The 115,343-nt window shown below is 40.4% G+C and carries 101 protein-coding genes, 2 tRNA genes, 4 pseudogenes and 1 CRISPR repeat array (1 of these 108 running past the window's edge); of the genes and pseudogenes, 61 read left to right on the top strand and 46 right to left on the bottom strand.

The annotated features are described in order from the left end of the window. Positions 1-505: the 5' portion of an SDR family oxidoreductase gene (locus tag H6G28_RS11040; RefSeq protein WP_190670706.1), read on the bottom strand. It extends 245 nt beyond the left edge of the window; the window shows 505 of its 750 coding nt (coding positions 1-505); the start codon lies at positions 503-505; its stop codon lies off the left edge, out of view. 261 nt (positions 506-766) lie between these two features. Here H6G28_RS11040 and H6G28_RS11035 point away from each other — a divergent pair, with 261 nt between their 5' ends. Further along, the gene (locus H6G28_RS11035) at positions 767-2,680 is read left to right on the top strand and encodes a heavy metal translocating P-type ATPase (protein WP_190670704.1); all 1,914 of its coding nucleotides are present in this window, start codon (positions 767-769) and stop codon (positions 2,678-2,680) included. Positions 2,681-2,825: 145 nt separating this feature from the next. On the opposite strand, the gene H6G28_RS11030 is transcribed toward H6G28_RS11035, so the two are convergent. The 3 genes from H6G28_RS11030 to H6G28_RS11020 form a co-directional block, all read right to left on the bottom strand. Further along, a complete protein-coding gene (locus H6G28_RS11030; RefSeq protein ID WP_199332825.1) occupies positions 2,826-3,749 on the bottom strand; it encodes an alpha/beta hydrolase in 924 nt (307 codons plus the stop codon). Between the two features lie 187 nt (positions 3,750-3,936). Next, positions 3,937-4,935, bottom strand: a complete 999-nt coding sequence (locus tag H6G28_RS11025) for a DUF459 domain-containing protein (protein ID WP_190670702.1) — start codon at positions 4,933-4,935, stop codon at positions 3,937-3,939. Between the two features lie 30 nt (positions 4,936-4,965). Beyond that, positions 4,966-6,483: an MBOAT family O-acyltransferase gene (locus tag H6G28_RS11020; RefSeq protein WP_190670701.1), complete on the bottom strand. Its 1,518-nt coding sequence runs from the start codon at positions 6,481-6,483 to the stop codon at positions 4,966-4,968. Positions 6,484-6,627: 144 nt separating this feature from the next. Here H6G28_RS11020 and dacB point away from each other — a divergent pair, with 144 nt between their 5' ends. After that, positions 6,628-8,115, top strand: a complete 1,488-nt coding sequence (dacB, locus tag H6G28_RS11015; RefSeq protein ID WP_190670699.1) for a D-alanyl-D-alanine carboxypeptidase/D-alanyl-D-alanine endopeptidase — start codon at positions 6,628-6,630, stop codon at positions 8,113-8,115. Between the two features lie 136 nt (positions 8,116-8,251). On the opposite strand, the gene H6G28_RS11010 is transcribed toward dacB, so the two are convergent. Both H6G28_RS11010 and H6G28_RS11005 read right to left on the bottom strand, forming a co-directional pair. Continuing rightward, positions 8,252-8,743, bottom strand: coding sequence for a hypothetical protein (locus tag H6G28_RS11010; RefSeq protein ID WP_190670697.1), 492 nt, complete (start codon positions 8,741-8,743; stop codon positions 8,252-8,254). Between the two features lie 247 nt (positions 8,744-8,990). Further along, the gene (locus H6G28_RS11005) at positions 8,991-9,314 is read right to left on the bottom strand and encodes a hypothetical protein (protein ID WP_190670695.1); all 324 of its coding nucleotides are present in this window, start codon (positions 9,312-9,314) and stop codon (positions 8,991-8,993) included. A gap of 69 nt (positions 9,315-9,383) precedes the next feature. Here H6G28_RS11005 and H6G28_RS11000 point away from each other — a divergent pair, with 69 nt between their 5' ends. The 7 genes from H6G28_RS11000 (at position 9,384) to H6G28_RS10970 (ending at position 19,994) form a co-directional block, all read left to right on the top strand. Continuing rightward, a complete protein-coding gene (locus tag H6G28_RS11000; protein ID WP_190670693.1) occupies positions 9,384-11,111 on the top strand; it encodes an Rqc2 family fibronectin-binding protein in 1,728 nt (575 codons plus the stop codon). Positions 11,112-11,523: 412 nt separating this feature from the next. Next, entirely contained in the window at positions 11,524-12,933 is a 1,410-nt protein-coding gene (locus H6G28_RS10995; protein ID WP_190592470.1) for a site-specific integrase, read from the top strand. 140 nt (positions 12,934-13,073) lie between these two features. After that, complete coding sequence (locus H6G28_RS10990) at positions 13,074-13,265, top strand: hypothetical protein (protein ID WP_190670692.1); 192 nt, start codon at positions 13,074-13,076, stop codon at positions 13,263-13,265. Positions 13,266-13,493: 228 nt separating this feature from the next. Further along, complete coding sequence (treZ, locus tag H6G28_RS10985; protein WP_190670690.1) at positions 13,494-15,341, top strand: malto-oligosyltrehalose trehalohydrolase; 1,848 nt, start codon at positions 13,494-13,496, stop codon at positions 15,339-15,341. 18 nt (positions 15,342-15,359) lie between these two features. Continuing rightward, positions 15,360-15,536, top strand: coding sequence for a hypothetical protein (locus H6G28_RS10980; protein WP_190670688.1), 177 nt, complete (start codon positions 15,360-15,362; stop codon positions 15,534-15,536). A gap of 130 nt (positions 15,537-15,666) precedes the next feature. Next, positions 15,667-18,432 (top strand): malto-oligosyltrehalose synthase, encoded by a 2,766-nt coding sequence (gene treY / locus H6G28_RS10975; RefSeq protein WP_190670685.1) that lies wholly within the window; start codon positions 15,667-15,669, stop codon positions 18,430-18,432. 47 nt (positions 18,433-18,479) lie between these two features. After that, the gene (locus H6G28_RS10970; protein WP_190670683.1) at positions 18,480-19,994 is read left to right on the top strand and encodes a trehalase family glycosidase; all 1,515 of its coding nucleotides are present in this window, start codon (positions 18,480-18,482) and stop codon (positions 19,992-19,994) included. Positions 19,995-20,212: 218 nt separating this feature from the next. Here H6G28_RS10970 and H6G28_RS10965 read toward each other — a convergent pair whose 3' ends face one another. The 4 genes from H6G28_RS10965 to petJ form a co-directional block, all read right to left on the bottom strand. Further along, positions 20,213-20,491 (bottom strand): hypothetical protein, encoded by a 279-nt coding sequence (locus H6G28_RS10965; protein ID WP_190670681.1) that lies wholly within the window; start codon positions 20,489-20,491, stop codon positions 20,213-20,215. 161 nt (positions 20,492-20,652) lie between these two features. After that, positions 20,653-21,123 carry a VOC family protein gene (locus tag H6G28_RS10960; RefSeq protein WP_190670678.1) on the bottom strand — a complete coding sequence of 157 codons (471 nt, stop codon included), beginning with the start codon at positions 21,121-21,123 and terminating at the stop codon, positions 20,653-20,655. Between the two features lie 55 nt (positions 21,124-21,178). After that, positions 21,179-22,198: an aldo/keto reductase gene (locus H6G28_RS10955; RefSeq protein WP_190670875.1), complete on the bottom strand. Its 1,020-nt coding sequence runs from the start codon at positions 22,196-22,198 to the stop codon at positions 21,179-21,181. 110 nt (positions 22,199-22,308) lie between these two features. Further along, positions 22,309-22,635, bottom strand: coding sequence for a cytochrome c6 PetJ (gene petJ / locus H6G28_RS10950; RefSeq protein ID WP_190592503.1), 327 nt, complete (start codon positions 22,633-22,635; stop codon positions 22,309-22,311). A gap of 273 nt (positions 22,636-22,908) precedes the next feature. Between petJ and H6G28_RS10945 the strand changes: the two genes are divergently transcribed. Then, positions 22,909-23,691 carry a coiled-coil domain-containing protein gene (locus H6G28_RS10945; RefSeq protein WP_190670677.1) on the top strand — a complete coding sequence of 261 codons (783 nt, stop codon included), beginning with the start codon at positions 22,909-22,911 and terminating at the stop codon, positions 23,689-23,691. Positions 23,692-23,872: 181 nt separating this feature from the next. Here H6G28_RS10945 and H6G28_RS10940 read toward each other — a convergent pair whose 3' ends face one another. From H6G28_RS10940 to H6G28_RS10910, 7 genes are all read right to left on the bottom strand, one after another. After that, positions 23,873-24,301, bottom strand: coding sequence for a Uma2 family endonuclease (locus H6G28_RS10940; protein WP_242049202.1), 429 nt, complete (start codon positions 24,299-24,301; stop codon positions 23,873-23,875). Positions 24,302-24,628: 327 nt separating this feature from the next. Then, the gene (locus tag H6G28_RS10935) at positions 24,629-24,814 is read right to left on the bottom strand and encodes a YqaE/Pmp3 family membrane protein (RefSeq protein WP_190592462.1); all 186 of its coding nucleotides are present in this window, start codon (positions 24,812-24,814) and stop codon (positions 24,629-24,631) included. Positions 24,815-24,930: 116 nt separating this feature from the next. Continuing rightward, positions 24,931-25,338 carry a phage holin family protein gene (locus H6G28_RS10930; protein WP_062287899.1) on the bottom strand — a complete coding sequence of 136 codons (408 nt, stop codon included), beginning with the start codon at positions 25,336-25,338 and terminating at the stop codon, positions 24,931-24,933. A 173-nt stretch (positions 25,339-25,511) separates the two neighbouring features. Further along, positions 25,512-25,976, bottom strand: coding sequence for an SRPBCC family protein (locus H6G28_RS10925; RefSeq protein WP_190670676.1), 465 nt, complete (start codon positions 25,974-25,976; stop codon positions 25,512-25,514). A gap of 105 nt (positions 25,977-26,081) precedes the next feature. After that, a complete protein-coding gene (locus tag H6G28_RS10920) occupies positions 26,082-26,273 on the bottom strand; it encodes a CPXCG motif-containing cysteine-rich protein (RefSeq protein WP_062287893.1) in 192 nt (63 codons plus the stop codon). A gap of 11 nt (positions 26,274-26,284) precedes the next feature. Then, a complete protein-coding gene (locus H6G28_RS10915; RefSeq protein ID WP_190592460.1) occupies positions 26,285-27,931 on the bottom strand; it encodes a B12-binding domain-containing radical SAM protein in 1,647 nt (548 codons plus the stop codon). Positions 27,932-28,054: 123 nt separating this feature from the next. Further along, positions 28,055-28,279 carry a hypothetical protein gene (locus tag H6G28_RS10910; protein WP_199332822.1) on the bottom strand — a complete coding sequence of 75 codons (225 nt, stop codon included), beginning with the start codon at positions 28,277-28,279 and terminating at the stop codon, positions 28,055-28,057. 1,109 nt (positions 28,280-29,388) lie between these two features. Here H6G28_RS10910 and H6G28_RS36805 point away from each other — a divergent pair. Next, a pseudogene (locus tag H6G28_RS36805) lies at positions 29,389-29,509 on the top strand (LbetaH domain-containing protein); the annotation flags it as partial. Between the two features lie 451 nt (positions 29,510-29,960). Here the strand turns inward: H6G28_RS36805 and H6G28_RS10905 are convergent. Both H6G28_RS10905 and nagZ read right to left on the bottom strand, forming a co-directional pair. Further along, a complete protein-coding gene (locus H6G28_RS10905; protein WP_190592458.1) occupies positions 29,961-30,827 on the bottom strand; it encodes a hypothetical protein in 867 nt (288 codons plus the stop codon). Between the two features lie 74 nt (positions 30,828-30,901). Further along, positions 30,902-31,987 (bottom strand): beta-N-acetylhexosaminidase, encoded by a 1,086-nt coding sequence (gene nagZ / locus H6G28_RS10900; protein ID WP_190592457.1) that lies wholly within the window; start codon positions 31,985-31,987, stop codon positions 30,902-30,904. 226 nt (positions 31,988-32,213) lie between these two features. Between nagZ and pds the strand changes: the two genes are divergently transcribed. The 4 genes from pds (at position 32,214) to H6G28_RS10880 (ending at position 36,280) form a co-directional block, all read left to right on the top strand. Further along, complete coding sequence (gene pds / locus H6G28_RS10895) at positions 32,214-33,653, top strand: 15-cis-phytoene desaturase (protein WP_190592456.1); 1,440 nt, start codon at positions 32,214-32,216, stop codon at positions 33,651-33,653. Beyond that, a complete protein-coding gene (gene crtB / locus H6G28_RS10890; protein ID WP_190670675.1) occupies positions 33,637-34,569 on the top strand; it encodes a 15-cis-phytoene synthase CrtB in 933 nt (310 codons plus the stop codon). The genes pds and crtB overlap by 17 nt, the downstream gene beginning before the upstream one ends. Positions 34,570-34,683: 114 nt before the next feature. Continuing rightward, positions 34,684-34,775, top strand: a tRNA-Ser gene (locus tag H6G28_RS10885). A 194-nt stretch (positions 34,776-34,969) separates the two neighbouring features. Continuing rightward, entirely contained in the window at positions 34,970-36,280 is a 1,311-nt protein-coding gene (locus tag H6G28_RS10880; RefSeq protein ID WP_190670674.1) for an ABC transporter substrate-binding protein, read from the top strand. A 181-nt stretch (positions 36,281-36,461) separates the two neighbouring features. Here H6G28_RS10880 and H6G28_RS10875 read toward each other — a convergent pair whose 3' ends face one another. Together H6G28_RS10875 and H6G28_RS10870 are read right to left on the bottom strand one after the other, a co-directional pair. After that, entirely contained in the window at positions 36,462-37,151 is a 690-nt protein-coding gene (locus tag H6G28_RS10875; protein WP_190670673.1) for a hypothetical protein, read from the bottom strand. Between the two features lie 214 nt (positions 37,152-37,365). Beyond that, a complete protein-coding gene (locus tag H6G28_RS10870) occupies positions 37,366-38,304 on the bottom strand; it encodes a serine hydrolase (RefSeq protein WP_190670671.1) in 939 nt (312 codons plus the stop codon). A 6-nt stretch (positions 38,305-38,310) separates the two neighbouring features. Between H6G28_RS10870 and H6G28_RS10865 the strand changes: the two genes are divergently transcribed. Beyond that, positions 38,311-39,015: a C40 family peptidase gene (locus tag H6G28_RS10865; RefSeq protein WP_190670670.1), complete on the top strand. Its 705-nt coding sequence runs from the start codon at positions 38,311-38,313 to the stop codon at positions 39,013-39,015. Positions 39,016-39,030: 15 nt separating this feature from the next. After that, complete coding sequence (locus H6G28_RS10860; RefSeq protein WP_190670669.1) at positions 39,031-40,050, top strand: glycosyltransferase family 2 protein; 1,020 nt, start codon at positions 39,031-39,033, stop codon at positions 40,048-40,050. Between the two features lie 643 nt (positions 40,051-40,693). On the opposite strand, the gene H6G28_RS10855 is transcribed toward H6G28_RS10860, so the two are convergent. Continuing rightward, positions 40,694-41,566, bottom strand: coding sequence for a DUF4397 domain-containing protein (locus tag H6G28_RS10855; protein ID WP_190670668.1), 873 nt, complete (start codon positions 41,564-41,566; stop codon positions 40,694-40,696). 1,326 nt (positions 41,567-42,892) lie between these two features. Between H6G28_RS10855 and H6G28_RS10850 the strand changes: the two genes are divergently transcribed. From H6G28_RS10850 to H6G28_RS10820, 7 genes are all read left to right on the top strand, one after another. After that, positions 42,893-43,639 carry a creatininase family protein gene (locus tag H6G28_RS10850; protein WP_190592449.1) on the top strand — a complete coding sequence of 249 codons (747 nt, stop codon included), beginning with the start codon at positions 42,893-42,895 and terminating at the stop codon, positions 43,637-43,639. 271 nt (positions 43,640-43,910) lie between these two features. Then, complete coding sequence (gene hisC / locus H6G28_RS10845) at positions 43,911-44,960, top strand: histidinol-phosphate transaminase (protein WP_190670667.1); 1,050 nt, start codon at positions 43,911-43,913, stop codon at positions 44,958-44,960. Positions 44,961-45,004: 44 nt separating this feature from the next. Beyond that, complete coding sequence (locus H6G28_RS10840) at positions 45,005-45,745, top strand: class I SAM-dependent methyltransferase (protein WP_190670666.1); 741 nt, start codon at positions 45,005-45,007, stop codon at positions 45,743-45,745. Positions 45,746-45,758: 13 nt separating this feature from the next. Further along, positions 45,759-46,187, top strand: coding sequence for a GNAT family N-acetyltransferase (locus H6G28_RS10835; RefSeq protein WP_190670665.1), 429 nt, complete (start codon positions 45,759-45,761; stop codon positions 46,185-46,187). Between the two features lies 1 nt (position 46,188). Beyond that, positions 46,189-46,653 (top strand): cupin domain-containing protein, encoded by a 465-nt coding sequence (locus H6G28_RS10830; protein ID WP_190670664.1) that lies wholly within the window; start codon positions 46,189-46,191, stop codon positions 46,651-46,653. A 584-nt stretch (positions 46,654-47,237) separates the two neighbouring features. Continuing rightward, positions 47,238-47,381, top strand: coding sequence for a QAALIT motif small membrane protein (locus H6G28_RS10825; protein WP_190592444.1), 144 nt, complete (start codon positions 47,238-47,240; stop codon positions 47,379-47,381). A gap of 115 nt (positions 47,382-47,496) precedes the next feature. Further along, positions 47,497-48,267: a pentapeptide repeat-containing protein gene (locus H6G28_RS10820; RefSeq protein WP_190670662.1), complete on the top strand. Its 771-nt coding sequence runs from the start codon at positions 47,497-47,499 to the stop codon at positions 48,265-48,267. Here H6G28_RS10820 and H6G28_RS10815 read toward each other — a convergent pair. Further along, positions 48,256-50,007, bottom strand: a complete 1,752-nt coding sequence (locus tag H6G28_RS10815; protein WP_190670661.1) for an FAD-dependent oxidoreductase — start codon at positions 50,005-50,007, stop codon at positions 48,256-48,258. The two genes, H6G28_RS10820 and H6G28_RS10815, sit on opposite strands and share 12 nt — an antisense overlap. Before the next feature lie 14 nt (positions 50,008-50,021). After that, positions 50,022-53,588, bottom strand: coding sequence for a WD40 domain-containing protein (locus H6G28_RS10810; protein WP_190670659.1), 3,567 nt, complete (start codon positions 53,586-53,588; stop codon positions 50,022-50,024). Positions 53,589-53,826: 238 nt separating this feature from the next. Here H6G28_RS10810 and H6G28_RS10805 point away from each other — a divergent pair, with 238 nt between their 5' ends. From H6G28_RS10805 to H6G28_RS10770, 8 genes and pseudogenes are all read left to right on the top strand, one after another. Then, complete coding sequence (locus H6G28_RS10805) at positions 53,827-54,324, top strand: hypothetical protein (RefSeq protein WP_190670657.1); 498 nt, start codon at positions 53,827-53,829, stop codon at positions 54,322-54,324. A gap of 145 nt (positions 54,325-54,469) precedes the next feature. Then, positions 54,470-54,721 (top strand): hypothetical protein, encoded by a 252-nt coding sequence (locus tag H6G28_RS10800; protein WP_190670656.1) that lies wholly within the window; start codon positions 54,470-54,472, stop codon positions 54,719-54,721. A 40-nt stretch (positions 54,722-54,761) separates the two neighbouring features. After that, positions 54,762-55,175: a hypothetical protein gene (locus H6G28_RS10795; RefSeq protein ID WP_190670655.1), complete on the top strand. Its 414-nt coding sequence runs from the start codon at positions 54,762-54,764 to the stop codon at positions 55,173-55,175. 188 nt (positions 55,176-55,363) lie between these two features. Continuing rightward, positions 55,364-56,581, top strand: a complete 1,218-nt coding sequence (locus tag H6G28_RS10790; RefSeq protein ID WP_190670654.1) for a tetratricopeptide repeat protein — start codon at positions 55,364-55,366, stop codon at positions 56,579-56,581. A 24-nt stretch (positions 56,582-56,605) separates the two neighbouring features. Further along, on the top strand, positions 56,606-56,968 hold the full coding sequence (locus H6G28_RS10785) for a hypothetical protein (RefSeq protein ID WP_190670652.1): 363 nt from the start codon (positions 56,606-56,608) through the stop codon (positions 56,966-56,968). Between the two features lie 228 nt (positions 56,969-57,196). After that, positions 57,197-57,448: pseudogene (locus tag H6G28_RS10780) on the top strand (Asp-tRNA(Asn)/Glu-tRNA(Gln) amidotransferase subunit GatB); the annotation flags it as partial. A gap of 295 nt (positions 57,449-57,743) precedes the next feature. Beyond that, positions 57,744-58,025 (top strand): ATP-dependent Clp protease adapter ClpS, encoded by a 282-nt coding sequence (gene clpS, locus H6G28_RS10775; RefSeq protein ID WP_190592438.1) that lies wholly within the window; start codon positions 57,744-57,746, stop codon positions 58,023-58,025. Between the two features lie 196 nt (positions 58,026-58,221). Then, positions 58,222-59,052 carry a CPBP family intramembrane glutamic endopeptidase gene (locus tag H6G28_RS10770; protein WP_190670651.1) on the top strand — a complete coding sequence of 277 codons (831 nt, stop codon included), beginning with the start codon at positions 58,222-58,224 and terminating at the stop codon, positions 59,050-59,052. A gap of 136 nt (positions 59,053-59,188) precedes the next feature. On the opposite strand, the gene H6G28_RS10765 is transcribed toward H6G28_RS10770, so the two are convergent. After that, positions 59,189-59,866, bottom strand: coding sequence for a Uma2 family endonuclease (locus tag H6G28_RS10765; protein ID WP_190670650.1), 678 nt, complete (start codon positions 59,864-59,866; stop codon positions 59,189-59,191). Positions 59,867-59,979: 113 nt separating this feature from the next. Here H6G28_RS10765 and H6G28_RS10760 point away from each other — a divergent pair, with 113 nt between their 5' ends. From H6G28_RS10760 to H6G28_RS37345, 3 genes are all read left to right on the top strand, one after another. Further along, positions 59,980-60,156, top strand: coding sequence for a hypothetical protein (locus H6G28_RS10760; RefSeq protein ID WP_206758259.1), 177 nt, complete (start codon positions 59,980-59,982; stop codon positions 60,154-60,156). Between the two features lie 99 nt (positions 60,157-60,255). Continuing rightward, positions 60,256-61,059: an Rpn family recombination-promoting nuclease/putative transposase gene (locus tag H6G28_RS10755; protein WP_190670649.1), complete on the top strand. Its 804-nt coding sequence runs from the start codon at positions 60,256-60,258 to the stop codon at positions 61,057-61,059. Positions 61,060-61,067: 8 nt separating this feature from the next. Beyond that, on the top strand, positions 61,068-61,199 hold the full coding sequence (locus H6G28_RS37345; RefSeq protein WP_277883226.1) for a hypothetical protein: 132 nt from the start codon (positions 61,068-61,070) through the stop codon (positions 61,197-61,199). A 49-nt stretch (positions 61,200-61,248) separates the two neighbouring features. Here the strand turns inward: H6G28_RS37345 and H6G28_RS10750 are convergent, their stop codons facing one another. From H6G28_RS10750 to H6G28_RS10740, 3 genes are all read right to left on the bottom strand, one after another. After that, positions 61,249-61,887: a pentapeptide repeat-containing protein gene (locus tag H6G28_RS10750; RefSeq protein ID WP_190670648.1), complete on the bottom strand. Its 639-nt coding sequence runs from the start codon at positions 61,885-61,887 to the stop codon at positions 61,249-61,251. Next, the gene (locus H6G28_RS10745; RefSeq protein ID WP_190670647.1) at positions 61,884-63,284 is read right to left on the bottom strand and encodes a DICT sensory domain-containing protein; all 1,401 of its coding nucleotides are present in this window, start codon (positions 63,282-63,284) and stop codon (positions 61,884-61,886) included. The genes H6G28_RS10750 and H6G28_RS10745 overlap by 4 nt, the downstream gene beginning before the upstream one ends. 198 nt (positions 63,285-63,482) lie before the next feature. Further along, complete coding sequence (locus tag H6G28_RS10740) at positions 63,483-65,057, bottom strand: photosystem II high light acclimation radical SAM protein (protein ID WP_190670646.1); 1,575 nt, start codon at positions 65,055-65,057, stop codon at positions 63,483-63,485. Between the two features lie 567 nt (positions 65,058-65,624). Here H6G28_RS10740 and H6G28_RS10735 point away from each other — a divergent pair. Further along, the gene (locus H6G28_RS10735) at positions 65,625-66,002 is read left to right on the top strand and encodes a DUF1830 domain-containing protein (protein WP_190592431.1); all 378 of its coding nucleotides are present in this window, start codon (positions 65,625-65,627) and stop codon (positions 66,000-66,002) included. 143 nt (positions 66,003-66,145) lie between these two features. Further along, positions 66,146-66,607, top strand: a complete 462-nt coding sequence (locus H6G28_RS10730; protein ID WP_190592430.1) for a DUF4079 domain-containing protein — start codon at positions 66,146-66,148, stop codon at positions 66,605-66,607. 44 nt (positions 66,608-66,651) lie between these two features. Here H6G28_RS10730 and H6G28_RS10725 read toward each other — a convergent pair whose 3' ends face one another. Continuing rightward, positions 66,652-66,798, bottom strand: coding sequence for a hypothetical protein (locus tag H6G28_RS10725; RefSeq protein ID WP_190670645.1), 147 nt, complete (start codon positions 66,796-66,798; stop codon positions 66,652-66,654). Between the two features lie 449 nt (positions 66,799-67,247). Between H6G28_RS10725 and H6G28_RS36800 the strand changes: the two genes are divergently transcribed. After that, positions 67,248-68,315, top strand: a complete 1,068-nt coding sequence (locus H6G28_RS36800) for an NACHT domain-containing protein (RefSeq protein ID WP_242054529.1) — start codon at positions 67,248-67,250, stop codon at positions 68,313-68,315. A gap of 245 nt (positions 68,316-68,560) precedes the next feature. Then, positions 68,561-70,591: a HEAT repeat domain-containing protein gene (locus tag H6G28_RS36795; RefSeq protein WP_242054528.1), complete on the top strand. Its 2,031-nt coding sequence runs from the start codon at positions 68,561-68,563 to the stop codon at positions 70,589-70,591. A gap of 160 nt (positions 70,592-70,751) precedes the next feature. On the opposite strand, the gene glmS is transcribed toward H6G28_RS36795, so the two are convergent. The 3 genes from glmS to H6G28_RS10705 all read right to left on the bottom strand — a co-directional run bounded on the left by glmS (position 70,752) and on the right by H6G28_RS10705 (position 74,839). Next, entirely contained in the window at positions 70,752-72,620 is a 1,869-nt protein-coding gene (glmS, locus tag H6G28_RS10715) for a glutamine--fructose-6-phosphate transaminase (isomerizing) (RefSeq protein ID WP_190670644.1), read from the bottom strand. Positions 72,621-73,340: 720 nt separating this feature from the next. Beyond that, a complete protein-coding gene (psaC, locus tag H6G28_RS10710; RefSeq protein WP_190595050.1) occupies positions 73,341-73,586 on the bottom strand; it encodes a photosystem I iron-sulfur center protein PsaC in 246 nt (81 codons plus the stop codon). A gap of 299 nt (positions 73,587-73,885) precedes the next feature. After that, entirely contained in the window at positions 73,886-74,839 is a 954-nt protein-coding gene (locus H6G28_RS10705; RefSeq protein ID WP_190670643.1) for a Rieske 2Fe-2S domain-containing protein, read from the bottom strand. Between the two features lie 131 nt (positions 74,840-74,970). Here H6G28_RS10705 and H6G28_RS10700 point away from each other — a divergent pair. The 3 genes and pseudogenes from H6G28_RS10700 to H6G28_RS10695 form a co-directional block, all read left to right on the top strand. Beyond that, positions 74,971-75,564: pseudogene (locus H6G28_RS10700) on the top strand (TetR/AcrR family transcriptional regulator); the annotation flags it as partial. A gap of 48 nt (positions 75,565-75,612) precedes the next feature. Further along, positions 75,613-75,714: pseudogene (locus H6G28_RS37765) on the top strand (IS1/IS1595 family N-terminal zinc-binding domain-containing protein); the annotation flags it as partial. Between the two features lie 126 nt (positions 75,715-75,840). After that, the gene (locus H6G28_RS10695) at positions 75,841-76,467 is read left to right on the top strand and encodes a hypothetical protein (RefSeq protein WP_190595047.1); all 627 of its coding nucleotides are present in this window, start codon (positions 75,841-75,843) and stop codon (positions 76,465-76,467) included. A gap of 43 nt (positions 76,468-76,510) precedes the next feature. Here the strand turns inward: H6G28_RS10695 and H6G28_RS10690 are convergent, their stop codons facing one another. The 3 genes from H6G28_RS10690 to H6G28_RS10680 form a co-directional block, all read right to left on the bottom strand. Beyond that, the gene (locus H6G28_RS10690; RefSeq protein ID WP_190670639.1) at positions 76,511-77,941 is read right to left on the bottom strand and encodes a sensor histidine kinase; all 1,431 of its coding nucleotides are present in this window, start codon (positions 77,939-77,941) and stop codon (positions 76,511-76,513) included. After that, positions 77,938-78,651, bottom strand: coding sequence for a DUF4079 domain-containing protein (locus H6G28_RS10685; RefSeq protein WP_190595046.1), 714 nt, complete (start codon positions 78,649-78,651; stop codon positions 77,938-77,940). Before H6G28_RS10685 ends, H6G28_RS10690 begins: the two co-directional genes overlap by 4 nt. Positions 78,652-78,793: 142 nt before the next feature. Next, a complete protein-coding gene (locus H6G28_RS10680) occupies positions 78,794-79,261 on the bottom strand; it encodes a DM13 domain-containing protein (protein WP_190595045.1) in 468 nt (155 codons plus the stop codon). Between the two features lie 270 nt (positions 79,262-79,531). Here H6G28_RS10680 and H6G28_RS10675 point away from each other — a divergent pair, with 270 nt between their 5' ends. Beyond that, complete coding sequence (locus H6G28_RS10675) at positions 79,532-81,826, top strand: glycosyltransferase (RefSeq protein ID WP_190670638.1); 2,295 nt, start codon at positions 79,532-79,534, stop codon at positions 81,824-81,826. A gap of 552 nt (positions 81,827-82,378) precedes the next feature. On the opposite strand, the gene H6G28_RS10670 is transcribed toward H6G28_RS10675, so the two are convergent. From H6G28_RS10670 to H6G28_RS10660, 3 genes are all read right to left on the bottom strand, one after another. After that, on the bottom strand, positions 82,379-83,719 hold the full coding sequence (locus H6G28_RS10670) for a TldD/PmbA family protein (RefSeq protein WP_190670637.1): 1,341 nt from the start codon (positions 83,717-83,719) through the stop codon (positions 82,379-82,381). A gap of 205 nt (positions 83,720-83,924) precedes the next feature. Further along, positions 83,925-85,397 (bottom strand): TldD/PmbA family protein, encoded by a 1,473-nt coding sequence (locus H6G28_RS10665; protein ID WP_190670636.1) that lies wholly within the window; start codon positions 85,395-85,397, stop codon positions 83,925-83,927. A gap of 370 nt (positions 85,398-85,767) precedes the next feature. After that, entirely contained in the window at positions 85,768-86,613 is an 846-nt protein-coding gene (locus H6G28_RS10660; protein WP_190670635.1) for a TetR/AcrR family transcriptional regulator, read from the bottom strand. 123 nt (positions 86,614-86,736) lie between these two features. On the opposite strand from H6G28_RS10660, the gene H6G28_RS10655 reads away from it, so the two are divergent. The 5 genes from H6G28_RS10655 (at position 86,737) to H6G28_RS36790 (ending at position 90,711) form a co-directional block, all read left to right on the top strand. After that, positions 86,737-88,032 (top strand): ABC exporter membrane fusion protein, encoded by a 1,296-nt coding sequence (locus H6G28_RS10655; RefSeq protein WP_190670634.1) that lies wholly within the window; start codon positions 86,737-86,739, stop codon positions 88,030-88,032. Next, positions 88,029-89,207 (top strand): ABC transporter permease DevC, encoded by a 1,179-nt coding sequence (gene devC, locus H6G28_RS10650; protein ID WP_190670633.1) that lies wholly within the window; start codon positions 88,029-88,031, stop codon positions 89,205-89,207. The genes H6G28_RS10655 and devC overlap by 4 nt, the downstream gene beginning before the upstream one ends. Positions 89,208-89,260: 53 nt before the next feature. Beyond that, positions 89,261-89,983 carry a DevA family ABC transporter ATP-binding protein gene (locus H6G28_RS10645; protein WP_190670632.1) on the top strand — a complete coding sequence of 241 codons (723 nt, stop codon included), beginning with the start codon at positions 89,261-89,263 and terminating at the stop codon, positions 89,981-89,983. A gap of 267 nt (positions 89,984-90,250) precedes the next feature. Further along, positions 90,251-90,439, top strand: a complete 189-nt coding sequence (locus H6G28_RS10640) for a hypothetical protein (RefSeq protein ID WP_190670631.1) — start codon at positions 90,251-90,253, stop codon at positions 90,437-90,439. Between the two features lie 98 nt (positions 90,440-90,537). Then, positions 90,538-90,711, top strand: coding sequence for a type II toxin-antitoxin system RelE/ParE family toxin (locus tag H6G28_RS36790; protein ID WP_313949905.1), 174 nt, complete (start codon positions 90,538-90,540; stop codon positions 90,709-90,711). Between the two features lie 238 nt (positions 90,712-90,949). On the opposite strand, the gene H6G28_RS10630 is transcribed toward H6G28_RS36790, so the two are convergent. After that, positions 90,950-93,511 (bottom strand): CHAT domain-containing protein, encoded by a 2,562-nt coding sequence (locus H6G28_RS10630; RefSeq protein WP_190670629.1) that lies wholly within the window; start codon positions 93,509-93,511, stop codon positions 90,950-90,952. 76 nt (positions 93,512-93,587) lie between these two features. Beyond that, complete coding sequence (locus tag H6G28_RS10625; protein ID WP_190670627.1) at positions 93,588-93,851, bottom strand: hypothetical protein; 264 nt, start codon at positions 93,849-93,851, stop codon at positions 93,588-93,590. 141 nt (positions 93,852-93,992) lie between these two features. On the opposite strand from H6G28_RS10625, the gene H6G28_RS10620 reads away from it, so the two are divergent. Next, positions 93,993-94,361 (top strand): hypothetical protein, encoded by a 369-nt coding sequence (locus tag H6G28_RS10620; protein ID WP_190670626.1) that lies wholly within the window; start codon positions 93,993-93,995, stop codon positions 94,359-94,361. 114 nt (positions 94,362-94,475) lie between these two features. Here the strand turns inward: H6G28_RS10620 and H6G28_RS10615 are convergent, their stop codons facing one another. Continuing rightward, the gene (locus tag H6G28_RS10615) at positions 94,476-94,907 is read right to left on the bottom strand and encodes a BrnA antitoxin family protein (RefSeq protein ID WP_242054527.1); all 432 of its coding nucleotides are present in this window, start codon (positions 94,905-94,907) and stop codon (positions 94,476-94,478) included. Between the two features lie 170 nt (positions 94,908-95,077). Continuing rightward, positions 95,078-95,671: a hypothetical protein gene (locus H6G28_RS10610; RefSeq protein WP_190670625.1), complete on the bottom strand. Its 594-nt coding sequence runs from the start codon at positions 95,669-95,671 to the stop codon at positions 95,078-95,080. Between the two features lie 154 nt (positions 95,672-95,825). Here H6G28_RS10610 and H6G28_RS10605 point away from each other — a divergent pair, with 154 nt between their 5' ends. Beyond that, positions 95,826-96,707: a hypothetical protein gene (locus H6G28_RS10605; RefSeq protein ID WP_190670623.1), complete on the top strand. Its 882-nt coding sequence runs from the start codon at positions 95,826-95,828 to the stop codon at positions 96,705-96,707. A gap of 341 nt (positions 96,708-97,048) precedes the next feature. Continuing rightward, positions 97,049-99,034 (top strand): NAD-binding protein, encoded by a 1,986-nt coding sequence (locus tag H6G28_RS10600; protein WP_190670621.1) that lies wholly within the window; start codon positions 97,049-97,051, stop codon positions 99,032-99,034. Between the two features lie 1,268 nt (positions 99,035-100,302). Here the strand turns inward: H6G28_RS10600 and H6G28_RS10595 are convergent. Continuing rightward, positions 100,303-102,354, bottom strand: coding sequence for a LysR family transcriptional regulator (locus tag H6G28_RS10595; protein ID WP_190670620.1), 2,052 nt, complete (start codon positions 102,352-102,354; stop codon positions 100,303-100,305). A gap of 23 nt (positions 102,355-102,377) precedes the next feature. Continuing rightward, positions 102,378-103,427, bottom strand: coding sequence for an LLM class flavin-dependent oxidoreductase (locus H6G28_RS10590; RefSeq protein WP_190670619.1), 1,050 nt, complete (start codon positions 103,425-103,427; stop codon positions 102,378-102,380). Positions 103,428-103,955: 528 nt separating this feature from the next. On the opposite strand from H6G28_RS10590, the gene H6G28_RS37340 reads away from it, so the two are divergent. From H6G28_RS37340 to H6G28_RS10565, 6 genes are all read left to right on the top strand, one after another. Then, the gene (locus H6G28_RS37340; protein ID WP_277883225.1) at positions 103,956-104,078 is read left to right on the top strand and encodes a hypothetical protein; all 123 of its coding nucleotides are present in this window, start codon (positions 103,956-103,958) and stop codon (positions 104,076-104,078) included. A 38-nt stretch (positions 104,079-104,116) separates the two neighbouring features. Next, positions 104,117-105,214 (top strand): dimethylsulfone monooxygenase SfnG, encoded by a 1,098-nt coding sequence (gene sfnG / locus H6G28_RS10585; RefSeq protein WP_190670617.1) that lies wholly within the window; start codon positions 104,117-104,119, stop codon positions 105,212-105,214. A gap of 347 nt (positions 105,215-105,561) precedes the next feature. Next, positions 105,562-106,770, top strand: coding sequence for an SfnB family sulfur acquisition oxidoreductase (locus H6G28_RS10580; RefSeq protein WP_190670616.1), 1,209 nt, complete (start codon positions 105,562-105,564; stop codon positions 106,768-106,770). A 33-nt stretch (positions 106,771-106,803) separates the two neighbouring features. Further along, positions 106,804-107,988, top strand: a complete 1,185-nt coding sequence (locus H6G28_RS10575; RefSeq protein ID WP_190670615.1) for an acyl-CoA dehydrogenase family protein — start codon at positions 106,804-106,806, stop codon at positions 107,986-107,988. A 168-nt stretch (positions 107,989-108,156) separates the two neighbouring features. Continuing rightward, a complete protein-coding gene (locus H6G28_RS10570; RefSeq protein WP_190670614.1) occupies positions 108,157-109,182 on the top strand; it encodes a S66 peptidase family protein in 1,026 nt (341 codons plus the stop codon). A 3-nt stretch (positions 109,183-109,185) separates the two neighbouring features. After that, on the top strand, positions 109,186-109,386 hold the full coding sequence (locus H6G28_RS10565) for a hypothetical protein (protein WP_190670613.1): 201 nt from the start codon (positions 109,186-109,188) through the stop codon (positions 109,384-109,386). On the opposite strand, the gene H6G28_RS10560 is transcribed toward H6G28_RS10565, so the two are convergent. Then, entirely contained in the window at positions 109,376-110,704 is a 1,329-nt protein-coding gene (locus tag H6G28_RS10560) for a GTPase family protein (protein ID WP_190670612.1), read from the bottom strand. The two genes, H6G28_RS10565 and H6G28_RS10560, sit on opposite strands and share 11 nt — an antisense overlap. Positions 110,705-111,438: 734 nt before the next feature. Here H6G28_RS10560 and H6G28_RS10555 point away from each other — a divergent pair. The 4 genes from H6G28_RS10555 to H6G28_RS10540 all read left to right on the top strand — a co-directional run bounded on the left by H6G28_RS10555 (position 111,439) and on the right by H6G28_RS10540 (position 113,403). Beyond that, the gene (locus H6G28_RS10555; protein ID WP_190670611.1) at positions 111,439-112,296 is read left to right on the top strand and encodes a metal ABC transporter permease; all 858 of its coding nucleotides are present in this window, start codon (positions 111,439-111,441) and stop codon (positions 112,294-112,296) included. 77 nt (positions 112,297-112,373) lie between these two features. Then, a tRNA-Phe gene (locus H6G28_RS10550) sits at positions 112,374-112,446 on the top strand. Positions 112,447-112,940: 494 nt separating this feature from the next. Next, complete coding sequence (locus tag H6G28_RS10545) at positions 112,941-113,078, top strand: hypothetical protein (protein WP_190670610.1); 138 nt, start codon at positions 112,941-112,943, stop codon at positions 113,076-113,078. Between the two features lie 28 nt (positions 113,079-113,106). Next, complete coding sequence (locus H6G28_RS10540; protein WP_199332819.1) at positions 113,107-113,403, top strand: hypothetical protein; 297 nt, start codon at positions 113,107-113,109, stop codon at positions 113,401-113,403. Between the two features lie 695 nt (positions 113,404-114,098). Then, a CRISPR array of direct repeats spans positions 114,099-114,643; the repeat unit is 36 nt; unit sequence TTTCCAATAATTCCGCCCCTAAAGAATAGAAGCGGC. 350 nt (positions 114,644-114,993) lie between these two features. On the opposite strand, the gene H6G28_RS10535 is transcribed toward H6G28_RS10540, so the two are convergent. Beyond that, entirely contained in the window at positions 114,994-115,158 is a 165-nt protein-coding gene (locus H6G28_RS10535; RefSeq protein ID WP_190670608.1) for a hypothetical protein, read from the bottom strand. Positions 115,159-115,343: the final 185 nt, after the last annotated feature.

Here is a 115,343-nt window from a genome sequence, read left to right as displayed (position 1 = left end):
CTAATTCTGCCGCTAAATTGCGAGCCAAGGAGCGCACAGCCGCTTTTGTCGCACAATAGACACTGCCCATTGCCATACCCTTTTCATTGACTGATGAAGCATTTAAGATGACACTAGCGCCGGGATTCAGTAAGCCAGACAGCTTTTGTACAGTGAAAAACACACCTTTAACGTTGATATCAAATTGATTGTCATACAAGGTTTCGTCCATTGCTTCTAAAGCGGCAAAAAATCCGACACCGGCGTTGGCGAATAAAATATCAAGACTGCCAAATTCTAATTTAACTCGTGCTGCTAAATTATCAAGTTGAGAAAGCGATCGCACATCTGCTAATACTGGAATTACCTGAGAATTGAGTGCTTGGGCTGCGGTGTGTAAACGTTGTTCATCTTGCCCAGTAATAATTACTCGCGCACCTTCCGCAATAAACTGTTTTGCCGTCTCAAAACCAATACCCGATGTACCTCCGGTAATCACAGCAGTTTTGTTATGCAAGCGTGCCATTTATAATGCCTCCTGGTGGATAGGAATTAAAAATCAAAGGTTTAGGAAGGGTGAAGGGGTATGGGGGTGTGGGGAGTATGGGGGTGTGGGGAGTGTGGGGAGTGTGGGGAGTGTGGGGGGAAAGATTTCTTCACCATCCTCCCACACCCTTATACCCTCACACCCATTCTTTGTGCCTAAGTCTTGTGGAAAAACAATTGCTTGACCTTAACATTAATGTCAAGGTTTAACGTGAGATCAGTTGTCAATAAATTCACTCTCATGGTTTACCCACAGCATTTCACCAAATTCACAAAAGAACACGCCGATATCTTAGCAGCCTTGGTTTGTGGGCTGTTGTTGTTTCTCGGATGGTTCGCCTTACATCTGGGTTGGCTGGGATGGGCAATGCTGTTGTTACCTGCTGCTTATATCATTGGTGGTTATGAAAGCGCCCGTGAGGGAATAACGACATTAATTAAAGAAAAAGAGCTAGATGTAGATTTGCTGATGATTGTGGCGGCTGTTGGTGCGGCTGGTTTGGGTTTATGGCGCAGAGAATATCACCTGATTCTTGATGGCGCGGTGTTAATTCTGATTTTTGCGATTAGTGGCGCGTTGGAAGGTTACGCAATGGGGCGCACTGAACGGAGTATTCGCAGTTTGATGAGTTTGACACCAGATACAGCCAGGGTTTTGCATCAGGGACAAGAACAGATGCTACCCATTAGCCAATTAAAGGTGGGAGATGAAATTATTGTCAAACCCGGAGAGTTAATTCCCACCGATGGGATCATTTTGTCTGGTTACAGCACGATTAATCAAGCGGCGATTACTGGGGAATCTTTACCTGTAGAAAAGACAGTCGGTGAAGAAGTGTTTGCGGGGACACTTAATGGTTATGGGGCGCTGAAATTACAAGTTCACAAACCTGCTGCGAGTAATTTGATTCAACGAGTGATTAAGTTAGTCGCAGAAGCCCAAGAAACAGCGCCACCTTCCCAAGAGTTTATCGAAAAATTTGAACGGGGATATGCCAAGGTAATTGTGATTTCCGGCATATTGCTGGCAATATTACCGCCGTTTATTTGGGCTTGGGATTGGGAAACGACGATTTATCGGGCTTTGACTTTTTTAGTGGTGGCTTCTCCTTGTGCGTTGATGGCGGCAATTATGCCAGCATTATTATCAGGTATTGCCAATGGCGCGAAACAAGGGATTTTATTCAAAAATGGCGCACAGTTAGAGAATATGGGTAAAGTCCGGGCGATCGCTTTTGATAAAACTGGTACTTTAACTACAGGACAAGTGCAAGTATCTCAGGTAATGCCCAGTGAGGAATATACACAAGCAGACGTGTTAAAAGTAGCAGCCGCCTTAGAAGCATCTTCCGAACATCCGATAGCCAAAGCCATTGTCCAAGCAGCAAGTGATTTAAATTGGCAACGGGGTACTGATGTGCAAGCGATACCAGGACAAGGTATTGTGGGAATACTCAACCACCAAAAAATTACCGTGGGCAATGCTGCTTTTATTCAGCAATATGTGACACAGCTACCCAATAAATTACAAGATTTGGCGCATAGTTGGGAATCTGAGGGCAGAACTGTGGTTTGGGTTGCCCAAAATGCGGAAGTTATCGGCGCGATCGCCATTGCAGATATGATTAGACCAGAAGCTGCCGCTACCATTCGCCGCCTGCGTCAGTTGGGAGTGGAAGAAATTGTCATGATGACAGGCGATAACCAGCGTACAGCCCAAAGTGTCGCTCAAACCATAGGCATCACTCAGGTTTACGCCCAACTCCTACCAGAAGATAAACTCAATCTCATCCGCAACTTGCAGAAACAATATCAAACTGTAGCAATGGTGGGAGATGGAATCAACGATGCGCCTGCTTTAGCCCAAGCATCTGTAGGCATAGCAATGGGTGGCGCGGGTAGTGATGTCGCCTTAGAAACGGCAGATATTGTTTTAATCGCAGACAGACTCGAAAAAATGGTTGTCGCAATGGAACTCGGCAGGCGATCGCAATTTATTATTAAACAAAACATTACTTTTGCACTCACATCTATTATTTTGTTAATGCTGGCTAACTTTGTGGGGAATATTAACCTCCCCATCGGTGTCATTGGCCATGAAGGTTCAACAGTGTTAGTTACTCTGAACGGCTTGCGCTTGCTGAGGAGATTCTAAGAGGATGTTTGAAAAAGCGTAGATTAATTTGAGGAACAAAACCCAACAAAGTCTTGAGAATGTTGGGTTTCGCTACTGTTCTGCTCAACTTTTTACTTTTACCTTGTTGTACTAGCCTCTAGCCTCTCTTTCATTGAAAGCTGTATCAATTATTCCTAATCACACCTTGCTTAATCAAGAATGTTTTAATAGCTGCATAAATTCGTCTTTTTTGCGCTTTACTAAAACCGCCATGTTCTGCACCTTTCACAGTAAATAATTGATTGACAGTTCCAGCTTGACGCAATGCTTGGTGTAGTCTCACTGCATGACTATAAGGCACAAAATTATCTTTTTCACCATGTATGGTTAGAATTGGGGGAAGATTTGGACGCACAAAATTAATTGGAGAAACACTTTTCGCAATTTCTATTTCTCGCGGAGAATTACGATTACCAAACCATTGCACAGCAAAATATTTTTGATTACGTCCAATTAACAAATCATTCACATCAGTAATTCCCGACCAATTAACTATGGCAGCAACTTTTGTTGGTTTGCTTTCGGGGCAGTTTTGATTAAATTTTTTCACATCAGGCATCATTCCCGTAGTTAATGATAGATGTCCACCTGCGGAAAAGCCAGTCAACACAATTTTCTTGGTATCAAAGTTATATTTTGAGGCGTTATTAACTACCCAATTTAAAGCACATAGAGCATCTTCCACTGCGGCTGGTGCTAATGCTACCTTTGCTAATCTATATTCAATATTAACTACAGAAAATCCCCAATCAAAATAAGGTTTAAAAAATAACTCATCTTCTTTTTCACCTTTAATCCAACCTCCGCCATGAATTACCATTAATGTCGGACTTAAGCCAGATTTTTTGTTTTTGTAAACATCAAGAGTTAATTTAGTTTCATTTACTTGTTCATAAACAATGTTGCGTTCTAAATTATAAACTTGGCGTTGATTTACCTGTGCAAGCTGATTAGCAAAGACTTGCCCACTATTCAAAATTATAATAGCGAGAGTAACAATAGCCGCAAGGAGATAAAACTGACGATGTGATTTATTTTTAAGTATCATAAAACTAATTAAATAGAGGTGATATGTTTCAGGAATAATTAACCGCAGATGGACGCGGATGGACGCAGATAAATTTTTACATCAGCAGACTATAAAGAGCTATAGCATTCCTAAATAATTTAAAAACCTCTATCTCCCTTGTCTACCTTGTCTACCTTTTCTCCCTGAAGTCTCTTATTCATATCAATTATTTTTTCAGATGAGTCGCAGGTTTTAACTTTGGTTTTAAGACACCTTCATCTATCATTCTTTTTTTGAGAATTTCAATCATAATTTTAGCGCCATGCTCAGTTGGATGTAAGCCATCGTTATACCGAACTCTTGCTTTTCTCCCTGTACTATCTGCCGCTATAGGCGAAAATTTACCGTTGACAGCAAAGGTATTCCAATAATCAACAAATTCGATTTTAGGGTGAACGGCTGAGACTTTTTGATAAATTCGATTAAAAATAGGAAAGAATTTATTATATCTAGCCACATTCGATATTGGATGACCTATCCAGTAAACTTTTTTGACGGGATATTCATCGAGTAATTTTGCATATCTTTCGACACGTTCTTCATAAGCTTTTTCCCACTCTGGAGTTAATTCTGCATACAACTTTTTGTTAGCATCTAAAATATTCTGGTCATCATTACCACCAAAAATCACTACCATTATATCAGGGTTATTTTGTTGAATCAGTTCGCGTGTGCGGGAATACCAATCATAAAAATCGATGCGATTTAAGCCTGTGGAGATTTTATAAAAAACTTTAATACTTTCCAAGCCATAATCGGATTTTTTGACATCATTCTCAAATGCAACTCCCAAAAAACTCATAATCGAATCACCCAGCAATAAGAAACGTTTTGCTGGTTCTGCTTGCTTGATAGGTGGACTAGTAACTGATGGGGTTGGAATAGTAGTTTCAGGCTTTTTTGGAATCTGAGGTTCAGGTTTTATAGGAACTTCTGTAGCTTGTGCTGTGGCTTGAGATTTACCATCAATTTCTTTGATACTATCCCAAAAATCAGATTCAACTTTACTAAGTCCTTCTAGTTCAACTTGTTGGGCTATTTGTTTAACTTCGCTGGGTGCGATGGGGCTAGAACCTAAACTTTTCAGAAAGATAGGTTCATTCACCATCACTAGACTGTAAGTAACTAAACCACAAAGAGCTAAAAACTTTAAGTCTTGCATCATATTAATAATTATCAGAAATATTTCAATAACTTAGAAACCAAAATAAACAAATGGCGGTACGGTATTTGGCCCTAATCTAAATACGATATATAGCAAGGTAGATGTCAGTATGGCTTGAATGATGAAATTCCGCTTGGCTAAGAGGTTTTGTAAATAAACACTAATTTTATCTCCATAAAAATTCATCATAAATATGATGGCGAACGTGATATATAACTGCCAAAGATTAAATTGCGATCGCAACTCCAAATTTGAGGAGAAATTCACCATCTGCTGTAAAAATTTCAGTGCAGTCTCCCAGTTAGATGTATTGAAAAATATCCAACATAAACTTACATAACTAAAAGTCAAAGCACAGGCAAATATCGGCTTAAATATATATACAGTTTGTCGAAAATAAAATCGGCACCAATTCAACCAAACTTGTGTTTGACTCCTCCGTGAAAAAACAATAATATGGCTGCTAGTTAAAGACTGATCAGATTGCTTTTTGGGATGAAAGTTTTTCATCAAATCTTTCACAAGGTGAGTAAAAACCAAACCAATTCCATGCAAAAATCCCCAAATCAAGAAATTCACACCTGCACCATGCCAAAAACCACCAATTACCATCGTCATTAGTAAATTAAAATGTTTCCTCAAATTCCCCTTACGGCTTCCTCCCAAGGAAATATATAAATAATCTCGCAACCATTCTGAAAGACTAATGTGCCATCTACGCCAAAACTCCTGCAAACTTTGAGCGCAGTAAGGCATATTAAAATTAAGCACTGGCGGAAATCCTAACAAACTAGAAATAGCATTGGCTAAATCAGAATAACCACTAAAATCAACATATATATAGCAAGAATAAGCTAGTGCCGCTAAAATTAAATCGAAACTTGAGTATTGTTCTGGTAGTTGAAACGGTACTTTGATAAAGTTAAATAAAAAACTCGATAAAGTGTATTTCTTAAACAGACCAGAAATTATCAAAATAATAACTCTTTCTATCTGATAATTATATTTTTTCTCACTGTTTAACTGTTGATAAAATTCTGTTGCTCTAGCTATTGGCCCTGAAGCAATTTGTGGAAAGTAAGTAATATAAACTGCATAATCTAAAAACTTGGGACAAGCAAGTTGATTTTTATAGCAGTCAATTAAATGAGAAATAACTCGGAATGTGTAGAAGGAAATTCCAACTGGGATTAAAACTTGTAAAATTGGAATCTCACTGGAAATTTTGAATGTATTTAATACTTCTTGTAAGGAATCAATGAAAAAATTATAATATTTAAAGAAGCCTAGATATACCAAGTTAATAACTATACCAAAGACAAGAAAAAAGCGTCTATTTTTACCTGTACTTATACCTTCAAGTATTAAATAATTAGTTATAACATTGGCACTTAACAATTCTAGAAAATGCCAGCCAAAAAAAGCATAAAAAATTACATTAACAATTAACAGAAAATATTTGTAAGCCAGAACGTGAGATTTTAAAAAACCGGCACAAGCAAATGTACCTATAAAGAATAGGAAAAAATCGTATGTAGGGAATAACACTGATAGTTTTAGGATGCAGATGTGTGTGAATAAGTAAGTATATTGTGGTTGAGATTAGTAAATTTTGTCTTCGGTGTATTCACTCGTTCCAAAGTCAATGCTTAAATAAATAAACGATACTTGTGAGTGAATATACTAAAACCAATGTTGAGCAGAATTAATCGCCAAACACACAAAGTTTCTCTGAGTTTAATCCTACTGTTTCTGGGGATGCACATTGGTATTACTCAACAAGCAGTTACAGCCCAAACTCCAGCTTCCCCTACATCTACAACAAAATCAGTCTGTCCTGCCCAATTAGGCGCACTGATAGATACTACTATTAATCGTCCTTTGTTTAGTCGCGCCCGTTGGGGAATTTTAGTGAAAAATTTAGTTTCTACCCAAACTCTTTATAACCGTGATGGGGAGAAATATTTTATTCCTGCTTCTAATACTAAGTTGTTAACTACAGCCACAGCACTAAAACAATTAGGCGCAGATTTTCGCATTCGTACTTCTGTTTATCAAGATGCTGATGGTAGTTTGCGTGTTGTTGGTAGGGGAGATCCGAGTTTAAAAAATGCTCAATTAACAGAATTAGCCAAGCAATTACGCCAACAGGGAATTACTCAAGTTACTAATTTAATTGCTGATGATAGTTACTTTCAAGGAGATGTTGTAAATCCGAGTTGGCAATGGGAAGATGTGCAAGCTGATTATGGCGCACCAGTTAATAGTTTAATTTTAAATGAAAATGCTGCCGTGTTAACTTTGTTGCCACAAACAGTAGGCAACCCATTACAAATTAAATGGGCTGATCCTACAGAAGCATATCAATGGCGAGTCGAAAATAATTCTGTAACTGTGCAGAAAGATGAACCAGGGTTAGTAGAAATTAAGCGTGATTTAAAAGGGGCGGTGCTGTATTTACAAGGACAATTACCTGTGAATGCTGCACCAGAAGTTACTGCGATCGCAGTTTTTGATCCTACACAAAATTTCTTACGTAAATTTCGCCAAAGTTTAGCAGCAACCGGAATTTCTGTGCAGCAAACATCTATTGTTAATGGTGGTAATAATGAACGCGAAGTTGCTGCAATTGAATCTCCACCTTTGTCTGATTTATTAACTGAAACTAATGTTAATAGTAATAATTTATTTGCCGAGGCTTTATTAAGAACTTTAGCGCATAAACAACAATTAACCAAAAATCAAAATACTGCTGATGTTGGTTTGAAAGTTATGCAAGAAACCTTAACTCAATTTGGAGTTAAACCCAACAGTTATAGCGTATTTGATGGTTCTGGTTTATCGCGGAAAAATTTAATTAGTCCAGAAGCTTTGGTACAATTGTTAGAAGCGATCGCAGCATCCCCAGAAGCCAAAGTTTTTCGTGCGACTTTACCTGTAGCTGGAGTGAGTGGTAGTTTAAAAAATCGCTTTCGCAACACATCAGCCGAGGGAATTGTACAAGCTAAAACAGGTACTTTAAGAGGAGTAGTTGCTCTCTCAGGATATATAGATTCACCACAGTATGAACCATTAGTTTTTAGCATTATTGTGAATCAATCTGATCAACCAGCTAGTACAATTCGCCAAGCTGTTGATGAGATTGTTGTTCTATTAACACAGCTACGTCGTAATTGTTAGTTCTAATTAACTAGGACTTACGCAGAGGCTATGTAACTCAGGAATGAGAGTTTGAGAGGTTTTTTGCGTAAGTCCTGTATTCATATCTTCAATGCTTGCTTTGGCTTGTGACACTCCTGGGTACAGACTCAAGGTTTTAAGCAGCAAGAGAGATTTTCTTTTTTTCACGAGCATCGACTACTAAGACTAAGCATAAAGCTGCGATCGCTTTTTGCCATTCTTTTCTGACTACTGGATTTTCTACACCATCAAATAACCCTATCAGGCGAGGAACTGAAGCTTCTAAAGCTGGACGTGGTACAGGGCGATGTAATTCAACTAAGTGAGTTAAACTTTCTTGATTGTTCACAAAACCAATTACCCACGCAGTTGCATGATCTGGACTGTCGGGAACACGTTTAACACCCAACTCGTTTTTTAACCAATTGTAAAAAGGTGGTAATTCTTGGGCTAAAACTGCTCCGGCTGTAGGTAATGTTTCTTTGAGCAATTTAATATCTAAACTCGCTAATTCTTGTTGCAATTCTGGCAAAATCAGTACTTCACTCAGTGATTTTGACAGGATAGATTCTAGTTGTGCTTGGGAAAGGTTTAGGTGTTGGGTGAATGTTGTAAGTAGCAAACTCATGCTTTAATCCTCTAGAAATTACTAGTTCACTTTTGCTACCTTTTAGCAACAAAATTATGCTCAAAATATAGACAAACTTTAGGAAGAATTTTAGTATCTCTAGGAAGATGGCATTGTAGTTAAAGTTATAAATTCGGTTGTAATTATTCATGAAAAAATATCCCCTACTTTTTTAATAAGTCGGGGATAGAAATCTGGTAATTATTTTGTTCGTATTGTAATAATTTCCAGGTAGATAAGGTTGTGATTAATTTGACGGTAGAGCTTTTTTACCTGGTAAAGATTCAGGGTTATCTAAAGGTGGTTGCTGAATTACGGGTGTTTTTGCTGGAGTAATTTTGAGGATGTTTTCGGGAGCAGAAATGCTATTTGTTGATAAAAATTCTATTTCTCGTTCAAATTTGTCCCTTCCCTCACGGAAAAATGCTGCCTCTCGCGGATGGTAAATGCCGTTAGCTACAGTTTCAGGAGTTTGTTGAGCATTAACTGGAGTGATTAATGACAATACGCCTGTAGTGACGACTGTAGCTATGAGAAGGCGGGAGGATGTGGAAGATTTTATCTTTTTCATAGTATGCCAATCAGAGCTAGACAAGATAGCATATACTGAGCATCGACGTTTGAACGCCAATGATTTGTTGTGCAACCAGTTGACTTTACCACCCTGACTTCTGCTTGTAGCGAACTACGCGCTTACTGGCTGCCATCGCGTTTAGAACAAGTTTATCAGCGCGATCGCTACACTATTTCTATCGCATTACGCACCCTGAAACAACGGGGTTGGCTGGAAATTTCTTGGCATCCGCAAGCTGCACGGATTTGTATTGGTGATCCGCCGCCGCGATCGCCTGATACTTTTACATTTAGCCAGCAACTAGTACATCAATTGGGCGGCTTGGCTTTAATTGCCATTGAAGCGATCGCACCTTGGGAGAGGGCGATTGATTTACAATTTGCCCGTCGTCCAGGAGAATCTGCCCTATATCACTTGTATGTGGAAATTATGGGCAAATACAGTAATGCGATTTTGACTGATGCCAATAATTTCATCATTACGGCTGCCCATCAAGTTAGTGAACAGCAATCGAGTGTCCGACCAATTCAAACTGGACAGCTTTACGAATTTCCCCCCAAACTCACAGGCCCGGTTCCCAGTTTGAGCGAATCTCAAGCACGTTGGCAAGAAAGGGTGAGTTTAGTTCCCGGTGCAATTAAGCGTCAACTGATCAAAAGTTATAGCGGTTTAAGTGCATCACTGGTAGATTCTCTGCTGTTAGCTGCGAGTATTGCACCAGACACAACTACTGATCAACTAAGTTCTGACGATTGGCAAAAACTCTTTGAATGTTGGCAAGAATGGCTACAAGCTTTAAATGTTGGTAAATTCCAACCAGCTTGGACAGCAACTGGTTACACCGTGATGGGTTGGGGTGCGGTTGCGCTAGTCAAAGATACTCAAAGCTTGCTGAATAAGTATTATACTGACCAACTCAATCAACAGGTATTTGCTCAATTGCGCCATCAACTGAGTCAGAAATTACAAAATATTCTGACGAAGTTAAAAATCAAAGCCCTAGCCTTTACAACTCGGTTACAGCAATCCGATCAAGCTGATGATTATCGCCAAAAAGCAGATTTGTTGATGGCTAACTTGCAAAATTGGCAAGCGGGAATGCAAGAAATCACTCTACCTGATTTTGAGACAGGGGAACCAGTAGCGATCGCACTTCAGCCTGATAAAAACGGTGTGCAGAATGCTCAAAATTTTTACAAGCAGCACCAAAAACTCAAACGCGCTCGTTTGGCAGTGGAACCGTTATTGTTAGATGTACAATCAGAGATTGATTATTTAGAGCAAGTAGAAGCTGCGATCGCGCAAATTGAAAACTACGAAACAGCCGAAGATTTGCAAGCTTTAGAAGAAATCCGTGATGAGTTAATTGGACAAAAATATTTAGAAGATCCACAATACCGCGATCGCAACACTAACGAAACTGCTATCACTAACTTCCGTCGTTATCGCACTCCTAACGGTTGGGAAATCTTAATTGGTCGCAATAATCGCCAAAATGACCAATTAACTTTTCGGGTGGCCGGAGATTATGACTTGTGGTTCCACGCCCAAGAAATTCCGGGAAGCCATATTCTCATGCGTTTAGAAGCGGGTACTGTTCCCGATACAGATGATTTGCAATATGCAGCCAACCTCGCCGCCTACTACAGCCGCGCTCGTCAAAGCGACCAAGTACCAGTAGTCTACACCCAGCCCAAGTACGTCTACAAACCAAAAGGAGCCAAACCGGGAATTGCCATTTATAAACAAGAGCGCATTCTCTGGGGAAAACCACAGTTAGTCAATAGTCATTGAAGGAGGCAGAAGGCAGAAGGCAGGAGTTATCAATTGTTATTCTTCTCCCTTGTCTCCCTTGTCCACCGTGTCTCCCTTGTCCACCGTGTCTCCCTTGTCCCCCTTGCCCCCCTAAATCCCTCTACCTTCCGCGTTAGTTGAAATATTCTCAAAGATGGAAGCCCATCCGAACGGGCTTTATCTTTTTTTAGTGAATTTTTAAGAAAAAACTGTGTTGGCTGTTACAATATTGTTAAGAAAAGTTGCCCGTTGCATTTTGGGAACGCGCAATCGGGTTTTAACTCTATTGAGAAGACAACGCGAAAAATATTTCATTGACCAGCTGTGGGAGGCTGGTCTTTTTATTTCAAGCACCTTATAATACCAAGTGCCTTAAAATTGAGCATTCACATTTGAGCATTTTTTGAGCATTATGGTAAATAGCAGCACAACACCGACTGGTAAGACTAAGAAGGGTCAAATAGTAGTACGTGAGGATAGCGGTAGCATCAAGGCTTGCTTTCCTCGTAACTATTTCGCGGATGGTAAACAAGTCAAAAAAGGTACTGGTATTTCTAATGTTGAGGGATGGGAAGCTAAGGCAGATAAATTACAACGTCGGCTACAGTTAGAGCTTGAGAAGGGAAAGCTTGACGACGGCAACGGTAACTTTAATGAGGTACGTTATCAGGCAATTTTAAAGGAATACGGATTACAGGCAAGGCTTAGGTTAGTGGATGGAGGGATCAAAACTAGTGATGAATTACCACCTAAGCCAGAGTTATCACTACTTGAAGTCTGGGATAGGTATTTAGAATACATAAAACTAGGAATGAAAGAAAGTCATTTCGTTAATATGTATTGCCATCAATACTCAAGTTTTATTAAATCAGCAATTGAAGCTACTAAGTCAGAGGATGCAATCAAGATTAGAAATTGGTTAGTTGAGAATAGAAGCTTAAATAGAGTTAAAATTTTACTTTCTAATTTATCTAAAGCCTATCAATTGGCAATAAAAAACAAATCTGTAAGTTTTAATCCCTACGATGGATTAGCAGATGATATTAAGGTTTTAGGTGCAAAGGGAAAAAAACAGACAGAGGTTAACACAGAAACCGATGATGATGTACTAGATAAATCGAAAGCTTATACTTGGCATGACGTACAAACAATTTTAGAAGCTTTCAAAAATCACCCTAAAAAATTTCACTGGCATGATTTTACTAAATTTAAATTTCTTACAGGATGTAGAACGGGTGAAGCAATTGCTTTTTTATGGTGTGATATTAATTGGGAGAAAGAATGTGTATACATTCGTAGAACATACGATAGAGTAACTAAAAAGTTTTATCATACAAAAACATCCAAAGGGGATAAAGAATTAATTAGAATTTTCCCTATGCCTAAAGATGGGGAACTATGGAACCTAATAAAATCAATTCCTCAAGGGGAAGCAAATGAAACTGTATTTAAAACCAAAACCAAAAAAATCATACGTGGAAATATTTTTACTTCAGAACATTGGAAGCCAGTTATAGATAAATTGATAGAGCAAGGTAAACTAACTAAGTATTTATCACCCTATAACACACGACATACATTCATCACACACCAAATATTCGATTTAGGCAGGGATGAAAAAATAGTAAGTGCTTGGTGTGGTCATGGTGAAGCAGTCAGCCAAAAACACTATCAAGATATAACTGACAGAGCAATTCTAATTAACCCAGAATTACCAGCTAGTCCACAAACACAGCAATTATCGAAAATAGAGCAACTTGAAGAACAGTTACGACAGCAACAGGAATTAATTGACAAGCTGTTAGCTGAGAAAGGCAAGTAAACACAACTAAACCAACAATAAAAACCATTTTTACGAGTGGTATCAGTGGTTAACAACTTTTCCAGGGTTAAGTAACCACTGATTAAAACTCTAATCGATTGGTTTCAATCGATTCAATTTATATTTACGTTTCTACATAAATGCCGAATCCTAGAGGAACACCTGAAAATTTAGAACCAGGACAAAGAAAAGGTGAGGAACCCTTAACAGAGCAAATCAGCTTTCGTGCAAGTAAAGACATGAAAGATGCAGTGAAAGCACAACCCGACCCAGCACAATTTTGTAGGGATGCGGTACAAGAAAAATTAGATAAACAGAAACAATCGGATTGATACCCTTCTGAGAAAGTGTCATTTGAGATCAGATTTAAACTGACATCTCACCAGAGGATGGTCTTTTTATTTCCAAATGCTGACTACCAAATATATCTTTTGGCACTAGTGAAATAACTGAGAAAAATATCATGATGCTATCTGACAGATAACTGAAAAATGTTGACTTGATGACATTTACAGTTGTCAAACACTGATTCAGAACATCATTTAAGCGGAGGATGCTGTGTGAAAATTGGCGCTCACTACTTAGGTAACGGCGAGTGTGAGTTTACTGTTTGGTCTCCCACCTTAAACAGCGTTGCGGTAGAGATTTTAACGCCAGAGTCGCAGTTAATTCCGCTAAAACCGCAAGCAGAGGGATACTGGCAATTAAAAGTCAATGATGTGTATCCAGGTACATTGTATCGATATCAACTAAATGAGCAAGAAGCTTTTGCTGACCCGGCTTCGCAGTTTCAACCCCAGGGAGTTCACGGTGCTTCTGTGGTTGTAGATCATCAATTTGACTGGACAGATACAACCTGGACGGGTATTCCCTTAGAATCGATGATTTTTTATGAACTCCATGTCGGGACATTCACACCGGAAGGAACCTTTGCTGCGATTATTCCCCGTTTACCAGAACTACGGGAGTTAGGAATTAACGCGATTGAAATTATGCCCATTGCCCAATTTCCGGGCGATGATCATATTCAGCCTGATTTGGCATATCGCAATTGGGGATATGATGGCGTTTATCTGTATGCGGTACAAAATTCCTACGGTAGTCCCGCCGATTTCAAGCAATTTGTAAATGCTTGTCACGAACAGGGAATTGCTGTAGTGCTGGATGTGGTTTATAACCACTTTGGCCCAGAAGGTAATTATATGGGTCAATTTGCGCCCTATTTTACTAAAACTTATAAGACACCTTGGGGCAACGCGATGAATTTCGATGATGCTTATAGTCAAGGTGTGCGAAATTATTTTATTCAAAATGCTCTGTATTGGTTGGGAGATTTTCATATAGATGCTTTGCGGCTGGATGCAATTCAAGCAATTTATGATTTGGGTGCAAAGCATTTTTTAGGGGAATTGGCGGAAACTGTGCATAACTTTTGCCAAGGAGGAACATGGAAACGTTATTTAATTGCAGAAAGTGACTTGAATAACCCGCAAATTGTGCGTCCGCCAGAATTGGGAGGATATGGAATTGATGCACAGTGGAGTGATGATTTTCACCACGCATTACATACATTGTTAACAGGCGATCGCCAAGGGTATTATCAAGATTTCGGTCAGTGTGCTGATTTAGCTAAAGCTTACCAAGATACGTTTGTCTACGATTGGCGGTATGCACCCCACCGTAAGCGTTTTCATGGGATATCTTGCCGCGATCGCCCATTATCTCAGTTTTCAGTCTGTATTCAAAATCACGACCAAATTGGTAATCAAATGAAGGGGGAACGCTTATCTGAGCGAATTTCCTTTGCTGGTTTGAAATTAGCGGCTGGTGCTGTATTGTTGTCACCCTACTTACCGTTACTATTCATGGGTGAAGAATATGGCGAAACAGCACCCTTTATCTATTTTGTCAGCCACTCCGACCCTGAATTGATTCAAGCTGTGCGTGCTGGACGTAAGCAAGAGTTTGAGGCGTTCCACTATGCAGAAGATCCACCAGATCCCGAATCTGCACAGACATTTCTGCGGTGTAAACTTAACTGGGAATTGCGTCACCAAGGACAACACAAGGTTTTATGGAATTGGTATCGTCAGTTAATTAATTTACGCCAAACTCATCCCGCGTTGTTGAATTTTGACCGCGACAGTATTACAGCAACTAGTGATGAAGAGAAAAAAGTAGTTGTTGTGCGGCGTTGGTGTGAATCGAGGGAAGTGGTATTTGCGATGAATTTTAATTCCTCATCGGTGGCGGTAAGTTTACCAATTCAGCAAAGTGCGCGGAAGTTATTAGACTCAGCCGATGCTGTATGGTCTGGTGAAGGTTCTCAAGCTGCTGACAAACTCGCGGTGGGGGATGAGGTTGTGTTGGCGGCTATGAGTTTAGTTTTGTATAGCAATCCTAAATGAGTCGTGAAAAACATAGATATGGAAACGAACCGCCAAGAACGCCAAGGACGCAAAGGGAAGAAAGAAGAAAAAGACAGGACTTACGCACAAGCTACGGAAAATCGTAGACGCGCAAGCGGCTTCCCGCAGGGTACCACAGAGGCGCAGAGTTCACGGAGAAATGAGAGTTTGAGAGATATTTTGCGTAAGTCCTAAAAGATATAGAAATTTTACAAATGATTTAGGACTGCTATAACGCAGAGTTACGTGAAGTCAACGCGGAGGGGCGTAGAGTGTTTTCCCCTGAACCTCTTTTTCAACCTATTTATATACAAGTAAAAATATTATGCGAATCCCAAAAGTAACTTATAGAATTCAGTTTACACCCCAGTTTGGCTTTGATGATGCTAGAGCGATCGCATCCTATTTATCAGATTTAGGTATTTCTGATTTGTATGCTTCGCCAATTTTTAAGGCGAGAACTGGGAGTACACATGGTTATGATGTGGTAGATGCTGCACTGTTAAATCCGCAATTGGGAACTGAGGACGATTTTGCGGCTTTAGTGGCAGAATTACAAGCTTTGGGGATGGGTTGGCTACAAGATATTGTGCCTAACCACATGGCTTATAGTAGCGAAAATCCCTATTTAATGGATGTGTTAGAACATGGTGCAGATTCTAGTTATACCGATTATTTTGATGTTTGTTGGAACTCGCCTTTTGCTAATAGCCAAGAGCGCATTCTTGCACCATTGTTAGGAGATTTTTATGGTGAAGCTTTAGAAAAGGGAGATATTCAACTCCAATATGAACAGAATGGTTTAACTGTTAACTATTACAGTTTGAAATTACCATTACGGTTAGAGTCTTATAGTAAATTTTTGACTTACAATCTTGGTAAACTCACCCGCACACTGGGGAGAAATCATCCTGATTTTATTAAACTTTTAGGTGTTCTCTACATTCTCAAAAGTGTGCCTTCAGAAGTTACAGGTAAACAGCGTCAAGACCAAATTGCTTTTATCAAAGGTTTGATTTGGGAACTCTACAGCACTAATGATGATATCCGGGGATTTATTGACGAAAACCTGAAAATTTTTAATGGCGAACCAGGTAATTCGGAAAGTTTTAACTTGCTCGATGACTTACTCAACGACCAGTTTTATCGTCTCGCTTTCTGGAAAGTTGGGGCTGAGGAAATGAACTATCGCCGTTTCTTTACTGTTAACGAACTTATCTCAGTGAAAGTTGAAGAAATGCGCGTGTTTAACAACACTCATAGTTTGATTCATAAACTGGTAGAAGAAGGCGTATTCACTGGCTTAAGAATTGATCATATTGATGGACTATATAACCCCACCCAGTATTTAGAAAGACTGCGCGAAAAAATGGGTGATGTTTATATCACTGTCGAGAAGATTTTAGAACTCACGGAAGATTTACCCAACAATTGGCAGATTCAAGGTACTTCGGGATATGATTTTTTGAATTATGTCAATGGTGTATTTTGTCAAGCACAAAATCAAGCAGCTTTTAATAAAATTTACCATTCATTTATCGGTGCAAGGGTCAATTATCCATCACTTGTTAAAGAGAAAAAACATCTCATATTAGAAAAGAATTTAGCAGGTGATATTGATAATCTAGCCAGTTTATTAAAAAATATTGCCAGCAAATATCGCTATGGTAATGATTTTACATTGAATGGTTTGAAACGAGCGATCGCAGAACTTATCACATTATTCCCTATCTACCGTACTTATATCACCCCCGATGCCATTTCCGACACAGATAAAGCTTGTATTCAACAAGTAATTAACACAGCGAGAAAACAAGTACCTCTGTTGCAACACGAAATGAACTTTTTAGAAAAAGTCTTGTTGTTGCAGTTTGATGAATCTCTCAGCCAAACAGAAAAAGAACAGTGGATTTATTTTGTCTTGCGGATGCAGCAATACACTGGGCCACTCATGGCTAAAGGCGTGGAAGATACTACTTTATATGTTTACAACCGTCTAATTTCCCTGAATGAAGTCGGCGGAAACCCCAGTCATTTTGGAATTAATATTGAGCAATTTCATAACTTTAACCAACAACACCAACAGAACTGGCCTCACACCATGAACGCCACCGCCACCCATGATACCAAGCGCGGCGAAGATGTCAGAGCAAGGTTAAATGTGTTGTCCGAAATTCCTCAAGAATGGGAACAACAGGTAAATAACTGGAGTGAAATCAATCAATCACATCGTAGCTTAGTCGATCGCAACGATGAATACTTCCTCTATCAAACCCTAGTTGGCGCATTTCCCTTTGCAGAACATGAACAAGCCTCCTTTGTGGAACGAGTGCAAGAATACATGATTAAAGCCATCCGGGAAGCAAAAGTTCACACCGCATGGTTACGCCCCGATAACGAGTATGAAGCAGCTTGTACCACCTTTGTGCAGAAAATACTTGACCCCAGCTTATCACGAGAATTTTTAGATAACTTCCGTCCCTTTCAACAAAAAATTGCCGAATATGGCATATTTAATTCTCTTTCCCAAACCCTTCTTAAAATTACTGCGCCTGGTGTTCCCGACTTCTACCAAGGAACAGAACTTTGGGATTTCAGCTTAGTTGACCCCGATAACCGCCGTCCCGTAGATTTTGAATTGCGACGTAGTTATTTGAGTACCATCCAAGCACAAATCAAAACAGATATTCTCGGCTGCATTCCCGAACTACTAACTCAGAAAACCGACGGTAGAATCAAACTGTTTTTAACCCTGCAAGCACTCAAAGCCAGAACAAAATATCTTTCCTTATTCCAAAACGGCGAATATCAACCACTAGAAGTCCACGGAACCCACGCCAACCATATCATCGCCTTTGCCAGACAACATAACAAGCAAACCGCGATCGCCATTGTCCCCCGTTTCCTCACCAGCCTCACCCAACTCGGACAACCCCCACTAGGCGAGTCAGTATGGCAAGATACACACCTAAAACTCCCCGCCAAAACTTGGCAAAACCTCCTTACCCACCAAACCCTACAAACCGGAGATACTCTCCCTATCTCCCAAACCCTCTCCCACTTCCCCGTAGCCCTATTAATTGCTGAGTAAAATCTTCCATCCTTTGCGCCTTTGCGCCTTTGCGTGAGGTAAAACCTATGACTATACAACTCACCACACAAACACAAGTCCGCACCTACATCAAACAAACCTGGAAAACCCTCACCCGTTCCCATCAACACCTACTAGAATCAGCCCAAGACACCAAACTAGAACACCAAGCCAATACCCCGTGGTTAATTTACATATCTCCCCAAGAAGACTGTAATACAGTCAAGTCTGTGTTAGAGCGATCGCTATCTGCAACCGAAATGCAGCAAATCGAAATTCGCACCTTACCCAACGAAGTTGCAGATATTCAAGAACACGGCTTGTTATATCTCCCCGGCGCTTATGTTGTTCCTGGTGGACGTTTTAACGAGATGTATGGCTGGGACAGCTATTTTATTTTGCTGGGCTTGCTGCGGGATGAAGAATGGGAATTAGCCCAAAGTCAAGTTGATCAATTACTTTATCAAGTGCAGCATTACGGCACTATCCTCAATGCCAACCGTACCTATATGCTGACGCGATCGCAACCCCCTGTCCTCAGTTTGATGGTGCTGGCGTTGTTTCAACATACCCAAGACATAGCATGGTTAAAATCAACCTTGCCCTTATTAGAACAGTTTTATTATTACTGGGTAGTACCGCCGCATCTCAATCCCGCTACAGGTTTATCCCGATATTTTGCTTTAGGAGAAGGGCCAGCCCCCGAAGTTGTGTTTTCGGAACTGGACGAGGAAGGACGCAGCCACTACGAACGTGTCAAGGAATATTATCAAAAATTTGAGATTGATGATTATGATGTGAGCTTGTATTATGACCGCGAAAAAGACGAACTCACAGACTTATTTTACAAAGGCGATCGCTCTATGCGTGAGTCCGGATTTGATATTTCCAACCGCTTTGGCCCTTTCAGCGTTGATATTATCCATTATGCGCCTGTGTGTTTAAATAGTTTGCTGTATCAAATGGAGCAAGACTTGGCGCAGATTCACGATATTTTAGGTAATCCCGAACTTGGACAACAATGGAGCGATCGCGCCAGTCTCCGCCGTGAGCGTATCAATCAACACTTGTGGGATGAAGACACAGGACTTTACCTAGACTATCATTTCCCCAGTGGCGATCGTCGTCATTATGAATTTGCTACCACCTTTTATCCTCTCTGGACAGGACTTGCTTCACCCACACAAGCTGCAAGAATTGTCCAAAATCTACCAACATTCGTCGCGCCAGGGGGAATTTTTACCAGTTCTCATGTCACCGGAAATCAATGGGACGCGCCTTTTGGCTGGTCTCCCCTCACATTAATTGCTGTCCTGGGACTGCGCCGCTATGGATATCATACCGAAGCCAAAGAGATTGCTGATAAATTCCTCACTATGGCGATGAAAGAATTTACCAGATTTGGTTTCTTCGTCGAAAAATATGACGTTGAGCGTTGTTCTGCTCAAGTTTCCGACGAAATTTGCTTTGGTTACAGTTCCAATGAAATAGGTTTCGGTTGGACTAATGGCGTGATTTTAGAACTTTTAGCTTTGGGTTACGGGGAGAGTGTAAGGGTGTAAGGGACTTGCATAAAAATAAAGTACCAGTAAACCGAGTTTCGACTTCGCTCAACTCTCAAGGGTCGAGGGTTGAGCGAAGTCGAAACCCGTCTGGTTGCAACCCTATTAACCCGCAGATCCCTAAATGAACAAAAACCCTTACTAAACCCTTTGAGAATCATGGGTTTCAAGTGGTGTGGAAAAATACTTCCCTGTTCCCTGTTCCCTTGTCAACCTCATCAAGATGATGGTGGAATCAAGCTGGCTGTTTTAGCGACACTATCCCAAACTATCCAAGCGCAGGAATTATCTACATCATCGGCATTATTGGTAACTTTGAAATAGATTTTATCTCCGCCTTTCGGTTCAATGGCAAAATCAGCATTTTGAGCATAAACAACTTTGAAACCTCTATCACGCAAGCAATACATCGCCCAAGCTTTGAGTGATTGCTTGTATGGTTCATGGGGAATTGGTGGTTTTGTGAGTGCTGCTTCGATGACTTGAAATATCTGCATTGTGATAGTAATTCGGTTTGATTGTTGAAATTATCTGTAAAGGCTGGGAGTAGGGAATAGGGAGTAGGGAGTAGGAAAGAGTATTTTTTTCAGCAATCAAATATGAGACATATATGAAATAAAGGGAAAAGAGAAATCCGGTTTAGAAAAAGACTTAGGACTCAGTACTCATAACTCAGCACTTTATTTTCAGGTTGAGGATCGCAACGAATTTCAATCATAAATCCGTCAGGGTCATAAAAGTACACACCTTTACCTGTAGGACGAGTAACTGGGCCATGTGCGATCGCTACTTTATTCTCCTCTAAAACCGCTAGTGCCGTCTCAAATAATCGCGGATCAATATCAAACGCCAAATGATAAGCTCTGGTAAAACTCTGTTCTGGGTCTGGATGGGGTGGATTGAGATCCGGTGTCCAAAATAAATCTAAAATTACACCATCGGGGGTCACAAAGTTGGCAACTTTCCCTTCCGCGACAAGTTCCACCAGTGTTGCGGGGACTTGCTTACCCGTCAATTCATGTAAGCCTAAAATCTTACCGTAAAAGTGACGCGAAGCTTGCATATCTTTGACATTGAGAGCAATGTGATGCACTTTCCGCAAATTTCCAGGAGTAAGGATACTTTTCATACATCAGATTTTCAGATATCGCTTTGACGTACTAGCTACAGTAAATAACTACGAATTATCTTCGATATTCATCGCCACAATCGCCAATTATTTTATATAAATCGCGGGATTTTTGCGAGACTTGCTCGATGCGATCGCAATCTTCCTGATTTAAACTAAAACCAAATACTTTGGCATTATTTTCGATATGTTCCGATACACCCAGTCTTGCGCCAACAATCACACCTCCCACTGCTGGTTTATCTAAAATGTAACGTACAGCAACATTCGCAATACTGACACCATACTTATCAGCAATTTCTTTCAGCGTCACCAGCAATTCTTGAAATAATTGCCAACCACCCCAAGCATCAATCATATTTTTGTATTTACGTAAGCTGGCTGTACCTAAATCAAAGTTTCGTGGTTCTGGCTGACCTAAATATTTCTCTGATAAGAAACCGCCACAAACTGTCCCGTAAGTTAACAGTTTAATGTTATGTTCCTGACAAAATTCCACCATTGCCACTTCTGGACGGCGGTCAACTAAAGAAAACTGCACTTGATTAGAAACAATTTTAATTCCTGCATTGACAATAATTTGCAGGTGTTTTGTATCAAAATTTGTCAAAGCCAAGTGCTTTATTTTGCCCTCAGTTTGCAATTCTGCCATAAATATCAGGGCATCTAGATAATTTTTATCATTATATTCCCACCAGTGAAATTGCATTAAATCTAAAGATTCAACTCTCATTCTCCGCAAGGAAATATTAATATTTTCTTCAACGACTTTTTTCGTAATTTTTCGCGGACGAGGAACCCATTTTGTGAAAGCCTGTAAGTTAGCTAAAGCTTCTTTCCCTCTAGTTGCAATTAGTTGATGGCGAAATTCCCCAATAAAATCTTCAGCCGGGCCATAATGATCAGCTAAATCCCAGGTAGTAAAACCTGCATCCAGATATTGAAACATAGCTTGTATAGCTGCTTGTGGTTGAATATGTCCATGTGCGCCAGATACTTGCCACATTCCATTTAATATCCGACAAATATTTAAATCAGGAGTGAGTTGCAGACGACTTTCTGTAGGTAGTAGCACCATATATAGTAATCCGATTTGATTTTTGAATTATCTGTAAAGGCTGGGAGTCGGAAGTAGGGAGTAGGGAGTAGGACAAATATGATTCATATAATTGAATTGATAATTATCTAACGCCAATCTTTGGCTGCTTGTTCTAGAACATAAACCGCAACATCGTGAATTTCTTGTTCACTCAGGCGGTCTTTATAAGCAGACATATTACTTTTGCCATTGGTGACAATAGATGTAATTGCCTCTATGGAATCCATATTATATTTCTTGAGGGCTTGCTTTTTTAAATTTTTTCCGCGTCTGATAATGTTACTGCCGTTAATATGGCAACCAGCACAATGCAGGCTAAATATTTGTGCGCCGTTTGCTGTGTCACTGGCATTTGCAGGCAAAGTAAAAGTAGTTGTCAATAACAAGATAATTAAACTTAATAGCTGCATCATTTTGAGCAGATTAATTCTCATTATCTTAATTTGTGCTTTGGTGGTCATCATTGCTTGAGAGTGACTGTAATCTCAAATTTTATCTTCTCATAATTATGTGCATAGCGATACCCAATATTTGCTGTGTCAATAAAACCACAGATACAAACTGATAATTTGTCATTTTCTATCTAAAGGAAGTGTCTATTCCCAATAGAATACGTCAAAATTAAGATGTTGGAGATGACTAAACTAAATAAATTTATCCAAATTAGCTAAATACACGAGTTGAAAATGGTTAAAAATGTCAAAGAACAAATTCAAACTGACTTGAGACAAGTTAAAGAAACTGGTCAGTTACGGACTGAAAGAGTTAGAGAAATTGTCAAATCAGCAGTTTCGCAAGTTGCGGCTGAGTTGAAAGAAGGTTCAACCGAATTGCGGGGACTGGTTAAAGATGCGGTTGCGGCTGTGATTGAAACTCTGCAAGAAAGAGGAACTGAAATTAAAGAAGAAGTGACAGCTTCTATTGAAGGTGCTTTGGAAGGTGCGAACCACAAAAGACACGAAACTATTATTCACACTCAGTCAGAACTGCAAAGATTACAGGCTCAGTTAGATAGTGAAGAAGAAAAACTTCAGCAAGATGTAGATGTGATATTAGCTGAGATTGAGGAAACAGGTAAACAAAATACTGCTGATACTAAAAATGTAATTGACTCGGCTGTGAATGCTATCAAAAATAGTGATGAAGTTTCGTTACTAAGAAAACGTTACGCTCAATTACAAGCACAATTAGCCATTGTCCGCGCGAATTTAGCAGCACGTTATGGCGGCCGTTCGGAAGAAATTCAAAATCATCTCAATGATGCCAAAAATTGGTATGACCAAGCTCGTCCCCAAGCGGAAGTTTTAGCGACCCAGGTATCACAGAAGCGATCGCAGTTAGAAGATAAACTAGGTGAAGCTGGTACAGCCATCGCCAAAAAAGAATTTCAAATCAAACAAACCTTACGCGAGTTACTTCTCGCAACTGCTGATTTGTTTAAAGACAAGGAACCAGCAGAAAAAAACTAGTACAACAAGGCAAAAGGAAAAAGAAATAATAACGATATCACAAGCCTTTTAGCAATTCCCGATGGTCTGTTTATTTACGCTGATCTGTACTAGATACTCATATCATAATAACCCCGACTTCTTCAAGAAGTCGGGGTTCTGAGCAAGTACAATTTAGTTAACAAAGTACTTCATACAAAAGCTATCTTCCCCTAGTCATCGCCATAACAGCATCAACTGTAATTTCCGGGAGAATACCCAAACTGGGGAGAAAATCTCCGCTTGCAAAAATTATCGGTAAGTCATCTCCTTGCCAAACCCATATTTGCTGACGAGCCAAGTCGATTAACCAAGCCAGTTGGGTTCCATTACTAAGACAGTGGAGAATCTTATTTTGTAAGTCTAAAGTGCTTTGGTCTGGTGAGCGAATTTCAATTAACCAATCTGGCGCTCCATTAAATGGGCCATCTGCATCACTCAGGCGATCGCCTGCAATAATCACAATATCTGGTACTGGTGAATAAGGCGGTACAATACAACGTAGCTTCTGCACAGCTTCAAATTGATCGGTGCGATCGTTAATATAATTTACTAGGTTACGTTGTAGCCTGGAATGAAATAAGGTTGGCATTATTTTTTGGACAACTCACCCATCAATTAGTTCCAATGCAGGAGAAGCTTCTATTTGAGGTTGAGCAAGAAACTCTGCAAGCGAAATCTTAGTACTTGACTGGGGCATATATTCTGCATAAAACTTTACTATGCTTGCTTGTATAGCATCTAATTATATTTCATAATCGGATATGCAATCAATACCATACTAAACTTAAGTCACTGTAGCTCTCTACATATTCAGAAAAACATAATAAAAAGGGTAGATTTTTATAGTCTACCCTTAATTGATTGTCCTTATTTAGAGAGGTTTGTTCGATGGAAAGATGTAGATTTTCTTGCCTAATTAGTAAGTGCCGCTATTTAATGCTTCTTCTCTCTTAGCCACTATCCACAGTGCATGAATACTACCAGGAAGCCAACCAAGCAAAGTCAGCAGAATATTAATTACCAAAGTCGGGCCAACGCCAACTGTCAGAAAAACGCCTAAAGGAGGCAAGAAAATAGCAAGTAAAAAGCGTAATATTTTCATGGGTTAGTTGTTACTGTTTCAAATTGATTAACTCATATTGTGCAGAATTAACTTGATGACAAACTCTGTCTCAGGAATTATGTTAATTCTGGATGATTGTTGCAGCCGAATTTCTACTATTGCTGAGGATTACCTTGAGGTAATTCACCTGTTTTTGAAGTGTTGCCTGTTAAAGACAAGTTTCTTTCAGCAAAGTAATTACCAATGAAGGTGTTAGCTAAAGATAAAACAACTGGACCGAGAATAAACGCGAGGATTCCATGTGCGCTAAACCCAGGCACTAAAAATGCGGCTAATGTGAAACAAATACCGTTCACAACCAGGGAAAATGCGCCAAAGGTTAACAGGTTTAATGGTAAAGATAGGGTAGAAAGAACTGGCTTGACAGAACTATTGAGTAAGCCAATGACAACAGCAGCAATTAACGCCGAAGGAAAGTTAGCAATATTAACACCAGGTACAACTAAATCAACAATTAGTAAGCTGAGTGCTGTAGCTAGAGTGATAAGAAATGTTCCCAACATTGTTTTACCTAAAAAGTCAGTGATAGTTTGTTTGAATGTCTTGCTACTATCATTAACAATCTAGAAAGATTCAACCTCTCTTATAAGATAGATTGTGCTTCTACCAGTTGACTGATTTTGGCAGAAACTTCGTAAATTACGAGAAAACTAACTCTAGCCTCTAATCCCTATTTTTACCACCAGTTGCCGCCTTTACCTTCACATTCACGCTTCGTTACATAATGGCGGTAGCGAAACATCGCTTCTAGTTGACTTTGGACTAGCCAACCACTGATAAATTCAACGGTATCTCCCCCTGGCATAGAGTAGGAAATTGCATCTGTTAGCTTGGTTTTGCCATCTTCTGACTGAAATTCATGACGATGTACCCAAGTTTCAAAGGGGCCAGATATTTGTTCATCGACAAATAGGTGATATGGTTCGCATTGGGTGTGACGCGCTAACCAAGTTAAAGGTACTAAACCCAAAAACAAACGAAACTCTGTAATAGCACCTATTTGCAGTCCTCCCTCCCGCCGGACTACTTGGACTGGTTGCCAAGGTGGAGTTAGCGTTTGTAGGATATCTGGTCTTTCGTGAAATTGCCAAACTACTTCTATTGGCGCATTAATTACAGATGAATGGTTGAAGTGCAGCATGAACAGCAAAACCTAAAACTCATACCAAGAAAAAATGATGGTGACAGATGGTATTAATACACCCAAGGGATACACAGCGATTCTAAATCTAAAATCCAAAATATATCAGCCTTCGTCGTATTCAGTGTCGATTTCGATATCTAAGGTGTCTTCATCAACCCGGATATACAAAATATTGGGGTTACAGCAAACTTGACAATCTTCAACATAAGATTGTTGTCCCCCCGCACTCAAGTCAATAAAGGTTAAGTTTGGTTCGCCGCAAAAGGCGCAGTAATACTCAGCAGTGGTTTGCATTCAAATTTTGACTACGAATTTAACGGTTGTAGTTCTTTAGAGGCTGAACGGAAATGACTTGTCGCCTCATCCAAGTGCTTTAGTAGTGTAGACTGCGGTAGCGGCCCTTGCAAGTGGCTCCAAGGCAAGACTTGGGATGTTGACCAAGTACTATGGACGTAGAAATCTAAATCGGGGATTTGTCCTTTAAGTTGCTTGAAGGCGCGTTTATAACTACCCAAGGAGTCGCCAAAATCGCGGGTGAGTTCGAGAAGTTGGGATAATCTGCGATCGCCCCGCGACAACAAAGCCTGTATGATAGACCAGTTATAACTTTCTGGACGAAAATCGATTCCTTGGGGTTTGAGTTGTTTTTGTAGAAGCTGCAACCGCTTCTCTGCTTGACGGTTTACCCCAAACCATTGAAATGGTGTATGAGATTTCGGGACAAAGGTACTACAGCCAAAGCTTAACCGTAGTCCTGGTGCAGCTTTTTTCATACTCCGCATCATCGCCACAGTTGCGTCTAAATCGTCCGCCTCTTCCCCAGGGATACCCACCATCCCATAGAGTTTTAAGCCTGAGAGTCCGCCAGCTTTCGCGTTTATCGCCGCTTGAATGATTTCATCATTTTGCAGCTTTTTATTGATGATTTGCCGCAGTTGATCAGAACCACTTTCTACAGCTATGGTAAGCGATCGCGTGTCTCGTTTTGCCAAAGTTTCCGCCAACTGTACCGTTACCGTATTAGTTCTCACCGAAGCAATACTCAACCGCACATCATCATATTTTGGCTGACTAATATAATTTAATAACTCCTCAAACTCTGGATGTTGTGTTACAGAAGCACCCAATAATCCCAAGCGATTTGTAACTGCTAAACCTCTCTCAATTGCGGGAATTAATGAACCTTCCAAACTAGCAGTTCTAAATGGTAGTGTTAGATAACTTGCCAAACAAAAACGACACATTTCCGGACAACTTCTCACCACCTCCACCATGTAAATATTTTCCCAAGCAGCTTTTTCAGTAACTACTGTAGAAGCTGAGAGAATATTTCCGCGATAAGTCTGCTTCTGCACAATTGTCGGCACATCCGCATCAATTGGCTGAATTGACTTTACCTCACCATCTGGTGTGTAATATTCCACTTCATACAAACTCGGAATATAAATTCCTGGTACTTGAGCCAATCTTTGAAGCTGAATTTGTCTAGGAGCTTGTCTAACTTCTTTGTAAGCTTCAATAAAATTACCCAGCAGATTTTCCCCATCTCCTAACAAGATGATATCAAAAAAAGCGGCAAAAGGTTCAGGATTAGCCGTGAGAACTGGGCCACCACCAAAAATTAGCGGATGAGCATCATTTCGTAACTTTGCCCGAATTGGAATATCTAGAGATTCAAGTAAATTTAAAATGTTTACATAATCTAATTCCCACGAAATCGAAAATCCCACAATTTCTGGTTGTCTCGGAAGTTGTTCATGTATATCAGTAAATAGACGACTCACCTGCACATCATCGCGCATTGCCAAAGTTGCCCAAACTATCTGATAACCAAGGCTAGTAATACCCACACTGTACTCATTAGGAAAGGCAAAAATTAAGGGTATCGCATTAGTGTCAGGAGTAGTAGGAGTGAATAAAAGTCGTTCAGCAGCAAATAGAGATGATGTCATGCAATTTTAGATTTTATATTCCAATTTTTATATTAAAAAAACGAAAAAAAGACTCTGCGTACCTTTGCGTTTACCTCCGCGAGCCTCTGCGTTTAAAAGTCTTTCCACATTTCTAATTATAACTTAACAAAACCTAGCAATTAATTCTTCCCGCGATAATTGCAATAGCAAAGGAGTAAATTCTTCCGGTGGTAAAGCTAATAAAGGTTCAATAATTGCTTGTAGTTGATTATCTAATTCCCCAAAGCGAACCTTCAGCAAATTTTCCACAACTAACCGTTGACCTTGCTGAATTCCTCGTTGTGTAGCCTGTTCTCTATCTTGTTGGTAAAGTGGTGCTAATCGCATAACTAACTCCCTATCTTCTTCATCTGGGTTGTGCGTTAGAAATGTAGGGTGTGTTGTTGCGAAACACAACGCACCGCTAAAAATTTAAGGTGGGTTTCAAGCTTAGATCTAAGACACCTTTGTATCTCAAGAAGCTTAGAGAACTGGATCTTACACATAAATAGTGACTATTTCTACAACTGGCCATAAAATAAAATAGCCCTTACATGCTACCAACACGTAAGGGCTTAAGACTATAAAAACGATTTAATCCCTGTGATATGACTCATGGGGATTATTTATTGTTGGGGATGAGATACCCCATGAACGCGCCTATACTGACCTTCGCTACATCAAGAAAAGCTGGTCTAGTGTCTTTATCGACAATCGAAAATCCGATTAGGCCAAATAAACAAACAAGCACAATAATTCCAAGCATTAGTTCTTTGGGGTTTAAATTTTTCATGCAATTGCTTCCTTCTGTACTACTTACGTGGATATTACATCAGTAAAAAAGGTACCTCTCCACTAAATCAGAATATTTCACCTTCTGCCTAGAGTAAATTTACGATAAATTCACATATAATCAACCTAATTTAAGTGTAAATACGCAGACTGCATTATATGCTTGAAACTAATCACTGAAATAATACCATAGTGATATGTATAGTAAAAAATAGCAATAGCTCAGTATACGCAAGAGAAAACAAAGTATGAACAAGTAATTTTGACAATTTGTGGACTAGTAAGATTGCGAATTGGCGCACTTATATTACCACCAGAAATCCACGCGATCGCCTAAGCTAAAATTAATGCACATCACCAGATATTTTGGTCTTGTTCTCTACAATAAATATCTCAAACCCTTATTGGCTCATATAGACTAGTTGATTCACAATGCTTGCCTTTGCACCCTAAAAACTAGCCAGATAAAGGGTTTGATAGTTATTGGAGATGTCTATTACGTAATGTAGGTGAAATTCTCCTATTCGCGCAGCATATCTGACAAAAAAGGGTACCTATAAAATTAATTATTGAGATGCTGAGAAACAATGATGATTTATACAGGTAATCCTGTTCCAGCAATCAAAATGTACAACCCTTGCTACTTCAAGGTTTCCCGAATTAACCCCTGGCGGCTGGTTGTGGGTGATCCATGTGTGGATTGGGGAAGATGCTTGGATTGATAATCTAGCGACTGTGACGATTGAAAGTCATGTGTGTATATCTCAAGGGGCGTATTTCTGCACACGCTAGGTACAAGATGTGAATATAGTAATCAGGTTTGATTTCTGAACCTATTTGTATAGACAGGGAATAGGAAGTGGGGTGTAGGAACGAAACATTATTTGGATGTACTGATATTTTTCATAAATCAAATATGAGTCCTATAGAAGCAGGGCGAACGCATCTAAAGTATACTTAGTGACTACTGAAATTGAGAATCAACGGAAAAATCAGCATTTATCATTTGAACCACTGTCCAAACCTCAAAGCGATCGCTAAAATCTTTGTCAATAAACATGGCTTAATGCGATTATTTTTGAGACTATTGAGAATAGTTTAGCCTTATTGACATGATGCGGCCGCCCTGCCCATAGAAGCGATCGCTACTTCTACGTGTCGTAGTAAAGTATTTCCATCTAAATAAATCTGTTTGTTTAAGATTTGAAAATTAATTTACTACTATTGAGACTTTGACTTAGATAAACCTAGCGATTAATTCTTCGCGCGATAATTGCAACAGCAAAGGAGTAAATTCTTCCGGTGATAAAGCTAATAAAGGTTCAATAATTGCTTGTAGTTGATTATCTAATTCACCAAAGCGAACCCTCAGCAAATTTTCCACAACTAACCTTTCACCTTCTTGTATCGCTTGTTCTCTATCTTGTTGATAAAGTGGTGCTAATCGCATAACTAACTCCCTATCTTCTTCGTCTGGATTTTGCGTAAATTGTAAATTTTGTTGCAAGTTGTATAGTAATTCTAATGCTGCTTTTCGGAATGGGTTATTAGGAGATAGTGCTTCTAGCTCATCAATGGCTTGTTTCTGAACGTTTCCTCTACCAATGATTCTCAGCCATAAGGTTTCGGGGATAATAGGTAACTGATGAATTGCGACTATGGCTGTACGTAGGTAGTCTGCCATAAAGTAAACACCGGGCAGAAAATCAGCTTTCGGGTTAGCACCAAATCCTGAGAGGAGTGATGCTGATGCTGTTGGTGTCAGAATCCATAATTTTGGTAAATCAGATTCTTGAATGCGGGTGTTGTTTCGATTTGCTTGCCGTTGTAAATCGCCACGTACCTCTAATAATTTTAAAAGACAATCACAGATTTCTGTAGCCGCCGCAGGATTCCGAAACGGTTCAAACAACGCCGGAGTCGTGGCAAATTGTCCCAATAAACCAAGGGTTTCTGAGATGTTGCTTGGTTGGGTGGGAATGAAATAAACGTCTATTTCTCTGACTTCGCCTGCAACTCGTCGTGCTGCTTGAACTTCGCCATAAGGGGTGAGTAATTCTTCAAGGTAGTCTTTAGCGAATTGGTCATGAATGAATCTGGTCATGTAATGAAAATTTGGCAATGCAACCTAGTTTAAAGTGTTGATGCACACCATATCCTTGCTTATGGCTTGTTCTATTAAAAAGTGCAAGCGATCGCTAATTCTGCGTGTCGTAGTAATGTAGCTTTATCCAAAGCATGAACAATGTATTGTGGTGTTTGGGCTAACAAATTTTCAATTCTCTGTCTAGCGGCTTTCACTACCTCTTGCTGCAAGCTACCTTGACTGAGAGCATCAGCAAAATCTTTCGCCATATAATAAGTACGTTCCAAAGACGATGAATTGATATTCCGCGACAAAATAAACAAGTCACACCCAGCGTTAAAGGCGCGTGCAACAGTACCGCTTTGGGTAAACATATCGGAAATTGCTTTCATATCCAAATCATCGGATACGACAACACCCTCAAACCCTAGTTCTTCTCGTAAAATATTTTTCAGAATTGGTTGTGAGATAGTTCCTGGCACATCTGGGTCAATTTGAGGAAATAAGATATGAGTTGTCATAATTAAAGGAATTTGCGCTGCAATCAAAGCTTTAAAAGGTATCAGTTCCCGATCGCGCAAATCTTGTACAGTTAAATTCAGCACTGGTAACTCAACATGAGAATCGGTGCTTGTGTCTCCATGTCCCGGAAAATGCTTGGCACATCCTAAAATACCAGACTCTTGCAACCCTAGATAATATTCCAACGCATACTGAGCTGCGGTTTCTGGTGTGTTGCCAAAAGCACGCGCCCCAATTACCGGGTTGAGAGGATTAGAATAAACATCCGCCACAGGCGACCAAGAGACATTAATTCCCAGTGATTTCAACTCTCTGGCTGTGGCTTTTGCTACTTCCCTGGCTTGTGATCGCAACAGTGAAGCATAAGGAAATCTCGTAATAGGTAAAGGTGTGCGAACCACACGCCCGCCTTCATGATCTAAAGTCATGAACATCGAATCACGTTCCGCATATTCTCGAATTTGGTCGATGAGTTCTTGAAAACTTTCTAACCAAACCTCATAAGCAACGCCATCTATAAAGTTTTTCCCAAAAAATATGACTCCCACTGGTTTTAATTCACCCAGCGCCCGCTTATCATCATCACTCAATGTTGTGCCGGAAACCCCCAAAATTACGTGATTTCCAAATAGTTCTAGCTCTCGTGAAATTGACATAATTTTTTACCTATTTTTCTAAAAAAGTTTTGTATAAAAATTTGCCTTCGCAATAAAGTGTTATACAAATTTTTCCTGTAATCTGTAACCTCTAACCTATAACCTGTCACCTCTTAATAGAACTTTTTCCCCAAGCAAACGCACAATTACTGCCAAATGTAACGGATTGCAACGTATAATGAGAACGACAAAACCATTAAGAAATATTGAACAACAGTAGGTTGAAATGCGAGTAGCGATCGCGGGTGCTGGTCTAGCAGGACTTTCCTGCGCGAAATATCTTGTAGACGCAGGTCACACTCCCATTGTCTTAGAGCGTCGGGACGTATTGGGTGGCCTAGTAGCGGCATGGAAAGACTCTGACGGCGACTGGTACGAAACCGGGTTACACGCCTTCTTTGGGGCATACCCCAATATGCTGCAATTGCTCAAGGAATTAGGCATTGAAGACCGCCTCCAATGGAAAGAACATACACTAATTTTTAATCAACCAGAAAAGCCCGGAACACTCTCACGGTTTGATGTTCCTGACATTCCATCTCCGTTTAACATCATTGCCTCGATTCTGCGTAACAACGATATGTTGACTTGGGAGCAGAAGATTAGGTTTGCTATTGGCCTGCTGCCAGCCATTGTCCGGGGTCAAAAGTATGTTGAGGAGATGGACAAGTACAGCTTTTCTGAATGGCTGAAAAGACAAGGCGTTGGTGAACGAGTAGCAAGTGACGTGTTTATTGCTGCTTCTAAAGCCCTCACTTTTATTAACCCTGATGAAGTTTCTTCAACAATTTTATTAACAGCCCTCAATCGTTTCTTGCAAGAGCGATACGGCTCCAAAATCGCCTTTTTGGATGGTTCGCCCACCGAAAGATTGTGTCAACCCATCGTTGATTACATTACCGAACGTGGTGGCCAAGTGCGGCTCAATGCCCCCCTCAAAGAAATTGTGCTTCACCCTGATGGCACAGTTAAAGAATTTTTGCTGCGTGGGTTAAATGGCGAACCCGATGAAGTGGTGACGGCAGACTTTTACGTATCAGCGATGTCAGTTGATCCGTTAAAAGTGATGTTGCCTGAACCTTGGCAGCAAATGGAATTCTTTCAAAAGCTAGAAGGCTTAGAAGGCGTACCAGTAGTTAACCTTCATTTATGGTTTGATCGGAAATTAACAGACATTGATCACCTACTTTTCTCGCGATCGCCCCTCCTCAGCGTTTATGCTGATATGAGCAACACTTGTCGAGAATATGCTAACCCTGATCGCTCAATGCTGGAATTAGTTCTAGCTCCAGCGAAAGATTGGGTGAGCAAATCTGACGAGGAAATTGTGGCTGCAACTATGACTGAGTTGGAAAAACTCTTCCCCGACCACTTTGGGAAAGAAAATCCAGCAAAACTGTTGAAATCTCATGTAGTGAAAACGCCGCGTTCAGTTTACAAAGCGACTCCTGGTCGTCAACAGTACCGTCCGCCCCAAAAAACGCCCATCGCCAATTTCTTTTTGAGTGGGAGTTACACCATGCAACGCTATCTAGGCAGTATGGAAGGGGCCGTACTTTCTGGTAAGCTAACAGCGCAGGCGATTTGTGAATCGCTGCCAGAGGCCAGTGCCTCAAACTTACAAACGCTAACCCGACCGCCTGCAACGAATGCTGCAACTGCCTGATTCCCCCCCGCGCATGAAAACGCTGGTCTCTGTAGACGAGTCATATAAACTTTGTCGGCAACTTACAGCCAAGTATGCCAAAACCTTTTACCTTGGTACTTTGCTGATGAGTCCGGCAAAGCGTCAAGCCGTTTGGGCAATTTACGCTTGGTGTCGCCGTACAGACGAATTAGTAGATGGGCCTGCATCTGCCATCACCACCCCAGAAACCCTAGACCTATGGGAGCAGCAACTAGAATCGATTTTTGCAGGACACCCACAGGAAAATTACGATGTCGCTTTGGTGGATAGTTTGCAAAACTTTCCCCTCGACATTCAGCCCTTTCGGGATATGATTGCTGGCCAGCGTATGGACTTATACCGCAGCCGCTACGAAACATTTGAGGAATTATACCTCTACTGTTATCGTGTGGCTGGGACTGTGGGGTTAATGTCAACAGCCATTATGGGTGTAGATACTGAAGCTAATACGACACCTTGGAATCAGAAAAAACCACAGTATATTCCCACAGAAGAAGCGATCGCCCTCGGCATTGCCAATCAACTCACCAACATTCTGCGGGATGTGGGGGAAGATACCCGACGCGGACGCATATACATACCCCTAGAAGACTTAGCGCGATTCAACTACACCGAGCCAGAATTCTTTCAAGGTGTAGTCGATGACCGTTGGCGAGCCTTAATGCAATTTCAAATTGACCGGGCGAGGCAATTCTATACCAAAGCCGAACAAGGTATTAGTCATCTGTCACCCGATGCTCGTTGGCCAGTGTGGGCAGCTTCCATGCTCTACGGGCAGATTTTGGATGCCATTGAACGCAATGATTATGATGTGTTCAGCCAACGGGCTTTTGTGTCGCAATTGAAGAAATTCCGCACCTTACCCTTGGCTTGGATGCGATCGCAAGTGCTGTAAGTAATTGGCGTGAGTATTTATCATTAAGGTAAGGCAGAAGGTAGTCGAAACACTGCCTTCTAAAAATTGTTTGACTTTCCCAAAAAATCTGCTATCATAAATATTCGTGACCCTGGAGAGGTGGCTGAGTGGTCGAAAGCGGCAGATTGCTAATCTGTTGTACGGCAGGCAACTCCGTACCGAGGGTTCGAATCCCTCCCTCTCCGTTTTTCGGCAGTAAATTGCACTCAGTACTGCTAAATATTAAACAAATATTAATATTAATGTCGGCATTAATACAGATACTCCTCACGGTGGATGTTATTATTTAACATTTGGAGTCTGTTGAGATTGAGCTATCTGAAACATAGTTTGAATCTTACTTTCAGGCTCCCGCATTTCAGAGGAGTGAAAGTAAATTATGCCAAGAATTACTACAGCCCTAGCCTTGAGTGTAGCTACCATAGCCACAGGCTTTTTGATGGCAGCTTGCGACAATGCCAACACCAACAATAGCACTAGTACTACCAGCCCAACTGCTAACTCAACTACCACCAGCAGTAATGACGGGTTAAAAATTGGCACTCTATTACCAACAACAGGTGACTTAGCTTCCATTGGACAGCAGATGGTAGGCTCTGTACCATTGCTAGTTGATACCGTTAACGCCTGTGGTGGAGTCAATGGTAAAAACGTCACCCTCGTACAAGTCGACGACCAAACAGACCCCAAAGCCGGTGCGGCTGGGATGACCAAACTAGCAACACTAGATAAAGTAGCTGGTGTAGTTGGTTCCTTTGCGAGTAGTGTTTCCACAGCAGCAGTTTCCGTTGCTGTACCGAATAACGTCATGTTGATCTCTCCTGGTAGCACCAGTCCCGTATTTACGGAGAAAGCGAAAAAAGGCGAATTTAAAGGCTTTTGGGCACGGACTGCACCCCCAGATACTTACCAAGCATTAGCATTAGCCCAGTTAGCTAACAAAAAAGGTTTTAAACGTGTTTCCACAGTTGTAATTAACAACGATTACGGTGTGGGTTTTGAAAAAGCTTTTGTCGAAACTTTTGAAAAATTAGGCGGTACAGTAATTAACAAAAATAACCCAGTGCGTTACGACCCCAAAGCCCAAACCTTTGACACTGAAGCGGCGGCGGCGTTTGCTGGTAAGCCAGATGCAGTAGTCGCTGTACTTTACGCCGAAACAGGTAGTCTGCTGTTAAAAGCTGCCTATCAACAAGGGTTGACCAAAGGAGTACAAGTTCTACTCACCGATGGCGTGAAATCCCCTACTTTCCCTGAACAAGTGGGTAAAGGTAGCGATGGCAAATTTATCTTAACCGGGGCATTAGGGACAGTACCGGGTTCTGATGGTAAAGCCTTAGAAGCCTTTAACAAGTTGTGGAAAGAGAAAAAAGGTGGTTCACCAGGAGAGTACGCACCCCAAGCCTGGGATGCAGCTGCATTGCTAGTCTTAGCAGCACAAGCCGCCAAAGAAAACACAGGTGTGGGCATTTCCAGTAAAATTCGGGAAGTTGCGGCTGGCTCTGGTACAGAAGTGACTGATGTTTGTGAAGGGTTAAAGTTACTCAAAGAAGGTAAAACGATCAACTACCAAGGTGCAAGTGGTAACGTAGATGTGGACGAAAATGGCGATGTCCTTGGTGTGTATGATGTTTGGGCTGTAGGAGATGACGGTAAAATCACCGTAATTGACAAAGTTACACCTAAGTAAGAAGAGGTTAGGGGCTAGTTTGGTCGAGAATTATAAGATACAAGGCTGGGTTGAGTGTTTCACTTCCTTCAGCCCAACCTTTTACTCATTACTCATTACTCATTACTCATTACTCATTCCAAAACTGTAGAAATAAAAAATGGGTAAATCTCATCAAATTCAACGGACTAGCCCCTATTTTCTAAAAACCGTTGAAATTGTAACCAACGCCTACCAACAAACCCACATCAGTTTGATCAAAAAATCCGGCGTTTACGGATGCTGTGGCGGTAAATTGGGCGTTGAGGGATACGTCGATACCGCCAGATACTAAGAAAGCAACTTGTGAATTATCACCAGTGTTAATAGCTGCACCAACTCCCACATAGGGAGCGATAGGTAAAGGCTCAGTAAATTCGTCTTGTTGCAAGGAAAAGTCGTAGGTGACGGGAATCAAAATAGTGGTGTTGTCACCAAATATGGCTGAAGGTCTGATAGAAAAAGCGTTTGTAAATCCCACCTTACTCAGCACGGCAAAATTACCATCACCTAAAGATGTCTCGCCCCCACTTAAGCCAATATTAGCGCCAACACCAATGTAACTTCTGCCGCCGCGAGTCCGTCTACCGACATTCACAACATCTGATTGAGCAATTTCTGGAACATTTGAAGGTTGAGTAGTAGGTTCAACAGGTTGAGGAATTAAAGCCGTAGATGAGGTGGCTACTGTTCCCGGAATCGGTGTGAGGACGGGATTAGTAGTAATAGAAGAATCCATCAACTGCTGAGTATTTGCTTTGTCTACTGTCTGGGCGTGAGCAGAAAAAACGCAACTCAAGACAGCAAAAGTCACTAACCCCGGTAACAAAACAAAACCTTTACGCAGAAACATAGTTTTCACATTCACTCCTAACAGAATATTGCTGTCAAAATCCTGAATTTTACGGTTATACTCCGCAAAATTTGGTAGTGGCTAGACTTTAACTCACAAATTCATTTTCTACATCCTGAGAATGACGTAGGTAGCGGAGGTGAGATATGAAAAAATTAATTTTTCGGGACTTAGGAATAGATGCTTGGTAATTTATTCAAGGCTGCTAAAAACTTTAAAGATTGCTAATGGCTTCGGCAATTAGTTTCGAGACAAAGGGGAGAATTTCGCGGCTTTTGGCGTTGGCTTTACCTTCAGTAAACACTACCAGTAAATAAGGACGTTGATCAGGTATTTCGATATACGCTGCATCGTGACGAACCTGACTTGTCCAACCAGCTTTTGACCAAATTTGAGCATTTTGCGGTAAACCACCACCAATAAAGCCTGTGATTTGGTCTTCTTCAACATCTTTAGGTAAATCTTCGGGGTTGGTACTGCGTTTGAGTAGATTCATCATGGCTTGCGATCGCCCACTCGCAACTGCGACCCCACCAACGATACTATGTAGTAAACGGGCGATCGCATGGGTTGTCAACATATTGCGATTATCAAACATCTCCCCATAAAAAGCGCGTTCCCGTCCATAAGGGCCATCACCCCAAGTTTTTTGACAAACATTTATCGTCTCCATTTCTTCCCAACCCAAAGATTGGTAGTAACGGTTAACAATATGGCGTTGTTGCTTCCAAGTTTCAAACGGCCCTGGTGGTAACTCTGGCCCGGAAGTAGTACCAGTCAAAATATCTACAACTAAACTTGTGGCATCATTACTAGAATCAATTATCATATCGCCCAAGGCTCGCTCCAATTCCTTCGAGGTTTGGATCATGCCTTTTTCTAACCATTCATTTACAGCTACCAAGTAAAATAACTTAACCACACTCGCGGGATAAATCCGTTCTACACCGCGATAAGTAAAACCACGGACTGGGTGATTCCAAAAGGCATTGGGAGTTAAAGCACCACCAGTATTTACAGGTGCTGGTGGATCATAGACAATCCAAGTCAAAGCAATTTGATTTTGGGCTAATGTCGGAAATGTTGCCCAAGTTGCTTCTAAAATGCCATTACCCAAATTTTCTAGTTGCTCGTCTTTTCTAAAGAAAACCATCGAATAATGCTCTCTAATTCAGAATCCCAAATCCTCAATTTGACCGCCTCTGAATATCAATGTCTCGCTAACCTCAACTTATATGATTCTCCTGAGTGTCAACGTCTGGCAACTCAAGCTGCTGTTGGGCGACATTTACAGGTAACATCAAATCATCAAGGGCAAGCAGTAGAGGTATATTTATGTGAGGATGATTATCCAGGCTGGGTGGCGTTGACAGATTTGGGTTTATTACAACCTGCTACTGTACAGTATGAAGCTACAACATGGGCGGAAACTGAAATTAAAAAATTACTTCCCCAGGTGATTGCTTTTACCCAAAAAGCTATGGAGCAATCTAATGAGTATCTTTGGGGTGGGACAGTGGGGCCAAATTATGACTGTTCTGGCTTGATGCAGGCGGCGTTTGTCTCGGTGGGAATTTGGCTACCAAGAGACGCTTATCAGCAAGAAGCTTTTGTCCAAGTAGTCAAGTTAACGGAATTAGAACCAGGAGATTTGGTATTTTTCGGCACACCAGAAAAAGCCACCCATGTCGGACTGTATTTAGGTGAAGGTGCTTATATTCATAGTTCAGGCAAAGCACAAGGACGTAATGGGATTGGAATTGATATTCTCTCGGAACAGGGAGATGCGGTGAGTCGGTCATATTATCAGCAACTACGCGGTGCTGGCCGAGTTGTGCAAAGTTACGAACCACAGAGACGTTGAGGACGCAGAAAGTTTATGAGGAGTGGGTTGATTCCAGAGAGAATGCGTGAGGAAAATGGGGTGATTTCTGCCAATGTACCTGCGGTGTCGGTGGTAGTCCCGGTGCGTGATGAGGTAGAGAGTTTACCACATTTATTAGAGGCGATCGCATCTACTTTATCTGATAGTCAAATTAGTTATGAAATCATCTGTGTCGATGATGGTTCTACAGATGGTTCGGCGGATTTTCTCAAACAACAAGCGCAAATTCGCAGTGATTTAAAAGCGGTAATTCTGCGGCGCAATTACGGACAAACCGCAGCTATGTCTGCTGGATTTAACTATGCAGTGGGTCAAGCAATTGTCACTTTAGATGCTGACTTGCAAAATGATCCGGCTGATATCCCGATGTTATTGGCTAAATTGGATGAAGGCTACGATTTAGTCAGTGGTTGGCGGCAAAAACGGCAAGATGGCGCAGTTAATCGTTTACTTCCTTCTAAAATTGCTAACTGGCTGATTCGGCGGACGACTAGCGTTTATATTCATGACTATGGCTGTTCCCTCAAAGCCTATCGTGCAGAATTGGTAGCAGATATGAATCTCTATGGAGAACTGCACCGATTTTTACCAGCATTGGCATATATTGAAGGGGCAAGAATCACCGAAATGCCTGTACGTCACCACGCAAGGCGATTTGGTCGGAGTAAGTACGGCATTTCCCGGACTTTTCGCGTATTGATGGATTTGTTAACTATTTTGTTTATGAAAAAATTCCTCACCCGCCCAATGCACGTTTTTGGGTTGTTGGGTTTGAGTTCAATGGTTTTGGGTGTGGGAATAGGAATTTATTTGACCTTTGTCAAGTTTGCATTGGGTGAAATGATTGGTAATCGCCCGTTGTTAATTTTGGCAGTTTTATTATTAGTAACTGGTGTACAACTGTTTTGCTTTGGTCTGTTAGCAGAATTGTTAATGCGTACTTACCATGAATCCCAAGGAAGACCTATTTATCGAGTCAGGGAAATAGTTGAAAATAAAAATAACCCCGCTTGATTAATAGGTACAGCGTTTTTCGGTTGAGTTCTGTAGGGTGTGTGACGCAGCGAGAAGATTTGAACGTAGCCATAATATTTATAGCGTCACGCACCAACCACCAAATTGTGACACTTACATAAGTCCTGAATATATATAGGAATCCGGTTTGATTTCTGAATTTATTTGTGTAGTTAGGGAATAGGGAATGGGGAGTCGGGAGTAGGAAAGAAGCCTGATCTGAGTGTACTGATTTTTTTCCAAAATCAAATATGATTCCTATAGGACTTACGCAAAAAAACGAAAAAATAAGGTTTTAGTAAAGGGTGCAGGGGTATGAGAGTGTAAGGGTGTAAGTATTCAAAACCCTTACACCCCATACCCTTTCACCCCCACACCCAATCCCCACAGACAATTTTGGTGCGTAAGTCCTGTCCTATAGCAATACAGTTCAGTTAAGACTAAAAAGCAATTCTGGTGTAGGTTGGGTGGAGGAACGGAACCCAACAGAGTATGCGTGAATGTTGGGTTACGCTATCGCTACACCCAACCTACTATTCTCTTAACTGAAACACAAATAGATTCAGAAATCATCGAGGATTATTATAGTAATCCTCAATGATTTCTGAAGCAATAACTTTCAGTTAAGCACTGTTGATATTGCTTAAGGCAAAATCTGAGTACACCCATTAGCATCAGGAGTCCCTACTTTTGTTGAAGCAGTTGTGAGTGTCAGAGAGTTAGGTGTTTGACCTAAAGCATTACCTGTAGCAATTACATCAAAAATGACTCCGGCCGGGACTGCTTGATTCGCAACTTCTACTGCGATTGGTGGGTTGAAGGCATTATTGATCAATGGGGCAAATTGATCAGGTAGAACTGGATTGAAGTTATATGTACCAGCAGTAAGTTCTGGGTAAGCAATAGCAGTTTTGGGTATCAGGTCTGTGATACGAGTTTCATCCACAGTTGGGCTAGAGGATTTGCTAATACGGAAATCTATCACAGCACTAGTTTCGGAAAAGCGATACCAACGTCCTTTAAATTTACCAGGATTAGGCTGTGTTAAATCCTCTGGAATCACAAAGGGTGATTGATTAAATAATGGTTGACCGGAGGGGCCTGGTAGTGTTCCTGTTATCGCTACTGTGTAAGCACTATTAGGCGCTCCTGTAAATGTTCTAGAAGCAATTGTACTGAAATTATCAGATCGCACAAAAAGTACGTGAAGATTTCCTGGTGTTACATTGACATATTTACTAGCTTGACGAAAATCTACATCCTCTAAAACTTTTTTACCGTTGACAATGACATCAACTGGTGAAGCAGTACCCACCGCAGCGTTAATAACTCTTAATTTCGTAGGGCATTTATAAGGGTTTAGAAGAGAATCTAGTAGGCTAATACTTTGAGTGGACGATTGTTTTGAAGACTCTGTAGATAATTGGGAATAAGCTAAACTTTTGTATGGATAAATAGTCCAACTCATTAAAGATAATGCCAAAGCGCCTGAGAATAATCGTCTTGTTAGAAACATATCTTCCTCCTATTGTGAGACAAAAATAACCAATGGGCAAGCTTTATTCTGCATAAAAAATAATGCGATAATCATCGCAAACATTTTTTATGTATGGGGCTATAGATATTGCAGTGGTAGATATTTAATCTGGGAATACAGGTGATTTTTTCTGTTGTTTTCCCAAGCAATAGATAGTGTTGGTTCTTAAGTAAATAGTATGCTAAAGCGCACTAAGTTATGTACTAAAGAACCATATTGTTTACGTGAAGCGTATGAGCAGTATGCAAATCTATCAATCTGTTCAAGTTGTTCAAAACAACTATGAGTTTTTTTAATAAAGATACTAAGACATCTTTATTAAAAAGATAATTTTGTTTTAAATTTTCCTCATTTTTTGTATTAGAATTTTATTCTGCAATGTCCTCCCTGCATTATTTACAGCTATTTTTGTTTTATATTTAGAAAATCTTTTTTGTTTTCTTCATGTTAGCTTAACATGCGTTTACTGAGAGAAAAAATTGAGATTACCAATGATGTTAATTTATTTTTATCTATGACTATCAAGCTTTCTCGTAACTTTTGAACATTGCCTAATTTAAGTAAGTAGGCACGAAAAATCTTAAATAATGCGTTCCAAATGATAAACACTACCTAATTCAATTAAAAAATTAATTTGCGTGCAATGTCCGCGAACTGAATCGAAGTGTGTTATGTGCCAGATATGCAAAAGCTTTCTTTATTAGATTATTTAACAAATCCTATAGCCACAACTAAAGCACACCTTGAGCCAGAAATTAATTCGATACGCGCTTCTGGCAAAATTCCTCCTACTTCATATTAAAAGTAAATAGTTTTGTCAATATATCTTTGTGAATAAATATCTCTGCTTAAGAATCATCATCGGTTGCTACAAAGCTAGTTAAAAGTCGATAATGGTCTAAACTTCAACTAATCTCTCTTAGAGATTGAAAAGCAAGACTGCGATCGCAGAATCATCTGAAAAGAAAAGAGTATCTGTAAAAATATCTTGCATTTGTCTGTAAATAACTTTTTCTAGGCAAAATTGGTAGAGCTAATACTTTAAAAATTTGTCGCCTGGAAGCTTACTAAACAAGCTTGTTAACTAGATTTTCGCTGGTGACAGTCGCTATTTTTATGCCAAGCTGTAATTAGCAAATAATGACTGAACCACCTAATATGTAGGTGGTTTTTAACTGTTACTCAATATCGAACTACAGAGGACACGGAGGAATCAGAGTTTCAGAGAGTTTTTGCGTAAGTCCTAAATTATCCAGTCGAGAAATTAGACAGCCACAGCAATTATCACGAGGACGTAGATTAAGAATGTTACTGCATTTAAGTACTTGGCAAGAAGTTGAAGCGTATTTACAGCAATCTCAGGGGATAATTTTCCCCATTGGTTCTACAGAACAACATGGGCCGACGGGGTTAATTGGGACTGATGCGATTTGTGCAGAAGCGATCGCTCGTGGTGTGGGTGATGTGACTGGGGCGATCGTCGGCCCTACAATCAATGTGGGGATGGCATTACATCACACCGCCTTTCCCGGTACAATTAGTCTCCGTCCTAGCACGTTAATTCAAGTCGTGCGAGACTATGTAACCAGTTTAGTCAAAGTTGGTTTTAAAAAGTTCTACTTTATTAATGGTCACGGTGGTAACATTGCTACCCTCAAAGCGGCTTTTTCAGAAACTTATGCTTACCTAGAAGATTTACAAATTTCCCACGCTCATCAAGTGCAATGCCAAGTAGCTAACTGGTTTATGTGTAAATCTGTATTTGAGTTAGCTAAACAATTATACGCCGATCAAGAAGGTTCTCATGCTACCCCCAGTGAAGTAGCCGTGACTCAATATGTTTATCCCGAAGCCATTAAGCAAGCACCCCTTTCTCCAGAAGTTGCGCGGGGACATAACATTTATAGCGCCGCCGACTTCCGCAACCGTTACCCCGATGGGCGTATGGGTTCAAATCCCGCCTTAGCCACACCAGAACATGGTAAGCAATTTTATGACTTGGCGGTGAAAGAACTGAGTAATGGATATTTGGAGTTTCTCAACGCAGATTAAAGGATAAGTAGGTGATAGGGTTTTAGCTCCCCGACTTTTTTAAAAAGTCGGGGAGCTTGTTGTTTAGAGCAGAAAGACTCATTAATCGAGAGAAAATCCTCATTTCTCTAGTTTCGACACTCATTCACAAGCTATAGCAATCCTAAATGGTTTATAAATATCTCTCTCCCTTGTCTACCTTGTCTCCCTTGTCTTTGTTGTTCACATATCAACTAGGACTGCTATAAAATACTTATCTACCAATTTCTGCTCTGTCACCTTCCTCGCAACTATGACCAATTTCTTCCGCGCCAATGTTGATGCAATGGCTAGTTACATTCCTGGTGAACAGCCGAAACGTGGTAGCCAAGTAATTAAACTCAACAGTAACGAAAATCCCTACCCCCCCTCACCAACTGCTTTAGCTGCACTACAAAATATTGATGGTGAGTGGTTGCGGCGTTACCCAGAACCTTTTGGCGACCAGTTTCGCCACGCTGCTAGTCAAGTTTTAGGAGTACCGAGTGATTGGATTATTGTTGGTAATGGCAGTGATGAAATTTTAAACGTCGTAATGCGAGCCTGCACGGAACCGGGACGGAAGGTAGTTTATCCGACACCAACTTATGTTTTGTATCGTACACTCACAGAGATGCAGGCAGCAGATGTGGTGGAAATTCCTTATAGTGAAGGCTATCAATTACCTATTGCGGAATTAATTGCCGTGGATGGTTCTGTAACATTTATTGCTTCACCAAACAGTCCTTCTGGTCATGTTGTCCCTAGCGCAGACTTAGAAAAACTCGCCAGTCAGTTATCTGGGGTGTTAGTCATTGATGAGGCTTACGTCGATTTTGCCGAAGCTGATGTTTTAGATTTGGTCAAGAAGTATGAGAATGTGATAATTATCCGCACCTTATCTAAAGGTTACTCCTTGGCGGGTTTGCGCTTGGGTTTTGGGATTGCTCAACCCAAGTTATTGCAGGGATTATTTAAAGTTAAGGATAGTTATAACATTGATGCGATCGCCTGTACAGTTGCCACAGCCGCCATCACCGACCAAGCTTATAAAAATGCTTGCGTAGCCAAAATTAAAGCATCTCGCACCCAACTTACCAAAGAATTTCAACAATTAGGCTTCCAGGTTTGGGAGTCGCACACCAATTTTTTACTCGTCCAGCCACCCCAACAAAACGCCGCATATCTCTATCAAAAACTCAAAGAACAACAAATTCTCATCCGCTACTTTCCCCACCCAGGACTCTTAGATAAACTCCGCATCACCATTGGTACAGATGAGCAAAATCAAATATTAGTCAATGCCATCAAGGCATTACTCTAATCAACAATTTAGATAAAATAAATTGCTGAAACTCAGGTCGCTATATGAGTGAATGGTATAAAGAAGACCTCGCCTTTATCCATGATGAGGGTTTTCGGGATTATGCGCTCAAATCAGCCCCCGGTATTTTAGAAATTTTCCGGCAAAACAACATTAACTCAGGTTTAGTCGTAGACTTGGGTTGTGGGAGTGGGTTATGGGCAAATGAACTGGTCAAGTCTAATTATCGGGTATTAGGGGTTGATATTTCAGAATCGATGATTGCGATCGCCCAAAAAAGAGTACCCCAGGCAAAATTTTATGTTGGTTCTGTCTTTAAAATTGCCATTCCCCCATGTCACGCTGTTACTTCCATCAGTGAATGCTTGAGTTACTTGTTTGATGCTGACAACAACCGCCAAAACCTGATTCAGCTATTGCAGCGCATATATCAAGCTTTAGTTCCTGGTGGGGTTTTAATTTTTGATATTGTAGAAGCGGGACAAATCGCCGTTGGTAATAAAGCGAAAAATTTTACCGAAGGAAAAGACTGGGTTGTATTAGTTGAGAAAGAAGAATTGCGATCGCAAAATATATTAACCCGCCGCATCATCACTTTTCGCCAAGTCGGACAATACTATAGACGCGATGAAGAAATTCATCATGTGCAGTTATACCGAGCCACACAAATAGCCACAGACTTACGTAAAATTGGCTTTCGCGTCCAAACAACGCGCAATTATGGTAATTTCTATTTACCAAAAGGAAATGTGGCATTTATCGCCCGTAAACCCTTTCCTGATTAAAGATAATTTTCCCATGACTTACAAATTTGTTGACACCCTCACAGAAAAGCAAATTCATCAATTAGTAGAGTTATATCAAAAAGAATTTTGGAGTCAGAGACGGGAATATCCAGATGTTGTCAAAATGCTCAAACATTCAGATATTGTTTTAGGATTGATAGATAATAATGCAGAACTAATTGGGTTTACACGGGTTCTCACTGACTTTGTTTATCGAGCCACTATTTACGATGTCATCATTAAGTCAACCTACAGAAACAAAGGGCTTGGTGCTAAGTTAATGGATGCAATTGTCCATCATCCCCAATTACATCAAGTCGAACAAATTGCACTTTACTGCTTGCCAGAAATGATGCCATTTTATCAACGTTGGGGTTTCACAACAGAAGTTGGTAATCTCAACTTAATGTATCGATATCACCACTCCCATCAGGATAAATAACATGATTATCAATCCAGATAATGTTCCTAGCCGCACAACTTCAATTTACCCAGAAAAATTCCAACATATCGTTGCTGGGAGAGTTAAAAAAGCATTAGGAAATGCCGCCGGATTAAAAAATTATGGGGTAAATTTAGTCACCCTAGCATCAGGAAGTTGTTCTTCCTTAAGGCATTGGCATACTCGGCAAGATGAATTTATTTATATTATTGAAGGTGAAGCAACCTTAGTCACCAATGAAGGAGAACAAATTCTCACACCAGGAATGATGGCAGGTTTTCCTGCTGGCGAAGAAAACGGACATCAACTAGTAAATCGCTCTGAGACAATAGTAATTTATTTAGAAGTTGGCGATAGAACACCGGATGATGAAGGTTACTATCCAGACGATGATTTAATTGCCAAAGCAGGTGTAAATGGTGAGCGAATTTTTACAAGAAAAGATGGAACTTTGTATGAAAATTAATAGCATATCTTTATTGTTTTACTGGCGTAAGAAGCTTAAATAATATAGCAATCCTATTTGATTTGTGAAAATCGTGAGACTCAGATCCCCGACTTCTTCAAGAAGTCGGGGATCTTTTAGTTTACGAATGATTTAAGATTGCTATATATATTTAATCTGCCCTAAAAATCATTATTTATATACATCTCCTCTCATACCAATGGTATAAATTTCAATTTCACCCGAATCAACAGTAACTGTAAAAATAATTCTGATTTTATCAATACGTAGTCTATAAAAACCTTCCCAGTCTCCCTTCATCCTTATACCAATAGGACTTACGCACAGTCCAAGGAAAATCGAACCACAGAGACGCAGAGTTCGCGGAGAAATAAGAGTTTAAGAGGTTTTTTGCGTAAGTCCTAACCAATTCTATCCCCTGTTACCTGCTCTCCTATCTTCAGCAGTGACCTTGATCACACAAAAACCAGATATAAATCATTGAATATTAAGTAAGTCTAACATAGCCTTTGGGGTAATCATAACTTATACTTACAGTAAGTATAAGTTTCAATTATTGTGTGGTGGATGTGGGGGAGGGGGTTATGCTAGAAAAACTCTTACTTGCAACTCTTTTAACTTTAGTTTTGCGCTTAATTGCAGAGATAGGTTGGTCAGCACCCAGCAATACAAGTCAAAAAATAGATTTTTACCAGCCTGGAGATTTTGCTGTTATGCAAATTCATTAACTCATCTAGGCATCTTACTGAGGGCAAATTGGTCAAACTCTTCATATCATAGGCTGAAGTATAAATTTATAGCCTAATTGTGAGTTTTGAGCAGTAAATATTGCCACACCCAAGTATGAAAAGCCCAATTTTAGCCACAATTATATTTGTTGCCGCCATTAGTGGCGCTTCAAATGCCCAAGCAGCCAATCCCGAACATTTGACACAGTTATTAGCCACAAAACAATGCCAAAACTGTGATTTGACTGGTGCAGGTTTAGTTTTAGCTGATTTATCTGGGGCAAATTTAAGTGGTGCAAATCTCACTGGTGCGAATCTTAGTCGCGCTAATTTAGTTGGTGCTGATTTACGTGGTGCAAACTTAGCGGGTGCAGGCTTGTTTGGCGCTAACTTAACAGAGGCGAAATTCAATGGGGCGAATCTTAACGGTGCAGATTTAAGAAACACTTATTTAGGAAATGCGGAATTTACCAAGGCTTACCTCCAAGGAGCTAATTTTCAAGGTGCTATTGGTATCCCATTACAAGTTGCTACCCCAGAAGAGTTTTATGCTTGGGGCATAGCAGAAGGGCAGAGAGGCAATCACCAACAAGCAATTAGTTACTTTAGTCAAGCGATCGCCGCTAAACCAGAATACGCAGGTGCTTACTTAGCACGGGGTATCGCTAAATACCAATTATTTGACCGCCAAGGTGCTTTCGCAGATGCCCAAATTGCCGAAAAGCTATTTAATACCCAACAAAATGGTGATGGAACCCAAACAGCCCAAGCGTTTATCAAAGAACTGCAAACGCCTTATAAAGAAAATGTGACTACAGGTAAACCCAGTTTCTTTGATTTTGTTGGTAGTGTTGGCTCAGTTCTGCTTCAGTTCTTACCTTTTTAATTGATCAACTAATAACCAATTACCAGAGAAATTGAGCTTTCCCCACACAGTGATCAATTGTCCATGTACAGCAATTTGTAGCTGTTCATCTATGTGCGATCGCAACGTTACTAGTTTCCAAGTCTGACCCTGATACGCAGATGGTTCAGTCACTAGGATTTGGTAATTCTGCTGATCTATACGTTGGAAAATCCCTGTCAAACAGTCACAATTTTGGGTTGATACTTCCTCAACCAAAGATATTTGAGGGTAATTACCACTTACAGGATAATCTTCGGGATGATCTAAATAATTTAGTTGCGTGAATAACCATTGTGAATGATGTGGGGAAAAATCTAGATTAAATAAAGGTGCGATCGCCGCAGGTGCTTGTTTATCCTGTAACAACGCTTCCTGTAAAGCCCTAACTGGTAAATCTCGCGGCTGTACACCCAACTCAACGCACATAGCAGCAGCCATACCAGCAGCTTGACCGATACCCATCACCACAGGTTGCAATCTTGTTGCACCATTAGCTATATGCGATACAGAAATATTTTTTTCACACACTAATAAACCGTCTGTAGTCGCCGGAACTAAACAACGGTAAGGGATAGTAAACGGCGTTCCCGTCCAGCGTCCGCCCCAACGAATTGATTTTGGTTGTAGTGGTAAATCAAACCCTGGATAATGATGGTCGTTGGCGTAGTTACCAACCGCAACTGCATCTGTAAATAAAGATGCAACTTTACCTCCAGCCACAGGTAAAATATCTTGTTCTCGAATGGTTGTGAGTCCTACTAAACGGCGACTTTCACGGTAATAGGGATGTAGCGCAAAAGCTGTGCCATTCCCAGGGAAAATTTTTTCAGCCAAACCGTAGCGGCGACCTAACTGATTTTGGATAAAATGAGCAAAATTTTGACTATGCCAGCGACATTCCTGGAGAAAATCAGCTTTAGATGCTTCTGATTCTACCAAACGCCCGACACCTTCAGCATAATCATTACCTTTGATCGGCCAGTTAATCATAAAGCGATCGCCCGGCAAGCGTCCATAATTTAAAAACTTCTCCGCACCATAGTTTTCCCAAGCTCCCGCAAACAACGCCGGATTATAATGAGGCGCAGCCGGAATTTCTGGTGCAACAGCATCACCAAAATCTTGCATCACTACTACCCAAGTTGGTGATTGCACTGGATATTTCTCTGTTAGGGCATTATAACTAGCTGGGGCGCTGGGTTCTCCCCATTCACCTTGCAACTCCCAACCCCAACGGTAAGGAATTTCCGCCAACGCCAATAAATCACCCAATTCTGTACCATCAAGAATTACCTTGGCGTGAACCGTAAAATCCGCAAACCGCACCCCAGTAACACAATTTCCCTCTTGTAAAACCTCTAGTGGGACTTGTCCAGCCATCCATTGCAGATTTGCCAACTCCTTCACCCAATCAGCAAAAATCGCCGCCCCCACCGCAGGATCATAACTAAAAAAACTCACCCAACTATTATCTAATCCTCCCGGTTGGCGATCGCGTAACTCTTGTAAAAACGCCCCCCACAACCCAGTTTGCCAAGCAACTAATTCATTCCCATCTGGTGCCGAAACTCCGGCTGAAGTCAGCATTCCCCCCAGCCACGCAAACTCACTCACCAAAATAGTTCTAATACCCCTTCTCGCCGCTTGAATCGCCGCCGCCGTTCCACCAGTTCCCCCGCCTACAACTAAGATATCTGTTGTATATATTTGATGACTCATATTTATTTTTCCCTCTAAATTCTAACAGCACCCAAAATACCCAATGTTTCCAGCGTCGCCTCTGTTAAACCAGAAACACCTTTGATGTTCATTCCTTCGTAGGGCTTAGAAATCCTGAGAGTTTTTATACATTTAAGTGTGCTAAAATTCCAGAATTTGATGGTTTCATCTTCGCCACAGCTAAATAAGACATCTAATTGGGGACTATAACAAACTGACCAAATACGGTCTTGATGACCCGTTAATACTTTAATGCAGTTTCCTGTTTGAGTATTCCATAATCTGATAGTGTGGTCATCACTGGCGCTCACCAGTATTTCTGGTGTGTTGGAGGATGGGGGAATAAAAGTGAGAGCGCGAATTTCCCCTTGATGTCCCAAAAACATTTGTAAGCATTGCTGTGTTTCGATATTCCACAGTTTGAGGCTAAAATCGTCGCTGCTACTAGCGATAAGTTGACCATTCCCATTAAAAGTGATTGCTCGAATGCGATGGGTGTGTCCTTTCAGACTAGTTAAACACACTCCCTGATGAATATCCCAAAAGTTAATAGTTTGACCTGTTCCGGCTGTCGCCAGAATTTCAGCTTGGGGATGAGATGCGATCGCCCACATCCATTCTGTTTCTAAGTTACCTAAAACTTGAGATTGATTGCTGCGTGTATCCCACAGTAAAACGGTGTGGTCATCACTGGCACTAATCAAGGTATGATTATTTTGGTTAAATATAACCGACCATACCCAATCAGTATGTCCGCGCCAAGTTTTTAGACATTCTCCTGTGCTTACATCCCAAAGTTTAATTGTGCGATCGTGACTGGCGCTTGCTAACAATTTCCCATCTGGACTAAAACTCACATGGCGGACTCTGCCTTGATGTCCCGATAAAGTTTGATCACATTCACCACTTGCTGCATTCCACAACCTGATATTACCATCATCGCTACCACTAGCAAGACAAATCATATCTTGTTGAGGAACAGGGCTAACAGCTACAGTCCAAATCCGATTACTATAACCTTGAAAAGTTTTAATTATTTCACCAGTTTGAGTATTCCACAACCTAACTAACTGGTCATCACTCCCCACCGCAATCATTTTTTGATCAGGACTATAAGTCAAAGAACGAATGCGATGATGGGGTTCATGTAACGTCATCTGCGGTTCCCCATTTTCTAAATTCCAAAGTTGGATTTTATCAGTACCGCAACTCATAACAGTTTCACCATCTGGACTAAATTTTATAGCCCAAATAGCACCAGTGGGTGCAGTTTTTACACTCCGCAAACATTTTCCTGTCTTGACATCCCAAGCTTTGATACTTTGATTATCGCTGCTTCCTACCAAAGTTTTACCATCGGGACTAAAAGCCAGAGTACGAACCCGTGTTGAATTTTCCTCAAAGGTTTTCAAACATTGATTTGTCCAAACATTCCATAATTTAACTGAATCAGATCCACCTGTAGCTAAAGTTTTAGCATCATGACTAAAAGCAAATGACCAAACCTCTCGATCTGGTTCGTGGAAAGTGTAAACACAAACTCCTAAATCGAGACTCCAAACTTTCGCAGTGCGATCGCTACTGGCACTAACTACCAAACGCTTACCCCAGATGAAATACACCGACCACACCCAATCAGTATGTCCGCGAAATATTTTTAAACATTTTGCGCTTTCCCTATCCCAAATTCTCACGGTATGATCATTACCACAACTAGCTATCAGCTTGCCATCAGGACTAAAAGCCACACAGCGAATCCAGTCACCATGAGCTTGCCATGCTAAAACTTGCATACCATCCGTCATATCCCAAAAACGAATTTGTCCATCCATCCCTCCTGTAGCGAGTAATTTTTGATCAGGACTGAATGCTACTGTAAAAATACTGCCTAAAGATTGCGAAAAAACTGTTTTTTCAAAACTACAATCGCTAAAATTTACTTCTGGTAATTCAACCCCCTGTAGATAAGCTTGGGAAATAGGAAGACAAGAGAGATCGTAACCGGTGAGATTTATTTGCAGTTGAATTAACAGATTAAGTAAATTTCCCCCTGCATATCCCACAGGAATTTGTAATTCCTCTTCTCTTAATTTTTGAATTATCAAACGAAACTTAGTTTCTATAACTCTTTTCGTTTGATTTTTACAGAATTTCTCAGCCACGGGTTGTAATAACATCCGCCTTTGATTTTCTCGGATATAATCTGGTGCTGAAGCCTTGATAATAGCGTGAGTTCTGAATAAATATAACTCGTAACTTTCCAATTCATATATAATTTTAGTAATTAGGCGATCGCTTACATATTCCATTACTACATTTTGCAGAGTCAAACCCTGATTAGTAGATTGAATTAAACAACGTCCCAACAAGGAATCTAAACCTTCTCGAATTTGACGCGGTGATAAATCCAGGACATCTTCTGTTAACGTAGTCTCCAAAACAGCTTCTCGGTTAATCGCCAACCAATACATTAAACACTTTTCTGTTTCCGACAATCGCTCAAACTGTTGTGTTAATAAATCGTAAATATCATCAAAAATAGTTGTACCAGATTTCAAAAAAGCAGCAATATTCCCATGAAAAAGTTTCTTAATTATCTCTGGAACAATTTGTAACGCCAAAGCATTACCGTGATAATGATTAATTAACTGTTCTATCTCTGAATGGAAACCATTCAAACCTCTCACAGTCAGAATTTCCCTCGCTTCCACAGACAACCCAGCTAATTCTAAAAATCTTACAGGTAAAGTCTCCCCCGCTAAACGTCGAACTTCCTTAAATTGCTCTCGACTCGTTAACAGCAAGCAACTTTGATGTTGAGATTCTCCTATTCTGCGAAATAATTCACCATAACCAGAATATCCCTCACGATAATTACCCATAGAAGAACCACTTTGCAAAATTGATTCTGCATTATCAAGTATGAGCAAACAACGAGAAGTACTCAAATAATTAATCAACCGTGTGATTTTGTCTCCTAAACTTTCCGGTAAATCAATTTCTTGTTGCTGGGAAAGAAACTTAACTACATCTGCAATGATTTTTTCTACTCTCGGCGCTTCCCGCAAACTGCGCCAAATAATATAGTCAAATTCTCCACCCATTTCCTTAGCTAATTTTACCGCCAAAGCAGTTTTTCCCACGCCACCCATTGCCAAAATTGTTACTAGGCGACATTTATCGTTAATTAGCCATTGTTTTAGGGTAGTTAATTCTATACTTCTGTCGTAGAAAATTGACACATCTGGCGCAGCATCCCAATCATGCTTGGTGGAGGATGGTTTATGATCTTCCTTCTGATTTTTAAACGCATCCTCAGTATCAACAACCTCTTCCCAGTCGAGTTGTAGAACTTGACAAAAAGCCTTGAAATATGAAGGTTTAACGGGTGTACCGCCCAAAAATCGCTTCCAAGTACCAATAGAAACAGTTGTGAGTATGACCTTTTTACCATTTTTAGCTGGCGGGATAAAATTACTGGCTTCTTCCAGCCACTCCTCCCTGTCTATAGCTAAACCTCGTCTCTCCCGTGCTTCCTTAATTTTTTTTAGCCCTTCTGGTGATGCTTTTAAGCTTCGCATGATTACTGATTATTTTCGATATTGTCAAGTACATTTACGGATCACTTCAACACGAGGGATAACTGTTCCAGAATTGTACTAGAGTTGTCAGTCGTTTTATGGATTAATGAAAGGCGAAAGGATACACAGATTATTCCAAAGACTGTAGAGTTAAAAACTTCTGTCTCATGGAATTGTCAATAAGGATGAATTTTTCGGCTTCAGAAAAACATTAAATCAAGTAAGGTGAGAGTCGTCTGTGAAAAATTTTCAAACCACAATCCCACTTTTAACAGTAGCTGCGATCGCAAGTAGTTTTTCTTTTATAAGTACACTAAAAATTACTGCATCAGCACCATATATTAAGGTTGAAACTGTACAACCTGCTTACGGAAAGCCCCGTGGTGGAGCTATAGGGCGAAATTTAAGCAACTTTTTGGGTGAATATGTTGTTTCTCCTTTCTTTTCCGAAGCTGGTTCTACTATCGCTTCTGAGGTTGTAAACCGAGCATTTAATCCAAAAAGAGAAACGGTGAGTGCAACGACGAATATAAATAGAAATATTTACCTTGGTAGTACATTCATTGAGCCAAATCTTCAATACTTATTCTTTGCTAATTCAGAGGGTGGTTGGTTTATCTATAATTACCAATATCAAATATGGGAACCATCTTATCCGCCTAACTTTCGTGTTTATCGTACTGCTGATATCTTTCAGGATTCACGAGGTTTGATTACAGCTAATCGTTTTTGGTAGTTGCAATATACAGGACTACTCCGCAGATTTTTTTAAAGATTCGTAAGGCTTGTTGATGACAGACTAATACAAGAGTTTCAGCCTCTGATATCGCTATATATTGACCACTGCTGAAGATTTTTATACTTACTAAAAGGAAAAAAATATGAGCCTATTCAAAATTGCTGCCGATTTTGTTGGTGATGTAGGATTTGGTGTCATCAAAAACTCAGGTCGAATTTTATTTGGAGGAGGTAAAGCGATCGTAGGTGTTGTTACAGATGATCAAGAATTGCTAGAAGAAGGATTAAAAGGTGCGGGTAAAGGAGTTCTGGGACTTGGTTCTGCTTTGGTAATGAAAAATCTAAATGAAGATGATTCAGAGAGTACCGAAGAAGATATCGATATTGACGTGTAAGTAAGTGAGGTATATTTTCAACACCATTCAAGGAGAGAAAATGGTTAAAAAAAATGTGATTTTTACCCTGATGACTATATCTGTATTAGCAATATCTTTTACAGGATGTAAAAATTCTGCTGATGATGCTTTTAGAGCAATAAGCAAGCAAGGGGATGATGTTATCAGAAAAGTTGATGATGTTGATAATACAGTAATTCAAACTACTAAAACAGCTAGTAAACAGTCAGATGATGTTTTAAATAGGTGTCGATTACAGGCAAAAATAGCTGTTAATAAAAGCTTAGTGCAGGCAAGCTCATCAAACTTTGAAATATCTGAAGATAATTTAACTCAAATAGCAAAAGATGCAGCTCAGAAATGTGCATTTGGAGGTTTTGGAGATTTTGTACTAGATCAATTAGCAAATGATGCAGTTACAGAGGCTAAACAAGAATACCAAAGTGAGTATTAATTTAGTAAGTAATTAGCAGATAGTGTTGTGTCAAGACTAAAGTAGTGTATTAAATTTAGATAAAAAATGTCGATCAAGTCCAAACAATGGATTTGTTATTACAGTATTTTAGTCTTGACACGCTACTAAATTAATTTTCTTATTACTATTTATTTAGCCATATTTTTTATCGATGAAAATGCAAAACAATGTTCTCTAACAGCAAAAACAACAACGTAGTTTTATCCATTAGTGCAATAGCCGCATTTGCAGCAGGAATATGGACAATTTTCAACAACTCTAATAACTCAAATAACAGCCATAACCAAACAGAAATCGAAGCTGCATTTAACCAAGCAGTCGCATTAACTCAACAAGGGAACTATTATCAAGCAACTCAGATATTCATAACAATTCTGCAAACAAATCCTCAACACGCACCTACCTATAACTATCTTGCTTGGATTTATGCGATTAACAATTATCAACTAGACCAAGCACTTGCATTTGCTAATAAAGCAGTTCAACTAGCAAAGAATCATTTTGATAGAGCTTGTTTTATTGATACACTTGCAGAAGTTCATGCTCATCGACAAGAATTTGATACAGCGATCGCATTATCTCTAGAGTCCTTGAAAATATTTCAAAGCATTAATCAATCTCCCAGTAGCCTAATCACTTATTTTCGTTTAGCTTGGTGTTATCAAATCAAGCAAGATTTTTCTAGCTCTTACAAAATTATGCAACAAATTTCACAATTTAATAATCTAGACGCAGGAGATTATGCCAATATAGGTGATATTTGTGATACGATGGGGACTACTGTTTTAATAAAAGGGATTTATCACGATGCTATTTATCACTATGAAAATGCTGAAAATCAATATAAAGCTGCTATACAAATAGCCAGTGAACCAAATATTACAGATGATATTTTTCTATTTAAATTAAGCTGTATTATTGGTAATAAAGGCGTAGCTCTTTATTACCTAGAAAACTATGACAGTTGTAAAATAACACATGAGGAAGCATACAAAATTTATCCTTACAATCCTTATCCACCAATGAACTTGGCACAACTTGCAGCACGAGATAAAAAGCGTCAAGAAATGCTTTACTGGTTGGGGATAACAATGCCTTTAGTTATGGATAATCCTCCTTTGATCCAACAAGGACATATAATAGCAACTATGCTGAATGATTTAGATTTCGATGAGTATAAAGATGATGTCTTAAGTTTATTATTAAATTGTGGAAAAATTAATTCTATAGACTATCAGCGATATTTAAAATATTGGGTGCAAAAATCAAATCTTAAACCTCAAATAGCTAATTTTTCGCAGCAAAATTTTTATGAGGCAGTTAATGGTGTGGCTGGTAATGTGGAAGGCAGTTTTATCTATAGACCCCAACCACAAGGTATCTAATATTTTACGGAAATTATAAATATTATGTCAGATAATTCTAAAAATTTTTCTCAAAACTTTTATGGCTCTGCAACCAATATTGCTGGTAATGTTGAAGGTAATTTTAATGTCAACCAAGCAAAAAATAGTTTATCTGAAGCAGCCGAAGAAATTCAACAACTACTTAGTCAAGTATCTCAAAGGTATCCAACTAATACTACTGCGGAAAAAATGGCAGTAGCAACAATAGCTATTCAACATATTGAAACTAACTCCAAGCTGCGTCACAGGATAATCAGTGCTTTGAAAACAGGTGGAATTCAAGCATTAGGACAACTTCTCAATCACCCCGCAGCAACTTTTGTAATTGCAGCATTGGAAGATTGGCAAAAAAGTAAAGATAGTTAAGCAAATAAGTCAGCCAGCATTAATGTAACCAAAAATATCCTCAACTTATTGAAAAAGTGAGGGATCTGAGCCTCGTTATTCTCTGGATGAGTTAGAAAACCAGACTAGTAAATGTACATCAGGGTGAGAAGTAGTCAAGGCAAGGCTAAAATAGTAATTTACGTGTAAATTGGTCGAACTTTAAATCTTATGACTTCTGCTACTCCAGTCAAAACTGAGTAGGAAGCGATTATTGGTCTAGAAACCCATTGTCAGCTCAGTACGAATACCAAAATTTTCTCTAGTAGCTCTACGGCGTTCGGTGCTGATCCAAATACTAACATTGACCCCGTGTGTATGGGATTACCAGGGGTTTTACCTGTACTCAACGAAAAAGTCCTAGAGTACGCGGTAAAAGCAGGTTTAGCATTGAATTGCCAAATCGCTAAATATAGCAAATTTGACCGTAAACAGTATTTTTATCCTGATTTACCGAAAAACGTAGCTAGTGTGTTGAGCTTTGATAAGTTTACAGTTCTTTGAAGTAACCAACCCGCCTATCCAATCAATAGCCAAGGTCTAAATGACCAAATACTACTCACCTAGTCGCCCCAAAGGTAACATCATCTCAGCGACACAGAGGCTAACGGTGTGGAGACTATCTCAAAAACAAACCCTTGGATCAGCGAGAGTTTGGAATTTAATGTTATAAAATAAGTGAATAACTGTTAAGCTGTTAAGCGATCGCCAATAGGCATTCCGTTGTAGTAAATCATCGAAACAAGAGCAAAGAACCGTGTCAGTCGAAACCATTGAGAAGAGTTCCACATCCCGCAAGCTCGCCCCTCGGTATCGCGTTCTGCTCCATAACGACGACTACAACTCGATGGAGTACGTGGTGCAGGTATTATTAACAACAATACCGGGTCTCACTCAGCCCCAAGCTGTGAGCATCATGATGGAAGCACATACAAATGGGTTAGCTTTAGTCATTACCTGCGCCCTAGAACATGCTGAATTTTACTGTGAAACATTGAAAAATCACGGTTTATCCAGCAGTATTGAACCGGATGAGTAGTTTGAGTAGCCTTGGCGACTGGAAGTCGCGGCTACACAGACAAAACCCACACTTCGACATGGTTCGACTTCGCTCACCAGTCGCTCAGTGACTGCCTGCGTGGGTTAAAAACTCTAAATTTTTTTATTAGTCCGCGCAGGCGGACTTTGTTTGTATAGCTGCGATTTGTAATCGCTTGGTACTTTAACTACTTGGTATGAAAAACAACCTTACCCGTTTAGCTCAACGCCCTGCCCCTATTCGGCTGGGTTGTTTTATTTTAATGCTGTTGCTGCTATGGTTGCCTTTTGCTGCACCAATTTACTTACTAGTGCGTGATGCTAACTTAGTAAGTATTTTGACAATGGTTTTACTATATGTAGAATTTATTGTGCTGTTGAAGCTATGGGGTAAATACGTTTACCAGCAACCTCAGATATTGCAGCATTATGGCTTGGACACCACGCCACACAACAGGATAGATTTGCTGCGTGGCTTGGCTATAGGTTTCACTAATATTTGGCTACTTTTTGGCATAGAAAGTCTTTTAGGTTGGCTGGTATGGCAACAACCGAAAGTTTTTTTATTAAAAATAGTTATAGAAGGTGTAATTGTTGGTTTGGCGGTGGGGTTTGCCGAGGAGTTATTATTTCGCGGCTGGTTACTGGATGAATTAGAACGCGACTACAACCAGCATGTAGCATTATGGACGGATGCTGTTGTCTTTGCTACCTTGCATTTTATTAAACCATTAGAGGCAATTATTCAAACTCTGCCACAGTTCCCAGCTTTAGTAGTTTTGGGATTAACGCAGGTATGGGCAAAGCGTTGGCGTAGAGGGCGTTTAGGTTTACCAATTGGTTTGCATGGTGGTTTAGTTGGCGGTTTCTACATGATTAATGTTGGTGGATTAGTTCAATATACGGGTGTAGTACCTGATTGGGTTACGGGAGTATATCAAAATCCTTTGATGGGTTTGATGGGGTTATTTTTGATGAGTGTTTTGGCGGTATGGATGAGTAGGACAGGGAAGCGATCGCACCTTTGATAAGATAAACCTTGTTTTGAGTATTTAGCTGAAAACCCAAAAAATAAGTAATATCTACCAACAACACAGCACTATGAATCCTGATGATTCTTTTCTTACTGGACTCTTTGAGCGATGGAAATGCACTAGCAAGCGATTAATCAAGATTATCTGGGTCTATGCCAAGCAATCGCAACCTGTCTGCCATCTGTTGAGCGCGTTGTTCAGTTTGTTGAATCTTCTCGTACGGTGTAGGATAGCGTTTTCCTGACTGATCATACCAATAAAGCCATTCTCTAGTGACACCAGAATAATTCCCGCGATCGCATCCTATTCCTAAGCCAATTTCTGGTAGCCAAACCGGATTTCCTGCTTGCAATTCATACTTGCCCTTCACTAATTTATGCACTTCTAAACGCGGTTTGCGGCGACGGCGAGAAGAATAAATTACGTAATAAAGTACGCCTAAATTTGCATATTCATCTAATTTAGTTGTATATTCTTTCCGGTAAGTTTGAGATACCACCTCTAGCACTAAACTCGGTACAACTTTTTCTTCCCACAACGCATAACTAGGACGCAACTCCTCATCGTAGAAACGTTCTACCCCTAAGCTTAAAAATCCATCTGATACAATCGGTGGTTTATCGGGGTGATAATAAATACCCATATCTATACCAAAGAACCAGTCCATGCGTTCCGCCCAAAGTATCAGCAATATTGCTTTCAGCAAGCCTGTTATTAATTCTTGCAGTTCATTATCCACAGGCGTTTCATCAGAGTCGGGTAGTTCTTCGGCGCTTGGCAAGTACCTCGGCAGACTGTACTCTAACATGGCTGGTTTCCCTAAAACTCACTAAAATGATAGCGGTTAAATCTGAATTATTACTTAGCAATGGATAGGTACTAGAGCGATCGCGCAGATAATCAGTAATTCAGAAATAATATTTGTATTTAAAATTGAAGCAAACGCGGGTTTATCAGGAAGCGAGAGAAGAAGGCAAACTAGAAGCTGTACCTAAGTTTTTAGCACTGGGTTTAACTGTGGAACAAATAGCACAGGCGTTAGACTTAGATGTAACACAAGTCCAACAAGTCGCACAGCAAACATCTCTTAATCAATAGCTGAGATGCAAAACATCACCCAGAAATTAAATTTGCCGTCATGAACCAAACATCAGAATAGTAAAATCACAGTAGTCAAAAATCTGCTCAAACCTTGGTGTGAAAACAGACAGTATATTTTATCGCCTCTTTCAAGAATTTCCTAGTATCTTCTTTGAACTAATAGGCAACCCTCCCGAAATTGCCAATTCATATCAATTTGCTTCCGTAGAAATCAAACAAACAGCATTTAGAATTGACGGCGTATTTCTTCCCACCGAAGATAAAAAAAGTCCAATTTATTTTGTAGAAGTCCAATTTCAATCAGATGTAGAGATTTACTCCCGCCTAGTGTCAGAAATCTACTTATACTTACGCCAAAACAAATGTCCAAATCCTTGGCGGGGAGTAGTGATTTATCCGAGTAGAGATATAGATACAGCAGACAGAGAAAATTCCTTAGAATTCTTCCAGAGTCAACGTCTTAGGATAATTTACCTAGATGAACTAGGGGAAACGACATCATTACCCATAGGCATTGCTACAATAAAATTAATCGTTGAAACGGAAGATATAGCCATTAGTAGCGCCAGGGAATTAATTAACCGCACCCAGCAAGCCGTTAATTTACAACTACCACAAAAACAATTACTAGAATTGATAGAGACAATTTTAGTTTATAAATTTCCGACAATGAGTCAAAAGGAGATAGAAGCAATGTTTGGTTTAAGTGAGTTGAAACAAACGCGGGTTTATCAGGAAGCTAGAGAAGAAGGCAAACTAGAAGGCAAACTAGAAGGTAAACTAGAAGCTGTACCTAAGTTTTTGGCATTGGGTTTGACTGTTGAACAAATAGCACAGGCGTTAGACTTAGATATTATACAAGTCCAACAAGTAGTGCAGCAAATCTCCCCCAATCAATAGCTCAAGTTATGAGTAAAAAAGTCTCTTTCCTCGCCGATGTTGTGATAAAAGTATGTCAAATTTCTGTGGAATTATATTTGATGATATGGCGATCGCTCTTGATGATTTGGATGGAAGCAATGACGCAATCCATTAGCTAGAAACAACAGTTTGCGCCTATGCGTGAGACTGAAATTCTTCTATAAATCCTTACAACCCATATTCAGCAATTGTCCCCACCAAACAAGCTTTATCTAACTTAATTCCGCTTAAATTTGCCCCCTCTAGCTCTGCACATAACAAGTTAGCACCTGTAAGATTTGCCCCCGCTAAATTTGCCCCCCGCAAATCAGCTTCTTCCAGATTTGCCTCACTTAACAATGTTCCTTGCAAGTCAGCACGGCTTAAGTCTGCGCCTTTGAGATTTGCGCCACTCAAGTTAGCACCACGCAAGTCAGCACTGCGTAAGTCAACGCCTTGTAGGTTGACATTCATTAGATTCGCGCCACTCAAAAAAGCACCCGCTAATGATACATCACTCAGGGTTGCGCCCATGAGGTTTGCGCCGCGTAAATTGCTACCACGCAAGTCAGCACTGCTTAAGTCGGCTTGCATCAAGTTTGCGCCCATCAAGTTCGCCCGCAAGTCAGTTTCTTGCAGGTTCGCCCCCATTAAATTGGCTCCTTCTAAATGTCCACCTTCCAGCTTGGAACCCCGAAAATTAGTACCAACCAGGGTAGCGCCTGCAAAATTAATCCGGCTTAAATCAAGTTGATCAAGCTCTTCATCTTCTAAATTTACCCCTGACAGTTGTTTGAGGGTTCCTGACTTAATAGCTTCAATGTTCATTTGGGGTAACTACCAATCTCCTCATTACTCTTGCTATGACTATCCCAGCGAGTATCTAGTAACCACATACCGTTGCTGGCTTTGGTTGTCATCACGGGTAAGTCAAGTCCTTGTTGCAAACCCATGACTAACAAAGTTAGGGCATCTATTAGTTTAGGGTCAAAGCGGGTTGATTGTTGCTGTCGGCATTGGTCTAAAGCTTGAGCAAATATTTCTTCCCGACTTTGATGAGAGGATTTAATTTGATTGACTCGCCATTGAAACTCCGCTACTAATGCCAAAATTCTCGATTCTAGGGGAATTTCATCGCCAGCTAAACCTGCGGGTTCGCCTGTACCATTCCACCACTCGGTTTGGTGAGTGATAATTTGAGCCACAGCCCTCAGTCTGGACATAGTGCGTAATACCTGTGCGCCTGGTACTAAAGGACAGGTTAAAGGACAACTGGGGGCTTCTTCTTCTGGGTATCGGTTGGATGTTCCGGGAGTAAGTACGCTTTCAGCTTTTTGTAGCGGATCTATGCGATGTAACAAACCTGCCAAGCGCAATCTTTTGATTTGCCAAGCTGGTAGTTCTAACAATTGTCCCATTGCTTCGGACAGGGCGACAACTTCTGCTGCTGCCATTGGGTTGTTGATATCGGCAATATCTATTAACTGCGCCATCCGCAAAAATGCTTGAATTTCGTTAGAAACTAAGTTGCGATCTAACGCTTGTTGACGCGGTGCTGTCGGAATAGATAAGCTTTCTTGCCCAGTTTGCAGGTAATCAACTACGCGAGAGACAACTGTACTTAAATCTTCTGGTGCCGCGAGACGAGGCTGAAATGCTTCTTTGTGACTTGTGAGTTTTGCTGCTAGTTCTGGGTTGTATTGTTGAATATGCGCGATCGCTAATTCTGCGGTTTCCTTCACTAACTCTGGTTCAAAAGTCCACAACCCGTAGAATTTCCGTTCTAAATCAGAATCTGGTAGCCCACCTGCACCATAATCAGCCTCAGATAACTCTTGACAAAGTACCATTGCCGTGTATTCAGGCGACAGAATAATTAAATGCCATTCCTGCGCCACCGGATCAGATGAATCTAATGCTACCAAGTCTACATTCGGTAATTTGCTGGTAGGATGTTCCGCAAAGCCAGCATCGGGGGATGCCATAATCACTATTTCCCGACTACATTTAGCTATGTCTGCATATCTTTCGGCTTCTTGCAAATACCATTTACCACGTTGGAAAGCGGTAATTACCAAGGGTTGACCCTGATCAGCTAAAACGTGGTCTTCGAGAGCATGACACAAAGCAACTAAAGTGTTTTTATAATACACCCCAAATCTAATTGGTCTAGTGCTATGGCGATGGGCGTTTTCCAGCTTTTGTAAAATCGAACCTTCTAACATAGGCGGTGGGGAGTAGGGAGTGGGGAATAGGGAATAGGGAAGGTTGTTTTATACCCCATCCCTTGATTAATATCGTCTCCTGTTAAAGACTTATCATGAAGGCCGCAGGAGGTAGGGATGCAAGGGAGAGGGTTTTGTCGTTTCTGCACAAATTTGTCGAATCACCACTGATTAGCCGGACATGATATGACGTGTCTTCTATGATATGCCTGCTAATTGTTTTTCTTTCGGCTCAATTGGTGCGGAAAGTGCTGTTTCTAATTCAGCACAACCTAGCCTTGCTTCTAAAATCTTCATCACTTCCCTTCCGAAGTCATTGGGATTTTGTCGCCAAGCTTGTAAGCAGACTTCGCCAAAGAAAGAACCGAGGGGTTCCGGGTTCCACAGCAGTTTTTTCGCTGTCCACGGCATCAAGCTCATAGGATTGTACCCTGGTTTGAGGATGCCTTCTTTAAAGGCGTATTCTTCTAAATGGGTGTGGGGTTGCAGTCCGATAAAGAAAATCGCGGGTTCGACTTTATCTGCGCCAAAGATACGTTCTAGTTCGCGGTGGTAGGCGATGGTTTGGCGGATAGTTTCGGGACGTTCGTCAATCACATTAAAGGAATAATTGACAGAAACTAAATCGTTAAACCCAGCTGCTTTTAAATCACGACAGTTTTGTAAGACAGTCCGCAGGTTGTAACCCATCCGCATTTTGCGTACCAGTTCTTGAGAACCACTGGTAATGCCAATTTCAAAATAGTTCATCCCGGTTTTGGCCATTAAGTCGCACAATTCCGGCGTTAAATTATCGGCTCTAATGTATGCTGCCCAATGAATATCTGTCATCCCAGAATCCACGATCGCCTGTAATAATTCAATGGCATCATTGATATATTTCCGCGCTGGGATAAATTGGGCATCGGTAAACCAAAAGTTCCGCACACCGCGATTATATAGTTGTCGGATTTCTGCCACAACTTCATCAGCAGGATTGATACGTACTTGTTTACCTTCCACCACGGTATAAACACAATAGCAGCAGTTATGCGGACAACCGCGCTTGGTTTGCACACCAATATAAAAGTCTTGGTCTTGCAGATAATAGTTAAACTCTGGCCAGACGCTTTCAATGTAGTCGTAGTTACAAGCGGTTTTTTGTAATGGGGTGGGTTGTTCGTGAATTAGGCGCTGGCGTGGTTGACCTTCCCCAACTACATAACAACGTTCATCACTAATTTCTCGCCCACTCAAGAATTTCTCCAGTAAGGTTTCCCCTTCGCCCACAGAAATAATTGTGCCGGAAGGTAAACTTTTACCCAACTGTTCATAAAATACGCTGACTGCACCGCCGCCAACCACTGCACGCGCATCAGTATGGTATTTTTGGGCGCGTTTTAAACCGCGTTTGATTAATCCCAAATTACGCCACAACTCTACATAGTAGGCAATGAAGATGCGTAAACCACCCAAAGCCCCACGTAATTTAATCAGGGGATTTTTCGCGTAATAAAATTCAAAAGCGTTTTGCAACGGGTTGCCACCACGTCCACCCACGGGGGCATAAATTTGAATATCCCGCCAAGAAAATACTAACAGTGTGGGTTTAAACTCATCGATACAGCGATCTAACGCCGCAGCATAGTCTAAAGGGGGAACTGTCCCCAAATCGAAAATGCGCTGTTCGATGTTCGGGAATAGCTTGTGGACATGATCACAAAGATAAACCACCCCAATGGGAAAAATGGGGTTACAAGGAAGGCGAACGTAGAGAATACGATTTTCGATCATCAGAGTTTTAACCTTTATCTTGCCATTCTTTTGGGAAAGCGAGGGAAACGAAGCTTGCTTAGTTCTATTTATGACAATCTAGTTTGACTTGGGAGTTAATTTATGCTTTTACATTTTTCCGGTGCGGAATGGTGAAAAGGCCTAAATTAGCTTGGCATCAAACAAGCGAGATTGGTTTATGAATAAATTGTTCATATATCTTTACCATAACATTGAGTTTAATCATTAAGCGATGATCCCTCACTATCTCTTTAGGGATAAAAGTCCAGCCAAACTCATGAAAAGAAAGATACAAGCTTAATCTCCAGGTTGTATCCTCTAGGGAAAGTTAATTAATAACTTAGACAAAATTGTTACCAAAGCCAACAATTAAAAATTTTCCTTAATAATGTATAATTTTTTGAAAAGAGATTTTTTTTATAAAATTTTCATAACTTGAACATATCTTTAGATATAAATAACGTAGAAATTTTCAGTTGGTAGTCGGAGTTACAGCAACTGGGGATCAGCAGTGTTAGTCTGGGCTGGTGTAATATACAATGTTTGGCGTAAAGCTCCTCGGCAGTTATGGCTCAAATACTAGATTCTCTACCACCTGAGCAATCGGGAAAAATTCTCTGCTGCTACATTAATGCTACGAGCAAAATCCAGGTGGCTCGCATCTCTAATATCGCTAACTGGTACTTTGAAAGGGTTGTGTTTCCTGGGCAGCGCCTCGTGTTTGAAGCCCCGATAGAAGCTCACATGGAGATTCATACGGGGATGATGGCAAGTGCCATTTTATCGGATACCATTCCGTGCGATCGCCTTGCACTTCAAGAACCAAGCAGTAGTGATTTTAATACCGAATCATCTACCCTCGACCCTATAAGTAAAAAACCCATAGTTCAGTCAATTAATACCAAAAGCGGAGATACAACAAAACCTTTAACAATCGCTGGTTAATCATTAGCTTGATTAAGATAAAAAATTTGATCAAAAAAAATTTAAGGTTGCTGATATCAGCAACCTTTTCTATTGTGATGGTGGGTTGTCATCAATCCTTTGTTGTTTGTCATTTGTTCCCAATTCCCCACTCCCCCAAATTTATGCACCTACCTTCTTTTCTCTGGCTATGGAAAATCGCCGCTTGGTCGATGGGCTTATCGCTGTTAGCGTATATCATGTTAGCTGTCACCGGGATACTGATGTGGCAAGCGAGAAATTCCCAGTCTATGCCTAGTTTTCCTGGGTTTCCTGCGAGTCGTGGAGGAGTGCGATCGCTGCACTATACAATGGGCATTAGTATGGTGAGCTTAGTGTTATTGTTATTGGCGATCGGCATTATCGGCACATTAGGTCACTTTGGTTCACTAGGACATTCATCACACCTAATTGCGGGGCTAATAGTAGTATTTTTAGTTTTAATATCTGCCGTCAGCGCCACGCAAATTAACCCCAGCAGACCTTGGGTAAGAACTTTACACATCACTGTCAATATTATTCTCTGCGCCGCCTTTGCTTGGGTATCCTGGACTGGCTGGACTGTTGTACAAAAGTATTTACCCTAAAGCCAAAACTCGGAATTTTGTGTTGATTTCGGGTGCGATCGCATTTACCCGCGTAGGTTGGGTGCAGCAAAGCGTAACCCAACATCATCAAGATTTAAAACTTTGTGTTCACTCTGGAGCGTAGACGCTTGCAGCTTGTCGTAAGTTATCGCCCAATACGGTTCGGTTAAGCTCACAACCAGGTAGACCAAGGTTTGTCACCCAAGTGTACCGATGTTGAATGCAACTCAAAGAATTCTCACTAATTTCACCAGTAATTTAATTAGGTACGGTACTCAAAGCTTGAGAAACAGCCATCCCAGCAGAGACAGTTGATGATAGTCAAGATTTGAGCGATCGCCAATTACAAATACAGCATCAGATTGAGCAGTGGGAAAAAATAATCGCCAAAATTTATGGAAAAGCTAATAGTAGGAAGGGCTAGTTTTACATTTGCTTACAATGTATTTATATCAAAGGTAATTGCACCTAATTGAGAATTGGGATTTAGGCGATCGCTTTGGGAGTTTTTGGTAAGGGCGATCGTTATTTATAGCTAAGAATTAGATTAAACTATAACTGCGATCGCAGTTATACTGATCTTGCTAGTATCAATTTAGAATTTATTTTATTCATTTAAATCAATTATCTGGAGACCATAATGATGGTTAGTGCAATGATTGGTGCATGGCTAGGAGAATTTGCCACAGTAGAAGTTTCTAAAGTTTTGCTAAGTGGTGTTACCAGCAAACTTAACCCTAGTGATTTAGATAAGGCGATTAAAACTGCAACTATTGAAGCTTGTAATCAAGAAACCAGATTATTTTATTCTTGTCCACCAGACTTTATACCAAAATTTTTATGTAATTTTTTTAAGGAACAAGGATTATCAGAACTACAGAAACCATTAAAAGATGAGGGAAGGCCTGATTTAGAGTTTTTAGCTGAAGTTTTCAAAAAAGCAGCTTTAGCTGACTCAAAAATGCAAGAAATTAAAATTGACTATGTTCATTCATGGATGGAGATTTTTGTTACAACTTATTTTCAAAATACAAACAATTGTATCAGGTTTCAGATTGCCAAAGAAAACTATTGTCAGCAATTAATTAATTGGTTTGATGATGTTAAGTTTGCTGGGATTGCTGTACCAGGACAAGAAGTAGAAAAATCAGAGAAGCTAGTCAATATTTTTGTGTTACCAGAAGTGCAGGAAGATAACCAAAATGATCTAAATAATTTTAACTCCAGCATAGAAACAGAGTTATTCTCATCCAATTTGAGTCAAAGTCAGCAACAATTACTTTGGGAACAGAAACAGCGTGCTTTACGCAACTCCTCTGGGAGAAAATTGTTGGCTTCCCAAATTTTAAGTCAAAGTAACTGCCAAAAGTTTGTGCTTTTAGGTGCGCCCGGTTCTGGAAAAACTACCTTGCTGAGTTATTTTGTGGTGATGATAGCTCAGAAGCAAATTGAACAACTGAATATAACAACAACAACAGACTATTTACCTCTGATAATTCCTATACGAGATTTTGCTAGGCACGAAAATACTAGCGTTATTGAATATGTTAAGCAATTTGTTGAAAAAAATCTATGTGTTAAAACTTTACCTGTAGGTTTTTTTGAATATTGGTTAGAAGATGGACGCACTTTTATCTTTTTTGATGGCTTAGATGAAATTGCTCAAGAAAATAAACGATATGAGGTAGTGCAAAAAATTGAGAATTAGGGCAGTTTTCTAAAAATTTTGCAGTTATTACCTCTCGCCCTGCTGGCTATAAACGTGATTTTTTCAATACTCAAGAGTTTGCCCATTACGAACTTTTAGCTTTTGATGATGAGAAGATAGAAAAGTTTATTAACTGTTGGTATGACAGCCGTATTCAGGATAAATCAGAAGCAGAACGACGTAAAACAACTTTACGAGAAGCATTAAATAAAAATGAGCGTCTCAAATTACTAGCGCGTAACCCTTTGCTGTTGACTATTATTGCTCTGATTCATCGCTATCAAGCAGTTTTACCTAAAGGTCGTCACAAACTTTATGAGAAAGCCGTAGAAACTCTCTTGACTTCTTGGGATGCTAATAAAGAAATTAACGTCAACCATTTTTTGCAAGACATTGATATTGAAGATTTGCTATTTTTGATGCAAAAAATAGCTTTTTGGATTCATGGACAAGGTAGTACAGCAGATAAAGAAGGGGGAACACTAATTGCTTGTGAAGATTTGCTTGACCAATTAAAAAGAGAAATCAAATCTTTGAAAGAGATTGAACTTTATAAAGCAGAGGAAAAAGCCAAACGTTTTTTAAGTTTGATTCAGGAACGTACTGGACTGCTTAATGAACAAGGTCAAGATTGCTATGCTTTTGTGCATAAAACCTTTCAAGAATATTTGTGTGCTAGAGAGATTAATTATCAAGCAGATGATCAAGACGATTTTGAGATTGTTTTACAATATATTGATCAGCATCTCCATGATCCTCATTGGCGAGAGGTATTACTGCTATTAATTACTCAGCAAGCACCAAATAAAGCAGCTACAGCCATTAGAAGAGTTCTTAACAAAAATAGCGAATATGAACAATGGTTGCATCGTGACTTATTATTTGCTGGGAATTGCCTTGCTGAAGATATCAAAAATTTAAAAACTGCAAAAGATTCTCCGGCTGAAGAAATTTTAAAAAAATTAGCAAATCTTGAAGTCAGCGATTCGTTGCAAGTTAGCTCTCAAATCAAATCACAAGTATTTCAAATTTTATGTAGTTTGAATGAAACAGCTTTTCAATCTCAAGCCTTGCAACTATTAAAAGAAAAAGAACAACAAATAGATAAAGTAAGGTTTCAACAATATTGTGCTGTACTGGGAGAGAAAGAAGCGGCAGTTGATAAATTACTAAAACTCCTCAAGGACTTAGAATCTAATGTGCGTTATAAAGCCGCAGAAGCGTTAGGTAAAATAGGTGCAGAAGCAGCAATTCCTGACTTACTAGAGCTTCTCAAAGACTCAGAATCTCATGTGCGTTATGGAGTCGTAAATGTGTTAGGTAAAATAGGTGCAGAAGCAGCAATTCCTGGCTTACTAGAACTCTTCAAAGACTCAGAATCTCATGTGCGTTCTAGTGCTGCAAATGTGTTAGGTAAAATGGGTGCAGCCGCCGCAATTTCTGATTTACTAGAACTTCTCAAAGACTCAGAATATAATGTGCGTTCTAGTGCCGCAGAAGCATTAGGTCAAATCGGTACAGCCGCAATTCCTGACTTACTAGAACTTCTCAAAGACTCAGAATCTTATGTGCGTTTTAGTGCAGCAGTTGCGTTAGGTAACATAGGTGCAGTAGCCGCAATTCCTGACTTACTAGAACTTCTCAAAGACTCAGAATCTTATGTGCGTTTTAGAGCCGCAGTTGCGTTAGGTAAAATAGGTGCAGCAGTCGCAATTCCTGGCTTACTAAAACTTCTCAAAGACTCAGAATTTATTGTGCGTTTTGGAGCCGTAAATGCGTTAGGTAACATAGGTACAGAAGTAGCAATTCCTGACTTACTAGAACTTCTCAAAGACTCAGAATCTCTTGTGCGTTCTAGTGCCGCAGTTGCGTTAGGTAAAATAGGTGCAGCAGCCGCAATTCCTGACTTAATAAAACTTCTCAAAGACTCAGAATTTATTGTGTGTCCTAGTGCTGCAATTGCGTTAGGTCAAATAGGTGCAGCAGCCGCAATTCCTGACTTACTAGAACTTTTCAAAGACTCAGAATCTCTTGTGCGTTCTAGTGCCGCATTTGCATTAGGTCAAATAGGTACAGCAGCCGCAATTCCTGACTTAATAAAACTTCTCAAAGACTCAGAATCTGATGTGCGTTCTAAAGCCGCAGATGCGCTGAATAAAATCGACAAAAAAACTCATAGTGTAGTCATTAATCTTTCTCAATGGATTAATGAAAACCAAGATTCTAAATATATTGGAGATGGGATTGATTTGCTATGGGATTTGGTATGTGGCTAGACAAGCTGACATTAACACTGAACAAATTAGTTCTGGCGAGATAGAGACAGCATTGCTGTAAACAATGACAAAAAAATAATTCTGGATGTAATATAATAATCACATCCAGAAATTATCTCATCTACTCTACAAATATTACTTCAAGAAAACCAGAATTAATTTATTCCACAGTCACTGATTTTGCTAAATTCCGAGGCTGGTCAACGTCTAAACCGCGACGGGCGGCGATGTGATAAGCCAATAGTTGTAGAGGTACAACTGTAAGTATTGGCGATAGTAATTCATCCACTGATGAAACGGGGAGTAAATCGTTAAAAATTTCTGCTGCTTCGCCATCTTTTACAGGTGTTACACCAATTAATCGGGAATCTCTGGCTTTGGCTTCTTGGGCGTTAGAAATCACCTTTTCATACACACTACCAGGAACTGCGATCGCCACTACCGGAACTTTCGCATCTAATAAAGCAATGGGGCCGTGTTTCATTTCCCCAGCCGGATAACCTTCGGCGTGAATATAGCTAATTTCTTTTAATTTCAAAGCCCCTTCTAAAGCAATGGGGAAGTTAATTCCTCTTCCTAAAAAGATGAAATCTTGAGTATCAGCAAATTCATGGGCTAAATGTTCGGTTAAACGTTCTTGACTTGCCAATGTTTCTTCAATTTCTTGAGGAATTTGTCGCAGTCCGTTAATAATTTGCTCGATAGTTTCTTTGGGAATTGTTTGACGACGGGCAGCTAAATCTAAGGCTAAAGCATAAAACGCCATCAATTGGGCAATAAATGTTTTTGTTGCTGCTACGCCAATTTCTATCCCAGCTAAGGTACTAATAATATTAGGAACACTATGACCAAGGCTACTTTCTGGGCGGTTGGTAATCCCTAAAAGTCGCGCTTGATATTTCGCCTCTTGACCTTGGCGGCGTTCTTTTTCCATTGCTAAAGCTGCTAAGGTATCGGCAGTTTCACCAGATTGAGTAACACCAATAATTAATGTATTTGGTGTTAGTGGTGATGGTGCATAACGATATTCCGAAGCGTAGTGTACTTGGGTGGGAATTTCTGCTAATTGTTCTAATAAGTGTTTGCCAACTAAGGCGGCGTGCCAACTTGTACCACAGGCGACGATGTGAATTTGTTCTAAATCTGCGTAGAGTGATTCAGACAAGCCGAGGTGAATAGGCGACACAGACGCATCAGTTGAATTATGAAAATATGCTTCTAAATTAGCTCTTACCACTCCTGGCTGCTCATAAATTTCTTTGAGCATGAAGTGTTTGAATCCCTGCTTTTCGACCATTGTGGGACTCAAGTTAAGCATCCGGGGTTGTTTTTTCAACCTCTCGCCAGCAAAGTTGTAAATTTCCACGCCTAATGGTGTGAGGCGGGCAATTTCCCCGTTTTCTAAGGGTAATACGGCACGGGTGTAAGCAACGATCGCCGGTGTATCGGAAGCGCAGAAAAATTCACCCTGGCCAAATCCAATGACTAAAGGTGCTTGTTGACGCACTACAATTAATTCGTCGGGATAATCAGCCGAAATAACTGCGATCGCAAATCCACCTTCTAGCTGATTAGCCGCTTGACGAACTGCATCTAAAAAATTTAACTCTGGATTTTTTAATAATTCTGCGATCAGATGGGGAATTACTTCTGTATCAGTTTCCGAACGAAACTCATGTCCTTTTTGTTTTAAGTCTTCCCGCAACTCGCGGTAATTTTCTACAATGCCATTTTGAACTACCGCAATACGTAATGCTGTATCCAAATGGGGATGAGCATTGTACTCTTCTGGTTTACCATGAGTAGCCCAGCGAGTATGACCAATGCCAATTTGAGCCGGATTTTCTAGCTGTTCCAGTTTAGAACGTAGGTTATGTAGTTTTCCTTTCGCCCTAACACAATTAACTTCACCTTCCCAAATTGTGGCGATTCCCGCAGAATCGTAGCCTCTATACTCTAGTTTTTCCAGTCCAGACAGTAAAATTTCTGTTGCTGCTTGAGTGCCGATATAACCGACGATTCCACACATTGCTCACACCATTTTGGTTTTAGGATTATTAAATCCAGTATAGATGTTGGCAAAAGGGGTGTATGGCTATAGGAGGAATACATTAAACTCAGGCAAAATTAAATAACTAACCCACTTAATCTCATTACAAGTCCGTTTTATACCTAACTACGAGTGCGGCTTTGTCCTGTGCGTAGTTCTAATAAATCTGGTGTAGCAAAAAAGCCAAAGTAAATAGCGATCGCAACAGTAATTTCATGAAGCCAGACATCATTCCCAAAAAGGTTTTAGAGGATGTTTGAAAAGTATTGGGCGAATAGAATTCGCTACTACACAAGCAAAGTCCACACTTCGACAACCTCAGTGACCTCCTACGTGGACTAACACAAAACCAACAAATAACAAATAATGACTCCACAAAAAACGCAAAAATGATTTTGGAGGGGGCTTGGGGGACGCAACCGTCCCCCAATCGGGGGTGTGGGGGAGAATCCCCCAAATCTTGTTCATTATCTGATAGGTAGAGCAGAAATTGAGAAATCAACTCTCATCACCTTAACTGAACCTAAGTTCTCACAAAAAAAAGGAGCAACTTGCTCCTTCTGCCACTAAGGTATGTTTATGGTTTTTGAAGTGTTTACCCTAGTAAGGTGGGCATAACCCACCCTACAGTGCTAAAAAAGCTTGCTATGGAGACACTTAATTGAAAGTCTGATGAGAAATTTTAGAATAAATTCCGCATCAATAACCTAGACCCATGCTGCGAGTTGTTTCAGCGCCCAGGTAAACCCGGATGCTCAAAAAGTCGGTGGGGCAGGCAGTTTCACAACGTTTGCAGCCTACACAGTCTTCTGTGCGGGGAGAGGAGGCAATTTGAGCAGCTTTACAGCCGTCCCAGGGCACCATCTCTAGCACGTCAGTAGGGCAGGCGCGAACACATTGAGTGCAGCCAATACAGGTATCGTAGATTTTTACGGTATGAGACATTGAAAAAAGGCTCCTTTCGAGTTCTCTTCTCTGCGAAAGAATCATAATCAAGGCATAGTTTACCGCAGTGGCTTATCCAGAGTAAGTAAAAGGCTACATAACTTCAAACAATGTAATAGGCACGTTTTAAAGTTAAAATTTGCGAAATTTCTCTGTTTCCTTATAAATCAGCTACAGAAGAGCAACGTGTTTCCCTCATTTGTTAACTACCTTCAAGACTTGGTGTAAAGATATGTAAACAAAAACGGTCAAGGGTAGGGACGCACAGATAATTTCAAACATCAAACCGGATTACCATATTACCAATCTTGATATAGTTTTTGAGCATGAAACATAATTTCCTCTTTTGGTAGGCGAATTTTAGGTGTTTGACGAGGATAGGATGTTTCAATGGCGCGTGTATCTTGCTCAACAACAGTTGTGACTGCACTCAACATTGAGCGGCTCAATAAAGGTAGCAAAATTGGGTGTTTGGGTTTGCTGAAGACCAACACAAAGGTTTTAGTGTGAGTTTCTGTTTCGGGATATAAGATATGCACCTGCAAAATTTCTCCTAGTAAAAAAGAGGTGCGAAAAGTTAGCAGTGGGGGAAACGCATATTCTAAAATGCCAGTGTAGGTTTTAGGTGCGGTCAAAACAACAGGATTGCGGATGATATCATTCCAGGTGCTATCCTCGCGCTCTAGTTCCTGGACAACTTTCACCCAATATCCTTCATGTTCAAACACCGGCACGCGATTAGCTTTAATACCAAATAAGTCGCGGTGTGTGCCGCTTTGATGGTTGTAGTCATAGTTAATTAACAAGTTATCTAAAAAAGTGCCACGGATGCTTTTTTCCCCAGCTACACCGACAAAACTCATACCTGCACTCACTTTTGGGATGAGGTCTGGGACGGGAATTTTTGGAACATGACCAGCATAAGTCCAAATACAGTCATCTTTGATGATTAATTCTAGGGGCGTGAGCAGTGGTTGAGTGCCTATTTGACCGGACTGATGTAACCTTCCTTGTCCATCAAATTCTAAGGCGTGAAAGGGACAAGCAATTGTATTCCTTTCTTGACAAATCCAGCCATCAGATAAAGGTGCTTGCAGATGGGGACAAACGTTATCTAGGGCGAAAATTTCACCTTGCTGATTTTGCCAGAGGACATAATCTTGACCATTCAGCGCCACTTTATAAGGCTTGTTAATACCCAGCATGGAACGGTGGGCAATTAACCACGGTGCGCCAGGGAGAATGACTGCCATAAAAGCCTCCTAGTTAAAGTTATGTGAGACTATAGCGATCGCTATAATCTCCCAAGGTTTAAAGTAAATTGTGACGAAACTTTCATATTTGTCTTCAAAATACGACAGATTATTCATGTTTGTCAAGAACTATGGCTATGAGTAAACCTGATCTGATGCGCCGTCAACCCAAGCAAAAGCGGAGTCAGCAAAGAGTTGAAAAAATTCTCAAAGCAGCAGCCGAAGTTTTTGCCGAGGTGGGTTATGAAGCTGCAACTACTCATCAAATTGCGGCGAAAGCAGAAACAGCCATTGGTTCGCTGTATCAGTTTTTTCCCGATAAACTCGCCATATTTCATGCACTCGAAGCTATGCACATGGAACGGGTGACAGCAATTTTGAGCAAAATTATGCAGTCAAACGACAAGCATCAGTCATTATCTGAGTTTATTGAGTTTACAGTGGATATCCACGCCCAATATTTTGCAGATCCCATCCCTCGCGTTGTCTATATTCAATATTTTGTCGCACCAGAATTATTTAAATTATTTGACGAAACCTTTGATAAGCAACTAATTCAACAATTCGCCGCCTTTTTTCGCCAGTGGAACCCAGACTTAACTGTAGAAAAAAGTGAACTCCTATCGGAAACAGTGCATCGAACTTATAACGCTTTACTGTTGAATGCACTGAAACAGGATGAGAGTAAACGTCAAGCCCTTTATGCTGAACTCAAAACATTGTTAATTGCGTATTTAACACCATACACTCTGCCACAGCAAGTAATGAAAGTAATGATATGTCCTTATTGTCAGTCATCCCGCGTATCGAAAAATGGGCATCGTCACGGAAAGCAACGCTATCTCTGTAAAGATTGTGGTAAACAGTTTTTGGAAAGGTTGAGTTTGTAGTTAGGAAGTTGTTTGTGGAGATGGGGTGTATGGGTGTGGGGACAAGGGAATATCTTGCACCTAGTCCCGACGAATGGAATTTAGAAAGTCTATTAAAAATAAAGTGGATTAATGGAAATTATTTTTAATCGTCCTAGCGAAGTGTATTTAGAAAACAAGAGAGGGTTAGAGACTATTGATACTAATCAATTATTTTTGTTAGTGAACAAATCTGTAGAGCCAACAGCAGACATTATTAAGAAGCTTTATCAAAAAAAAATATGGCAAAAGGATGTATATAATCAAAGTATTAACATCTCTAAAAATATGATTTTTATTTTTCAATTATTAGGTCATCCTTGGAGTATAATATTTCTAGATTTTTCTGGTGTTTTAATTAAGGAAGAAGATGCACAAATAATCTCTCAGAGCTTACAAACCAATGCAATTTATTATAGAGGTAGTGATACTAGCAGTACGGCAAAATACCTACTATATAGTAAAGGTATTATGATAGAAAAATATATTTTTGAGAATGGAGTGATAGCAGAATTTCAATCACTTGAGAGAAACCTTGATGTAAATAATATTTCTAGAGGTACTATTGTAGATAGATTAGTTACAGAAAGAGATGCCTACATACCTAGTATTTATTGGGATTATTCACCAAATGAAGAAATAAATTTTTGCGGACGAAATGTTTTAAAATTTACAAATCTTTTTCCAGAAGATATTATTCGTATGGACTGCTTATCCTAATTTTAGTTCAGTCGATTAGTGCAAGATGTGAAGAAGGGGTTGTTTAATTTGATAAATAAGCTGGTAGGGTAATTGTAAATGTACTGCCTTCACCTAAACGCGATCGCACTGTTACATGACCATTCATACCTTCGACTAGGGTTTTAACTATTGATAGTCCTAAACCACAGCCACCGGTGGAACTGCTGCGGGCTTCATCGATGCGGTAAAATCGCTCAAAAATCCTGGACTGATGTTGTAAAGGAATACCATAGCCTTGGTCGCAAACTTCAATAATGGCTTGGTCGGCTTGTTGATAAAACTTGATAGTTACAGGGGTTTCTGGTGCAGAATATTTAAAAGCGTTATCAACTAAATTAATTAAAACTTGTTTGAGGCGGTTGTAGTCGGCTTTAGCGGCGATTGCTGGGTTAGTTGATTCAATGCTAATCTGGCGATCGCTATAAGTTTTCGCCATCACCACAACTTCGGTAATTAAGTCATTTAATGAGCAACTTTCGAGGCGAAATAGCAAATTACCACTATCAGCCCTGGCTAAATCAAGTAAATCTTGTAATAGTCGAATGGTGCGTTCGGCTTCGGCGGCGGCGGTGGCTAAAGCTTCTTGCTGCACTTCGGTTAAATTATGCTGTCGTCGCAACACACTTTGTAAGTAACCATGTACGATGGTCAGGGGTGTGCGTAATTCGTGAGATACATTACTGACAAATTGTCGCTCTTGTTCCCAAGATTGGAACAGCCGCGATAACATCATGTTGTAGGTTTGAGTTAATTCTCGAACTTCGCTAGGGGCATTTTCTAAATAAATTTGTGCTTGTCCTAAGTCTGCAAGGGAAATAACTTCTGTCATTTGACTTAACTGACGTAGGGGTTGCAGGGAACGTTTAATGTAAAATGCGATCGCAACAGAAATAATTGTAATAGTGATAATACTGCCAATTCCCAAACTCTGCACAATCACTAAAAACATGCTTTGTTCTTGGGTAACATCCTGCACAACAAATAAAGTTCCCACAGTCTGATTTTGTAATCTCAAAGAACTACCACACATCACAAAGTAGCTTTTACCCATTTCTTGAGCTATGGGTTTCATGGATGTCTGAGTTAAATTCATCAACTCAGCTACTTTTTTTGGTGGTAATTTATTTAAATTATCTGACTGGGCTATTATCTGATTTTGAGGATTTTTCACCCATAAATATGTATTTGTAGTACTTAAATTATTAATTGCACTTTGCAGCCCATTTTCTTCAGGTATTATTTCTGTATAAAGCTCTACATAATAAGGCAAATGTTGAGTAATTTGTTGAATATTATTTTTATAACTATTAATTAAAAATTGCTGCATTTTCCAGCTTGTCCAGATAGCTAGGCTACCTAATCCTAAAGCCGAAACCGCAGCAATGCCAATTGTCAGTCGAACACGTAATGAAAAAGGATCAATTATCCGAAAGATTCTCTGAATTTGGTTCACTTCGGTGCTTGAGGGTTGGGTGTTAGACAAGTTTTATTCACATAATCGCACTGATAAATATAAGGTTCCTGCCAACTCAAGGGAATTTCTAATAAGTCTCTTGTACCTGTTAATCCTTGTCCAATAAACAGTAAAAGAGCAACACAGTTTAATATTGTATGAATTACCCGCCAGCGATGGGACTTATAAATATCTTGCACAATTGCTAAGGAAAAAACCATCAGTAGAGATGCAGCAATGCCAATGTAGTAGTGTGACCAATACCATTCATTAGTCCGCCGATAAACTCCATCTTGACAGCCGAGAACTACTAAACCAATACCTGTTAAGGTAGCAAAAATCGCTCGCCATGATTTATTTTTGGCTTGATAAAGCAGTACTAAAGAAGCAATCGTCGCCAAAAACATCAATATGATAAAAATTACTTGGAAATTAGCAGTATTCCACAATTGCTTTTTGATAATGTTTTTACCAATGGGATATGCTAAACCGACTAATGTTAAGCCAACAACAGCACTGGTTAGCCAATCACCCAATTGTTTATGCTCTTTACCAACGACTGGCGGAATTTTACTCTTACCTTCGGCTAAATTTTGCAACCGCCGTTGACGAGTTTGCCAAGCAAAGTTAACAACATTGCCAATTAACGGAAAGACAAAAATAACTGCGATCGCTGGATGTAAAAGCCCAAGAAAATCTGCTGTTTCCATAAATCTTTTGTATTATAACTATTTTGAATTTGCAATGTGTTTAGTATTTAAAATTAAAAATTTTACCAAAAAAATACTAAATATTACAATCTGAAATATTCAAATATCAACCCATACAGTTAATTATGGGTTGAAATACTGTTTAACCACCCAGACTAGCATAACCAAAAGTAGCATTAAATTTACGACACCAAACCGCTACTGATCTATATCCAGACAAATTAAGATTTCCCGGTAAAGCATAGCTTTGGCTACCACTAAATTTTCTTAAGCGACCAACTAAAACGTAATCTTTAGCTCTTAAACCATAGATTTTGGGCGCAGCAGAACGATGTAAAATTACGTACACATCAGGGCCGCTACTGGTTTTAAAATTCTGGCTAAATTGTAAATATCTGGTTCTGTTTCTGGTCACAATGCTAACTCTTCCGCGAGTTGCATGTTCGCCATTGCGGAAATTAGCAGACTGACCTACAGCCGCAGCTAATTGATTAATTGAAGTTTGAGCAACAGGTGTAGAAGTTGATGCCTGATATGCGGTCACTTCTGAAATAGAACCTAAACTAACAGTTGCAATCATCCCCAGGATAGCTAAACTCTGAAATTTCATAGTGTTTACATCCTCAATTACTGCTATATGAGAAGAATTTATAGCCGTCTTTGATGATGAATATTAAATTACGCTGAGAATTAGCTAAAAATTTGGTTCAGCCATTTTTATCAGAATTTAATTCTAGTTAATTTTACACTTAATTTTTAGCGAAAAAAGCTAACAAGATGATTTTTGTCCCGAATAATTGAACATAACTCTTGTGAATAGACTATATAATATTTCCATTCAAGTCAGTCAGATTTTTTAGTTATTTAGGAGATTAATCAAGTGCAGAAACCTGAACTTGCCAGAGTTAATCTTTTGAATCGAGGAGAGAAAAATAACGATGATTTAATTACACAAAGAGTTATTCTATTTCGCTTAGTGGCGTTCATACTTTTGAGCATTGTGATTTTATCTGGCTTGCTGGTAGCAGGTTGGTTTGCAGGTGAAATGACAATTAATCAGTTTTTTGCTCAAATTCACACTTGGCAAATGCAGCCGCCAATGTGGTTAGAAGCGCCAATGGTACATAATAAATATTTACTTTCGCTCACATTAGCGTTGCTAGTCACAATGTTTGCGGTGATGAAACTGTCACCCCAACCGCGTGTTTGGTCACAAAGGTTAGTCGTTGGCATATTAATTATTTTGACTGTACGTTATTTATTATGGCGATCGCTCTCTACCTTTAACTTGGTTGATCCCTTAAATGGCACAATTAGTTTAGGCTTATTCGTCCTAGAAATTGTCATCATTTCTAGCGGCTTGATTGAACTATTTTTAATGTTAAATATTAAAGAACGTCACCGGGAAGCCGATGAAAAATCCATCGAGGTGATTAATGGTGAGTTTACGCCATCTGTAGATATTTTGATTCCTACATATAACGAGCCAGAATTTATTGTGCGGCGTACGATTATGGGTTGTCAAGCCCTAGATTATCCCGAAAAAAACATCTATCTTTTGGATGATAATCGGCGTACAGAAATGCGAGAATTAGCCGCCGAACTGGGATGTTACTACATCAGCCGCCCAAATAACCAACATGCCAAAGCCGGCAACCTCAATAATGCCCTGACACAAACTAGTAGTGACTTAATCGCTGTTTTTGATGCCGATTTTGTGCCTACCACTAACTTTCTCTTGCGGACTGTGGGTTTTTTTCAAGATGAAACCATAGCCATAGTGCAAACACCACAAAGTTTTTATAATGCTGACCCCATCGCCCGAAATCTTGGTTTAGAAAATATTCTCACCCCTGATGAAGAAATTTTTCATCGCCATGTCCAATCAGTCCGAGATAATGTTGAAAGTGCAATTTGCGCGGGTACTTCTTTTGTGGTGCGTCGCGCTGCATTAGAAAAAACGGGAGGATTTGTTACCGAATCTTTATCAGAAGATTATTTTACAGGCGTTAATTTAGCTGCTTATGGCTATCGCATTATTTATTTAAATGAATTACTCAGTGCAGGTTTAGCCGCAGAAAACATCGCTGCTTATGCAACTCAACGTTTGCGCTGGGCGCAAGGTACACTCCAAGGGCTGTTTATTCAATCTAATCCGTTGATTCTGCCTGGATTGACTTTAACTCAAAGATTAGCTCATTTAGGAGGGTTTTTGAGTTGGTTTGCCAATGTCGCCCGAATTTCTTTTTTGTTAATGCCTTTGGCTTATTCATTTTTAGGTGTAATTCCCATTCGGGCAAACTTACCAGAATTAATTTATTTTTGGTTGCCTCTTTATGTAGTCAATTTAGCGGTATTTGCTTGGTTAAATAAATATTCGCGTTCGGCGTTTTTATCTGATATTTATTTTTTGGTGTTATGTTTTCCGGTGGCTTGGACAGTTATTCAATCTTTGTTGCGTCCCTTTAGCACAGGATTTAAAGTTACACCTAAAGGACTAAGTAGCGATCGCTATAATTTTAACTGGAAATTAGCCTTACCTTTAATCATACTATTTATCGGTACAGCTATTAGTTTGTGGCAGAATCTCTGTATGAGCGTACTCAAACAAATGATAGCCACCCAAGTACCTGCAATGGCTGAACAAACTGTCGGTGTGGGTGTGGGCTGGTTGTGGAGTATCTATAACTTAATCATGATTGGTTCAGCGATTTTAGTTTTTTTAGATGCACCCAAGACAGATAAATTTGAATGGTTTGATTTACGGCGAGTCGTAGAGTTAAAAATTGGTAGTGAAAGTTTTTGGGGTGTCACCACAATGATGTCAGAAATTGGTGCAGAGATAGCACTGACTCAGCAACCACCCATCGATTTATTAGTTGGTCAAACAGTCAAAATCAAAATCGCTGAAGAAAATTTACAGCTAAAAGCAGAAGTTGTCCATCAAGGATTTGCTAATGAGTTTCCGATTATTCGCCTCCAGTTTGAATCAGTCACTATTAGTCAACATCGTCATTTAGTAGAAATATTATTTTGTCGCCCTGGACAATGGAAGCGGCAAAATGCACCAGGAGAGTTAATTTCTCTCTGGTTAGTATTGAGAATATTGCTCAAACCCCGCTTTATTTTTAATCGCAAAATTGATGTTAGTCCGATGGTTGTGGCTAAGGTTTAAGAGGTTGTTTGAAAACTATAGGAATCCGGTTTGATTTCTGAATTTATTTGTGTAGGTAGGGAATAGGGAATGGGGAGTCGGGAGTAGGAAAGAAGCCTGATCCGAGTGTACTGATTTTTTTCCCAAATCAAATATGAGTCCTATATTTAGTTAAGTAAGTCGGTTGGAAAAAACATAACTATATTAAGAAAAGTAAATTAAACTAAAACTCTCTTCCCTCCTGCCTTTTCCCAACTACAAATATTTACGTCGCTCTACTTATGATGGTCAGCACTTCTAGATTCCCCCTCATCCCTCTTTAGTTTGGTGTTGGGTAGCGGTACAATCTACAATTGCGCCACCACCCAACCTACTTTTTTTGAGATGTTACGTGGTGTGCAACTTTCTCTCAAACCTAACCCCCAACCCCTTCCCTACAAGGAAAGGGGGGCAAGATTCAAAGCCTCTCTCCGCTTCGGGGAGCCAGCGCGTTGCGGAGGTTCCCTCCGTTGTAGCGACTGGCGTGAGAGGTTTGGAGAGGGGTTTCAAAAATAAGTTGCACATCGCGTGATGTTATTCCCCAGTAATGGAAAGTCCATCAACCCAAACTCTCGGAGAAACACCGCCTGGGGTTAATTCGACTTCTTTTTCTAGGTAAACAATTGACTTGAGAACTTCTAAGAAATCACCAGCAACAGTGGCTGATTCTATACTTGTCTTCTCGCCTTTGTTAATTAACCAGCCATCAAAAGGTAAAGAAAAGGAACCTTGTAAAGCTTTCACCCCGGCGTGCAGAGCGTGTAAATCATCAATTAAAATGACATTTTCCGCAGTTGCTAAACTAAATTCTTGCTCAGGGGTTGCAGCAGCAAAGATATGATAGAAGTTAGGACTGACGCTAACTTTTGCACCAATACTTGCATTACCTGTTGGTTGAGCATTGAATCTTTTTGCAGTACCGGCACTGTGAAGAAAGCCTGTAAGTACACCATTCTCAATCAATTTTACCTGACGAGTTGGTGTTCCTTCGCCGTCAAAAGTTTCGGCAGCAATATTAGCCGGATGCAGTGCATCATCGTAGACTGAAATTAATGGTGAAGCAATTTCTTTGCCTAAATCATCAGGTGTAGACAAACTTTGCTTATCTAGAATGCTTTGAGCATTGAATAAATTAGAAAAAGCACTCAACAAATTTAAAAAAGCATCGGGAGAGAAGACAACTAAATATTTACCAGACTTGATTTTTTCGTAGTTTAAGTGACTGATAGTTTTGTCTGCGGCTTCTTTGATGCAACCATTAATATCTAGTTCTGCAACACTACGGCTGATTCTAAAACTATTCCCGCTACGAGGTTTTTTATCTTCTTCTTCTGTTTTGCTGTACAGATAAACTGAGGCGATGGAGTTAGACTCTGTTCTAACTGCACCATCACTATTGAGATAAAATCTGTCAATATCTCTTTGTGCTAAACCGTTATAAGGTACGCCTTGAATTGCTGGATGAGCCGAAAGTAATTCTTTTTCTGCTACCAATAGTTTTTCTATTAGTTCAGAAACTGGAGCTTGGGGAGCTTTATCTTCGGATGGATGAGCAATAGGAACTGTTGCTTCTGGGCTGAAATCTGGAACGTTTTCTTTAACACCAAAAAAACTAGCTTCGTAGGCAGTTTTTAAGGCTAATTCTAAGCCTTTGGGGTCTACATCGGTGGTGCTGGTAATCCCAATAGTGTTTTGTTCGTTCCACACACGTACAGTAACACCAGAGCGATTGGAAGCTTTAACTTGTTTTGGCTCACCTTGATCTACTTGCACGCTCGTTTCGTCTATGGTTGAGCCATAAATGTCGAATTTTTTGATGCCAAGTTTATCAGCGTTTTCTTTGGCGTAATTGGCGATTTCTGTGATATTAGGCATAGTCAAATTTTAGATTTTGGATTTTAAATTAGGCGTTGCATAATTGCGGGATGATTTATCTCACGCAGAGGCGCAAAGACGCAGAGAGAATAAGGAGTTAAAAATTTCCAAGACATCAAATTCATCTCCTCATTCAGCAATGCCTTAAATTAACCGCAGATGGACGCAGATATCTGTGTACATCTGTGGTTTGATATGTGGATGATTAACGTCCACCTACAGTAATAGAATCAACTTTGATGTGTGGTTGTCCAACTGTGGTGTAGATACTGCCGCTAACAGAACCGCAGAAGCCGGGAGCTAATTCTAAATCTTGAGAACACATAGAAATTTTATTCATAATTTCCTTGGCTTCACCGATTAAAATTGCGCCTTTTAATGGTTTAGTAATTTTGCCATTTTCTATTAAGTAAGCTTCATCAACACTAAAGTTAAATTGGCCTGTAGCGCCAACACTACCGCCACCCATTTTTTTACAGTAAATGCCTTTATCAATGGAGGCAAATAAATCTTCGTTGGTGTATTCGCCAGTGGCAATATAAGTGTTACGCATCCGGCTGGCAGCAGCAAAGGTATAATTTTGACGGCGGCCGCTACCTGTTCTGGGGTGTCCGGTGCGCCAAGAACCTGCTCTATCTGCTAAGAAGTTTTTGAGAACGCCTTTTTCTATGAGTAGTGTTCTTTGTGCCGGCATACCTTCATCATCCATATCGATTGTTCCGAAGGCATTGTCAGAACGACCTTCATCCCAAGCTGTTAAACTTTCGTGGGCGATTTTTTCGCCTTTTTTATCAGCAAAGGGGGTGGTGTTGCGCTCGATTTGAGTGGTTTCTAGTAGGTGTCCGCAGGCTTCGTGGAAGATTACACCGCCAAAATGATTGGCCATGATGATGGGGTAAGTACCAGATTCAACATAATCTGCATACAGCATTTTGCCAGCAGATTCGGCTATTTGCTCGGCGGCTTGGGTGTAGTCCCAAGTTTTCAGGAAGTTAGGATCGCTGGTATTGCCGGCACGTTCACCAATGGAAGAACGATTTGCACCATCGGTAGACAATAAGTTAAATCCTACCGATTGGGTGAGGCGAATGTCACGGGCAAAGGTGCCATCACTAGATGCGACTAAAATTTCTTGCCAGTCTCGGAAATAAGTGGCGCGGCGAGATTGGATATGGCTGGCTTTTTTGTTCAGAGCCGCAGTTCCATCTAAGAGAACTTCGCCCATTTCGCGGATAGAGCTACACAGTTCTAGCCAACCATCTTTGCCTCTTTTGCTGGCGTAGTCGCGCAGTAATTCCAGGTTGATTTCTGGGATGAAGGAATAAGGAGCGGGTAGTTGTAACCCTAAGATGGAAAGTCCTTTTTCTAAAGCTGCTTTTAAGCCAGTAAAGGAAAGGTCGTTGGTATTAACGTAGCAGTCGGCTTTGCCACGAAATACTCTGACACCTGCACCTGTGGACAAATTAGGCGAAATGCTGGTGATGGCATCGTCTTCTGCTAAACAATTAATGTAGTTGCGGCGCTCTAAGAAAAATTCAACGAAGTCAGCACCGGCGGCGCGTCCTAGTCCCAAAAGGGTTGCCAGGGGGGCTTCCCATGTTTCATCGAATCGTTCTGTCGTGGAGGAATATTTTAAAGTTGGTAGTTGGTTCGAGAGAAGTAGGGTACTTGTAAGCATGGGTAGCCTCGTCTGCTGGCAGAATTTCAGGGATTTAACTGAAAAATCCTAGTGTGTTAACTCTAGCAAATTTACCCAGGATGGAGGGAGTTGGGAGTGGGGAGTGGGGAGTGGGGAGTTGGGAGTGACTGACTGGTGTAGGTTTTTTACGTTATGCCCCAAAAACCTTGATTTAGGGTGTAGGGGTGTAAGGGGGGTGGAACTCTGATTAAATCGTGATTTTTAGAGTCGCTACTCATCACTCTGTTAAAAACCTACCCTTGAAAGGGAGTTGGGAAGATGAATTATTGTTCCATGTATATACATGAGGTTAAATTTTCCATGTATATACATTATTTGGCAACGGGAAAAAACTTTTTTCCCATCTCCCCTACTCCCGATTCCCTACTCCCCACTCCCTTTCTCGGTTGCTTTGACGGGCAAAGATTTCAATCATTTCACTGCGGCTAAGGTTATTTTCCGCAGCTAATTCTGCGAGTTTTTCCCAGGCTGTATCTGTGAGTCGAATCGACCTTAACTGTTTAGGTTCTGATTTGTAATCTGTTTGAAATTTGCCGGAAGATGTACGTTTGCGTCTTGGTGTTTTCTGTCTTGTACCAGTATATTTATCTGCGAGTTCAGTTTTAGGCGTTAGGTTAATGGTGATTAATTTAACTAAGTTATCAATTAGGCGATCGCGCTCCATTGGCACAATTTCTTGACCATGTAGCATATACTGAAGAATCATAAAATGTACTAATGCACCAATAAATATACGTGCAGCTACTAAAGGATCAGGTAATTGCAGTTCTGGATGGGCGGTAAAATATTCACTCAGCGAATCGAAACCAGGTTTTTCGATATGTTTGAGGAAAATTTGCGCTAAGGAAGGAAATCGCCCAGATTCCCCAATAATTAATCTCACGAAGTTTAGTGCTTCTTGTTCACTAGTCCCTTTATCTAAGACATTGATGGCTAAACGCCGCAACAAAATTTGTGGGTCGTCTTGGTAAAATTGCGGGTCTTGATAGTCAAATAGTGGCAGAATTTTTTGCCGTGCTAATTGCTCTACAAGGGCTGCAAATAAAGTTTCTTTATCTCGAAAGTAGCTGTAGATAGTTGTTTTTGATACTCCTGCTGCGGCTGCAACTTTATCCATTGTTGTCGCTGCATAGCCGTTTTTGAGAAACTCTTGCATTGCTCCAGCGAGAATAGCATCAATTTTTTCATTGCTCATTGGTCATTTCGCCTAAAAATTTTCGAGTGACTCTTGACATTACTGGAATGAACAGTTTAGTTTAGTAATATCAAAACTAAACATTCTAGTTTAGTAAGAATTTAAACCAAAAGGGAGCTTACGGTGAGTAATGCCGCAGCAAAAGATTCCGCATACTTTAAGCCTAACTCTCGCCAACTGATCATTTTGGCAGCTGCTTTAGGTATTGCGATCGCAGGTTATAAATTTTGGCAAGTGCAATCAACGCCCACTCAGAATACAGCCACAACTGAGGTGAGTTTACCGCAAATTAAGACGGTGACAGCGTTAGGGAGACTAGAACCCAAGGGAGAGATCATTAAACTTTCGGCTCCGGCGGCTAGTCAAACTAGTCGAGTTGAGAAACTGTTGGTAAAAGAAGGCGATACAGTCAAAGCTGGGCAATTAATTGCCATTTTAGATAACCGCGATCGCCTCCAGGCAGCTTGGCAAGAAGCTCAAGAAGCTGTAAAAGTAGCGAGGATAAATTTAGCGAAAGTGCAAGCGGGTGCGAAACAAGGCGAAATTACTGCCCAAAAAGCCGAAGTTGCCCGCATACAAGCACAAAGTTTAGGTCAAGAAACCGAACAAAGGCAAACTATTGCGCGGTTAGAAGCACAATGGCAAGGTGACACGACTGCTCAACAGGCAACAATCAAAAGATTAGCCGCAGAATTAAAAAATGCTGAAGCCGAATTTGGTCGTTATCAGCAACTGTATTCCGAAGGTGCAATTTCCCTTTCTACCTTTGACAGTAAACGCTTGAGTGTAGATACCATCACCCAGCAGTTGAGCGAAGCCAAAGCCAATTTGAACCGCATAGATAGTACTGGTAGCAAACAAATTAGTGAAGCCAAGGCAGTTTTAGCTCGAATTACGGCAACAGGTAGCCAACAAGTCCAGTCAGCCGCAGGCAGCTTAAATAGTATTGCCGAAGTCCGCCCCGTGGATGTGCAAGCCGCGAAGGCAGAAATTGAGCGAGCAGTTGCCGCCGCTAACCAAGCCAAGGCAAACTTAGATCAAGCTTATGTGCGATCGCCCCAAGATGGTGTAGTCTTCGATATTCATACACGTTCTGGTGAATTAGTATCTAGCGATGGCATCGTAGAAATTGGACAAACTAACCAGATGTATGCAGTCGTAGAAGTTTATCAAAGCGACGTTAGCAAAATTCGTCCACAACAAAAAGTGCAAATATCCAGCAACTCTCTCCCTGGCGAATTGTCGGGAACAGTAGATTGGATTGGCTGGAAAGTCCAACGCCAAAATGTGATCAACACAGATCCCAGCGAAAATATTGACTCTAGAGTCGTGGAAGTTCATGTGCAACTAGATGAAGCTTCCAGCACCAAAGCCGCCAAATTTACCAATTTACAAGTCAAAGCGGTAATTGAACTATGACAGGAATGATCCAAGAACTGCAACGCCGCACACCTTTGGGATGGCTGCAACTCAGTCATCATAAAAGCCGCTTGTTAGTTGCATTAGCTGGTATTGCCTTTGCTGATGTGCTGATTTTTATGCAGCTAGGTTTTCAGAATGCACTGTATGACAGCAACACCCGCCTGAATCGCGCCCTGGTTGCAGACATTATTTTGCTCAGTCCCCAAAGCCGGAATATGCAGAATTTAGCCACATTTTCTCGGCGGCGACTGTTGCAAGCCGCAGATGTACCCGGTGTGAAATCAGCTACAGCCATGTATATCGGTTTATTGACTTGGAAAAATCCCCAAACCCGCAGCAAAACCTCCATGCAAGCCATTGGTTTTAACCCGGAACAATCCGCCTTAAACATTCCCGGAGTTCAAAGCCAATTAGACAAAATTAAACTACCAGATACCTTCATTTTTGATCGCGCATCCAGAGGTGAATATCAAGAAGTTGTTCAGCAACTGGATGCAGGTAAAACTGTCACCACAGAAGTAGATAAACACACGATTAATCTGAGTGGTGGATTTACATTAGGTGCATCATTTGGTGCTGATGGCACATTAGTTTCTAGCGATGAAAACTTTCTACGCTTATTTCCAAAACGACAAGTAGGCAGTATCAATCTCGGTTTAATTAATATTCAACCAGGTTATGATGCCCAACAAGTTGCAGCAGCATTAAAATTACATCTCCAAAGTGAAGATGTCAAAGTATTAACCCGCGCAGAATACATCAAATTTGAAGAAGATTATTGGAAAACCGAGAGTCCGATTGGTTTTATCTTCAGTTTGGGTGTATCAATGGGGGTGATTGTGGGTGTGATTATTGTATATCAAGTCTTATCAACTGATGTGAATGCCCATATTAAAGAATATGCCACATTTAAAGCAATGGGCTATCGCAATTCCTACTTACTCGGAGTCATTTTTGAAGAAGCAATTATATTAGCCGTCTTGGGGTTTATTCCTGGCTTCATCTTCCCATTAGGACTTTATCAATTAGCTGCCACGGCGACAAATCTACCCATATATATGACAGTAAGTCGGGCATTATTTGTGTTGATTTTAACAATAATGATGTGTAGTTTATCTGGAGCGATCGCTACTCGCAAACTCCAATCCGCCGACCCCGCCGATATGTTTTAAAAACTCATCACTCTCCGCGTCTCTGCGTCTCTGCGTGAGGTAAAAAAATCGATATGGAAACTAATTACTCCTCTAAACCTGTTATATCCATCCAAAATCTTGACCATTACTTTGGTCAAGGGCAACTGCGGAAACAAGTATTATTTAATATTAACCTCACCATTAACGCAGGTGAGATTATCATTATGACTGGCCCTTCCGGTTCTGGTAAAACTACATTATTAACCTTGGTAGGTGGCTTGCGGTCTGCCCAATCTGGTAGTTTACAAGTATTAAATCGAGAACTTTGTCATGCTAGTAGTGAGGAATTAACCCAAGCTCGACGCAGTAATGGATATATTTTCCAAGCTCATAACTTGCACGGTAGTTTAACAGCAATTCAGAATGTGCGTATGGGTTTAGAAGTGCATCGTGGAATTGCACCCCAAGAAATGCTGACACGTTCCCAAGCAATGTTAGCCGCAGTTGGTTTAGAACATCGCCTGAATTACTATCCTGATAGCTTATCGGGGGGACAAAAACAACGGGTAGCGATCGCTCGTGCCTTAGTAAATCAGCCTAAAATAGTCTTGGCAGATGAACCAACAGCCGCCCTCGATAAACAATCTGGGCGCGATGTCGTGGAGTTAATGCAAAAACTTGCCAAAGAGCAAGGCTGTACAATTTTGCTAGTCACCCACGATAACCGCATTTTAGATATTGCTGACCGAATTATTTACATGGAAGATGGACATCTGGTGAGAGATGGGGTGAGTGCTGTAGCTGTTGAGAAGTAAGGGAATTGCATGAAAATAAAGTACCAGTAAACCGAGTTTCGACTCCGCTCAACTCTCGATCTTTGAGGGTTGAGCGAAGCGATGCACTGAGCTTGTCGTTCGCGTAGCGTCTCCGGTAGGAGAAGTGTCGAAACCCGGCTGGTTGGGACACTATTAACCCGCAGATCCCTAAGCTATTCTGCATTGAATGTATTCACATCTTGTACCAAGTGATGAGGTAATTGCGATCGCCTACAATATAAACATAAAGCGATTGTTTAAACATATATGGAAAAACTAAACATCAAAGAAGAAGCCAAAAAATTAATTGAGCAATTGCCAGATAATTGTACATGGGATGACCTAATGTATGAGATTTATGTCAGACAAGTAATTGAGGCTGGACTTGCTGACTCTCAGGCTGGTAGAGTAACTTCTGTACAAGCAGTTAGGGCAAAATTCGGACTACCAGAGTGAAAGTTTTTTGGACAGAAACAGCTATAGAAAACTTATCAGCTATCTACACTTACATTGCCCAAAACTCACCACAATATGCAGTAAGGATAGTAGACTGAATTACTAAACGTTCGGAACAAATTGCTAATTTTCCTTTATCTGGAAGAATTGTGCCAGAGTTTGAAACTGAGCAGATTCGTGAAGTCATTGAAGGTTCATATAGAATTATTTATTATATTAAGCCCGAACAAATAGAGGTTTTGGCTGTTATACATGGCTCGCAGCAATTCTAGTGTAAATTGGGTGGAGGAACGGAACCCAAAATTCTCAAGACTTTGTTGGGTTACGCGATCGCTACACCTAACCTACAATTCTCTTAACTTTTTACTATTATAGCGGTTCTCGGTTGGATGAGGTACATTTCAACCCCACCCCCAACCCCTCCCCGCAAGCGGGGAGGGGAGCGTTTGCGTTAGCAAATGCGGGGTGGGGTTCCGACTGTATTACAAGCAAGTAAGAAACGCTATATATTTACCGTGCATCGCCAATGATGACAAATGGCGACCAGTAATAGGGATGACGTTTAATTTGCTGCAATTTGGCTTGTTGTAATGCTTCTCCTTTACTCTTCCCTTCCTGGAGTTTTGCATAAAAATCAACCATGAGTTTTTGGGTTGCAGGATCGTCAACTGACCACAAACTCGCCATTACTGCTTTAGCACCTGCACGTTCAAATATATAAGCAACGCCGGAAATGCCTACGCCTTTATCATCAATTTTTTTAGCAGTTTGACAAGCACTCAGGGTTAGTAATTGTGTACCTTTTAACCCTAAAAATGCTGCATCAGCAATGTTATATTGTGTATCGGCAAACAGCAATGAATTATTTTTTAAATTTAATGTTTTGCAGTCTGTATCTTGAAAGCAGCCGTGAGTTGCTAAATGGACAAAATTAAAGCGTAAGGCTTGACTTTTGAAATTTGCCAGGGTAGCTTTACTGCCAAGATAAGCTTCGCTTCCAGGTAATTTATTCGTGATTTCCTTAACTTCTGTTTCTGCGCCTGGTAGATTTTGTGGTTTACGCGGTACGGGATTACCAAATGCTAAGACTTTTGGTGCTTGCTTTGTGGTTGCTTTTGGTGAACTTAAAGAGCTTGTGGAAATGCGAGTGAGATAATTGATGGGATATTTTTGGATTAAATATAAATGTTCTTTATTTTTTTCGTCAATTTTTTTGAGGGTTTCAAATGGGAGATAACGGAGTTTACCTGTGGCTATGATACTTAATTGCTTGGGTCGCAAGTTTCGGATTTTTTCTTCTACATCTTTAATTAAAATATTATATAATGTAGAGCTAGTTTTTCCAAAGTCATGACTGCCAGGGTTTTCTAATTGCTCTAGATATTGGTTGAGCAATTGATTAAAATCATCGGGGATTGTTTTTTTAATAACATCTACCTTGTTGTTGTTAGCTAAGATAAAAATTGCGAGGGAATTTGGGATATCTTTCACACCTGTTAGCAAGACGGGTTGAATTACTACCGTGTCTGCGGGGATGGATGATTTAAGCTTGTCAATATCTGCGGGTGTGGTTTCAAAGAGTTCGGCAACTTCGGGAAATTGGCGAGATATTTCTGTTGCTTTTTGATTGACTTGTGTTTCTAATTGACGAAAATTTTGAGTGAAATCTGGGGACGAATTATTTTGCAGTTGTTGTCGTAGAGATTCTAGTTGTTGATTTTTTTGATTCCATTCATCAATTGCCTGTTGTGCTTCTGGGTTAGCGACTTTGGCATTAATGAGACGATTGTAATCGGCTAAATCAGCAGTGCTGAAGAGGTTAACCCAGGCAAAAGCTTGTTCATATTTCTTTTGATTAATCAAGATATTTACTAAAGCAATGGCAATCCAGTCATTTTGCTGTAAAAACTTTTGGCGATTTTCTTGCTGTAAACCCCGACGTAATTCTAAGTTGATTTGCAGAGATTTTTCTAAATCAGTAATGGCTTCACTTGGTCGATTTGTATTTTGAGATACAATACCTCTATAAGCCAGTGTAGTAGCTTCTCCATAGCGACCACCTGCACGAATGAAGAGCAGAGATGAGTTGTATAATAACTTTGGATTCACCGGGAAAATACTGGCTTTCTTATAATGGTCATTGCCCACTCCAAAAATGTTGGACAATGCTCTTAAAATTGCAGGAATATTGAAATTTAAAGTTTCAACTTTCTCAGAAAAATTGCTCACATCCTGCCAGAAGGGCAGTGCTTTGGTGTAATGAAAGAATGCTTCCTGGTATTTTCCCAAATCGCTGTAAACTCCAGCAATTTTATTGAGAGTAGTAGCTTGCCCCACGGGATCGTTCACTGCACGATATAGAGGCAAAGCTTGTTTGTAATATGACAATGCCTGCTGTTTTTCTCCTAATTCTGAGTAGACTAAGCCAATGTTATTGAGAGTAGCAGCTTCCCCAGAGCGATCGCCCACCTCACGATATAAGGGCAAAGCTTGGTTGTAATATAACAGTGCTTGTTGCTTTTCTCCTAATTCTGAGTAGACTGCACCAATATTATGGAGAGTAGTAGCTTCCCCAGAGCGATCGCCCACCGCACGTAATAGGGGCAAAGCTTGGTTGTAATATGACAGTGCTTGCTGTTTTTTTCCTAATGCGTCGTAGACTAAGCCAATGTTATTGAGAGTAGCAGCTCCCCCAGAGCGATCGCCCACTGCACGATATAGAGGCAGAGCTTGGTTGTAATATAACAGTGCTTGCTGCTTTTCTCCTAATTCTGAGTAGACTTTGCCAATTCCCAGTAGAGTGTTAGCTTCATTAAATTTATCACCTAATTTCTGCCACAGAGGTAAAGCAATTTGCCATTTTGCAAGTGCTTGTCGTAAGCTTTTGGCTGTGCCTTGCTTGTATAACTCAAGTCCTTCATTTAATGCTTGTTTTGCTGCGGCGCGGGTTGCGTCTGGTTGAGTTAGTTGTTGTGCTATTTGCAAGTCTTGAGTTTTTGATGCGGCTCTCACTACATCTGATAGCAGCAGGGAACTCAGCAATAAAAGCAAAAATAATAATTTGTAATTCATGATTTGTAATTATTAAAGTTTGACAGAATTTAGGTTTTATATCAATTTGCAATTCGCATCGAGAAAATCAGATTCCCTACTTTTTTGAAAAGTCGGGGATCTTGTTGTTGAAACAATGCTCAAGCGATCGCACTTTTGCAAACACTACATTTTTATATAGTAGGGCGATCGCAAACTCAAATTTGATGCTGTGTAAGGTAACTTTCGTTTTCTCTGAAGCAATTTCTGTTTTCCTTAAAGGAACTTTTGTTTTCCCTGAAGTAACTTTTGTTTTCCCTGAACTAACTTCTGCTTTCGGGAAACTAACTTTTGTTTTCTTTGAAGTAACTTCTGCTTTCATAGTTCCGTGTTTCCCTCAGTCTGTAGTAGTTTCCGCTTTGACATTGGTTATTTAACAAAAATCAACAGTTTTACGTATGGCAACTTTTTATACAATTGTTCACTATAGAGTAATGGTAAACTCAAAAAATGAGTATTAATTATGGCAAGAAAAAAGCGCAGTTCACGTATTCTCGAAAAAGCCGAAATGCGTCTAGCAAGTATTAAATCCATCAGTCCCACCCTGGATGTAGGGGAAGGATTAACAGTGACAGATTATACTGAAAAAATAGAAAAGATGCGACAATTACTGGAAGTGTATAATACTACTCTTTCTAGTATTGATGTTTTATTAACCCAGATTGTGGAAAACGAGGAACATTTAGCAGATTATTCAGAAAATATTCTGCGTGGAATTGCTTATAAATTTGGCAATAATAGTCATGAGTATCAAATGGCTGGAGGAACTCGAAAAAGCGATCGCAAACGTGCAATGCGTCAAGGTATGGCTTTAAGTACCACCTCAAGCTAAACCCAGAAAAATGTAGGTTGGGTGAAGCAATAGCGTAACCCAACAAAAATCTCGGAAACTCAAGACAAATATTGGTGTTGGGTTTCCTTCCGTCAAAACAATCAAGCGATCGCATTAATAATTAGTTTGAGAGCGAATTTCTTGTAAAATATCTGAAATTTCTGCTTCTGATTCAATATGTTGTGCCAAAACTTGAGCAGTAACCTCTAGCACGCGGTTAGAAAATAACTTAGCTACATCTTGGCGTAAACCTTGCCCAATATAAAATTTAAGTAATGCCTCACAAGACATATCTCGACTGTCGGCTATTTTTTTAAGAGATTCTAAGGTATCTTTGGGGATTTCTAGAGATACTGTTTCATGTGAGCGTGGGCGCAGTTGTAATGTATATAGCGGTTCTCGGTTGGATGAGGTACATTTCAACCCCACCCCCAACCCCTCCCCGCTTGCGGGGAGGGGATCGTTTGCGTCAGCAAATGCGGGGTGGGGTTCCGACTGTATTACAAGCAAGTAAGAACCGCTATGTTCTTCTTCAGGGTTGTTCATAAAGCTTCCTCTCTGTACGAGTTGCTAGACGAGCAGAAATGATTTAGTCAAGACGTAGGATGTGTTAAAGGAGAGTAAAGTATTTACCACAAAGCTTGCGGTGCGTTACGGCTGTCACTTAACACACCCTACATATACTGATAACTGTTTACTGATAACTGTTCACTGATTTAATAAGGTGTTGCTTGAATAGTCATAGTTTTTTTTTGCAGATTAAACTGCATTTGATCCACCACATATTGTCTATCTTCAGCCACTGCTTGAATACCTAACAACTCCACAAGGGGAACTACAGAGGGAGCCAGCTTAACTTTTGCTTGACCTGTAGCTGAATTTTCAATCGTAAAATTATCTAGTGACAAACCATTCAAAGTTACTTGTTTAGCTGTGTGGTGTTTTTGTTCACCCCGCACAAACATACGGCTATCACTTGTATAAACTAAAGCTTTATTGTCGAATTGTACTTTGTCAATTTTACTTAGAGAAATAGAAAGGGTTTGATTACTACGCTGAATTTTTAAGGTTTGTTTTTGGGTATCTACTTGGATTATCTTACCGCTTTGCGATTCTCCTCCCTTTAAAGAAATTCTTGCCAAATTTGGTAAGGCTATAAGCAATTCTACGAACTGTGATTTTGCTGGTGTTTGTGCTAGTAACAGATTTCCCGTCTTGACTTCCTGACCAGTTGCAGATATGGTATTTCTTGCCAGCACTACTCCTGTAGTCAAAACTCCCGCAAATATCACCTGAAAAACAGTTGTCATAGTCTTAACACGGTTGCTTATGTATTAATTCTTTGTTTATCATCTTCACTATTTAGCAAATTTCCGTAAAATAACGGAAAATCACTGGATTTTTTTAAGAAATTGTTGTAGATGGCGTTAATCTATATTTTGGGTAATTCTTTGGAATACTTCTGTGACTTCAAATCCCAACCCAACCCCAGATCCAAATATTTTAGGTAAGTTTACTAGTGTAGTTGGTTTACTTGGTGCGGCGCTGTTCTTTGCAGGCTGGATTTACCGTTGGGCATATTTTTACTTTTTTAAACTAGAAATTTCTAACCTAGATTTACCTGCACAGTCGTTTCTCATTGTTCCCATACAAATATTTTTTGGGGATGGTTGGGCAATATGCAAAACAGCGATCGCTTTTTTGGTGGCAGCGATCGCTATTAATATGACGCTATGGTTAATTAGAGTTATCAGCGAGTTTGTTGTTAACCGCTTCCATGATTTATCAAATCGCATCATCAGTGTTACTCAAAATAAGCGGTCAGTAACAGCGAAATTTCTTTATTCTTTAGCTAACTATAGTTCTCAACAATTGCTGTTAGTAGATTTTTTGCGATCGCTAGTGAATGAAATTGTCATTGTCGCTTGGGTTTTAATTGTGATATTTTGGTTAGCCCAATGGCAAGGTGTAACTGATGCACGGCGAGATGCTGGTCAAAATTCTACCTTACCTGTAATTGCTTTAATTACCCCAGAGGAAAAGTTTGTTGCCGGACGTAAACTTGATAATCGCTTTGCTGATCCCTCACTCAAAGGCTATAGAATAATTGGAGATAGAGGTTTATTTGAAGACTTAAGCGGTAAAGAAGATACTGATATTAGTAATCCTCAACAGCCGAGAATTTGGCGCATACTTCTACAACGTGGCGGTTGGATTTATTTGTTCACCGCTTTACCGCCAAATGCAACACCTAATCAGCGTCCAGCCGTAATTGCAATTCAAGAAAATGACAAAGGACATTTGCTAATTCTCTCGCCAGAAGTTTCTAAAACCAATACACCTTGAAAAGTTGAATATTAATCATGCTTTGCTTAAGGTAAAGAAGGGTGATAAGCTAAACCACATCTAGTTTACATAACGGAAATGCCAATAACTCTTGTGGGGTGGGCATCTTGCCCGCCCTAATTATGCAGTTTAAATGTGTAACAGCTTACCAATTCGCCATTCGCAATTAAAAAACTTAGATGCAGCAAAGCTTTTAGGGTTTACGTCTATATCTAGTAGGACTTACGCAAGAACCCTCTCAAATCCTCTTAACTTCGTGACCTTTGCGCTCTTTGCGGTTCGTTTTTTCATGATTTTGCGTAAGTCCTGTCTAGGTTTTCGTGAATGACTAACATCAAAATATGGAACACAATACAACAACAGATCCGAACTTTTTCTTGGTGTGTGGACTGGGAAATTTAGGACAATATTGTGTATCTGTGCTGAAGGAGTTTGGTGTTAAGGTCAATGCCATTGAACAGGTAAGTACTCACACTTGGGAAATTGCAGAATTACCAGAGTTAATTGATAAGTTGGTGATTGGTGATTGTCGGCAACCGAAAATATTAGAACAAGCAGGGATAAAACATTGTCGGGCAATTTTGATTGTAACAAGTGATGAGCGAGTAAATATAGCGGCGGCATTTGCGGCGCGATCGCTTAATCCTCATGTACGTTTAGTTATCCGTTCCGCCCAAAATAATCTCAACGATTTACTCCAAGACAGTTTGGGTAACTTTATCGCCTTTGAAGCCACCCAATTACCAGCCCACAGTTTAGCCTTAGCCGCATTAGGCTGTGAAACCAGAGGATTTTTTAATTTAGAAAACCATTTACTCCAAGTTTTTGCAGTATCTATCCATGCTTCCCATCGCTGGAGTCATTGTTGTCTTTCGCAAATTAACACTAGCCATCGCCGCGTACTTATCCACATCACAGCCGGTCAACCAGTCCCCAAAGGTTTCTATAAATGGAAACCAGATGCAAAAATTCTCCCCGGAGACTCTATCTTTTACATTGAAGTCAGCGAAAATCTCAAGACTTCCCCCAAACAAATGAACAGCTTTGGGCAATTTTGGCAGGAAATTTTGACAGAAATATCATGGCAAAATCTCCGCCACAAATTAACGCAGTTTTGGGAAGACAGTAGTCAAACCCGCCGCGTCGCTTTAGTTGGGGCATTATTGTTAGTGAGTTTATTCTTGTTAGGAACACTGCTTTTCAAAGCACAGTATCCTGACCTTTCTTGGCAAGATGCGCTAAATGTAGCTTTGGTATTGAGTCTCGGTGGTTACGGTGATGTGTTTGGGGGACAGCAAAAAATATCTTTTCCTCTGACATGGTGGCTGCATCTATTCAGTATTACCACGAGTGTCACTAGTACACTGTTTGTTGGTATTCTCTATGCCTTAATGACGGAACGTGTCTTATCTGCGAGATTTCAGTTTTCTAAACGCCGTCCCCGCATCCCCAAAGCCGACCATGTAGTATTAGTGGGGATGGGGAGAGTTGGTCGGAGTGTCGCCCAGTTGTTGCAAGAACTCAAACAACCATTGGTAGGCGTAAATACCAAAGACCTGGAATCAGGAATGTTACCCCAAATGCCCTTAGTTTTGGGAAATCTCAACCATGTTTTAACAAAAGTCAATCTTTCAACAGCAAAAAGTGTTGTGGTTGTCACCGATGATGAAGTGACAAATTTGGAAATTGCTTTAAAAGCACGCACTGTCAACCCAAAAGCTAACTTAGTTATTCGTACCTTTGACCCTTGTTTTAGCGAAAATATCGGACTGCTGCTACCTCACGCCAGAATTATGGGAGTTTACGCCTTAGCCGCCGAAGCATTTGCAGGTGCAGCATTTGGGGAAAATATTTTAAATTTATTTCGTTTGCATAACCAAACAATATTAGTTACCGAATATCAAATTGAAGCTGATGACACCCTCAATGGCAAATTAATCGCTGATATCGCCTATGGTTATCGAGTAGTACCAATTTTTTATCTGAGAGCTAAACAGCATACACCCAAGTTTATGCCTGCTGATGATATCAAATTAATTGTAGGCGATCGCTTGGTCGTCTTAGCCACCATCGAAGGACTGCAAGCCGTCGAACGCGGAACCATCAAACCCGGACACTGCTTAGTGCGAGTCGAAAAAACAATTTCCGCAGAAGCCACATTTGAAGGCGCAGCCATAATTTCACGAGTTACTGGTTGTGATATGCACTTAGCCAGAACTTTAATGAATCAATTACCAGCCACTCTCCAACATCCCCTATACTTGCACCAAGCACATCGTTTAGTGCAGGAGTTGAGTAAATCCCAGGTTTCGGCTCATCTTGAATAGAAATCCCGACGAATGGAATGAGACGTACTTAAATTTTAATTGCATACATATTTAATAGTGGTGAAAAATCTGTGTCAGGATGATAGCGATCGCTATTTTTATCTGGGCGTTGCTGAATCGAGGTATGAATTTAAATGTAGAGACGTTTCATGAAACGTCTCTACAAGGTTTTTATCAGAAAACAAAATGATTTTCGACACCACTCACCAAATCGCCAAAACCCTATATTTTGCGTTGAGTGGTGTCGATTGCTTACTGGGCAAGGATTTGAGCTATGTACTTGGTTAAATTTCGCCCAACATTTATAATGTTCTTCAGAGTGGTGTCGCTTTGGCGGCTGAAACCCTTACAGGGCAAAGGCTCCTAGACGAACTCTTTACCGATTAACTCAAATCGGAATTATTGGAAACCCGAAGATATCGGCGGCTTCGTCGCAGTAACTGTCGACTTTACCGATTAACTCAAATCGGAATTATTGGAAACGCGCCGTGTCCTGAGACATATTTAATTTTTCCGTCCTTTACCGATTAACTCAAATCGGAATAATTGAAAACACATCTACTGGCTGTTGTAGCGATATATCTCGCCGAAAGTTGTTGGATTCTTAAAATCAGAATTTGAGCGGTTCTCAGTTGGATGAAGTACATTTCAACCCCACCCCCAACCCCTCCCCGCGTGCGGGGAGGGGAGCGTTTGCGTTAGCAAATGCGGGGTGGGGTTCCGACTGTATTACAAGCAAGTAATACTATTTTGGATTTTAGATTTTAGATTTTGGATTGGGAAATTGCTTATACCAATTCACGAAATTACTGATACAAATCACTTCCTCTGCAACTCGGATTCCGGTCGCCGAGCGAAGTCGAGGCGCTGCTTTCATGTCTGTATTATTTTTAAAGTGAAATGGTATTACTGGTGAGCTTTTCAGTAACCCATTTGTCGCAATCATTTTTCAAATTGGTATAAGAACCGCTATCACCAAAACATCAAAAAGAAACCCGACTTTAAATAAAGTCGGGTTTTTAATAGTTGAAATAACTTATCGCATCAAAATCATACGGATTAAAATACTCTAGGACTTACGCATTGACAGACAAACCAAAATAACAGGTAGGGTTTTTAAGGTTTATAGCTAGATTTTTCAATGATATTTTAGCGATCGCACCTAATCTAGAGTGATTGATCAAAGGCTGAAACAACGTATTTCCGTTGATACACAAGATAGTTATTTTGTACAGTGCGTAAGTCATAGTAAACTTTTTTATCAGCTTTCAATATTTCTGTGGTAAATCATAATTCTCATAGAGAACTTTCATGTGTCGGCTAAACTGTTCTTCTAAAAAATAGCTACTAGAAAATTCACTTGCAAAAGAAACCTGATGAAAATGATAATCTAAATTTAGCAGGTTGTAGACAAGCCTCAAAAAATAATCATCTATCCAGAAATCCACATCAAACAATGAAATGCCATATTTTCCTTCCAATCTGCGATTTAAAGTTTTTAGTAACCAAGACCATTGAGGTTTAAGCGTCGGATCAATACGATTACCAAATACAGGATTAAAAAACTGATTTATTTGGGTTTTTCTCACATCAATCACTTTAGTTAATAAATCTGTTGCCTGAATTGGGGATGAATTAAACCAATAGTTAGCAACTAGTAAATCATGTAAATAAGCTACAACAATTTTCGGGTTTTCTTTAATAAACTGCGAACGACAAACAATTCCTCTAATTGATGGAATTCTTAAACTATCTGTTTGAGATAGAGGTAGCTTTCTGACAAAAGCATATCCTTCTAAAATTGACGCAAAAGTGTGACAACACACGTAGGCATCTATAGTTTTGTTAGCGAGACTCCTACTAGCCCTTTGTGGATCTTCATTTACTAATTTACAATCTTTACTCACATCCATATTATAGAGGTCAAACAGAGTAATGATGAACCGATGAGCATTGGAACCAAATAACGTAGAAATCCGCTTGCCTTTAAGTTCCTGGACAGTATTTATGGCAGAATCTTTATGGAGAACAATGTTCACATCCTGACCCAAAAGATTATACGAAGCAATCCCAATCAATTTAGAACCAAAACTTAAATCATCAAAGAATTGACTCCCATTATTCAAGAGAGAAATATCATCTAAAATACAAATATCTAGTTCTCCCCTTTTCATTTGATGGTTCATTTCTTCTCCAGAAGAACAGGGCAGAATTTGTAGCTCGAAATCTCGATTAATTTCAATATTTTTAAAAATAGGCTGTTCAATTAATGAGGATGATCTCTGTAAATCAGAAATATACTTAGTTCCATATCCTGCAATAAATTGTCCTATGGAATCACGCTGAATACCTATTCTTAGAACATTTTCTTCTTTAGCAGAAGAGCTACCTAAAATTAAATTTACATTAGGCACACTTTCCAAGTTATTTTGTTCGAGTCTAAAACTTCTGACTAAACCCTCTGCGGAGATTAATAATTCACTAAAGCGGGGAACATGAATATAAATTCCATATTCATTAACATCTTGTATAGTCAGGGTTAAAACTTGGTATTGAGATATGATATCAGCTTCACAAAAGTCAGGTAAAATAGTTAATTTTTGATTTTCTGAAGCATATTTGAGGACATCTTGATAGCTTGATAGTATATTGACTCCACTTAATTGATGCAACAAAATTCCATTTTTAGATAGTTCTCGATGAACTTCATCTAAAAGTAAGACTTCATCCCAATCAATCTCATTTGTTTTAATCAAGCGATACTCATTGAAATATTTATTTTTCCCAAAAGAGAACAACACCATTTTATGAGTTGTTAATCTAGTACAGTGATGTTCTTCCTTATATCCAGAGCAACTGTTGAGCAGTAAATCTATATCTAAGAGTTGAGAATGTGAGAAAAAACTACTATTTTGAGCCTGAATTTCTTTGATATTTCTACCGGGAAAACAAAGCTGAAATCGCTGCAAATATTGTTTTAACCAGACTTCTAAAATTAAACTAGTCGCCCCCAATATTAAATCTTCACCCTCGGCGCTAAATGTTGCGTGAAATTCTTCTCGCAGATTTTCTACAGTTTCGACAACATTAAGTGTTTGAGAAATCAATTTCTTGCCTTTATTAGTTAAGCAGATAGAGCCAGGAGAGCGATTCAGCAGAATTACTCCAAAATAATCCTCGGCTTGCTTTACTTTTTTACTAATTAATGCTTGACTATATCCTAGTTTTTGGGCTGCTTTCGAGAAGCTACCACAGTCATCTACCGCTTTTAAAATTTTGAGGTGATTGAGGGTAATATCTTCGAGTTTAATCTTATTCATGCTATGTAGGGCAAGATTTTGAATTACAACCTAACTAAGTTATTCTGCTGTGTGTATTCGGAAATAACTAGTTTGTGGAAGCGAATAGTATCTTCCAACATCGATTCAAATTTGAGTATGATTAAATCAACGCCAACAGTTTCGTATTCTTTGAGACGTTGAATAATTGTATAGCGATCGCCTACAAGTTGAGCAGATAAACCGAGATTCGCTTCAATGGTTTGGCTGATATCTAGTTTGTTGTGGGCAACTACGTTAGGATCTATTTGTTCTTGAAAGTATTTAATCTGTTGCTGATCCGCAGAACGATAAATCGCGGCTAGTCTAGCTTCAGCTTCGGCTGTATGTTCACGAACGATCGCAAAAGCACTCATAGCTACTTTAATATTACGCCCGTAGCGAGCGATCGCCAATGTTTTCACCTTCTGCACCAATGCGGCTGTTTTTTCTGGTTCATCAGCATTGATAAATAAATAATCTCCGTGACGAGCTGCTAAATTAATTGCCCTGTCTGATTCCCCAGCAATGAAAATAGGTGGTGTTGGTGTAGGTTTATCAGTGAGAACACCATTTGTAATAGTGTAATATTTACCAACATAATTAAAGTCATCGACTGTCCACAGCCCCTTGATGACATCAATATACTCTTCTAATCGGGCGTATCTCTCACTATGGGGGAGCCAAACATCTCCATAACTTTCTACTTCTAACTTCCACCATCCAGCAATCCCACTCAGGGCAAATCTGCCGTTACAAAGTTGATTTTGAATGTTTGCACTTACATTAGCAACCACCGCAGGTAGTTTAAAACCGGGTTGTACAGCCGCAACAATTTTGATGTTCTTAGTATTCAAACTGGCTAAAGCTGCTGTAATCCAACCATCTGCAACATGATATTTCGGGCCATGAATAGCATTCAGGTAATTTTCAGGAATGTAATAGAAGTCATAACCTAACTCATCCGCCTGAACTGCCAGTTTTACCAAATCTTGCGTAGATACATTAGCCTCATGATTCACAACCCGCAACCATCCACCACAGACAGGCGACCAAATTCCAAACTGAAGTGGCATAAATATTTCTCCTGTGCTTTTTCTCTAAGGTATTAAACCTCTCCCTCCCAGCCTCCCTCTCCGAAACGGAAAGGGAGGAGAAAAATTAGTTTTTTGCTCCCCTCTCCGCGTCGGAGAGGGGCTGGGGGAGAGGTCAAAAAAAGATTTGTCGGACTTACGTTACTTAAACTACGGTATTTTTATCTTGCCACCGTAGTTTAGTAGTTCACACTACCATATTTATTTCTGCTGTGTATAGTTGCAGATGAGAGATGCAAAGCATTCACTTATCACGATCTGGAATAGTAGCCATCCTTTGTTGAGTCCTGGATTTCGGGTCTCGTTGACATCATCAGGATGATAACTAGCAAATATAAAAGAATAATTAAATATTCCGCAAACGTTAGCAGTATTCCAAAATGGAATACAGAAATGGAATTTAAGTATATGCAGTCACGACATCGGAAAAATTGTCGTGATAAAGTCTGATCCATGAAAATACGGTAGCTCAATCGGGTTATGATATATTGCCAATATCAAATCCTGAGATTGTCTACTTGTAAACTCAGAGGACTTTGCAGCCGCTATCAAGCTTTAGATTTTTTGGATCAAGTTTTAGGTGATTTGTTAGTGATGACAAATTCGGCTTTGTTGCATCACAAGCAAACTTAAACAAATAACCAAGCTGTTTCATTCTCAAACACACAATTATGGTAGATATTAAGTTCGCATACTGGATTCCCAACGTTAGCGGGGGGTTAGTAGTTAGTAAAATTCCCCAACGGACAAACTGGACTTACGACTATAATGCTCAACTAGCTCAAACTGCTGAAGAGGTTGGCTTTGAATATGCTCTAGCACAAGCTAGATTTATCGCCAGCTATGGGGCTGAGTACCAGCTAGAGGCATTTACAACTGTATCAGCCCTAGCACCAGTCACCAAAAAATTGAAGTTGATTGCGGCGGTTCATCCTGGATTATGGCATCCCGGAGTAGTTGCCAAAATCGGAGCCAGCATTGATTTTCTCTCTAACGGACGATTTGCTTTGAATGTAGTTAGCGGCTGGTTCAAAGATGAATTCACTATATATGGTGAACATTGGTTAGACCATGATGAACGCTATCGCCGTTCCGAAGAATTTATCCGTGTCCTCAAAGGCTTATGGACTGAGGATGAGTTTCACTTTAAAGGCGACTTTTACCGGATTAACGGCGGTTGGGTCAAGCCTAGACCGGTGAATCAGAATCCCCACCCAGAGATATTCCAAGGTGGTAACTCTAAAGCAGCCCGACGGATGGCTGGCCGTGTCTCTGATTGGTATTTCATGAATGGTAATACCCTAGAAGGTGTGAAAGAGCAGATTGCTGAAGTGTCGGAATTAGCTCGTCGAGAAGGACGCACAATTAAGTTTGGGCTAAATTCCTTTATCATCGTGCGAGATACGGAAGCAGAAGCCTATGAAGTATTGCGCGACATTATTGCTCAAGCCGATGTAGAAGCAGTGAAAGGATTTGGCGAAGCTGTCAAACAAGCTGGAGCTGCAACTCGTGAACGTGAGGGAATGTGGGCAAATTCCAATTTTGAAGATTTAGTACAGTACAACGATGGCTTCAAGTCAGGTTTGATTGGTACTGCTGAACAAGTAGCAGAGAAGATTCGCCAATTCCATGAAGCGGGGGTTGATTTAATTCTCGGCGGCTTCTTACACTATACAGATGATTTACCAGCATTTGGTAAGAACGTAATCCCCATTGTGCGCGAACTTAAATCTCATCGTCGGACTGCTAATGAGTTGGCTGTGGTGTAGATTCACAGTCACATAAGTAGTTAAACATAATTAATTACACAAAGTCATTGCGAATGGAGCGAAGCGAAATGAAGCAATCGCAAGGGCTGGGATTGCTTCGCTTCGCTCGCAATGACTGTAATTAATTTTGCGTGGTTACTTATCTTGTAGGAGTGGGTTTTGTAGAGCCAAGCTGTTGCGATCGCAGCTAAACCCACTTCTACAGCAACAGCGAAACGCAGATATCACAATTTTTACGTAACCAAATCATCTTCATAATTACCCAAATTTCCTAGCAAATTAACTTTGTGATAACTCTGCGTACCTCTGCGTTTAAACACGATAAATCACAATCAAGGAGTTTTATCATGACATCACTAATTAATACAGAACAAAAGGCGCATATGATTCGTGATGACAAAGAAGCGATCGCGATCGCCCATGAATTAGCGGCGGAGTTTGCTAAGGGTGACTCAGAACGCGACCAAACTCGGCGTTTACCTGCCGAAGAAGTGCAGAAGTTTTCTCAAAGCGGATTGTGGGGAATTACAGTCCCGAAAGAATATGGCGGTGCTTTTGTCTCAAATGTCACCCTAGCAGAAGTAATTAAAATCATCTCCGAAGCCGATTCTAGCCTCGGTCAAATTCCTCAAAACCACCTCTACATGGTGGAAGCAGTCAGGTTGGATGGTACGGACGATCAGAAAAAGTTCTTCTTTGATTTGGTTCTACAAGGCAAACGCTTTGGTAACGCCTTCTCGGAAGTAGGTACTAAGTCTGTCACCGATGTGCAAACCAAGTTACAACCAGATGGTTCTGACTTTGTACTCAATGGACGCAAATACTACTCGGCTGGCGCATTATTAGCACATTGGGTTCCTGTGATTGCCAGTAATCCCGATGGTAAAACAGTAGTGGCATTTGTTGAAAGAGATGTCGAAGGACTAACCCTACTTGATGACTGGACAAGCTTTGGACAGCGCACCACAGCTAGTGGTACTACCATTATTGAAAATGTCAAAGTCAAGGCAGAACACGTTATTCCGCACTATTTAGCCTTTGAACGAGCTACTCCAATGGGTGCGATCGCTCAAATCATCCAAGCCGCAGTAGACGTGGGAATTGCCAAAGCCGCAGTCCGTGACACCATTCACTTTGTCCGTAAATATACGCGCCCTTGGGTTGACAGCAATTTAGAAAAAGGCTACGAAGACCCCCTGACACTATATGAATTTGGTAACGTGCAGATTCAAGTTCATGCTGCGGAAGCTTTGCTACGTCGTGCAGGCGAATTTCTAGACATCGCTAACGAGTCAGGCTTAGAAGAACCCAAGGTAGTTGAAGCCTCGATTGCAGTTGCAGAAGTCAAAGCCTTAGCCACCGAAGCCGCAATCCTCGCTACCAACAAGTTATTTGAACTAGCAGGTACTAAATCTACATTGGAAGAATTTAACTACAATCGCCACTGGCGAAATGCCCGCGCTCACACACTCCACGATCCCGTCCGTTGGAAATACTACGCTGTTGGTAACTACTTCCTGAATGGTGTTTATCCCCCGCGCCATCCTTGGCTGTAATTAATAAAGTATTTGCAGGAGAAGTTGCGAAGTATGCAATTAATCAAGACTAAAGAATCTCAAAATTATCTTGAACTAGCTAAATCTTTAGCGCAGGAATTTGCTGCTACTGCTGTAGAGCGAGATGTCAAAGGGGGAACGCCAAAGTATGAACGCGATCGCCTGCGCCAAAGCAACTTGCTAAAATTGATCGTACCGACAGAGTACGGTGGTTTAGGAGAAAGCTGGATTACCGTTTTCAGAATTACCCGCGAGTTTGCCAAGGTTGATAGTTCTATTGCTCACGTCTTTTCTTACCACCATCTAGGGGTAGTAGTTCCGCATATATTTGGTTCAACAGAGCAGAAGCAGCGATATTATGCAGAAACTATTGACAACAATTGGTTTTGGTGCAATGCTCTCAACCCTTTAGATAGAAGAACGACGCTGACACCGGAAAATGATTATTTCCGTCTTCATGGCAGCAAAAGCTTTTGCTCTGGCTCCCAAGACTCGGATATATTACCGATCACCGCTACTGATCAAAAAACTGGTGAATTGAAAATTCTGGCAATTCCTACCCAACGCCAAGGTGTGACTGTTCATGATGATTGGGATAACATAGGGCAACGTCAGACAGATAGCGGTACTGTGACATTTGAAAATGTGCTGGTATATCCAGACGAAATTCTGGGTATTAGAGATAAACCCAGTCAACCCTTCACCACGATTCGCGCCTGCTTAACTCAATTGAATCTGGCTAATATTTACCTGGGAATTGCCCAAGGAGCATTTGAAGCTGCTAAAACCTATACTGGCACTAATACTAAACCTTGGCTGACATCAGGTGTAGAAAGTGCTACCCAAGATCCATACATTATCCAGCATTACGGCAATTTCTGGGTTGAGCTTCAGACTGCTACTTGTCTAGTTGACCAAGCAGGAGAATTGTTACAACAAGCTTGGGAAAAAGAATGGTCACTCACCGCAGAACAACGGGGAGAATGTGCGCTGTTTATCGCTACAGCCAAAGTCGTCGCTACTAGAGTCGGCTTAGATATCACCAACCGCATCTTTGAAGTTATGGGCGCACGCGCTACTAATGCCAAGTATGGTTTTGACCGCTATTGGCGGAATCTCCGCACGTTCACTCTCCATGATCCTGTTGATTATAAAATCAGAGATATAGGAAATTGGGCGTTAAATGATCAACTGCCAAAACCCAACTTTTATTCTTAGAAAGACAAGACTGATAAAGTTGGCGGGAGATGGGTAGCGTTATAGTAGGAGGCAGTGGTTCGACTACGCGGTAATTGAGCGGTCATTGTGAATTGCGAATTGGTATTAGTCGTTTGGTGCAAGATGTGAATATAATCAAATTTCTTTCCTACTCCCCACTCCCCAATTTTGAAACGACGCACATTTATTACCACCTGTGGTTTCACCGCCTTAGCTACACAGATACCTCTGGCTAAGGTTCAAGGTCAACTATCGCCAAACACCATTATCAAGCCACCCCGCCTCCAAGCGGGAGATACGGTAGGATTAATTTCTCCGGCTGGTGTCATTGATGCGGAAGATTTAGCCAATGCCAAGCGATCGCTCACCGAGTTAGGATTAAAAATTAAATTAGGCAACCATATTTTAGATAGGTACGGCTATTTAGCTGGTACAGATGCTAACCGCGCCGACGATGTAAACGCGATGTTTGCAGATAATTCCGTCAACGCCATTATGACTATGCGCGGCGGTTGGGGTTGTAATCGCATTTTACCTTTACTGAACTATCCCCAGATTCGCACCCATCCTAAAATTATCATGGGGTTTAGTGATATTACTGCTTTGGTGTTGGCTATTTATGCCCGTAGTCGAGTCCTGACTTTTCACGGGCCAAATGCCACATCTACTTGGAATGAGTTTACAGTAGATTATGCCAAGCGCATCTTATTTGATGGCGAAGCAGTCACAATGGAAAATCTTAAAACTGAAGATGTCCAATTTGAGACGATTGCATCAGGAAAAGCCACAGGTAAATTAATAGGTGGTAACTTATCAGTGATAGCAGCAATGGTAGGTTCACCTTATCTACCTGCTTGGTACAAAAGCATTTTATTTGTGGAAGATGTCAGAGAAGATGTTTATCGGATCGACCGAATGTTAACTCAGCTAAAAAACGCTGGGATTCTCAATCAAATTTCTGGTTTGATATTTGGTAGATGTACTGACTGTAGTATTGGTGATGAACCATCTTTTAAATTAACTCAAGTCTTACGCGAACATATTATTCCCTTAAAAATTCCGGCTTGGTATGGTTCAATGATTGGTCATATTAAAGATAAATTTACATTGCCAATTGGTTTAAATGTTGAAATAGATGCCGATGCTGGCACAATTAAAATGTTGGAATCGGCTGTGGTAATAAGGGATAGGTGACAGGTGCAGGTTGGGTGGAGGAACGGAACCCAACATTCTCAAGAATTTGTTGGGTTACGCTATCGCTACACCCAACCTACTATTCTCTTAACTGAACTTAATTCTCTAAAATCAGACAACAGAATAAAATCAATTTGTAGCGATCGCAAAACCACACAAAGTCTACATCCCCTTGTCTCCCTTGTCCCCCAAATCACCGCTTAATTCCCTTAAACCGTTCTTTCGCTGCTTGAAACTCGGCTTGCATCACAGATTGGATTTTTTGCGGATCAGGTTTTTTGCCACCGATAACATCGCCAAAATAAACACAAGCTGCTTCACCTAAAGACCAAGTATAAGCCGCCGCCCAAGAAGCCGCGATCGCACTGCCAAAACCAGGGATAATTTTCACTAACTCCCGTCCTATGGCTTGGGCGAAAAATCCGCCGGCGATCGCACTCACAATTCCGCCTGCTTGCGATGGTGTGATGGTTTGCCCGTATAATTTACCTAACAGTCCTACCATCGATACTTGCAATGCTGTTAACACAGGCATGGTTGCAAATGGTAAAGGTATGGCTGCTAATGTTGCTGCCATCACTGAAAAAGTCAACATATACCGCCTTCCCGCATCACGGTAGATATTCCCAATTTGTTGACCTACTCCCTGTGATAATAACTGATTAATGGCGCGGGCTTCGGCTTCTGGTAACAATTCCGCTAAAGCATCTCGAAACTCTTCTAAACCATAAAATACCGGGTTGTAACCATCTTCTTCTAAAGTAAAGTCAATCAGCACAGCGCGATCGCACAATCCACTAAAAGCTTGCTGAATTTCTGCAAAAGCCCGTTGAACTGCTTCATACTCTGGTGGATAAACTGGATGATCTACCACATCCACAGCATAAACTTCGTGTAAGCAAGTCACCGCCAGTAAACAAGGAATATCAGGATATTGTTGACGTAGGTTTTGGGCAATTTTTCGCAACGTATCCGTGGCAAAATCGTTAATCTTGACTGTGAGAATTAACACCCTCGCACCACGACTAGCCTTTTGCAAATCACCCAACAACTCTTGGATAATAATTTGAGTTTCTTGATTAACATCTCCTAACCCCACCGTATCGGTAAAAATCAGCAACGGTAAATCACCAGAAGGATAGGCGTAGCGTTCAGTATGTTGGGTATGGGGACGAAAACCTTGTCCGATAATTTCTGCTGAAACTCCAGTCAGTCCCCGCACAATCGAACTTTTACCAGCTTGGGGTTTACCAATTAACAAAGCTTCTGTAGTTGGCAGTTCAGCACGGACAGCTTCTAAAATCTCTGCTACCTGAGCTTCGCTGACACTATACCATTCAACCACAGTCTGCGATACTTGTTCCACAGGTAGCAACTGCATCAAACTAGATGTAGCTTTTTGCCAGATTCCTGTAATGCGGTTTTTCCAATTGTTATTAACCGACTGCGTTTGACCTCCAGACGGTTCATTGGTAGATTGAGAATCTGCTGATGGCAAATTAGTATTAGGTTGCTCAGTCATGGTAATCAAAACAGCAGATAGATGGCAGTTTGAGTTGAGAGGTTGTTTTAAAAGTCTGCTTGTTGGTAGCAAAATATTTTAGATCCCCCTAAATCCACGACACTTGCTACAACGGGGGGAACCCCGCAACGCAGTGTCTCCCCTTAAAAAGGGGGACTTTGAGATTAATTCCCCCCTTTTTAAGCTACGGTGTACACACAAGTCGAAAATTTGCTCTATGAAACCGCATCCCGCCTGAAACTAAAGTTCCAGGCTCATAGCCAAAGTCCACTCAAGTGGACTGAAATGAACTTTTGCTTGAGTCCTCTTCAGAGGACTTGCGCTATGAGACTCGGAATTGATTCCGAGGCGGGATAGATGCACTCAACCCGGATTTGTGTGTACACCGCAGCCTTTTTAAGGGGATGCTCAAGGGGATCAACGAGTACTTAAAACTACGAATAAATACTTTTCAAACATCCTCTGAAATACTCACTGGCCATTTTAGATGATTCACCACTCACCTAACCTGCACCTTTATAGCAATCTTCCAATTAACAAAAATCACACCGGAGATTATATAGGACTCATATTTAGATTTATGAAAAAACCAGTACACCCAGATAAACCTGGATTTCTCACAAGGGAGAAATCTAGGTGTGTGGGAGGATAGTAAAGAAATCTTTCCCCCCTCTCTTCCCACACTCCCCACACCCCCCACACAACTAAATTCAACAATCACACCGGATGATTATATGAGTTACCCCATTGCAGAGTTAGCCATTACTAGCAGTCAAGATTTAGTGAGTTTATTACAATTTCCCTTTATGCAACGGGCGCTGATTGGTGCTGTGTTGATGGGCATACTGGGAGGGTTACTGGGTAGTTTTGTCACTTTACGACAATTATCGTTTTTTAGCCATGCCGTTGGTCATGCGGCTTTAGTTGGTGTCGCCTTGGGTGTCCTGCTACAGTTAAATCCTACTTGGATGCTGTTACCCTTTACCTTGGTTTTTGGCGTTATCGTTCTTTACTTTGTTGATAAGACCGATTTAGGTAGTGATAGCGTACTTAGTATAGTTCTCTCTGGTGCCTTGGCGATCGGTGTCATTCTTTCTAGCTTGATTCAAGGATATCGGGGTAACCTGATGGCTGTGCTGTTTGGCGATATTCTCGCTATTGATACCACCGATTTGATTTTAACCCTACTCATCCTTGTAGGCGGCGCTATATTCTTATTCTCGACTTTGCGCCAGCAAATTTTACTCACCCTCAATCCTGATGTTGCTAAAGTCCAAGGTATTCCCGTGGAATTATATCGTTACGCCTTTGTGGTGCTGCTGTCACTAGCCGTTGCAGTGGCGATTAAAGCTGTGGGAGTTTTACTAGTTAACGCCTTCTTAGTGATCCCCGCCGCGACAGCCAAGCTGATGAGTCAGCATTTTAGCCGCTTTTTGTGGATGTCGGTAATTGTAGGTTCAATTAGCAGCATTGTAGGTATTCTGGTTTCAGGGATTTTTAACATCGCTTCTGGCCCTAGTATTGTGCTGGTTCAGTTCTTGCTATTCATTGCTGTGTTCGTGGTCATTAAGCTGGGTTGGCAAACTGCATAACTTTTTTTTAGATGACCCTTGCAGAATCATTTTTCGTTTGCTAAGATTATAAATCGTGGCGCAAAAACAAAGCACCCGCCGGGATAGCTCAGTTGGTAGAGCAGAGGACTGAAAATCCTCGTGTCACGAGTTCAAGTCTCGTTCCTGGCATACCACTAAACCCCTTGAAACTGTTGGATTTCAAGGGGTTTTGCCTTTATTAGTACATAACTTACGCACGCCGTTTTTTTATTGAGAATGGGTGTAATAAGCTATTAAGCACTTAGTTTGCAGTTTAGACCGCAGGGGAGCAGAGGGGCAGAGGAGAGAGTTTAAGTCATTTATGTACAATTTCAATAGTGCAGCTTAAATGCTGATTAGCTTACCAATTCTATAAGAGGCTGTATATTCAAATCTGGCACCAAGCGACTGAAGTCGTGGCTATACAGACACAACCAGAACTTCGACTAAGCTCAGGACAAGCGCAGTAACAACCTTTGCAGGCTAATAAGATGCCTAACCCCCAACCCCTTCCCTACGAGGGAAGGGGAGCAAAACTCAAAGCCTCTCTCCGTTTCGGGGAGAGGTTTGGAGAGGGGTTACAAAAATAAGTTGCACATCGCGTTAATAAGATGCTTTTTAATTAACGATTTGGTGTAAGAGTGATGAAAATTTACACCAGTTCAAAAGCAAACCACAAAATATTTTTTACTGAGGTATTTACAAGTATAATTTTATACAGTACTATAGGATTAAGAAAGGCGATCGCCCTCCGCCAAGAGCTTGCGATCGCCTTTCCCTAAACCCCCTTTCTGGGAGATAATTTCTATCATGGCACAAGTCAAAAAGTTTGCACGACATCAACGTTTTGCCCAATCACAATTACAACAATTTTTAGAGGGCGAAAAGTTAAATACACCTGTTCACAATTTAGCTTTTCAAAATCCATCACCCAAACGAGAACGCATTAAACACATACTCATGGGTTCTCCCCAAGCTGTTAGCAATACTATTCACCACCTGCACGTTATTGGCTACGCTAGCACTGGTGATTGGAGTCCACTTTTACCCACTGCTAACCCAGATGAGGTGATGAGTATTTTAATCCGCATGATTTTGATCCGATAAGTTATTTCCACTATTAAAAACCCGACTTTAAATAAAGTCGGGTTTCTTTTTGCTGTTTTGGTGATAGCGGTTCTTACTTGCTTGTAATACAGTCGGAACCCCACCCCGCATTTGCTAACGCAAACGCTCCCCTCCCCGCACGCGGAGAGAAGTTGCGTGCGGGGGTTCCCCCCGTTGAGCAAACTTCGGGGGAGGGGTTGGGGGTGGGGTTGAAATGTACTTCATCCAACTGAGAACCGCTCAAATTCTGATTTGAGGAATCAAAACACTTTCGGCGAGATATATCGCCACAACAGCCAGTAGAAGTGTTTTCAATTATTCCGATTTGAGTTAATCGGTAAAGTTTGACTTCCATTACACCGACCATCGTGGTCTACCAGGCGTTTCCAATAATTCCGATTTGAGTTAATCGGTAAAGCGCAGCCACACAACACGCTCAGGAAAGAGATGATGTTTCCAATAATTCCGATTTGAGTTAATCGGTAAAGAGTTCGTCTAGGAGCCTTTACCCTGTAAGGGTTTCAGCCGCCAAATCGACACCACTCTGAAGAACATTATAAATGTTGGGCGAAATTTAACCAAGTACATAGCTCAAATCCTTACCCAGTAAGCAATCGACACCACTTAACGAAAAGTATAGGGTTTTGGGGATTTAGCGAGTGGTGTCGAAAAGTGAACATTTATCAGCGCCAACGTTTCCAATAATTCCGCCCCTAAAGAATAGAAGCGGCTTCTCGCGCTGCTTTTTCTTCTCTTCCTGAAGACGTTCCTTTCCAATAATTCCGCCCCTAAAGAATAGAAGCGGCATCTAGTATTTTTAGTACAGATTGAATTGTAGATTCTTTCCAATAATTCCGCCCCTAAAGAATAGAAGCGGCTTTGAAAAGCGATCGCAGCATTAGGAGGGCGATCGCTCTTTCCAATAATTCCGCCCCTAAAGAATAGAAGCGGCGCGATGCAGTGAACATCCTGGGCTTGGTCAACCTGTTTCCAATAATTCCGCCCCTAAAGAATAGAAGCGGCCTCTCTTTTGATCAGCAATTGAACATCTTCAGGGAGTTTCCAATAATTCCGCCCCTAAAGAATAGAAGCGGCCAGAAGCGGGGATTGAAAAAGTGCATATCTTTGGGGTGTTTCCAATAATTCCGCCCCTAAAGAATAGAAGCGGCAATACACGAGCAAATTGTGCATCTTCTAGTTCGTATTTCCAATAATTCCGCCCCTAAAGAATAGAAGCGGCTGCGGGCTTCTGAAACCTTGATATTGCAAAGGTTTTAAAGCCACTTTGCGCGGGACTAGAAAGAAAGTAGCATTTTAGCCGTTGGCTCGTCAAGACATCACCTTTGTAAATTGCCTCAAAAGCATAACAGGCAAAGCTTCTAGGAATTGCGCGGAACTTCATATTGTAGCCATCCACCTCAAAGCTATACGACATAAGCCTTTGAACCACAAAAATTGCCTCAAATTCTTAAACACCCACTCATCCGCGCCAGTGAGTATGTCAACTGTGCAGTCAGATTACAGATAAAAATAGCGATCGCCATCATCCTGACACAGATTTTTCACGACTATTAAATATGCAATTAAATTTTAAGCTAATTGCTCTAATAGCTGAAATGCTCTTGCTAATTCTTGAGTGAGAAAACTTGGCTCAGTTTCTTGAAACACCGCTAATAAACTGCGATAGTACCACAGTGTTCCTTGTTTACCACCTGTGAATTTCTGCCAAACGGCTTCTTTTTGCTGATATAGCAATCCTAAACTACTTATGAGAAAATACGGAGAAAGTAAGAAAGTAAATTATATAACAAGCAAGCAGTTGTGGTTATGTGGATACAGTGGTTAGAAGATTTTATCAAAAATAGTCAAGAACAACGTGAAATCAAGCGAGCTACAGCAGTCAAAATGCTGTTATATGGATATAAGCATGAAGAAATAAT

The organism is Nostoc sp. FACHB-190 (assembly GCF_014696905.1).
GTDB lineage: Bacteria > Cyanobacteriota > Cyanobacteriia > Cyanobacteriales > Nostocaceae > Nostoc_B.
Note: the sequence above shows the minus strand (reverse complement) of the source record. Positions and strands in the feature narration are given on the sequence as shown.

What these genes read in the sequence shown, in the direction of transcription:
- H6G28_RS11035 (WP_190670704.1), top strand. Translation starts at nt 767, where the DNA reads ATGGTTTACCCACAGCATTTCACCAAATTCACAAAAGAACACGCCGAT.
- H6G28_RS11030 (WP_199332825.1), bottom strand. Translation starts at nt 3,749, where the DNA reads ATGATACTTAAAAATAAATCACATCGTCAGTTTTATCTCCTTGCGGCT.
- H6G28_RS11025 (WP_190670702.1), bottom strand. Translation starts at nt 4,935, where the DNA reads ATGATGCAAGACTTAAAGTTTTTAGCTCTTTGTGGTTTAGTTACTTAC.
- dacB (WP_190670699.1), top strand. Translation starts at nt 6,628, where the DNA reads ATGTTGAGCAGAATTAATCGCCAAACACACAAAGTTTCTCTGAGTTTA.
- H6G28_RS11010 (WP_190670697.1), bottom strand. Translation starts at nt 8,743, where the DNA reads ATGAGTTTGCTACTTACAACATTCACCCAACACCTAAACCTTTCCCAA.
- H6G28_RS11005 (WP_190670695.1), bottom strand. Translation starts at nt 9,314, where the DNA reads ATGAAAAAGATAAAATCTTCCACATCCTCCCGCCTTCTCATAGCTACA.
- H6G28_RS10995 (WP_190592470.1), top strand. Translation starts at nt 11,524, where the DNA reads ATGGTAAATAGCAGCACAACACCGACTGGTAAGACTAAGAAGGGTCAA.
- H6G28_RS10990 (WP_190670692.1), top strand. Translation starts at nt 13,074, where the DNA reads ATGCCGAATCCTAGAGGAACACCTGAAAATTTAGAACCAGGACAAAGA.
- H6G28_RS10980 (WP_190670688.1), top strand. Translation starts at nt 15,360, where the DNA reads ATGGAAACGAACCGCCAAGAACGCCAAGGACGCAAAGGGAAGAAAGAA.
- treY (WP_190670685.1), top strand. Translation starts at nt 15,667, where the DNA reads ATGCGAATCCCAAAAGTAACTTATAGAATTCAGTTTACACCCCAGTTT.
- H6G28_RS10970 (WP_190670683.1), top strand. Translation starts at nt 18,480, where the DNA reads ATGACTATACAACTCACCACACAAACACAAGTCCGCACCTACATCAAA.
- H6G28_RS10965 (WP_190670681.1), bottom strand. Translation starts at nt 20,491, where the DNA reads ATGCAGATATTTCAAGTCATCGAAGCAGCACTCACAAAACCACCAATT.
- H6G28_RS10960 (WP_190670678.1), bottom strand. Translation starts at nt 21,123, where the DNA reads ATGAAAAGTATCCTTACTCCTGGAAATTTGCGGAAAGTGCATCACATT.
- petJ (WP_190592503.1), bottom strand. Translation starts at nt 22,635, where the DNA reads ATGATGCAGCTATTAAGTTTAATTATCTTGTTATTGACAACTACTTTT.
- H6G28_RS10945 (WP_190670677.1), top strand. Translation starts at nt 22,909, where the DNA reads ATGGTTAAAAATGTCAAAGAACAAATTCAAACTGACTTGAGACAAGTT.
- H6G28_RS10940 (WP_242049202.1), bottom strand. Translation starts at nt 24,301, where the DNA reads ATGCCAACCTTATTTCATTCCAGGCTACAACGTAACCTAGTAAATTAT.
- H6G28_RS10935 (WP_190592462.1), bottom strand. Translation starts at nt 24,814, where the DNA reads ATGAAAATATTACGCTTTTTACTTGCTATTTTCTTGCCTCCTTTAGGC.
- H6G28_RS10930 (WP_062287899.1), bottom strand. Translation starts at nt 25,338, where the DNA reads ATGTTGGGAACATTTCTTATCACTCTAGCTACAGCACTCAGCTTACTA.
- H6G28_RS10925 (WP_190670676.1), bottom strand. Translation starts at nt 25,976, where the DNA reads ATGCTGCACTTCAACCATTCATCTGTAATTAATGCGCCAATAGAAGTA.
- H6G28_RS10920 (WP_062287893.1), bottom strand. Translation starts at nt 26,273, where the DNA reads ATGCAAACCACTGCTGAGTATTACTGCGCCTTTTGCGGCGAACCAAAC.
- H6G28_RS10915 (WP_190592460.1), bottom strand. Translation starts at nt 27,931, where the DNA reads ATGACATCATCTCTATTTGCTGCTGAACGACTTTTATTCACTCCTACT.
- H6G28_RS10910 (WP_199332822.1), bottom strand. Translation starts at nt 28,279, where the DNA reads ATGCGATTAGCACCACTTTACCAACAAGATAGAGAACAGGCTACACAA.
- H6G28_RS10905 (WP_190592458.1), bottom strand. Translation starts at nt 30,827, where the DNA reads ATGACCAGATTCATTCATGACCAATTCGCTAAAGACTACCTTGAAGAA.
- nagZ (WP_190592457.1), bottom strand. Translation starts at nt 31,987, where the DNA reads ATGTCAATTTCACGAGAGCTAGAACTATTTGGAAATCACGTAATTTTG.
- pds (WP_190592456.1), top strand. Translation starts at nt 32,214, where the DNA reads ATGCGAGTAGCGATCGCGGGTGCTGGTCTAGCAGGACTTTCCTGCGCG.
- crtB (WP_190670675.1), top strand. Translation starts at nt 33,637, where the DNA reads ATGCTGCAACTGCCTGATTCCCCCCCGCGCATGAAAACGCTGGTCTCT.
- H6G28_RS10880 (WP_190670674.1), top strand. Translation starts at nt 34,970, where the DNA reads ATGCCAAGAATTACTACAGCCCTAGCCTTGAGTGTAGCTACCATAGCC.
- H6G28_RS10875 (WP_190670673.1), bottom strand. Translation starts at nt 37,151, where the DNA reads ATGTTTCTGCGTAAAGGTTTTGTTTTGTTACCGGGGTTAGTGACTTTT.
- H6G28_RS10870 (WP_190670671.1), bottom strand. Translation starts at nt 38,304, where the DNA reads ATGGTTTTCTTTAGAAAAGACGAGCAACTAGAAAATTTGGGTAATGGC.
- H6G28_RS10865 (WP_190670670.1), top strand. Translation starts at nt 38,311, where the DNA reads ATGCTCTCTAATTCAGAATCCCAAATCCTCAATTTGACCGCCTCTGAA.
- H6G28_RS10860 (WP_190670669.1), top strand. Translation starts at nt 39,031, where the DNA reads ATGAGGAGTGGGTTGATTCCAGAGAGAATGCGTGAGGAAAATGGGGTG.
- H6G28_RS10855 (WP_190670668.1), bottom strand. Translation starts at nt 41,566, where the DNA reads ATGTTTCTAACAAGACGATTATTCTCAGGCGCTTTGGCATTATCTTTA.
- H6G28_RS10850 (WP_190592449.1), top strand. Translation starts at nt 42,893, where the DNA reads ATGTTACTGCATTTAAGTACTTGGCAAGAAGTTGAAGCGTATTTACAG.
- hisC (WP_190670667.1), top strand. Translation starts at nt 43,911, where the DNA reads ATGACCAATTTCTTCCGCGCCAATGTTGATGCAATGGCTAGTTACATT.
- H6G28_RS10840 (WP_190670666.1), top strand. Translation starts at nt 45,005, where the DNA reads ATGAGTGAATGGTATAAAGAAGACCTCGCCTTTATCCATGATGAGGGT.
- H6G28_RS10835 (WP_190670665.1), top strand. Translation starts at nt 45,759, where the DNA reads ATGACTTACAAATTTGTTGACACCCTCACAGAAAAGCAAATTCATCAA.
- H6G28_RS10830 (WP_190670664.1), top strand. Translation starts at nt 46,189, where the DNA reads ATGATTATCAATCCAGATAATGTTCCTAGCCGCACAACTTCAATTTAC.
- H6G28_RS10825 (WP_190592444.1), top strand. Translation starts at nt 47,238, where the DNA reads ATGCTAGAAAAACTCTTACTTGCAACTCTTTTAACTTTAGTTTTGCGC.
- H6G28_RS10820 (WP_190670662.1), top strand. Translation starts at nt 47,497, where the DNA reads ATGAAAAGCCCAATTTTAGCCACAATTATATTTGTTGCCGCCATTAGT.
- H6G28_RS10815 (WP_190670661.1), bottom strand. Translation starts at nt 50,007, where the DNA reads ATGAGTCATCAAATATATACAACAGATATCTTAGTTGTAGGCGGGGGA.
- H6G28_RS10810 (WP_190670659.1), bottom strand. Translation starts at nt 53,588, where the DNA reads ATGCGAAGCTTAAAAGCATCACCAGAAGGGCTAAAAAAAATTAAGGAA.
- H6G28_RS10800 (WP_190670656.1), top strand. Translation starts at nt 54,470, where the DNA reads ATGAGCCTATTCAAAATTGCTGCCGATTTTGTTGGTGATGTAGGATTT.
- H6G28_RS10795 (WP_190670655.1), top strand. Translation starts at nt 54,762, where the DNA reads ATGGTTAAAAAAAATGTGATTTTTACCCTGATGACTATATCTGTATTA.
- H6G28_RS10790 (WP_190670654.1), top strand. Translation starts at nt 55,364, where the DNA reads ATGTTCTCTAACAGCAAAAACAACAACGTAGTTTTATCCATTAGTGCA.
- H6G28_RS10785 (WP_190670652.1), top strand. Translation starts at nt 56,606, where the DNA reads ATGTCAGATAATTCTAAAAATTTTTCTCAAAACTTTTATGGCTCTGCA.
- H6G28_RS10770 (WP_190670651.1), top strand. Translation starts at nt 58,222, where the DNA reads ATGAAAAACAACCTTACCCGTTTAGCTCAACGCCCTGCCCCTATTCGG.
- H6G28_RS10765 (WP_190670650.1), bottom strand. Translation starts at nt 59,866, where the DNA reads ATGTTAGAGTACAGTCTGCCGAGGTACTTGCCAAGCGCCGAAGAACTA.
- H6G28_RS37345 (WP_277883226.1), top strand. Translation starts at nt 61,068, where the DNA reads ATGAGTAAAAAAGTCTCTTTCCTCGCCGATGTTGTGATAAAAGTATGT.
- H6G28_RS10750 (WP_190670648.1), bottom strand. Translation starts at nt 61,887, where the DNA reads ATGAACATTGAAGCTATTAAGTCAGGAACCCTCAAACAACTGTCAGGG.
- H6G28_RS10745 (WP_190670647.1), bottom strand. Translation starts at nt 63,284, where the DNA reads ATGTTAGAAGGTTCGATTTTACAAAAGCTGGAAAACGCCCATCGCCAT.
- H6G28_RS10740 (WP_190670646.1), bottom strand. Translation starts at nt 65,057, where the DNA reads ATGATCGAAAATCGTATTCTCTACGTTCGCCTTCCTTGTAACCCCATT.
- H6G28_RS10735 (WP_190592431.1), top strand. Translation starts at nt 65,625, where the DNA reads ATGGCTCAAATACTAGATTCTCTACCACCTGAGCAATCGGGAAAAATT.
- H6G28_RS10730 (WP_190592430.1), top strand. Translation starts at nt 66,146, where the DNA reads ATGCACCTACCTTCTTTTCTCTGGCTATGGAAAATCGCCGCTTGGTCG.
- H6G28_RS36800 (WP_242054529.1), top strand. Translation starts at nt 67,248, where the DNA reads ATGATGGTTAGTGCAATGATTGGTGCATGGCTAGGAGAATTTGCCACA.
- glmS (WP_190670644.1), bottom strand. Translation starts at nt 72,620, where the DNA reads ATGTGTGGAATCGTCGGTTATATCGGCACTCAAGCAGCAACAGAAATT.
- psaC (WP_190595050.1), bottom strand. Translation starts at nt 73,586, where the DNA reads ATGTCTCATACCGTAAAAATCTACGATACCTGTATTGGCTGCACTCAA.
- H6G28_RS10705 (WP_190670643.1), bottom strand. Translation starts at nt 74,839, where the DNA reads ATGGCAGTCATTCTCCCTGGCGCACCGTGGTTAATTGCCCACCGTTCC.
- H6G28_RS10695 (WP_190595047.1), top strand. Translation starts at nt 75,841, where the DNA reads ATGGAAATTATTTTTAATCGTCCTAGCGAAGTGTATTTAGAAAACAAG.
- H6G28_RS10685 (WP_190595046.1), bottom strand. Translation starts at nt 78,651, where the DNA reads ATGGAAACAGCAGATTTTCTTGGGCTTTTACATCCAGCGATCGCAGTT.
- H6G28_RS10680 (WP_190595045.1), bottom strand. Translation starts at nt 79,261, where the DNA reads ATGAAATTTCAGAGTTTAGCTATCCTGGGGATGATTGCAACTGTTAGT.
- H6G28_RS10670 (WP_190670637.1), bottom strand. Translation starts at nt 83,719, where the DNA reads ATGCCTAATATCACAGAAATCGCCAATTACGCCAAAGAAAACGCTGAT.
- H6G28_RS10665 (WP_190670636.1), bottom strand. Translation starts at nt 85,397, where the DNA reads ATGCTTACAAGTACCCTACTTCTCTCGAACCAACTACCAACTTTAAAA.
- H6G28_RS10660 (WP_190670635.1), bottom strand. Translation starts at nt 86,613, where the DNA reads ATGAGCAATGAAAAAATTGATGCTATTCTCGCTGGAGCAATGCAAGAG.
- devC (WP_190670633.1), top strand. Translation starts at nt 88,029, where the DNA reads ATGACAGGAATGATCCAAGAACTGCAACGCCGCACACCTTTGGGATGG.
- H6G28_RS10645 (WP_190670632.1), top strand. Translation starts at nt 89,261, where the DNA reads ATGGAAACTAATTACTCCTCTAAACCTGTTATATCCATCCAAAATCTT.
- H6G28_RS10640 (WP_190670631.1), top strand. Translation starts at nt 90,251, where the DNA reads ATGGAAAAACTAAACATCAAAGAAGAAGCCAAAAAATTAATTGAGCAA.
- H6G28_RS10630 (WP_190670629.1), bottom strand. Translation starts at nt 93,511, where the DNA reads ATGAATTACAAATTATTATTTTTGCTTTTATTGCTGAGTTCCCTGCTG.
- H6G28_RS10625 (WP_190670627.1), bottom strand. Translation starts at nt 93,851, where the DNA reads ATGAAAGCAGAAGTTACTTCAAAGAAAACAAAAGTTAGTTTCCCGAAA.
- H6G28_RS10620 (WP_190670626.1), top strand. Translation starts at nt 93,993, where the DNA reads ATGGCAAGAAAAAAGCGCAGTTCACGTATTCTCGAAAAAGCCGAAATG.
- H6G28_RS10615 (WP_242054527.1), bottom strand. Translation starts at nt 94,907, where the DNA reads ATGAACAACCCTGAAGAAGAACATAGCGGTTCTTACTTGCTTGTAATA.
- H6G28_RS10610 (WP_190670625.1), bottom strand. Translation starts at nt 95,671, where the DNA reads ATGACAACTGTTTTTCAGGTGATATTTGCGGGAGTTTTGACTACAGGA.
- H6G28_RS10600 (WP_190670621.1), top strand. Translation starts at nt 97,049, where the DNA reads ATGGAACACAATACAACAACAGATCCGAACTTTTTCTTGGTGTGTGGA.
- H6G28_RS10595 (WP_190670620.1), bottom strand. Translation starts at nt 102,354, where the DNA reads ATGAATAAGATTAAACTCGAAGATATTACCCTCAATCACCTCAAAATT.
- H6G28_RS10590 (WP_190670619.1), bottom strand. Translation starts at nt 103,427, where the DNA reads ATGCCACTTCAGTTTGGAATTTGGTCGCCTGTCTGTGGTGGATGGTTG.
- sfnG (WP_190670617.1), top strand. Translation starts at nt 104,117, where the DNA reads ATGGTAGATATTAAGTTCGCATACTGGATTCCCAACGTTAGCGGGGGG.
- H6G28_RS10580 (WP_190670616.1), top strand. Translation starts at nt 105,562, where the DNA reads ATGACATCACTAATTAATACAGAACAAAAGGCGCATATGATTCGTGAT.
- H6G28_RS10575 (WP_190670615.1), top strand. Translation starts at nt 106,804, where the DNA reads ATGCAATTAATCAAGACTAAAGAATCTCAAAATTATCTTGAACTAGCT.
- H6G28_RS10560 (WP_190670612.1), bottom strand. Translation starts at nt 110,704, where the DNA reads ATGACTGAGCAACCTAATACTAATTTGCCATCAGCAGATTCTCAATCT.
- H6G28_RS10555 (WP_190670611.1), top strand. Translation starts at nt 111,439, where the DNA reads ATGAGTTACCCCATTGCAGAGTTAGCCATTACTAGCAGTCAAGATTTA.
- H6G28_RS10545 (WP_190670610.1), top strand. Translation starts at nt 112,941, where the DNA reads ATGAAAATTTACACCAGTTCAAAAGCAAACCACAAAATATTTTTTACT.
- H6G28_RS10540 (WP_199332819.1), top strand. Translation starts at nt 113,107, where the DNA reads ATGGCACAAGTCAAAAAGTTTGCACGACATCAACGTTTTGCCCAATCA.